The organism is Celeribacter litoreus, from assembly GCF_020165855.1.
GTDB lineage: Bacteria > Pseudomonadota > Alphaproteobacteria > Rhodobacterales > Rhodobacteraceae > Celeribacter > Celeribacter litoreus.
In genome coordinates this window covers 453,384-566,484 of the sequence record NZ_JAIUFY010000005.1, presented here as the reverse complement: position 1 = coordinate 566,484, position 113,101 = coordinate 453,384, and the positions used below count along the sequence as shown (strand labels likewise).

At 58.6% G+C, this 113,101-nt stretch carries 116 protein-coding genes (1 of these 116 running past the window's edge); 57 read left to right on the top strand and 59 right to left on the bottom strand.

Annotation, left to right across the window (positions count from 1 at the left end; all coding sequences use genetic code 11):
- Positions 1–118 precede the first annotated feature (118 nt).
- Positions 119–1,036 carry a Hint domain-containing protein gene (locus tag LA304_RS04725; protein ID WP_224501970.1) on the top strand — a complete coding sequence of 306 codons (918 nt, stop codon included), beginning with the start codon at positions 119–121 and terminating at the stop codon, positions 1,034–1,036.
- Positions 1,037–1,155: 119 nt separating this feature from the next.
- On the opposite strand, the gene LA304_RS04720 is transcribed toward LA304_RS04725, so the two are convergent.
- On the bottom strand, positions 1,156–1,656 hold the full coding sequence (locus LA304_RS04720) for an Lrp/AsnC family transcriptional regulator (protein WP_224501969.1): 501 nt from the start codon (positions 1,654–1,656) through the stop codon (positions 1,156–1,158).
- Positions 1,657–1,906: 250 nt separating this feature from the next.
- On the opposite strand from LA304_RS04720, the gene trxB reads away from it, so the two are divergent.
- Positions 1,907–2,851 (top strand): thioredoxin-disulfide reductase, encoded by a 945-nt coding sequence (gene trxB / locus LA304_RS04715; protein ID WP_224501968.1) that lies wholly within the window; start codon positions 1,907–1,909, stop codon positions 2,849–2,851.
- Between the two features lie 226 nt (positions 2,852–3,077).
- Positions 3,078–4,790, top strand: a complete 1,713-nt coding sequence (locus LA304_RS04710; protein WP_224501967.1) for a bifunctional sulfate adenylyltransferase/adenylylsulfate kinase — start codon at positions 3,078–3,080, stop codon at positions 4,788–4,790.
- An 81-nt stretch (positions 4,791–4,871) separates the two neighbouring features.
- Here LA304_RS04710 and LA304_RS04705 read toward each other — a convergent pair whose 3' ends face one another.
- The 3 genes from LA304_RS04705 to LA304_RS04695 all read right to left on the bottom strand — a co-directional run bounded on the left by LA304_RS04705 (position 4,872) and on the right by LA304_RS04695 (position 6,214).
- Positions 4,872–5,354 carry a cytochrome b gene (locus tag LA304_RS04705; protein ID WP_224501966.1) on the bottom strand — a complete coding sequence of 161 codons (483 nt, stop codon included), beginning with the start codon at positions 5,352–5,354 and terminating at the stop codon, positions 4,872–4,874.
- Positions 5,355–5,560: 206 nt separating this feature from the next.
- Positions 5,561–5,797 (bottom strand): DUF1150 family protein, encoded by a 237-nt coding sequence (locus tag LA304_RS04700; RefSeq protein ID WP_224501965.1) that lies wholly within the window; start codon positions 5,795–5,797, stop codon positions 5,561–5,563.
- Positions 5,798–5,800: 3 nt separating this feature from the next.
- Positions 5,801–6,214, bottom strand: a complete 414-nt coding sequence (locus LA304_RS04695) for an Hsp20 family protein (protein ID WP_224501964.1) — start codon at positions 6,212–6,214, stop codon at positions 5,801–5,803.
- Between the two features lie 232 nt (positions 6,215–6,446).
- On the opposite strand from LA304_RS04695, the gene LA304_RS04690 reads away from it, so the two are divergent.
- From LA304_RS04690 to LA304_RS04680, 3 genes are read left to right on the top strand one after another with little or no spacing between them, the layout of a single operon-like run.
- Complete coding sequence (locus LA304_RS04690; RefSeq protein WP_224501963.1) at positions 6,447–6,665, top strand: YdcH family protein; 219 nt, start codon at positions 6,447–6,449, stop codon at positions 6,663–6,665.
- 54 nt (positions 6,666–6,719) lie between these two features.
- Positions 6,720–7,205, top strand: coding sequence for a 5-(carboxyamino)imidazole ribonucleotide mutase (gene purE / locus LA304_RS04685; protein ID WP_224501962.1), 486 nt, complete (start codon positions 6,720–6,722; stop codon positions 7,203–7,205).
- Positions 7,198–8,271, top strand: coding sequence for a 5-(carboxyamino)imidazole ribonucleotide synthase (locus LA304_RS04680; RefSeq protein WP_224501961.1), 1,074 nt, complete (start codon positions 7,198–7,200; stop codon positions 8,269–8,271). The genes purE and LA304_RS04680 overlap by 8 nt, the downstream gene beginning before the upstream one ends.
- A 104-nt stretch (positions 8,272–8,375) precedes the next feature.
- Here LA304_RS04680 and LA304_RS04675 read toward each other — a convergent pair whose 3' ends face one another.
- The 4 genes from LA304_RS04675 to groES all read right to left on the bottom strand — a co-directional run bounded on the left by LA304_RS04675 (position 8,376) and on the right by groES (position 12,138).
- A complete protein-coding gene (locus tag LA304_RS04675) occupies positions 8,376–8,876 on the bottom strand; it encodes a GNAT family N-acetyltransferase (RefSeq protein ID WP_224501960.1) in 501 nt (166 codons plus the stop codon).
- Between the two features lie 266 nt (positions 8,877–9,142).
- Positions 9,143–10,006, bottom strand: a complete 864-nt coding sequence (locus tag LA304_RS04670; RefSeq protein WP_224501959.1) for a type IV pili methyl-accepting chemotaxis transducer N-terminal domain-containing protein — start codon at positions 10,004–10,006, stop codon at positions 9,143–9,145.
- A gap of 150 nt (positions 10,007–10,156) precedes the next feature.
- Positions 10,157–11,803 carry a chaperonin GroEL gene (groL, locus tag LA304_RS04665; protein WP_224501958.1) on the bottom strand — a complete coding sequence of 549 codons (1,647 nt, stop codon included), beginning with the start codon at positions 11,801–11,803 and terminating at the stop codon, positions 10,157–10,159.
- Between the two features lie 47 nt (positions 11,804–11,850).
- Positions 11,851–12,138 carry a co-chaperone GroES gene (gene groES / locus LA304_RS04660; RefSeq protein ID WP_167599722.1) on the bottom strand — a complete coding sequence of 96 codons (288 nt, stop codon included), beginning with the start codon at positions 12,136–12,138 and terminating at the stop codon, positions 11,851–11,853.
- Between the two features lie 237 nt (positions 12,139–12,375).
- Between groES and LA304_RS04655 the strand changes: the two genes are divergently transcribed.
- A complete protein-coding gene (locus LA304_RS04655; protein WP_224501957.1) occupies positions 12,376–13,035 on the top strand; it encodes a hypothetical protein in 660 nt (219 codons plus the stop codon).
- On the opposite strand, the gene LA304_RS04650 is transcribed toward LA304_RS04655, so the two are convergent.
- Positions 13,019–13,699: a DUF2161 domain-containing phosphodiesterase gene (locus LA304_RS04650; protein WP_224501956.1), complete on the bottom strand. Its 681-nt coding sequence runs from the start codon at positions 13,697–13,699 to the stop codon at positions 13,019–13,021. The two genes, LA304_RS04655 and LA304_RS04650, sit on opposite strands and share 17 nt — an antisense overlap.
- A gap of 136 nt (positions 13,700–13,835) precedes the next feature.
- Here LA304_RS04650 and LA304_RS04645 point away from each other — a divergent pair, with 136 nt between their 5' ends.
- From LA304_RS04645 to LA304_RS04635, 3 genes are all read left to right on the top strand, one after another.
- Positions 13,836–14,756 (top strand): manganese-dependent inorganic pyrophosphatase, encoded by a 921-nt coding sequence (locus LA304_RS04645; protein ID WP_224501955.1) that lies wholly within the window; start codon positions 13,836–13,838, stop codon positions 14,754–14,756.
- 69 nt (positions 14,757–14,825) lie between these two features.
- Positions 14,826–15,194: a hypothetical protein gene (locus tag LA304_RS04640; protein ID WP_224501954.1), complete on the top strand. Its 369-nt coding sequence runs from the start codon at positions 14,826–14,828 to the stop codon at positions 15,192–15,194.
- The gene (locus tag LA304_RS04635) at positions 15,187–15,663 is read left to right on the top strand and encodes a GNAT family N-acetyltransferase (RefSeq protein WP_224501953.1); all 477 of its coding nucleotides are present in this window, start codon (positions 15,187–15,189) and stop codon (positions 15,661–15,663) included. The genes LA304_RS04640 and LA304_RS04635 overlap by 8 nt, the downstream gene beginning before the upstream one ends.
- Before the next feature lie 15 nt (positions 15,664–15,678).
- Here the strand turns inward: LA304_RS04635 and LA304_RS04630 are convergent, their stop codons facing one another.
- Positions 15,679–15,975 carry a hypothetical protein gene (locus LA304_RS04630; RefSeq protein ID WP_224501952.1) on the bottom strand — a complete coding sequence of 99 codons (297 nt, stop codon included), beginning with the start codon at positions 15,973–15,975 and terminating at the stop codon, positions 15,679–15,681.
- Between the two features lie 124 nt (positions 15,976–16,099).
- Positions 16,100–16,522 carry a rhodanese-like domain-containing protein gene (locus LA304_RS04625; RefSeq protein ID WP_224501951.1) on the bottom strand — a complete coding sequence of 141 codons (423 nt, stop codon included), beginning with the start codon at positions 16,520–16,522 and terminating at the stop codon, positions 16,100–16,102.
- A 150-nt stretch (positions 16,523–16,672) separates the two neighbouring features.
- Here LA304_RS04625 and LA304_RS04620 point away from each other — a divergent pair, with 150 nt between their 5' ends.
- The 5 genes from LA304_RS04620 to LA304_RS04600 all read left to right on the top strand — a co-directional run bounded on the left by LA304_RS04620 (position 16,673) and on the right by LA304_RS04600 (position 20,629).
- Complete coding sequence (locus LA304_RS04620) at positions 16,673–17,545, top strand: TIGR01459 family HAD-type hydrolase (RefSeq protein ID WP_224501950.1); 873 nt, start codon at positions 16,673–16,675, stop codon at positions 17,543–17,545.
- A gap of 201 nt (positions 17,546–17,746) precedes the next feature.
- Positions 17,747–18,190, top strand: coding sequence for a MaoC family dehydratase (locus tag LA304_RS04615; RefSeq protein ID WP_224501949.1), 444 nt, complete (start codon positions 17,747–17,749; stop codon positions 18,188–18,190).
- Between the two features lie 29 nt (positions 18,191–18,219).
- Positions 18,220–19,146, top strand: a complete 927-nt coding sequence (locus tag LA304_RS04610; protein ID WP_224501948.1) for a bifunctional riboflavin kinase/FAD synthetase — start codon at positions 18,220–18,222, stop codon at positions 19,144–19,146.
- Entirely contained in the window at positions 19,143–19,592 is a 450-nt protein-coding gene (locus LA304_RS04605; RefSeq protein ID WP_224501947.1) for a YcgN family cysteine cluster protein, read from the top strand. Before LA304_RS04610 ends, LA304_RS04605 begins: the two co-directional genes overlap by 4 nt.
- Positions 19,592–20,629: a threonine aldolase family protein gene (locus LA304_RS04600; RefSeq protein ID WP_224501946.1), complete on the top strand. Its 1,038-nt coding sequence runs from the start codon at positions 19,592–19,594 to the stop codon at positions 20,627–20,629. The genes LA304_RS04605 and LA304_RS04600 overlap by 1 nt, the downstream gene beginning before the upstream one ends.
- Before the next feature lie 18 nt (positions 20,630–20,647).
- Here LA304_RS04600 and LA304_RS04595 read toward each other — a convergent pair whose 3' ends face one another.
- The gene (locus tag LA304_RS04595) at positions 20,648–21,247 is read right to left on the bottom strand and encodes a 2-hydroxychromene-2-carboxylate isomerase (RefSeq protein WP_224501945.1); all 600 of its coding nucleotides are present in this window, start codon (positions 21,245–21,247) and stop codon (positions 20,648–20,650) included.
- Between the two features lie 116 nt (positions 21,248–21,363).
- On the opposite strand from LA304_RS04595, the gene LA304_RS04590 reads away from it, so the two are divergent.
- Positions 21,364–22,380 (top strand): ribose-phosphate pyrophosphokinase, encoded by a 1,017-nt coding sequence (locus LA304_RS04590; RefSeq protein WP_224501944.1) that lies wholly within the window; start codon positions 21,364–21,366, stop codon positions 22,378–22,380.
- Positions 22,381–22,460: 80 nt separating this feature from the next.
- Here LA304_RS04590 and LA304_RS04585 read toward each other — a convergent pair whose 3' ends face one another.
- From LA304_RS04585 to LA304_RS04555, 7 genes are all read right to left on the bottom strand, one after another.
- Positions 22,461–22,808 (bottom strand): H-type lectin domain-containing protein, encoded by a 348-nt coding sequence (locus tag LA304_RS04585; protein ID WP_224501943.1) that lies wholly within the window; start codon positions 22,806–22,808, stop codon positions 22,461–22,463.
- A 192-nt stretch (positions 22,809–23,000) separates the two neighbouring features.
- Positions 23,001–23,411, bottom strand: coding sequence for a F0F1 ATP synthase subunit epsilon (locus LA304_RS04580; RefSeq protein ID WP_224501942.1), 411 nt, complete (start codon positions 23,409–23,411; stop codon positions 23,001–23,003).
- Positions 23,412–23,436: 25 nt separating this feature from the next.
- Positions 23,437–24,861: a F0F1 ATP synthase subunit beta gene (gene atpD, locus LA304_RS04575; protein ID WP_224501941.1), complete on the bottom strand. Its 1,425-nt coding sequence runs from the start codon at positions 24,859–24,861 to the stop codon at positions 23,437–23,439.
- A gap of 18 nt (positions 24,862–24,879) precedes the next feature.
- A complete protein-coding gene (locus LA304_RS04570; protein WP_224501940.1) occupies positions 24,880–25,752 on the bottom strand; it encodes a F0F1 ATP synthase subunit gamma in 873 nt (290 codons plus the stop codon).
- Between the two features lie 18 nt (positions 25,753–25,770).
- Positions 25,771–27,309 (bottom strand): F0F1 ATP synthase subunit alpha, encoded by a 1,539-nt coding sequence (atpA, locus tag LA304_RS04565; RefSeq protein WP_224501939.1) that lies wholly within the window; start codon positions 27,307–27,309, stop codon positions 25,771–25,773.
- Positions 27,309–27,869 carry a F0F1 ATP synthase subunit delta gene (locus LA304_RS04560; protein WP_224501938.1) on the bottom strand — a complete coding sequence of 187 codons (561 nt, stop codon included), beginning with the start codon at positions 27,867–27,869 and terminating at the stop codon, positions 27,309–27,311. Before LA304_RS04560 ends, atpA begins: the two co-directional genes overlap by 1 nt.
- 442 nt (positions 27,870–28,311) lie before the next feature.
- On the bottom strand, positions 28,312–29,061 hold the full coding sequence (locus tag LA304_RS04555; RefSeq protein ID WP_224501937.1) for a class I SAM-dependent methyltransferase: 750 nt from the start codon (positions 29,059–29,061) through the stop codon (positions 28,312–28,314).
- A 64-nt stretch (positions 29,062–29,125) separates the two neighbouring features.
- On the opposite strand from LA304_RS04555, the gene gloB reads away from it, so the two are divergent.
- From gloB to LA304_RS04540, 3 genes are all read left to right on the top strand, one after another.
- Complete coding sequence (gene gloB, locus LA304_RS04550) at positions 29,126–29,890, top strand: hydroxyacylglutathione hydrolase (RefSeq protein WP_224501936.1); 765 nt, start codon at positions 29,126–29,128, stop codon at positions 29,888–29,890.
- Between the two features lie 305 nt (positions 29,891–30,195).
- Positions 30,196–32,532: an ATP-dependent Clp protease ATP-binding subunit ClpA gene (gene clpA / locus LA304_RS04545; protein ID WP_224501935.1), complete on the top strand. Its 2,337-nt coding sequence runs from the start codon at positions 30,196–30,198 to the stop codon at positions 32,530–32,532.
- Positions 32,533–32,686: 154 nt separating this feature from the next.
- Positions 32,687–33,589, top strand: a complete 903-nt coding sequence (locus LA304_RS04540; protein WP_224501934.1) for a M23 family metallopeptidase — start codon at positions 32,687–32,689, stop codon at positions 33,587–33,589.
- Positions 33,590–33,603: 14 nt separating this feature from the next.
- Here the strand turns inward: LA304_RS04540 and LA304_RS04535 are convergent, their stop codons facing one another.
- The 3 genes from LA304_RS04535 to LA304_RS04525 all read right to left on the bottom strand — a co-directional run bounded on the left by LA304_RS04535 (position 33,604) and on the right by LA304_RS04525 (position 37,039).
- On the bottom strand, positions 33,604–35,226 hold the full coding sequence (locus LA304_RS04535; RefSeq protein ID WP_224501933.1) for a peptidoglycan -binding protein: 1,623 nt from the start codon (positions 35,224–35,226) through the stop codon (positions 33,604–33,606).
- Complete coding sequence (locus tag LA304_RS04530; protein ID WP_224501932.1) at positions 35,226–36,389, bottom strand: biopolymer transporter ExbB; 1,164 nt, start codon at positions 36,387–36,389, stop codon at positions 35,226–35,228. The genes LA304_RS04535 and LA304_RS04530 overlap by 1 nt, the downstream gene beginning before the upstream one ends.
- 77 nt (positions 36,390–36,466) lie before the next feature.
- On the bottom strand, positions 36,467–37,039 hold the full coding sequence (locus tag LA304_RS04525) for a gamma-glutamylcyclotransferase (protein WP_224501931.1): 573 nt from the start codon (positions 37,037–37,039) through the stop codon (positions 36,467–36,469).
- Between the two features lie 91 nt (positions 37,040–37,130).
- Between LA304_RS04525 and LA304_RS04520 the strand changes: the two genes are divergently transcribed.
- Complete coding sequence (locus LA304_RS04520; protein ID WP_224501930.1) at positions 37,131–38,132, top strand: DUF2125 domain-containing protein; 1,002 nt, start codon at positions 37,131–37,133, stop codon at positions 38,130–38,132.
- A gap of 19 nt (positions 38,133–38,151) precedes the next feature.
- On the opposite strand, the gene LA304_RS04515 is transcribed toward LA304_RS04520, so the two are convergent.
- Positions 38,152–39,075 carry a prephenate/arogenate dehydrogenase family protein gene (locus LA304_RS04515; protein WP_224501929.1) on the bottom strand — a complete coding sequence of 308 codons (924 nt, stop codon included), beginning with the start codon at positions 39,073–39,075 and terminating at the stop codon, positions 38,152–38,154.
- Complete coding sequence (gene hisC, locus LA304_RS04510) at positions 39,068–40,162, bottom strand: histidinol-phosphate transaminase (RefSeq protein ID WP_224501928.1); 1,095 nt, start codon at positions 40,160–40,162, stop codon at positions 39,068–39,070. Before hisC ends, LA304_RS04515 begins: the two co-directional genes overlap by 8 nt.
- A 309-nt stretch (positions 40,163–40,471) precedes the next feature.
- On the opposite strand from hisC, the gene LA304_RS04505 reads away from it, so the two are divergent.
- Positions 40,472–41,113, top strand: a complete 642-nt coding sequence (locus LA304_RS04505) for a hypothetical protein (protein WP_224501927.1) — start codon at positions 40,472–40,474, stop codon at positions 41,111–41,113.
- A gap of 75 nt (positions 41,114–41,188) precedes the next feature.
- Here LA304_RS04505 and rpsD read toward each other — a convergent pair whose 3' ends face one another.
- The 5 genes from rpsD to LA304_RS04480 all read right to left on the bottom strand — a co-directional run bounded on the left by rpsD (position 41,189) and on the right by LA304_RS04480 (position 45,460).
- A complete protein-coding gene (gene rpsD / locus LA304_RS04500; protein WP_224501926.1) occupies positions 41,189–41,809 on the bottom strand; it encodes a 30S ribosomal protein S4 in 621 nt (206 codons plus the stop codon).
- Positions 41,810–42,030: 221 nt separating this feature from the next.
- On the bottom strand, positions 42,031–42,516 hold the full coding sequence (locus LA304_RS04495; protein WP_224501925.1) for an aminoacyl-tRNA deacylase: 486 nt from the start codon (positions 42,514–42,516) through the stop codon (positions 42,031–42,033).
- An 86-nt stretch (positions 42,517–42,602) separates the two neighbouring features.
- Positions 42,603–43,901, bottom strand: coding sequence for a TRAP transporter large permease (locus LA304_RS04490; protein WP_224501924.1), 1,299 nt, complete (start codon positions 43,899–43,901; stop codon positions 42,603–42,605).
- A gap of 16 nt (positions 43,902–43,917) precedes the next feature.
- Positions 43,918–44,460, bottom strand: coding sequence for a TRAP transporter small permease (locus tag LA304_RS04485; protein WP_224501923.1), 543 nt, complete (start codon positions 44,458–44,460; stop codon positions 43,918–43,920).
- Complete coding sequence (locus tag LA304_RS04480; protein WP_224501922.1) at positions 44,444–45,460, bottom strand: TRAP transporter substrate-binding protein; 1,017 nt, start codon at positions 45,458–45,460, stop codon at positions 44,444–44,446. Before LA304_RS04480 ends, LA304_RS04485 begins: the two co-directional genes overlap by 17 nt.
- Before the next feature lie 211 nt (positions 45,461–45,671).
- Between LA304_RS04480 and LA304_RS04475 the strand changes: the two genes are divergently transcribed.
- Positions 45,672–46,394, top strand: a complete 723-nt coding sequence (locus tag LA304_RS04475) for a GntR family transcriptional regulator (RefSeq protein WP_224501921.1) — start codon at positions 45,672–45,674, stop codon at positions 46,392–46,394.
- A gap of 48 nt (positions 46,395–46,442) precedes the next feature.
- Here the strand turns inward: LA304_RS04475 and LA304_RS04470 are convergent, their stop codons facing one another.
- From LA304_RS04470 to LA304_RS04435, 8 genes are all read right to left on the bottom strand, one after another.
- The gene (locus LA304_RS04470; RefSeq protein WP_224501920.1) at positions 46,443–46,634 is read right to left on the bottom strand and encodes a 2-hydroxymuconate tautomerase; all 192 of its coding nucleotides are present in this window, start codon (positions 46,632–46,634) and stop codon (positions 46,443–46,445) included.
- Between the two features lie 3 nt (positions 46,635–46,637).
- Positions 46,638–47,405, bottom strand: a complete 768-nt coding sequence (locus LA304_RS04465; RefSeq protein WP_224501919.1) for a 2-keto-4-pentenoate hydratase — start codon at positions 47,403–47,405, stop codon at positions 46,638–46,640.
- Positions 47,402–48,421: a 4-hydroxy-2-oxovalerate aldolase gene (gene dmpG, locus LA304_RS04460; RefSeq protein ID WP_224501918.1), complete on the bottom strand. Its 1,020-nt coding sequence runs from the start codon at positions 48,419–48,421 to the stop codon at positions 47,402–47,404. Before dmpG ends, LA304_RS04465 begins: the two co-directional genes overlap by 4 nt.
- Position 48,422: 1 nt before the next feature.
- Positions 48,423–49,367, bottom strand: coding sequence for an acetaldehyde dehydrogenase (acetylating) (locus LA304_RS04455; RefSeq protein ID WP_224501917.1), 945 nt, complete (start codon positions 49,365–49,367; stop codon positions 48,423–48,425).
- A gap of 4 nt (positions 49,368–49,371) precedes the next feature.
- Complete coding sequence (locus tag LA304_RS04450) at positions 49,372–50,166, bottom strand: 2-keto-4-pentenoate hydratase (protein WP_224501916.1); 795 nt, start codon at positions 50,164–50,166, stop codon at positions 49,372–49,374.
- A gap of 11 nt (positions 50,167–50,177) precedes the next feature.
- Positions 50,178–51,662, bottom strand: coding sequence for a 2-hydroxymuconic semialdehyde dehydrogenase (locus LA304_RS04445; protein WP_224501915.1), 1,485 nt, complete (start codon positions 51,660–51,662; stop codon positions 50,178–50,180).
- Between the two features lie 307 nt (positions 51,663–51,969).
- On the bottom strand, positions 51,970–52,914 hold the full coding sequence (locus LA304_RS04440; RefSeq protein WP_224501914.1) for an AraC family transcriptional regulator: 945 nt from the start codon (positions 52,912–52,914) through the stop codon (positions 51,970–51,972).
- A 56-nt stretch (positions 52,915–52,970) separates the two neighbouring features.
- Positions 52,971–53,927 (bottom strand): alpha/beta hydrolase, encoded by a 957-nt coding sequence (locus tag LA304_RS04435; RefSeq protein WP_224501913.1) that lies wholly within the window; start codon positions 53,925–53,927, stop codon positions 52,971–52,973.
- A 351-nt stretch (positions 53,928–54,278) separates the two neighbouring features.
- Between LA304_RS04435 and LA304_RS04430 the strand changes: the two genes are divergently transcribed.
- The gene (locus LA304_RS04430) at positions 54,279–55,046 is read left to right on the top strand and encodes an SDR family NAD(P)-dependent oxidoreductase (RefSeq protein WP_224501912.1); all 768 of its coding nucleotides are present in this window, start codon (positions 54,279–54,281) and stop codon (positions 55,044–55,046) included.
- Positions 55,047–55,103: 57 nt separating this feature from the next.
- Here the strand turns inward: LA304_RS04430 and LA304_RS04425 are convergent, their stop codons facing one another.
- Complete coding sequence (locus tag LA304_RS04425; RefSeq protein ID WP_224501911.1) at positions 55,104–56,174, bottom strand: Gfo/Idh/MocA family protein; 1,071 nt, start codon at positions 56,172–56,174, stop codon at positions 55,104–55,106.
- 165 nt (positions 56,175–56,339) lie between these two features.
- Here LA304_RS04425 and LA304_RS04420 point away from each other — a divergent pair, with 165 nt between their 5' ends.
- Positions 56,340–57,242 carry an AraC family transcriptional regulator gene (locus tag LA304_RS04420; RefSeq protein WP_224501910.1) on the top strand — a complete coding sequence of 301 codons (903 nt, stop codon included), beginning with the start codon at positions 56,340–56,342 and terminating at the stop codon, positions 57,240–57,242.
- Positions 57,243–57,245: 3 nt separating this feature from the next.
- Here the strand turns inward: LA304_RS04420 and LA304_RS04415 are convergent, their stop codons facing one another.
- Positions 57,246–57,878: a TetR/AcrR family transcriptional regulator gene (locus LA304_RS04415; RefSeq protein ID WP_224501909.1), complete on the bottom strand. Its 633-nt coding sequence runs from the start codon at positions 57,876–57,878 to the stop codon at positions 57,246–57,248.
- A 164-nt stretch (positions 57,879–58,042) separates the two neighbouring features.
- Here LA304_RS04415 and LA304_RS04410 point away from each other — a divergent pair, with 164 nt between their 5' ends.
- From LA304_RS04410 to LA304_RS04400, 3 genes are all read left to right on the top strand, one after another.
- On the top strand, positions 58,043–58,945 hold the full coding sequence (locus LA304_RS04410; protein WP_224501908.1) for an oxidoreductase: 903 nt from the start codon (positions 58,043–58,045) through the stop codon (positions 58,943–58,945).
- A gap of 6 nt (positions 58,946–58,951) precedes the next feature.
- Positions 58,952–59,752 (top strand): oxidoreductase, encoded by an 801-nt coding sequence (locus tag LA304_RS04405; RefSeq protein ID WP_224501907.1) that lies wholly within the window; start codon positions 58,952–58,954, stop codon positions 59,750–59,752.
- Positions 59,753–59,827: 75 nt separating this feature from the next.
- The gene (locus tag LA304_RS04400) at positions 59,828–60,181 is read left to right on the top strand and encodes a DUF1761 domain-containing protein (RefSeq protein WP_224501906.1); all 354 of its coding nucleotides are present in this window, start codon (positions 59,828–59,830) and stop codon (positions 60,179–60,181) included.
- An 89-nt stretch (positions 60,182–60,270) separates the two neighbouring features.
- On the opposite strand, the gene LA304_RS04395 is transcribed toward LA304_RS04400, so the two are convergent.
- Entirely contained in the window at positions 60,271–62,538 is a 2,268-nt protein-coding gene (locus LA304_RS04395; RefSeq protein ID WP_224501905.1) for an adenosylcobalamin-dependent ribonucleoside-diphosphate reductase, read from the bottom strand.
- Between the two features lie 137 nt (positions 62,539–62,675).
- Here LA304_RS04395 and LA304_RS04390 point away from each other — a divergent pair, with 137 nt between their 5' ends.
- Positions 62,676–63,095, top strand: a complete 420-nt coding sequence (locus LA304_RS04390; protein ID WP_224501904.1) for a DUF1489 family protein — start codon at positions 62,676–62,678, stop codon at positions 63,093–63,095.
- Positions 63,096–63,113: 18 nt separating this feature from the next.
- On the opposite strand, the gene hisG is transcribed toward LA304_RS04390, so the two are convergent.
- From hisG to hisS, 3 genes are read right to left on the bottom strand one after another with little or no spacing between them, the layout of a single operon-like run.
- The gene (gene hisG, locus LA304_RS04385; protein ID WP_224501903.1) at positions 63,114–63,812 is read right to left on the bottom strand and encodes an ATP phosphoribosyltransferase; all 699 of its coding nucleotides are present in this window, start codon (positions 63,810–63,812) and stop codon (positions 63,114–63,116) included.
- Complete coding sequence (locus tag LA304_RS04380; protein WP_224501902.1) at positions 63,812–64,909, bottom strand: ATP phosphoribosyltransferase regulatory subunit; 1,098 nt, start codon at positions 64,907–64,909, stop codon at positions 63,812–63,814. The genes hisG and LA304_RS04380 overlap by 1 nt, the downstream gene beginning before the upstream one ends.
- Entirely contained in the window at positions 64,909–66,393 is a 1,485-nt protein-coding gene (gene hisS / locus LA304_RS04375; RefSeq protein ID WP_224501901.1) for a histidine--tRNA ligase, read from the bottom strand. Before hisS ends, LA304_RS04380 begins: the two co-directional genes overlap by 1 nt.
- 137 nt (positions 66,394–66,530) lie before the next feature.
- On the opposite strand from hisS, the gene LA304_RS04370 reads away from it, so the two are divergent.
- Positions 66,531–66,743: a SlyX family protein gene (locus tag LA304_RS04370; protein ID WP_224501900.1), complete on the top strand. Its 213-nt coding sequence runs from the start codon at positions 66,531–66,533 to the stop codon at positions 66,741–66,743.
- Between the two features lie 12 nt (positions 66,744–66,755).
- On the opposite strand, the gene LA304_RS04365 is transcribed toward LA304_RS04370, so the two are convergent.
- Positions 66,756–67,577 carry a hypothetical protein gene (locus tag LA304_RS04365; protein ID WP_224501899.1) on the bottom strand — a complete coding sequence of 274 codons (822 nt, stop codon included), beginning with the start codon at positions 67,575–67,577 and terminating at the stop codon, positions 66,756–66,758.
- Positions 67,577–71,110 (bottom strand): DNA polymerase III subunit alpha, encoded by a 3,534-nt coding sequence (gene dnaE / locus LA304_RS04360; RefSeq protein WP_224501898.1) that lies wholly within the window; start codon positions 71,108–71,110, stop codon positions 67,577–67,579. Before dnaE ends, LA304_RS04365 begins: the two co-directional genes overlap by 1 nt.
- A 231-nt stretch (positions 71,111–71,341) precedes the next feature.
- On the opposite strand from dnaE, the gene LA304_RS04355 reads away from it, so the two are divergent.
- The 8 genes from LA304_RS04355 to LA304_RS04320 all read left to right on the top strand — a co-directional run bounded on the left by LA304_RS04355 (position 71,342) and on the right by LA304_RS04320 (position 81,248).
- The gene (locus LA304_RS04355; RefSeq protein ID WP_224502475.1) at positions 71,342–72,703 is read left to right on the top strand and encodes a xanthine dehydrogenase small subunit; all 1,362 of its coding nucleotides are present in this window, start codon (positions 71,342–71,344) and stop codon (positions 72,701–72,703) included.
- Entirely contained in the window at positions 72,703–75,117 is a 2,415-nt protein-coding gene (gene xdhB / locus LA304_RS04350) for a xanthine dehydrogenase molybdopterin binding subunit (protein ID WP_224501897.1), read from the top strand. The genes LA304_RS04355 and xdhB overlap by 1 nt, the downstream gene beginning before the upstream one ends.
- Entirely contained in the window at positions 75,114–76,037 is a 924-nt protein-coding gene (gene xdhC, locus LA304_RS04345) for a xanthine dehydrogenase accessory protein XdhC (protein WP_224501896.1), read from the top strand. Before xdhB ends, xdhC begins: the two co-directional genes overlap by 4 nt.
- Positions 76,034–77,548, top strand: a complete 1,515-nt coding sequence (locus LA304_RS04340) for an ABC transporter ATP-binding protein (protein ID WP_224501895.1) — start codon at positions 76,034–76,036, stop codon at positions 77,546–77,548. The genes xdhC and LA304_RS04340 overlap by 4 nt, the downstream gene beginning before the upstream one ends.
- A gap of 42 nt (positions 77,549–77,590) precedes the next feature.
- Positions 77,591–78,676: an ABC transporter permease gene (locus LA304_RS04335; protein WP_224501894.1), complete on the top strand. Its 1,086-nt coding sequence runs from the start codon at positions 77,591–77,593 to the stop codon at positions 78,674–78,676.
- 1 nt (position 78,677) lies between these two features.
- Positions 78,678–79,604 (top strand): ABC transporter permease, encoded by a 927-nt coding sequence (locus LA304_RS04330; RefSeq protein WP_224501893.1) that lies wholly within the window; start codon positions 78,678–78,680, stop codon positions 79,602–79,604.
- A 38-nt stretch (positions 79,605–79,642) separates the two neighbouring features.
- Complete coding sequence (locus LA304_RS04325) at positions 79,643–80,725, top strand: BMP family ABC transporter substrate-binding protein (RefSeq protein WP_224501892.1); 1,083 nt, start codon at positions 79,643–79,645, stop codon at positions 80,723–80,725.
- A gap of 178 nt (positions 80,726–80,903) precedes the next feature.
- The gene (locus LA304_RS04320; RefSeq protein WP_224501891.1) at positions 80,904–81,248 is read left to right on the top strand and encodes a carboxymuconolactone decarboxylase family protein; all 345 of its coding nucleotides are present in this window, start codon (positions 80,904–80,906) and stop codon (positions 81,246–81,248) included.
- Between the two features lie 77 nt (positions 81,249–81,325).
- On the opposite strand, the gene LA304_RS04315 is transcribed toward LA304_RS04320, so the two are convergent.
- Complete coding sequence (locus tag LA304_RS04315) at positions 81,326–81,757, bottom strand: hypothetical protein (RefSeq protein WP_224501890.1); 432 nt, start codon at positions 81,755–81,757, stop codon at positions 81,326–81,328.
- 237 nt (positions 81,758–81,994) lie between these two features.
- Between LA304_RS04315 and panC the strand changes: the two genes are divergently transcribed.
- The 3 genes from panC (at position 81,995) to LA304_RS04300 (ending at position 84,797) form a co-directional block, all read left to right on the top strand.
- The gene (gene panC, locus LA304_RS04310) at positions 81,995–82,843 is read left to right on the top strand and encodes a pantoate--beta-alanine ligase (protein ID WP_224501889.1); all 849 of its coding nucleotides are present in this window, start codon (positions 81,995–81,997) and stop codon (positions 82,841–82,843) included.
- Between the two features lie 38 nt (positions 82,844–82,881).
- Positions 82,882–83,700, top strand: coding sequence for a 3-methyl-2-oxobutanoate hydroxymethyltransferase (gene panB / locus LA304_RS04305; protein ID WP_224501888.1), 819 nt, complete (start codon positions 82,882–82,884; stop codon positions 83,698–83,700).
- 179 nt (positions 83,701–83,879) lie between these two features.
- On the top strand, positions 83,880–84,797 hold the full coding sequence (locus tag LA304_RS04300) for a pirin family protein (protein ID WP_224501887.1): 918 nt from the start codon (positions 83,880–83,882) through the stop codon (positions 84,795–84,797).
- 86 nt (positions 84,798–84,883) lie between these two features.
- Here the strand turns inward: LA304_RS04300 and LA304_RS04295 are convergent, their stop codons facing one another.
- Positions 84,884–85,090 (bottom strand): CsbD family protein, encoded by a 207-nt coding sequence (locus LA304_RS04295; protein WP_224501886.1) that lies wholly within the window; start codon positions 85,088–85,090, stop codon positions 84,884–84,886.
- Positions 85,091–85,332: 242 nt separating this feature from the next.
- Between LA304_RS04295 and LA304_RS04290 the strand changes: the two genes are divergently transcribed.
- A complete protein-coding gene (locus tag LA304_RS04290; protein ID WP_224501885.1) occupies positions 85,333–85,911 on the top strand; it encodes a hypothetical protein in 579 nt (192 codons plus the stop codon).
- On the opposite strand, the gene LA304_RS04285 is transcribed toward LA304_RS04290, so the two are convergent.
- Positions 85,852–86,829, bottom strand: coding sequence for a 2-hydroxyacid dehydrogenase (locus tag LA304_RS04285; protein WP_224501884.1), 978 nt, complete (start codon positions 86,827–86,829; stop codon positions 85,852–85,854). The genes LA304_RS04290 and LA304_RS04285 overlap by 60 nt on opposite strands.
- 234 nt (positions 86,830–87,063) lie before the next feature.
- Here LA304_RS04285 and LA304_RS04280 point away from each other — a divergent pair, with 234 nt between their 5' ends.
- Positions 87,064–87,525: an SH3 domain-containing protein gene (locus tag LA304_RS04280; RefSeq protein WP_224501883.1), complete on the top strand. Its 462-nt coding sequence runs from the start codon at positions 87,064–87,066 to the stop codon at positions 87,523–87,525.
- Between the two features lie 94 nt (positions 87,526–87,619).
- Positions 87,620–88,498 (top strand): cation diffusion facilitator family transporter, encoded by an 879-nt coding sequence (locus tag LA304_RS04275; protein WP_224501882.1) that lies wholly within the window; start codon positions 87,620–87,622, stop codon positions 88,496–88,498.
- Positions 88,499–88,526: 28 nt separating this feature from the next.
- On the opposite strand, the gene LA304_RS04270 is transcribed toward LA304_RS04275, so the two are convergent.
- The 5 genes from LA304_RS04270 to LA304_RS04250 form a co-directional block, all read right to left on the bottom strand.
- Positions 88,527–90,551 (bottom strand): M3 family metallopeptidase, encoded by a 2,025-nt coding sequence (locus LA304_RS04270; protein WP_224501881.1) that lies wholly within the window; start codon positions 90,549–90,551, stop codon positions 88,527–88,529.
- Positions 90,552–90,615: 64 nt separating this feature from the next.
- Entirely contained in the window at positions 90,616–91,638 is a 1,023-nt protein-coding gene (moeB, locus tag LA304_RS04265) for a molybdopterin-synthase adenylyltransferase MoeB (RefSeq protein WP_224501880.1), read from the bottom strand.
- Entirely contained in the window at positions 91,635–92,102 is a 468-nt protein-coding gene (gene dut, locus LA304_RS04260; RefSeq protein ID WP_224501879.1) for a dUTP diphosphatase, read from the bottom strand. Before dut ends, moeB begins: the two co-directional genes overlap by 4 nt.
- 21 nt (positions 92,103–92,123) lie before the next feature.
- A complete protein-coding gene (coaBC, locus tag LA304_RS04255) occupies positions 92,124–93,323 on the bottom strand; it encodes a bifunctional phosphopantothenoylcysteine decarboxylase/phosphopantothenate--cysteine ligase CoaBC (RefSeq protein WP_224501878.1) in 1,200 nt (399 codons plus the stop codon).
- 69 nt (positions 93,324–93,392) lie between these two features.
- On the bottom strand, positions 93,393–94,274 hold the full coding sequence (locus LA304_RS04250) for an RNA polymerase factor sigma-32 (RefSeq protein WP_224501877.1): 882 nt from the start codon (positions 94,272–94,274) through the stop codon (positions 93,393–93,395).
- A gap of 120 nt (positions 94,275–94,394) precedes the next feature.
- On the opposite strand from LA304_RS04250, the gene cobU reads away from it, so the two are divergent.
- The 4 genes from cobU (at position 94,395) to LA304_RS04230 (ending at position 97,853) form a co-directional block, all read left to right on the top strand.
- Positions 94,395–94,928 carry a bifunctional adenosylcobinamide kinase/adenosylcobinamide-phosphate guanylyltransferase gene (gene cobU / locus LA304_RS04245; protein WP_224501876.1) on the top strand — a complete coding sequence of 178 codons (534 nt, stop codon included), beginning with the start codon at positions 94,395–94,397 and terminating at the stop codon, positions 94,926–94,928.
- Positions 94,925–95,494 carry a histidine phosphatase family protein gene (locus tag LA304_RS04240; protein WP_224501875.1) on the top strand — a complete coding sequence of 190 codons (570 nt, stop codon included), beginning with the start codon at positions 94,925–94,927 and terminating at the stop codon, positions 95,492–95,494. Before cobU ends, LA304_RS04240 begins: the two co-directional genes overlap by 4 nt.
- Positions 95,495–95,570: 76 nt before the next feature.
- Positions 95,571–96,257, top strand: coding sequence for a glutathione S-transferase (locus LA304_RS04235; protein ID WP_224501874.1), 687 nt, complete (start codon positions 95,571–95,573; stop codon positions 96,255–96,257).
- Between the two features lie 84 nt (positions 96,258–96,341).
- A complete protein-coding gene (locus LA304_RS04230; protein ID WP_224501873.1) occupies positions 96,342–97,853 on the top strand; it encodes a YifB family Mg chelatase-like AAA ATPase in 1,512 nt (503 codons plus the stop codon).
- Here LA304_RS04230 and LA304_RS04225 read toward each other — a convergent pair.
- From LA304_RS04225 to rsmI, 4 genes are all read right to left on the bottom strand, one after another.
- Positions 97,846–98,736, bottom strand: a complete 891-nt coding sequence (locus tag LA304_RS04225) for an alpha/beta hydrolase (RefSeq protein WP_224501872.1) — start codon at positions 98,734–98,736, stop codon at positions 97,846–97,848. The genes LA304_RS04230 and LA304_RS04225 overlap by 8 nt on opposite strands.
- A 10-nt stretch (positions 98,737–98,746) precedes the next feature.
- Entirely contained in the window at positions 98,747–99,688 is a 942-nt protein-coding gene (gene gshB, locus LA304_RS04220; RefSeq protein ID WP_224501871.1) for a glutathione synthase, read from the bottom strand.
- 88 nt (positions 99,689–99,776) lie between these two features.
- Positions 99,777–100,082: a YraN family protein gene (locus LA304_RS04215; RefSeq protein ID WP_318010676.1), complete on the bottom strand. Its 306-nt coding sequence runs from the start codon at positions 100,080–100,082 to the stop codon at positions 99,777–99,779.
- Between the two features lie 111 nt (positions 100,083–100,193).
- The gene (gene rsmI / locus LA304_RS04210; protein ID WP_224501869.1) at positions 100,194–101,057 is read right to left on the bottom strand and encodes a 16S rRNA (cytidine(1402)-2'-O)-methyltransferase; all 864 of its coding nucleotides are present in this window, start codon (positions 101,055–101,057) and stop codon (positions 100,194–100,196) included.
- Positions 101,058–101,182: 125 nt separating this feature from the next.
- On the opposite strand from rsmI, the gene LA304_RS04205 reads away from it, so the two are divergent.
- The 3 genes from LA304_RS04205 to murJ are packed head-to-tail and all read left to right on the top strand — an operon-like array spanning position 101,183 to position 106,678.
- Positions 101,183–102,361 (top strand): penicillin-binding protein activator, encoded by a 1,179-nt coding sequence (locus tag LA304_RS04205; protein ID WP_224501868.1) that lies wholly within the window; start codon positions 101,183–101,185, stop codon positions 102,359–102,361.
- Positions 102,321–105,143, top strand: a complete 2,823-nt coding sequence (locus LA304_RS04200; protein ID WP_263491241.1) for a [protein-PII] uridylyltransferase — start codon at positions 102,321–102,323, stop codon at positions 105,141–105,143. The genes LA304_RS04205 and LA304_RS04200 overlap by 41 nt, the downstream gene beginning before the upstream one ends.
- Complete coding sequence (gene murJ, locus LA304_RS04195) at positions 105,140–106,678, top strand: murein biosynthesis integral membrane protein MurJ (RefSeq protein ID WP_224501867.1); 1,539 nt, start codon at positions 105,140–105,142, stop codon at positions 106,676–106,678. Before LA304_RS04200 ends, murJ begins: the two co-directional genes overlap by 4 nt.
- Here murJ and LA304_RS04190 read toward each other — a convergent pair whose 3' ends face one another.
- The gene (locus LA304_RS04190; protein ID WP_224501866.1) at positions 106,679–107,377 is read right to left on the bottom strand and encodes a rhomboid family intramembrane serine protease; all 699 of its coding nucleotides are present in this window, start codon (positions 107,375–107,377) and stop codon (positions 106,679–106,681) included. It lies immediately after the preceding gene.
- A 78-nt stretch (positions 107,378–107,455) separates the two neighbouring features.
- Between LA304_RS04190 and trpS the strand changes: the two genes are divergently transcribed.
- Positions 107,456–108,472 (top strand): tryptophan--tRNA ligase, encoded by a 1,017-nt coding sequence (gene trpS, locus LA304_RS04185; protein WP_224501865.1) that lies wholly within the window; start codon positions 107,456–107,458, stop codon positions 108,470–108,472.
- Between the two features lie 79 nt (positions 108,473–108,551).
- On the opposite strand, the gene LA304_RS04180 is transcribed toward trpS, so the two are convergent.
- Positions 108,552–109,136 (bottom strand): L,D-transpeptidase, encoded by a 585-nt coding sequence (locus LA304_RS04180; protein ID WP_224501864.1) that lies wholly within the window; start codon positions 109,134–109,136, stop codon positions 108,552–108,554.
- 364 nt (positions 109,137–109,500) lie between these two features.
- Here LA304_RS04180 and LA304_RS04175 point away from each other — a divergent pair, with 364 nt between their 5' ends.
- The 6 genes from LA304_RS04175 to LA304_RS04150 all read left to right on the top strand — a co-directional run.
- The gene (locus LA304_RS04175; RefSeq protein ID WP_224501863.1) at positions 109,501–109,956 is read left to right on the top strand and encodes a universal stress protein; all 456 of its coding nucleotides are present in this window, start codon (positions 109,501–109,503) and stop codon (positions 109,954–109,956) included.
- Positions 109,953–110,414, top strand: a complete 462-nt coding sequence (locus LA304_RS04170; protein ID WP_224501862.1) for a DUF2267 domain-containing protein — start codon at positions 109,953–109,955, stop codon at positions 110,412–110,414. The genes LA304_RS04175 and LA304_RS04170 overlap by 4 nt, the downstream gene beginning before the upstream one ends.
- A 78-nt stretch (positions 110,415–110,492) precedes the next feature.
- Positions 110,493–111,056, top strand: coding sequence for a NifU family protein (locus LA304_RS04165; protein ID WP_224501861.1), 564 nt, complete (start codon positions 110,493–110,495; stop codon positions 111,054–111,056).
- A gap of 3 nt (positions 111,057–111,059) precedes the next feature.
- A complete protein-coding gene (gene rimI / locus LA304_RS04160) occupies positions 111,060–111,500 on the top strand; it encodes a ribosomal protein S18-alanine N-acetyltransferase (protein ID WP_224501860.1) in 441 nt (146 codons plus the stop codon).
- Positions 111,501–111,726: 226 nt separating this feature from the next.
- Positions 111,727–112,716 carry a BMP family lipoprotein gene (locus LA304_RS04155; protein ID WP_224501859.1) on the top strand — a complete coding sequence of 330 codons (990 nt, stop codon included), beginning with the start codon at positions 111,727–111,729 and terminating at the stop codon, positions 112,714–112,716.
- Between the two features lie 12 nt (positions 112,717–112,728).
- On the top strand, positions 112,729–113,101 hold the beginning of the coding sequence (locus tag LA304_RS04150) for an ABC transporter ATP-binding protein (RefSeq protein ID WP_224501858.1). The gene runs 1,208 nt beyond the window's last position; only the first 373 of its 1,581 coding nucleotides appear in the window; its start codon is at positions 112,729–112,731; its stop codon lies beyond the right edge, outside the window.

Genomic DNA, 113,101 nt, shown 5'->3' with positions numbered 1-113,101 from the left:
AGAAAAACAATTTCAAAAAATAGATCAATTGTAATTTTTTTTTGACAGACCGGTCATTAATCTGGGATTTACGCGGGACTGGTATTCGGTGGGGGCCGAGAACAGTAACGAGGTTTCGATGTCGCCGATTTTTTCCGGTGTGCGTATTGCTCATGTTGATGCAAACGCGTCTTCCAATAGTTTTAATACGACGACTCCACCTCACGCGTCTGAGGCGCCGAGCTCTCGCCCTCTGATCGACCCGTTCGCCGCCGTTCCGACATCTGTTCCCGCACATTGTGAGGCACGTAAAACCCAGCTGTCCCAGCAGGAATGGTCTGCCCGTTCGTCGAAATCGCTGAGCTTCGAGGAACCGACGCGCCGCGTCGAGATCCAGTGGCTCGACGACAACAACCAACTGCAGTCGGCTCACCCTGCCACACCTGCTCTGCCAATCATCGAAAACGCATTTAACGCATTTGCGCGAGGCGCGCTCATCCCAACGCGTCACGGACGCATTGCGGTTGAAGACCTGATGCCCGGCGATGAGGTCGAGACGGTCGAAGGTGACTTTGAAACCGTTGTCTGGACGGGGGCAATGTCACTCGATAGTCGCGGTCGCGACGGACGCAAGCCAGAGCGCCTGTATCGTATTATGGCGGATACCTTTGGTATGGATCGACCTGCCCCGGATCTGATCCTCGGCGCTGGCGCACGCCTGCTGCTTCGCTCCGAAGGACTGAAAGCATCGCTCGGCACAGATCAGGCGTTGGTGCCAGTGCCGAGCCTCGTGGACGGTGTCTCCGTCTTCGAAGTGACGCCGATCTCGTCGGTGATGACATATCACTTTGCGTTAAACTGCCACCGAATGATCCGTGTGAACGGTTTGGACGTAGAGACTTATCATCCGGGCGCTTCCGCAACGGGTGAACTACAGGGCGAATTGCGTGAGCGCTATATGGCGCTGTTTCCGCATTTGTCCTGTCTCGGAGATTTTGGGGCTTTGTCCCACTCGCGACTATCGTCAGCAATGATTGGTGACCTGTCGCCCAGATAAAAAGTTTCAGCCGGCCGGCGGGGGACCGTTGGCTTTTCCACGAAAACGGTTCGCTCAAAAGGCGAACCGTTTTTTTGTGTCTCATGAAATGAGGGGATCAGGGTCGCGAGGCGACCGCCTCAGGCGTCTTGAGCGACACGGGCCTCGAGCACATCGAAGGGCACGCCTGGTTCATCCTTCGCACAACGGATGACGAGAGACGTTTTGACAGACGCGACATTCTCCGTCGAGAGCAACTCACCCGTCAGAAAACTCTGGAAGGTCGACAGGTCAGGCGCAACGCATTTGAGGATGAAATCCACTTCGCCATTGAGCATGTGGCATTCGCGCACAAGCGGCCATTCACGGCACCGAGCCTCGAATCGGGACAGATCTGCCTCGGCCTGGCTCTGCAGACCGACCATCGCGAAGACCTGAACCTCGAAATTGAGCGCACGGCTATCAACAACGGCATGATACCCCTTGATATAACCGCTCTCTTCGAGAGTGCGTACGCGACGAAGACAGGGCGGCGCAGAGATTCCCACACGCTTCGCCAGTTCGACGTTGGTCATACGGCCATCTGCCTGCAACTCGGCTAGAATTTTACGATCGATCTCATCGAGTTTGTGCGACGGCATTGTATTTCTCCGGACCTCTGTCCAACGGCAAAATTTCTAGACAACTGCGCAGTTACGCCCTTGCGCGCAACATTCTTTCCCATTTAAGGCGGAAACATGCAAGAGCATTTCGCGCACCCTATGCGCACCACGCGAGCACCTGCTCATTTTTTCACCAGCAACTTGCGTGATGCAGGGTTTGATATGCGCTCAAGCGGTGTCTATATCGGGGCCAACGCGAAAGACAACACGAAACACGAGAGGTCCCGATATGGCGGACACGAAACACACGAAAGTTCTGATCATCGGCTCCGGTCCTGCTGGCTACACTGCGGGCATCTATGCCGCACGCGCTATGCTCTCCCCGATCCTTGTGCAAGGCATGGAACCGGGCGGCCAGTTGACCACAACGACCGAGGTCGAAAACTTCCCCGCCTTCACGGAGGTGCAGGGTCCCGACCTTATGGTGAAGATGCAAGAGCACGCCGCAGCGATGGGAACGGAGATCATCTCCGACATCATTACGGAACTCGACACCGATGCGCGCCCCTTCGTTGCCAAAGGTGACAGCGGCACGATTTACACCGCTGACGCCGTTATCCTCGCGACCGGCGCACGCGCTAAATGGCTGGGCCTTGAAACGGAAGAGAATTTCAAAGGGTTCGGCGTCTCCGCTTGCGCGACCTGTGACGGGTTCTTCTATCGCGGGCAGGAGATCGTTGTGATCGGTGGCGGCAACACCGCAGTTGAAGAAGCGCTCTTCCTCACAAACTTTGCCTCCAAGGTCACCCTGGTTCACCGCCGCGATGAACTCCGTGCCGAAAAGATCCTCATCGACCGTCTGATGAAGAACGAGAAAATCGTGCCGCTTTGGGACAACGAACTTCTTGAAGTCTATGGCGACGAGAAGCCGATGAAAGGTGTCAACGGCATCAAAACCAAGAACGTCAAAACCGGCGAAATCACAGACATCCCCGCCCGCGGCGTCTTTGTCGCTATCGGCCACGCCCCAGCGAACGAACTGGTCAAAGACAAGCTCGAGCTGCACAACGGCGGCTACGTCTACGTCAAACCCGGCACCACGGAAACGTCGATTCCCGGCATCTTTGCAGCAGGTGATTTGACTGACCATAAATACCGTCAGGCGGTCACATCTGCTGGCATGGGCTGCATGGCTGCTCTCGACGCCGAACATTGGCTCGCGGCGCAGGAATAACATCTCGGACGCTAACACCAGAAATCCGTTCTGGCCTGCACTGCTTTTATGCAGTTCATGTTCTAAAATACGGGAAAAGTGAGGCCTTCAGGCCTCATTTTTTTATGCGTTCTCATCCGGTGTTGAATTTTTAAAGGGAAAAAGGCTAAGCCCGCCATAGGCCTTCGTTCTGTTGGACAAAGGCGTTTTGACCGTTGAACTGTACCAGCCAAAAAAGGCGATTTGCATGGCCGAGAATCTTGCCCCGATCCCCGAGCTCTACGTCTCTTACGAGAGCGCTCAGAAACTGAAAGTAGAGGCAGCAGACCTCGTGAGCTGGGACTTGACGCCCCGCCAGATCTGCGACCTTGAGCTCCTGATGAACGGTGGTTTCAACCCGCTCAAAGGCTTCCTCTCCGAGGAAGATTACAATGGCGTCGTCGAAAACATGCGCCTTGCTGACGGCTCTCTCTGGCCGATGCCGATCACGCTCGACGTCTCCGAAGATTTCGCAGCAAGCCTTGAAGCAGGTCAAGACATTGCCCTGCGCGATCAGGAAGGCGTGATCCTCGCCACCATGACCGTCACCGACAATTGGGTGCCGAACAAATCCCTTGAAGCTGAAAAAGTTTTCGGCGCCGACGACGACAAGCACCCTGCCGTCAACTACCTGCACAACACCGCTGGCAAAGTTTACCTCGGCGGCCCGGTGACCGGCATCCAGCAGCCTGTTCACTACGATTTCCGCGCCCGCCGCGACACGCCGAACGAACTTCGCGCCTACTTCCGCAAGCTCGGCTGGCGCCGCGTTGTTGCGTTCCAGACCCGCAACCCGCTCCACCGTGCGCACCAGGAACTCACCTTCCGCGCCGCGAAAGAAGCTCAGGCCAACCTTCTAATCCATCCGGTTGTCGGCATGACCAAACCGGGCGACGTTGACCACTTCACTCGCGTCCGTTGCTACGAAGCCGTTCTCGACAAATACCCGCAGTCCACGACGACCATGAGCCTCCTGCCGCTCGCCATGCGTATGGCTGGCCCGCGTGAAGCTGTTTGGCATGGCCTGATCCGCAAGAACTACGGCTGCACCCACTTCATCGTTGGCCGTGACCACGCGGGCCCGGGCTCCAACAGCCAGGGTGAAGACTTTTACGGCCCGTATGATGCGCAGGAACTCTTCCGCACGCACCAGGAAGAAATGGGAATCGAGATGGTGGACTTCAAACACATGGTTTGGGTTCAGGAACGCGCTCAGTACGAAGCCATCGACGAGATCGAGGACAAGGACGAAATCACCATCCTCAACATCTCCGGCACCGAACTTCGTCGCCGTCTGGCAGAAGGTCTCGAAATCCCTGAGTGGTTCTCTTTCCCTGAAGTTGTGAAGGAACTGCGTCGCACGAAGCCGCCTCGTTCCAAGCAGGGCTTCACCGTGTTCTTCACTGGCTTCTCCGGCTCCGGCAAATCCACCATTGCAAACGCTCTGATGGTCAAGCTGATGGAAATGGGTGGCCGTCCGGTGACGCTGCTTGACGGTGACATCGTTCGTAAGAACCTGTCCTCCGAGCTCGGCTTCTCCAAAGAGCACCGCGACCTCAACATCCGTCGCATCGGCTACGTCGCCTCCGAGATCACCAAAAACGGTGGTATCGCGATCTGCGCTCCGATCGCTCCGTACGCGACCACCCGCCGTGCTGTGCGCGAAGACATCGAATCCTTCGGTGCATTTATCGAAGTTCACGTCGCTACCTCCATCGAGGAATGCGAAAAGCGTGACCGCAAAGGCCTCTACAAGCTCGCCCGCGAAGGCAAGATCAAAGAGTTCACCGGCATCTCCGACCCGTACGACGTTCCGGAAAACCCGGAACTGCGCGTCGAGACCGAGGGCACCGATGTCGACAACTGCGCACATCAGGTCATCCTCAAGCTCGAAGCTATGGGCCTGATCGCAGCTCAATAAGCGCCTCGCGTAACAAAATATAAGAAGCCCCGGCACTTCCTGCCGGGGCTTCTTTCTTTCAGGCATCACTCTCAGTGTCGATCAGTGTGGCGACATGCGTTTCAAGAGATCGTCTTTGAGCACGAATTGGTGGAAAAGCGCCGCTGCGACGTGAGCGATCACAAGCAGCACTGTCAGGTTCACGAGCACCTCGTGAACATCGCCGGCCTCACGAACGCCCCCGAACCAGGCGAGCAAACCGACGACCGGCGTCAGGATCATCGCGACATAGAGCGCAATATGCGCAAAGTGCGCGGCCTTATCCATGAGCGGATGCGGCGCGGGCGGCAACTCAGGCGCGCCCTGAATGAGACGGACAATTACGCGCAAGACCATGAGAACAATCGTCGCAATACCGACAATCACATGCAGCTGCGCCGTCAGGCTGTCGTTAATACCCGTTTGAGAAAAGGTGCGAAGCGCGCGCCCCATCCCGTCAGAGACAATGTAGTTAAAAGCAAAGGTCAAAACGACGGCCCAATGCAGCAATTTCTGCAGGCCCGAATAAGAGGCGGAAGTTTTCATGAACATCTCCGGAGCGAAGGAAGGTATGCCTCGCTCAGTCTAACCGCAGAACAAGGCCTGAAGTGGATATTGTCACGCGACGCGCACAATCCAAGGCCATACCGGCATTTCTCCGCGTCGGTCGCCTGCGCCAATTCGCCGCAAACCGGCCGCACAAAAGAAAAGGGCGGCACATAGCCGCCCTGCTTCATCTCTCAACATATCGTCTAGTGGACGCTGACGGGCGCCAAATGGTGCTCTCGCGCCAGCGCAAAGGCCAGCCGCTTGTTCGCCACGAGGGCGAGACGCGTGCCTTCGCTGTCATTGACCGAATACAAGAGATCCAAACCCTCGGCCTGTGCCTGCACGTCTTCCGGCAAATCCGCTACGGCAACCGGGCGCACATAAACGATCTTTTCTTTTGCTTCCCCATCTGTGGGGATATGCGGGTAACGGGTTTCCATGACTTATCCCTTCCTGATCTGAATGGTCTGCACAACGCTCTCTGGCTGGGTTCGGCTCAAATCGATATGAAGCAAGCCGTTCTCCACAGAGGCTCCAGTCACCTCAACACCGTCGGCTAAAACAAAGGACCTCTGGAATTGCCGCCCAGCGATTCCGCGATGGAGGAAAACACGCGACGAATCTGTCTCTGGCTGACGTCCACGCACCACAAGCTGCCGATCTTCGAGCGTGATCGCGAGATGGTCTTCTGCGAAGCCGGCCACGGCGAGCGTGATTCTGTAAGAATTGTCTGAGGTTTGCTCAATATTATACGGTGGATAACCACCGGCATCTGACTTTGCTGTGCGCTCGACCAATCGTTCCAACTGATCAAACCCGAGCAAGAACGGATGGGCCCCAAAGCTCACTTTCGTCATCGACACGTCCTTTCAATAAAGCGACTGGGTCAGTGTTACGGTCCCGATTTCGGCAACCAGTTTCCCTCTAAATATGGGGGAGCCGCGCACCCCCTTCAAGAGCCACTTCTAAAGCTTTGAGATTTGAAGATTTGCGGATAGACTGTTGGAGTGGATGCTTTTCGCGACCATCTCTGCGTGGAAATGCAAAGCTCCGTACTTACTGAGTCCAAAATAGATAGAAGACACCGCCATGAACGTGTCCAACCGGATGGATCAAACTGAAGTGCTTCGGATCAAACTCGAAGTACTCAAGCGCGAACACCGCGATCTCGATGCTGCGATCGAAGCCATGCAAGAAACAGGCCACCTAGATGCCCTGCGCCTGCAACGTATGAAAAAGCAGAAACTCGCCCTCAAAGATCGGATCGCGCTGATCTCGGACCAGATTACCCCTGATATTATTGCGTAAGCCGCGTGCCGCGCTATAAGTCCCCTCAATAACTTTCAAACGCGAGGGGACACCATGAGCGTCGACGTCGGCATCATTATGGGCAGCCAGTCTGACTGGCCCACCATGAAACGTGCAGCAGAAATTCTGGATGAATTGGGCGTGACGTACGAGACGAAGATCGTTTCGGCGCACCGGACACCAGATCGCCTGTGGTCCTACGGCAAGGAGGCTGCTTCGCGTGGCCTTAAAGTGATTATTGCGGGCGCCGGTGGCGCCGCCCACCTGCCAGGCATGATGGCGTCAAAAACCCGCGTTCCGGTGATTGGCGTTCCGGTTCAAACCCGCGCGCTTTCCGGCGTTGATAGCCTCTATTCCATCGTCCAGATGCCGAAGGGCTTCCCTGTCGCCACCATGGCAATCGGTGAAGCGGGGGCAGCCAACGCAGGTCTCATGGCCGTCGGCATTCTCGCCACGCACGACGAGGCTCTCGGCGCGAAACTCGACGCTTGGCGCGAAGCTCTCTCCGCCTCCATTCCGGATGAGCCGACCGATGACTGAGCCCCTTTCCCCGAACGCAACGATTGGCATCTTGGGCGGCGGCCAGTTGGGTCGCATGCTGTCTGTCGCGGCGTCCCGCCTCGGCTTCAAAACATGCGTGTATGAACCCGGTGGCGATTGCCCTGCGTCGCACGTCTCGAACTACCATTTTCAGGCCAGCTACGAAGACGAAGATGCGCTCAAGAAATTCGCAGCCTCCGTCGACGTTGTCACCTATGAGTTCGAGAACGTGCCGACATCGGCCCTCGACCTGATTGAATCTCTGGTCCCGATCCGTCCGAACCGCAAGGCGCTCGCGGTCTCTCAGGACCGTTTGACCGAGAAAGCATTTTTGTCCGAACTGGGCCTTCAGGTTGCGCCTTACGCGGCTGTGGATGATGAGGTCGATCTCGCCGAAGCCATCGAAGAAATCGGCACACCGTCGATCCTGAAAACCCGTCGCTTCGGCTATGACGGCAAAGGTCAGGCACGTTTGATGTCGCCTGACGATGCGGAGCAGGCCCTCAAAGACATGGCGGGCGCACCTGCGGTCCTCGAAGGGTTCGTAGACTTCACGCATGAAGTGTCCGTGATTGCAGCGCGCGGTCAGGCGGGGGATATCTCCTGCTTCGATCCCGGTGAAAACGTGCACAAATCCGGCATCCTGCACACGACTACCGTTCCTGCACGGCTCTCGCCGGCACAGCGGACGGACGCAGTCCTTCTGGCTGCCAAGATCCTGAATGCGCTTAATTATGTGGGTGTCATGGGGGTTGAACTCTTCGTGACGAAGGGCGGCCTCATCGTTAACGAGATCGCACCCCGCGTGCACAATTCCGGCCACTGGACCCAAAACGGGTGTGTGATTGACCAGTTCGAGCAGCACATTCGCGCTGTCGTCGGCTGGCCGCTCGGTGACGGGAAACGTCATTCGAATGTCGAGATGCTCAACCTGATCGGCGATGATGTGGATCGCGTTCCGGAGTTCGCCAAAGACGGCTCTGTTGGCATTCACCTCTATGGCAAAGCCGAAGTGAAAGCCGGTCGCAAGATGGGGCACGTCAACAAGATCTTGGGTCCGGCCTGAGATCCACCAGCTTCAAAAATCCAAATCCCGCGGGCTTACGTTTCTCGCCCGCGGGTCAACTCTTTTGAAAATTCGCCGACAGCGACATTCGGACTCGAGACCGCTTAGGACACCTTTGCCTCGGTCAAATGCCGATATGCATCAGGGAAAATAAGACGATTGCTGCTCATCCCGGTTCCGGGCGCAATCGGATAGAGCGACGTGTATTCAGGGAAGAACGGGATTTCGAGCTTCGATGCCGCCAGTTTGGAGAAGCCGACGCGGCCGAAATACTTGGTGTCACCAACGACCACGACGGCTTTCGCACCCTCTCGTTTCGCATGGTTCATGGCGCGGACAACCATCTCCCGCCCTGTGCCTCGCTTTCGGTGTGACGGCGAAACCGCAAGGATGGACAATGCCCACCACTCTTCAGGGTGAACCATGCGTGCGCAACAAACATAGCCGAGCATCGTATCACCGTCGTATGCGATCCGCTCCATAGCCATCGCGTCTTCCGCACGAAGTTCCTTCGCAAAACGATACATTTCCGGCCCATCGAAAGCCTGATCAAGCAGGATCGAGACAGCGATCTCATCCGCCTCTGTCAATGCGCGCAAATACATATCACTCATCCCTAAGTTATGCCTTTCCTACCAGTGACACAGATTCATTGTCAGAAAAACACATCATGTGAATTTTCTTCGCAGCTGCAGCATTTGTCGACATCCACTTAAAAGTGCGCGACTTTTTTTGCGCACCAAAAGCAAAGTGCCCGAGAGCACGGCACATTGTGCGCCACAGCAGGAAGCAATATGCACTGTTTATGACACCGAATTCGGCAAGATCAGCACGCTTCATGCCGAACGGGATCTGACTGCGGGAGCGCGCCTCAGAGATCAGCGTAAAGCTTTACGACCGCATCCAGGTCGACATACATCGCCTCAATATCCCAAGACAGTTCCTGCAGCTCTTTCTCGGTAAGCGCCTTTTCCCCGACACCCTGCAAGATCGCATCCATCACCGCCCAATGTTGCCAGATGGTCGCATTTACCTCGAGAATATGGTCATTCGGTGAGGGCGGAAAGCCTGCGTCAGGGGCACCAAAAGTCAGATTGAAAGCGGTGCTATGAAACATCTGAGATGTTTCCTGCAGGGCCAGAAAGGCCTCATTCTCTTCACCCGAGGAACTGATTGACGCGAGGCAGGTCTGCTTTCCCATCCGCTGCAGTAGCATTCTCTGACGCCCAGAAAGATTTACAAGCTTGGCCTGTTGCGGATCAAGATGGGCTCCGACAGCGTTCGCCTCGCGCTCGAACAACAGGACGAGGTCATTCGAAGCCTTCAGCAGCCGTTCACCAGCATCAGAGAGACGAGACAGCTGTTCAAATCCGATGCGGCGCGCGTTCAGTTGTTCCGAGATCTGCTGGTCAAACGGGTCCCAGAGGCTTTCGATCAATCCGATTTGCAAGAGGATATTCGGATCTGTTGCGGGTTCGAGATGATTAAATCCCCCACTAGTTTTGAGCTCTGAGAGAGACGAGACAAAGAGCGCGGCAGAATCTTCGAGAAGCTTCTGATGCGCCTTCACATCGACCTCCATCGCGATGAAACAGGCCGAGCGCACCATCCGCTGCGTCAGCATTCTCTGACGACCAGCGATATCGATTTTTAGGGCAAGATGCTCACTCGCGAACACTGGTGAACAGGTAAGCGCAATGAAAAGCGCGAATACAAAACGGGTGACTGCAGACATGTTCCCTCCAGACAGGCAGGTGCTTTGCCTCACGATAGGAGGAAGCCCCTAAGGAACCGTTACGCGCGCACGAAAAAGGGCCGCGAAATGCGGCCCTCCTCAAATCTTGCGATCTTGGTGCTACATGCGCACCATCCCAAGTGGGATGGATTACATCATGCCGCCCATGCCGCCCATGCCGCCCATGTCCGGCATGCCAGCGCCTGCGCCGCCATCTTTGGACGGTTTGTCGGCAACCATGGCTTCCGTGGTGATCAGCAGACCTGCGATGGAAGCAGCGTCTTCCAGAGCGGTGCGGGTCACTTTGGCCGGGTCGATCACGCCGAAGGAGAACATGTCGCCATATTCTTCGGTCTGAGCGTTGAAGCCGAATGCAAGGTCGTCGGATTCACGGACTTTGCCAGCAACGACAGCACCGTCAACACCAGCGTTCTCTGCGATCTGACGCAGCGGAGCTTCGATGGCTTTGCGCACGATGGTGATACCAGCGTCCTGATCAGCGTTTGCGCCTTTCAGAGCGTCGAGGCCTTTACCAGCCTGAACGAGAGCAACACCGCCGCCCACAACGATGCCTTCTTGAACGGCAGCGCGGGTTGCGTTGAGAGCATCGTCCACACGGTCTTTGCGCTCTTTCACTTCGACTTCGGTCATGCCGCCGACGCGGATAACAGCAACACCGCCAGCCAGTTTGGCAACGCGCTCTTGCAGTTTCTCACGGTCGTAGTCGGAAGTGGTTTCTTCGATCTGGGTGCGGATCTGAGCAACGCGTGCTTCGATCTCTGCTTTCTCGCCAGCGCCGTCGACGATGGTGGTTTCGTCTTTGGAGATGGTGATTTTCTTAGCGGAGCCGAGCATGTCCATGGTGACGTTCTCAAGCTTCATGCCGAGGTCTTCGGAGATGACCTGACCGCCGGTGAGGATCGCGATGTCCTGCAGCATGGCTTTCCGACGATCGCCGAAGCCCGGTGCTTTCACAGCTGCGATTTTCAGACCGCCGCGCAGTTTGTTCACAACGAGAGTTGCGAGCGCTTCGCCTTCAACATCTTCAGCGATGATGAGGAGCGGTTTCTGGGACTGGATGACCTGCTCGAGGAGCGGAACCATCGGCTGCAGCGAGGAGAGTTTCTTCTCGTGCAGGAGCACGATGCAGTCGTCGAGTTCGGCGAGCATCTTGTCCGGGTTGGTCACGAAGTACGGGGAGAGGTAACCGCGGTCGAACTGCATACCCTCAACCACGGTGGTCTCGGTTTCCATGCCTTTGTTCTCTTCAACGGTGATCACGCCGTCGTTGCCAACTTTCTGCATCGCGTCTGCGATCTGCTGACCGATTTCTGCTTCGCCGTTGGCGGAGATGGTGCCAACCTGAGCAACTTCAGCAGAGTCGTTCACCGGACGTGCAGCAGCTTTGATCGCTTCCACAACGTTTGCGGTTGCGAGGTCGATGCCGCGCTTGAGGTCCATCGGGTTCAGACCAGCAGCAACCTGCTTGAGGCCTTCTTTGATGATGGCTTGGGCCAGAACGGTGGCGGTGGTGGTGCCGTCGCCTGCTTCGTCGTTGGTGCGGGAAGCAACTTCCTTCACCATCTGTGCGCCCATGTTTTCGAACTTGTCTTCAAGCTCGATCTCTTTGGCGACAGACACACCGTCTTTGGTGATGCGCGGTGCGCCGAAGGATTTGTCGAGAACCACGTTGCGGCCTTTCGGGCCGAGGGTCACTTTCACTGCATCGGCGAGGACGTTCACGCCTTTGAGCATGCGGTTGCGTGCGTCGACGTCAAACTTGACTTCTTTAGCCATTGTTCACTCCGTAAATTGGGTTGATGTGGGTCGGTCTCAGGCGTCGCTTAGGCGATGATGCCGAGGATGTCCGACTCTTTCATGATGAGAAGCTCTTTGCCGTCCACGGTGATTTCCGTGCCGGACCATTTGCCAAAGAGAACGATGTCGCCCTCTTTCACAGAGGGTGCGATCAGCTCGCCGCTGTCTTTGCGAGCGCCTTCGCCCACAGCAACGACTTTGCCTTCGGCGGGCTTTTCTTTTGCGCTATCGGGGATGATGAGACCACCAGCGGTCTTTTCTTCGCTCTCAACACGTTCGACCACAACGCGGTCGTGCAGCGGTTTGAATGCCATCTTCGAGGCTCCTTCGCTCAAAGTTTCAGTTTCGGGCCACCCTCTCACAGGGCGGTGGTAAATCAATCGTTAGCACTCACCTCAGGAGAGTGACAACGACGCATAGTTAGGAAGGAGGCGGGAGTGAGTCAACAGGGGAGAGGGGGAAAAATTTGCCTAGCCACGCCCTCATCACTCGCCATACACTCGACGAAGTCATCGGAGCCCATTTTGACTTACGAGCTTTCCATTCAAGACATGATCGATCGCGTTAGCGAGACCCCGCTGTCGGTTGCGGAGATCACGGAAGGATTCAAGTCCGGGGATGAGGCCCCGTTCAAGTATGGGCATTGGGAAGTCGTGCGAGATGTCTGCGAAGGCATAAGTGCCAATATATGGGAAAGTCTCACCACCAAGCAACAGATCGACAGGCTGTGCGAGGTCATTGAACTCTGGCCCTGCTACGCGACCTCCCACCACCTGTTCCAATTCTATGTGGAAAGCGCTCAAGCCGATCCGGTTGCGACAGAGCACCTCTGGGGCAGGATCGTTGGCTATCTCGAACGTTTCGGAACACCACAATGCGATGCCCTCGAATATGTTCTCTGGGTCGACTTTTTTGAGGACCAATCCACCTGTGAGGCGGCATGGCACGGCCTGATGTGCATGGCTTCGGATCGGAAGGTTCGCGACCGTATCCTGATCAATGCCGGCCCCGTGCCTTATGTGCTCAAAAAACCGATCTATCATCAAATGATCAAGTTCCCCGACGAACATGAAGCACTTGCGGAAAGCCTCGCACACAGTAAGCAAGATTATTTCGGTGACATCGACCGCAAAGATGCTCGAAAACTGGTCAAAAGGTTGGATTTGCCCCGCTCTGATGAGTTCGTTGCTTACCTTAAGGATAATTTGTGACCTCTTCCGTCTCCAAGGTAGGATCGGGCCCTTCGCGCATCCTCACCCCATAAACCCCCACCTCAACCTTTTCAAACCACCCATAATGATTGTCCCGCATCATCCGGGTGGCGTGTTTGACACCCGTGGCCTTCGCCACCTCAGCTCCCTTAGACGGCCCATGCTCCAACAGATACGCCCGGCATTTCTCCGCATCTTGACGGTAGGCGGTGACGCGGCCACCGGCTTTTGAGCCGCCTAAATTCGGGTCCCCCTCCCGCCGCGCGAACTCGGCCAAGAGCTTTTCCGTCTTCGCCTTATTCTTGCGCGGAGTGAACGGCCTCGGGTCATGGTGCACCTGCACCGTTCCCTCCGCCACATTCACAGAGATCACCCCAAGTCCCAGCCGCTTGCACAGGCCAATATTGGCCTTGAACATCCGCCAGCCCGCCTTGCCCTTCCACCGCGGCACGGCGAGGTAGACGTGGTCGCTCATCGCTTGCCGCGCGGTGCCTTGTTGCAAGAGCTGGAGGGTAAAGCCGGTTTTCAACTCGATGATGACTGGCACGCGGTCTTTGACCGCCACCACATCCGCGTCCCGCACCTCTGATTTCACCACATATCCCAGCGCCTCGAAATGCGCTTTCACGGGGGGATAGAGGTCGGTTTCGCGGAGTTTCACCATAGGCTCTGTGATAGCGCGGGCACACAGCGGAACCAAGACGAAAGACCGTCCCCTGTGAGCGTTCACAGGAGGTGACAAGCTATGCTGCAATGCATATAAGGCGGGCGAAATCACAGGAATCCATGGGACAGACATAATGACCACGCTTGTTTTCGGCCACAAATCCCCCGACACCGACTCCACCGGCTCTCCGCTGATCTGGGCTTGGTACCTTAACGAAGTCAAAGGCGTCGACGCCAAAGCCGTTCTGCTCGGCGAGCCGAACACCGAGGCTGCGTTCGTTGTCGAGAAATGGGGCTTTGAGAAGCCGGAAATCATTTCCGAAGTTGCTGAAGGTCAGGACGTTGTCATCGTCGACACCAACAACCCGGCCGAACTGCCGGACGCGATCAACGACGCAAACGTGACCGCGATCATCGACCACCACAAACTGGTTGGCGGTCTGGAAACCAAAGGCCCGATCGACATCACCATCCGTCCGCTCGCCTGCACCGCAACCATCATGTACGACCTGATGGGCGAAGACGCCGACAAGATGCCGGACAACATCAAAGGCGCAATGCTCTCCTGCATCCTGTCCGACACGCTGGAATTCCGTTCGCCGACCACCACCGACGTGGACAAAGAGCTGGCCGAGAAACTGGCCTCCGAGCTGAACATCAACCTCGGTCAGTATGCGTCTGAAATGTTCGAAGCCAAATCCGACATTTCCGCGTTCTCTGACGCCGAGCTGATCCGCATGGACTCCAAAGAATACGAAGTCGACGGCACCAAGTTCCGCGTCTCCGTTTTGGAAACCACCGCGCCGAAACTCGTGCTCGACCGCAAAGCCTCCATCATGGAGAGCTTCAAAACCGTGGAAGCCGAAGACGGTGTGGATCAGGTTCTCCTGTTCGTTGTCGACATCCTGAACGAAGAAGCCACCTTCTTTGCTCCGAACGATCTCTGCAAAACCGTTGCCGAGAAATCCTTCGGTGCGACCGTTGAGGGCGACAGCGTTGTTCTGCCGGGCATCATGTCCCGCAAAAAACAGATCATCCCGAACCTCAAAGTCTGATCGACTTTTCGCGTTCAATGAGATTTTAAAGGGGTGCGATTTTCGCGCCCCTTTTGTTTTGGAGGCTTCATGTCCCCTGCCCTGCTTTTTCGCCTGACGAGCGCCCTATCCTTCGCGCTCTGCGCTGGCCTTCTGATCGCGCCTGCGTTCTTTGGCGCGACTTTCGGGCTGGACCCGTCTGTCGGGGGTGAGGTTATGGCGCGTCGTGCGGGGCTACTCTTTGCACCCATTGGCCTGATCTACCTACAACTTGCAGGGACTGAGCAGAAACAGGTGCAACGCACGCTCCTCTCTGCGGGACTGTTGCTCATGATCACAATGGGCCTTCTCGGCCTCACCGAATGGGCGCTCGGGCGCGTCGGCCCGGGTATCCTCGTGGCCGTACTGACCGAAGCCCTTTTTGCAGCTCTTTATGTGAAAGCGATCCGCAATGCTTAAGACCCCCGACTTCATGCGCGAAATGAAACGCGGAGAAGAGGATGCTGTGACCGCCCTTCTTACCGCAGCCTTCGGGCAAAAAGACGAAGCGCAACTGGTCGAAGCCCTGCGCAAGTCAAAGGCCATCGCCGGCGAGATGGTTCTCCCCATGGACGGCGAGGTCATCGGCTATGCGGCCCTATCGAAAATGGTCAGTCCAAAGGGATGGCTCTGCCTTGCGCCTGTCGCGATCCGTCCGGACCTGCAGGGGCGCGGTTATGGGCGGCGGCTTGTTGGGATGATCAGCCAGTGGGCGGAAATGTCGGGCCAGACCCTCGTCGTATTGGGCGACCCGACATTCTACGCGCGCTGCGGTTTCAAACCGATTGCGGCGGATTTCACATCCCCCTACCCGCTCGACCACACGCTCACAGTCGGCCCCGCAAAAGGGAAACCCAAAGACCTCACCTATCCGAAGGCCTTTGGTTAAGGGCGCTCTGTCCGTTCAGTGACGGCCATTCCCGCCTTGACGGTCTGACGGACCACTGCTCGTCCCGTCGCCGAGGCCGCTGTTGTCGCTTGCCATACCCTCAAGCTTGCCGCGCGCTTTGCGGACCATAACACCGTTCATTTCATCTTCACCGTCGGTGTCCTCGGACTTTGCCTGATTTTCATCGTGATACTGCGCGAGAACAGTATCGTCGTCGTCCATCCACGGGTTGGCGTGATAGGCGAAAGCGGGCCCGCTCAGGCCGATTACCAAGACTGCACCGATACTCAACTTCACGTTCGTCTTTTTCATCGTTGTTTTCTCTTAAATGACAAATGGCGACTGCGGAAACCGCAGTCGCCCCACTCAGATCATTAAATTCATATTTGTAAATATTTAATATAGAGAGGATCGCAGACCGGCAAAATACCGCGCATCACTCTACGGAAACGGTCTGATAGCCACTCTTGATTTGCGCGCTCATCCCACCCTGGATCGAGATGATCTGGTTCGGAATAGTCCCTGCAAGCATTTCCGCCGCTCGGCGCGTCCGGTTTCCCGAACGACAGATCAAGATCAGATCACGCCCATCGGAAATCTCCGGCCCGACTTGCGCCATAAAACTGTCAGGGGACTCGAATGTCACCAACATTGCCCCGTCGATCACTCCGGTATCGGCCCATTCCTCCGGCGTCCGGATGTCCACGATGAGACCGCCTGTGTCTTTCATCTGCGCTACGGTCATCACACGCTCCTCGAACCCCGCCGGGGCCTTGGTCGCGTTCAATGCCCCGAACCCTGCTGCGACGACAGCTGCGCCACCGAAAACAATGATACGTCGCTTAACATGGCTCTGCATGTGCTCAACCCTCCAAACTTTTCCGGAAAGTGCGTCAAAGCCCGCCATTTCTCAAGGCCCAGAACGTCGCAGGCGCTTGATCGCAGGCTGACACTTTTCTTTCGCACGAGAGACCTATAGCAATGCAGCAAGCCACGAACGGAGCACCGTATGACCCGCCTGATCCAGAACCTCTCGGAAATCTCGACAAACTATGACGCCTTGTTCGTCGATCTCTGGGGCTGCGTCCACAATGGGGTAAAGGCATTCCCCGAGGCCTGCGCAGCACTTCAGGAATATCGCAAGACGGGCGGCAAAGTCGTGCTCGTCACGAACTCTCCGCGTCCGTGGCGGAGTGTTGCTGACCAGATCGCGGGCTTCGGCGTCCCTGAGGACGCCTACGATGCAATCGCAACCTCTGGCGACTCTGCTCGTATGGCAATGTATCTCGGCGTGGTTGGCAAGAAGGTTTGGCACATCGGCGAAATGTTCGAGGACGACTTCTTTCAACCAATGGAAATTCTCGACGACGCACTCGACATCGAAGTTGTTCCGCTTGAGGAAGCCGAAGGCATCGTGGCCTCCGGCCCCGAGGACCCGCTCGCCGATCCGGAGCTTTATCGCGCTCCCTTCCTATATGCGAAGCAGAAAGGCATGAAACTCCTCTGCGCGAACCCCGATATCGTCGTGGACCGAGGCGACGTGCGGGAGTGGTGTGCCGGTGCGCTCGCTGCGCTCTACACCGAGATGGGCGGTGAAAGCCTCTACTTCGGCAAACCCCATCCACCAATCTATGACCTCGCCCGCCGCCGTCTTGCACAACTCGCACCGATTGAAGACCACCGCGTTCTTTGTATCGGTGACGGTATCGGCACTGATGTGATGGGCGCCATTGGCGAAGGGTTCGATGTCCTGTTCATCACGGGCGGACTCGCCGCCAAAGAATTCGGAGAGGACCCGAATGCGCCGGACCCAGTGCGTCTGAAAACTTTTCTGGCAGAACAGAACCTCTCCCCGACGGCGGCGATTCCCTTCCTGCGCTGAGGCAGCGCTTCGATCACAAGTCATTAGAAGCGCGGGCGTGGACCCGCGCTTTTTTCATTAAACCTTACGACCAAAGTTGAATTTTGTACGAAATTTATTGTCCAAATTTGCGCAAACATAAAAATTTTCTTGCGCGCAATATTGTTTCCCTGCGAAATTTCCTCTATGCTGCACTGCAACAAATGAGAGGATTCGGAGATCATGTTGGACAATTTGCCTCGCGGAACCATCTGCATCGAAGACATCGAGATCGGTATGACTCGCCATCTTCGCAAGACTGTGACTGACCACGACATCGCGTTGTTTGGTGAGGTCTCGACCGACCGCAATCCGGTTCACTTCGACGATGCCTATGCGGAAGACACGATTTTTGAGGGACGGATCGCTCACGGCATGCTGACCGCCGGTCTCGTTTCCGCCGTGATTGGCGAACAACTCCCAGGTCACGGATCCATCTACCTCGGTCAAACACTCAAGTTTCTCGGCCCCGTCCGCCCGGGCGATACGGTATTCACGCAAGTCACCGTGACCGATATTGATCATGCAAAACGCCGGGTATCTCTTGATTGTCGATGCATGGTGGGCGATACCGTGGTGCTGAAAGGCGAAGCCCTCGTGCTTGCGCCGAGCCGGAAATTCGACTGAGATGCGCGGGGCTTCCCGCGAGGAGCCCCATGCAGATCCACACGCACTGGAAAACGATCCCAGAAACGGCCAAAGGCTGTTCCGCGGCCATTGGAAACTTTGACGGCGTGCACCGTGGACATCGCCGCGTTATCGATCTGGCATGCAACAACGCTCCTCTCGGCGTCGTTACTTTCGAACCCCACCCGCGCGAATTCTTTGCTCCTGGCGCACCGCCGTTCCGCCTGATGAACGCAGAGGCGAAAGCAAACCGTCTCGCCAAACTGGGCGTCGATCACCTATTCCAGCTCCCATTTGACGCTGAAATGGCGCGCATGACCCCGGAAGAGTTCGCCCGCGAGATTATCAAAGACGGGCTCGGGCTGTCGCATGTCGTTGTCGGGCGCGATTTCCATTTTGGCTCCAAACGTGCCGGCTCGGTCGAAGACCTCAAACGGTTCGGCGCTGAGATGGGCTTTGAGGTGACGATCGCCGAGCTTCTTGAGACCGATAGCGGCATTTCTTCGTCCTCTGCCATCCGCGTCGCGCTTGCCGAAGGCGATCCGCGCAAGGCGGCCGAGATGCTCGGACACTGGCACCGCATCGAAGGTGTCGTCGGTCACGGAGACAAACGTGGCCGCGACCTAGGCTTCCCGACGGCGAACATGTCTGTCGCTGGCCTGCATGCCCCGAAATTCGGAGTTTATGCTGTTCTCGTCGATGTTCTTTCCGGCCCGCACAAAGGTCACTACCATGGCGCGGCCTCGCTCGGCGTGAAGCCAACTTTCGGCGCAAACCTGCCTTGCCTCGAGACCTTCATTTTTGACTTCTCGGGCGACCTCTACGACACACATCTGTCGATTGCGTTCGTAGACTACCTCCGTCCGGAAATCGTCTACACAGGGCTCGAACCACTCATCGAGCAGATGCACAAGGATTGCGATCTCGCACGCGAAATCCTCGGGGCATTGGAATGAGCGTCCGGAAGAAATTCTGGGAAACCATACCATACACGAAGATGACCGCCGAAGAGTGGGAGGCACTCTGCGACGGCTGCGGCAAATGCTGCCTCAACAAGATTGAAGATGCGGATACGGGAGAGGTCTTTCTCACCCGCGTCGCCTGCCGGTTGCTGGATGATCAGTCCTGCCAATGCGGGCAATATCAAATCCGCAAAAACCTTGTTCCGGAATGTATCGTCCTCACCCCTGAGACCATCGAACAACACGCCTACTGGATGCCATCCACCTGCGCCTATCGCCTTCTCTGGCAGGGCCGCCCCTTGCCGGACTGGCATCCCCTTCTCACAGGCGACCCTGAGAGTGTGTATGCCGCCGGCGTCTCTGTGCGCGGCATGACGGTACCGGAGTTCGAGGTTGCTGAAGACGAGTGGGAAGACCACATTATTGAGGAGCCGACCTGATGTTTTTCGGATCAGACAACACCTCTCCGGCACATCCCAAGGTTCTTGAGGCCCTGACGGCGGCTAATGAGGGCTATGCGTCCCCCTATGCGACGGACCGTTGGACCGAGGAACTGACAGAACGACTCCGTGACCTCTTTCAGGCACCAGATGCGCTCGTCTACCCCATGACCTCTGGCACGGGCACCAATGCCGCCCTGCTCGCCGCGATGAGCCCGCCTTGGGGCGTCGCCTATTGTCATGAGACCGCGCATATTGAAGTGGACGAACGCGGGGCGGCGACATTCTATGGCGCGGGGCTCAAACTGAAGGCCCTCCCTGCAGCGGACAGCCGGATCGCCCCCGAGGCGCTTGTGGCGGCTATCGCAACCGACAAAGCAGGACATGGTGTGCACGCCATGGTGCCGTCCGCAGTTTCTGTCACGAACCTGACGGAATTCGGCGAGGCCTATACCCCCGCACAACTCGGCGCGCTCGCCGACGCAAGTCGCCTCCCCATGCATCTCGACGGCGCGCGCTTCTCGAATGCTCTGGTCGCGACTGGCGTCTCCCCTTGGGAAATGACGCGCGAACTTTCGACGCTCTCTCTTGGCGCAACAAAGAACGGGGGCATGGCGGCGGAAGCTGCCGTGCTGTTCGACCCCGCACTGCAGGAGGCCTTTGAAAGCCACCGGATGCGTGGCGGTCACAACCTGTCCAAGGCGCGCTATGTCTCTGCACAGATCCTCGCATGGCTCGAGAACGATCTGTGGCTTGAGCTCGCGGCACAGTCTAACGCGATGGCCGCGCGACTGGCGAAGGGGCTCAGCGAGGTTGGCGGAGAACTGGCCTATAATCCGGACGGCAACATGATCTTCGCGCGCCTACCGCGCGCGATGCACGCGAAGGCCCTCGGCAAAGGGGCGGTCTATAACCTCTGGGGCACGGACACCTCACTGATCGGCGACCCCGAGACACCTTTGCTCGCACGGTTCGTGGCTTCTTGGTCCACGACCGAGGCCGATGTCGATGCGCTATTGGCGGCATTCGCGGACTAATCAGCCCGCGACACACGGTCAGAGCGTGGCCAGATGTTCGTCGAGCATGTCGAGACGATCGCGTCCCCAGAACCGCTCGTCCGTCTCTTTGACGATGTAGAACGGTGAGCCGAACACACCTGCTGCCAAACCTTCCTCAAGGTTGCGTGGGTAGGTCTCGGCCCCTTCCAACATCCCTGTCATCGAGAGCATCGGATCAAACCCTGCGGTCTTCAGCGCCTCGGTGATGACCTCATCCTGAGCGATATCTTTGTCGTCACGCCACATTGCTGCGGACAACCCGTTCACCAACGTCCCCATATCACCGCCGCCCGCGTTCTGTGCTGCGATCACTGCGTAGGCAGCAGGGGCAACATTCGTCGGCCAGAAAGGCGGCTCAACATTCATTGGCAGGCCGGTCTTTGCCTTCAGGCGCTTGAGCTCCTGCATGCGATAAACTTTGCGCCCTTCCCCGCGATTTGCGGGGCGCGGAACGCCAAGCCGGTCAAATGCAGTCATCAAATCGAACGGCTTGTAACTCACAGTCGCTCCGTGTTTTTCCGCGATCTTTTCCAGTCGTCCGTCAGCCAAATAAATCCATGCGGACAGAAAAGAGAAATAATAGTCAATATGTGCCAAATTCAGTCCTTTCGCGGCCTCAGGGCGTGTTTCCAAAAAGCTACCCGAGTGGTAAGCGGTGTCAACGTTACGATTCCGTGACGCTTTCGGCCATATTGACCCTGGGGACTGCTGCTATGCCCACGACGAACGAGCCCAAACTCATTTCTGGTAATGCCAACCGAACACTCGCGAATGCTATGGCACGCCGCCTGTCCATGCACCGCGGCATGTCGATCGAACTCTGCGACGCACGTGTGGAACGGTTCAACGACGGCGAGATTTTCGTCGAAGTGTATGAGAACGTCCGTGGCGAAGATATGTTCGTCGTCCAGCCGACCTCCAATCCGGCCAACGACAACCTCATGGAACTCCTGATCATCACCGATGCCCTGCGCCGCTCGTCTGCGGGCCGCATCACTGCTGTGATCCCCTACTTCGGCTACGCCCGTCAGGACCGCCGCACCAAAGCGCGCACCCCGATCTCCGCAAAACTCGTCGCCAACATGATGGTCGAAGCCGGCATTGAACGCGTTCTGACGCTCGACCTGCACGCGACCCAGATCCAGGGCTTCTTCGACATCCCCGTCGACAACCTCTACGCCTCTCCGGTCTTTGCGCTCGACATCAAGCACAACTTCAAGGGCGGCATGGACGACATCATGGTCGTGTCTCCGGACGTTGGCGGTGTGGCTCGTGCTCGCGAACTGGCGAAACGCATCGACGCGCCGCTCTCCATCGTGGATAAACGCCGCGAGAAGCCGGGTGAAGTCGCCGAGATGACTGTCATCGGCTCTGTCGAAGGCAAGAAATGTATCATCGTGGACGACCTCGTGGACACCGCAGGCACGCTCTGCAAAGCCGCTGACCTGCTCATGGAGCACGGTGCAGCTGAAGTGCATGCCTACATCTCTCACGGCGTTCTGTCCGGCCCTGCTGTTGAGCGCGTGACGAACTCCAAACTGTCCTCGCTCGTCATCACCGACTCCATTGAGGCAACCGACGCCGTCAAAGCCTGCAAGAACATCCGCATCGTTCCGACCGCGCCGCTCTTCTCGCAGGCGATCATCAACACCTGGAACGGCACCTCCGTGTCGAGCCTGTTCGAGGACAAGACCCTCGTGCCGCTCTACGAAGGCGTCTACCACCCGTAATCGGGCACAGGTTCCAAACATACGAAAGGCGCGGGAATTCCCCGCGCCTTTTTCGTTTTCAACCTATCGACGCAAACCGGTTAAAGATCCCAGTCGTCCACATGACGGACCGGCCCCATCGCGATCCAGTCGGCTCGCACGCGCGCAATCTTTGTGTCACCCCATGTCCGGAAAACGATCACAAATCCGTCCTCTGCAATCATCTCCGCCGAAATATCGACGCGGTGGTTCGTGCTGTTGTCGATGTCGAGCATCGAGAGAGAGACCTGCACCATTGGCGCGCGCATGAAATGTTCGTCAAACTCCACAACACGGCGAAGTTCCCGTGGCCCCTTGCCGGTCCACATGGCACCGCCATCCTGAAAATCGGAAAACAAGAGCAGAGATCCCTGCGCGACCCCCAACTGGTGACTATCAATTCGTAACATCGTCTCTTCGGCCTTTTAGCGCCGCCAGATTGCCCCAAATTGTCTTTGAATGTGAAGCAAAAAATCCACATCCCATTGCACAGAGGCACGCACCGCGACACCCGACTTTGACCTCCGCGCGATGAAGGAACAGTACAAAAGAAAAAGCCCCGCAGAACCTGCGGGGCTTTTCAAATTCGAAGTCACATCAACTCAGAGGTTGGTGTGGAACCCGAGGTCCTCGGCGATATGCATGAGATCGGCAAGGAATTTCTGCGTCAGGTGATGCTCTTCCGGCTGAGCTTCTTCGTGGGCTTTGGTGGCCTGCGCGATGAGGTCGGTGACGACCTCTTGGGACATTTCGCCCCGCGGCAGGGCCATTTCGGCCAGAACGGAGATCGTGTCGGCGGACAGCTCGGCAAAGCCACCCGTGACAACGTATTGCTCTTCCGCACCTGCACCTTTGGCGGTCAGAAGACCAGGGCGCAGGGAGAGGATGGTCGGCTCGTGGCCGGCCATCGCAGTGATATCACCTTCAGAACCCGGGATTTGAACCTGTTCAACTTCCAAAGACGCAAGTTTGCGCTCTGGAGAGACAAGATCGAATTGGACGTTAGCAGCCATGAATGGCCTCCTTCCGGGTTAAAGATCAGGCAGCTTCAGCAGCCAGTTTCTCGGCTTTCTCGAGCACTTCCGCGATGCCGCCAACCATGTAGAAGGCTGCTTCCGGCAGGTGGTCGTATTCGCCAGCCACAACGGCTTTGAAGGACGAGATCGTGTCTTCGAGCGGAACCTGAACACCGTCGGAGCCGGTGAACACTTTCGCAACGTCGAACGGCTGGGAGAGGAAACGCTGGATCTTACGGGCGCGAGCCACGGTCAGCTTATCTTCTTCAGAGAGTTCGTCCATGCCGAGGATGGCGATGATGTCCTGCAGCGACTTGTAGCGCTGAAGGATGTTCTGAACCTGACGTGCAACGTTGTAGTGCTCTTCGCCAACGATCTGCGGGTCGAGGATACGGGACGAGGAGTCCAGCGGGTCCACAGCCGGGTAGATGCCGAGTTCGGAGATTGCACGGTTAAGAACGGTCGTTGCGTCGAGGTGAGCAAAGGTCGTTGCCGGTGCAGGGTCGGTAAGGTCATCCGCAGGCACGTACACAGCTTGGATCGAGGTGATCGAGCCGTTCTTGGTGGAGGTGATGCGTTCCTGCATCGCGCCCATGTCGGTTGCCAGCGTCGGCTGGTAGCCCACAGCGGACGGGATACGGCCGAGAAGTGCGGACACCTCGGAACCTGCCTGCGTGAAGCGGAAGATGTTGTCCACGAAGAACAGAACGTCGGTACCGGACTGGTCACGGAACTGCTCAGCGAGGGTCAGACCGGTCAGAGCAACACGTGCACGTGCTCCCGGAGGCTCGTTCATCTGGCCGTAAACCAGAGCCACCTGGGACTCTTCGAGTGCGTCCGGCTTAATAACGTTGGATTCGATCATCTCGTGGTAGAGGTCGTTACCTTCACGGGTACGTTCGCCAACACCAGCGAACACGGAGAAGCCCGAGTGCACTTTTGCGATGTTGTTGATGAGTTCCATGATGAGAACGGTTTTACCCACACCTGCACCACCGAAGAGACCGATCTTACCACCTTTGGAGTAAGGTGCGAGAAGGTCGATAACTTTGATGCCGGTCACGAGGATGGAGGTCTCGGTTGCCTGCTCGTCGAAATCCGGCGCTTCTGCGTGGATCGGACGGGTCTCAGTTGCGTTCACCGGGCCTTTTTCGTCAACCGGCTCGCCGATGACGTTGAGGATACGACCGAGGGTCGCGTTGCCCACCGGGATGGTGATCGGGCCGTTGGTGTCGGTCACTTCCTGACCGCGCACGAGACCTTCGGTTGCGTCCATAGCGATGGTACGAACCGAGTTCTCGCCGAGGTGCTGAGCAACCTCGAGAACCAGGCGGGAGCCGTTGTTGTCGGTTTCAAGGGCGTTGAGAATGGCGGGGAGCTCGCCGTCGAACTGAACGTCGACAACGGCGCCAATCACCTGCGTGATCTTGCCTTTGGACTGTGCCATGTTTCTTTACTCCGGGTCTTAGAGCGCTTCAGCGCCCGAGATGATTTCGATAAGCTCGTTGGTGATGACGGCCTGACGGGAACGGTTATATTCGATCGTCAGCTGGTCGATCATGTCGCCTGCGTTGCGGGTAGCGTTGTCCATTGCGGACATCCGCGCACCTTGCTCCGAGGCACCATTTTCCAGGAGAGCCGAGAAGATCTGAGTTGCCACACCGCGCGGCAGAAGGTCGGCAAGGATGCCTTCCTCGGAGGGCTCGTAATCGTAGAGAGCACCACCGGCATCCTCATCAGCTTCGTAAGCCGCAGGGATGATCTGTTGAGCGGTCGGGATCTGGGTCACGACGTTCTGGAATTTGGCATAGAAAATCGTTGCCACGTCAAACTCGCCGGCATCGAAACGACCAAGAAGGTCCTTCGCGATGTCTTGCGCGTTCACGTAACCAATTTTCTTAACCTCGCTGAGGTCCACGTGGCCGATAGAAAGATCCGCGAAGTCGCGTTTGAGCTGTTCACGGCCTTTCTTGCCAACCGTGAGAATTTTCACGGTTTTGCCTTGGGCCTTGAGCTCGGCGATGCGGGTCTTTGCGAGCTTCACAATGTTCGTGTTGAAGCCACCACACAGACCTTTTTCGGAGGTCATGACAACGAGCAGATGCACATCGTCTTTGCCGGTCCCGGCGAGGAGCCGGGGCGCGGTATCGGAGCCACCTACCGAAGCCGACAGCGACCCGAGCACAGCGTTAAAACGCTCTGCATAGGGGCGCGAGGCCTCAGCCGCATCCTGTGCCCGCCGCAGTTTTGCGGCGGCCACCATCTGCATGGCCTTGGTGATCTTCCGCGTGGATTTCACGCTTTCGATCCGGTTTTTGAGATCCTTGAGGCTGGGCATTAAAGCTTTCCTTCAGGATTAAGCGTAGGTTTTGGCGAATTCGTCCAGAACCGCTTTGAGTTTGTCAGCCGGCTCGCCTTTGATCTTCGGATCTTCGTTGGTGATCCAGTCGAGCACGTCTTTTTTCTGGCCGCGCAGGAACTCGAGGAGTTTCTGCTCGTATGCGCCAACTTCAGACACCGGAATGCTGTCCAGGTAGCCGTTGGTGCCTGCGAAGATGATGCAGACGATTTCGGCGTTGGTCAGCGGGGAGTACTGCGGCTGTTTCATCAGCTCGGTCAGACGCGCACCACGGTTCAGAAGTTTCTGAGTTGCGGCGTCGAGGTCGGAACCAAACTGAGCGAACGCTGCCATCTCACGGTACTGAGCGAGGGAGAGTTTCACCGGACCAGCAACGGAGGACATTGCCTTCGTCTGAGCCGAGGAACCCACGCGGGACACGGAGAGACCGGTGTTCACAGCCGGACGGATACCTTGGTAGAACAGCTCGGTTTCGAGGAAGATCTGACCGTCGGTGATGGAGATCACGTTGGTCGGAATAAACGCAGAAACGTCGCCGCCTTGGGTTTCGATGATCGGCAGAGCGGTCAGGGAGCCAGCACCGAAGTCTTCGTTCAGCTTCGCAGAACGCTCGAGCAGACGCGAGTGAAGGTAGAAAACGTCACCCGGGTAAGCTTCACGTCCCGGCGGACGGCGGAGAAGCAGGGACATCTGACGATAGGACACAGCCTGTTTGGACAGGTCATCGTAGATGATCAGAGCGTGACGGCCGTTGTCGCGGAAGTATTCAGCCATTGCGGTCGCGGCGTACGGTGCAAGGAACTGCATCGGAGCCGGATCGGAAGCGGTCGCTGCCACAACGATGGAGTATTCGATCGCGCCGGTTTCTTCGAGCTTCTTAACGAGCTGAGCAACGGTGGAACGCTTCTGGCCAACAGCAACGTAGACACAGTAGAGCTTCTTGCTCTCGTCGTCGCCTGCAGCTTCGTTGTAGGACTTCTGGTTGAGGATCGCGTCGAGCGCCACAGCGGTTTTACCGGTCTGACGGTCACCAATGATCAGCTCACGCTGGCCACGGCCGATCGGGATCATAGCGTCCACGGACTTGAGGCCGGTTGCCATCGGCTCGTGCACGGATTTACGCGGGATGATGCCCGGTGCTTTCACGTCAGCGATGCGACGCTCGGAGAATTCGATCGGGCCTTTGCCGTCGATCGGGTTGCCGAGACCATCAACGACGCGGCCGAGAAGACCTTCGCCAGCCGGCACGTCCACGATGGACTTGGTGCGCTTGACGGTGTCGCCTTCTTTAATGTCACGGTCGGAACCGAAGATAACCACACCAACATTGTCGGCTTCGAGGTTGAGTGCCATCCCGCGGATACCGCCGGGGAACTCGACCATCTCACCGGCCTGAACGTTATCGAGGCCGTACACACGTGCGATACCGTCACCGACGGAGAGCACGCGGCCCACTTCAGCAACTTCGGCCTCTTGGCCAAAGTTTTTAATCTGCTCCTTAAGGATCGCAGAAATTTCAGCTGCCTGGATTCCCATTATCCGACCTCTTTCATTGCATTCTGGAGGGAGTTGAGCTTGGAGGCGACCGACGTGTCGATCATCTTCGAGCCTACCTTAACGATAAGACCGCCGATGAGTTTCTCATCCACGGTCGCATTGATGGAGACAGTCTTCCCGAATTTCTCGGAAAGCGTCTTGGAGAGTTGGTCTACCTGCGCCGCAGTCAGCGCCTTGGCAGAGGTGACCTCGGCGGTCACTTCGCCGCGTTCTTCAGCCAGAAGCGCGTCAAGCGCAGCCACAAGTTGCGGCAGGATGAAGAGACGACGGTTTTGAGCCATCATTGCCAGAGTGTTGGTCAGGATCCCGGAGAGACCTGCCTTCTGGGCTACGGCTTTGATCGCGCCTTCAAGCTCTTCACGCGTGTAAATCGGCGAAGAAATCAGAGCGTTCAAGTCATTGCTTTCAGAGAGCGCTGTCGACAGCGTCGCCACGTCCCCCTCAAGCGCCGTGATGGCATTGCTTTCTTTGGCCAGTTCAAAAACGGCCGTTGCATAGCGTGCGGCGATGCCGCTGGAGATCGAAGCTGGTTCGGACACGTCCACCCTTCCGATGTCTTAGGGCCGGCCCCCGGTCACTGCCGCACATTGGACAGCATCAGGAACAGGCAGCTTGATTGACCCGCACAACGCGCGCAGGCAGCAAAATCAGAGCGGATGTAGCAGAGGACCATCATTGTCGCAACCGTGTTGAAACAGTTTAGCGCCAACAGCAATAAAGTTGCTTTGTAAACATTTCAGTAACTTAAAGGCATTCCGCCTACGCATGCGCAAAAAAATTTCTCTCTGGAAAACATTTGTTTCACGGATTCGTGCGATTCCGCGCCAATTGGGGCCGAATTGCAGTTTAAAGAGGATAGCGATAGCCGTGCCGCTGTCTCGCGCCACATGACGTGGATCGCAACGCCCCACCTGTGAGGGAATTAAAAGTGGTGCGCACCGATCCCGTTCAGTGGCGCACATGTCGCTGAACGGTCAGGTTCTAGATCGGCTTTACGCCCGGCACAGGGCGCAGCCCCTCAAGAACACCTGACGTGCGACGCGCAGCCTCGGGGCTGCCGGTGCCGGTTTTGGCGTAAACCTGTTTCGAGGCCTCAACGATCAGAACGCCGCCCGCCAGTCCGTTCGACAGCTTTTGTCCGACACGCTCCCATACCGGACCCCAGCGAAGCCAGAAACGGCGATGGGACGGAGGTTGAAACAAAACAACAGCCTGCCGCTCAGGCACAAAACGCGCACGGCGCAGCTGCGTTTCAAGCTGCCCTGCGCTGTAAGGGCGACCGTATCCAAAAGGTGTGTTATCAGAACGGGACCAGAGTCCGGCGCGGTTCGGAAGTACGAACATTGCCTTTCCACCAGGCCCGAGAACGCGCCAACACTCCTCCAAGAGTGCATCAGGGCTTTCCGTCGTCTCGAGCCCATGCATCACAATGAGTTTGTCCACCAATCCGGTTTGGATCGGCCATCGTGTCTCTGGCACGAGAGTAGACACGTTCGGCATTCCAGCCGGCCAGTGCATGACCCCCTGTTGATCAGGCATCAGGCCAACGACACGCCGCGCATCTGCGAGGAATGGCCGCAATAGCGGCACTGCGAAGCCGAACCCCGCGACAGTTTGGCGTTCTGCATTCGGCCAAAATTCCACAACCTGATTGCGGATCGCCCGCTGCGCGGCACGGCCCAACCCAGTGCGGTAATAGAAATTTCTTAACTCTACGACGTCGAGATGCATTGCAATCCGCAGCTAATCGCCCAATTGGTAATGGCAGCATAAACGCAAGACACGGGAGAATGCCATGCTAGAGATTGTGACCGTAGCCGCCCTGAGCGACAACTACGACTTTCTGGTGCGCGATCCCGCCTCCGGCCGCACAGCTCTCGTTGATGCCGCTGATCCAGCGCCCATCCTTGAAGAGCTGTCAAAACGGGGCTGGCAGCTCGATGAAATCTGGCTCACCCACCACCATTGGGACCATATCGATGGGGCGAATGGCATTGTCGAAGCGACTGGCGCCAAAATCACTGGGGCGAAAGCCGACGCGCACCGCCTTCCCCCGCTTACACGTGTGGTAGAACCGGGAATGTCTTTTGATTTTGCAGGACATAAAGTCGATGTCATGGCCGCCGATGGTCACACCGTGGGGCATGTAGCGTTCTATATTGAAAGCGCAAAGGCCCTGTTTACTGCAGACAGCCTGATGGCTCTCGGGTGTGGGCGCCTCTTCGAAGGCAGCGCAGAGCAGATGTGGGACACTCTGAGCAGCTTTGCCTCACTGCCAGACGAGACGGTTGTTTACTCCGGTCATGAATACACAGCATCGAATGCACGGTTCGCCTTGACGATTGAGCCTAACAACGCCGCTCTCAAGGCGCGCGCAGATGCCATCGCTGCCGCCCGTGAAAATGGTTTGCCAACGGTGCCTTCAGTCCTCTCTGAAGAAAAGGCCACGAATCCATTCATGCGAGCGGCTCTACCGGAGGTGAAAAGACTGTTGGGCATGGTTGATGCGCCGGATGCAGAGGTCTTTCGAGAAATCCGGGCGCGCAAAGACGCATTCTGAACACAGGCCGCTCGGGGCGGCCGTAATCAGAAAATGTTGAATCGTCAAAGCCTACGCGCGGCGTCTTGTTTCCGTGTCAAGAGTCCATATGTGAATCTGTAAGAAACCTATTGGACGGCCTCCGAAAGCGCTCAAAACTTGGCGCTCACGAAAAAATTCGACGGGTTTGACGATTTTCCCCTTGAAGCGCGAGCGTTTCGACCGAACCTTATAAGTATGAGGCCACGGTCATCTGTGCGGGGCCAAAGCTCCTGGCAGAACCGATCGCGCCCTCGAACAACCGACCGCGAAGGAGCACCCAGGACGTGCCATCATTTTCGAACACTCTTGAGCAAGCCATTCATGCAGCCTTGGCGCAGGCAAACGCCCGCCGCCACGAACTCGCCACGCTGGAACACCTCCTGCTGGCGTTGATCGACGAACCCGATGCCGCCCGCGTCATGCAGGCGTGCAACGTGGACCTCGAAGAACTTCGGAAAACGCTGCTGGATTACATCGAAGACGATCTCTCTACGCTCGTCACCGATGTGGAAGGCTCTGAAGCGGTTCCGACCGCCTCATTTCAACGCGTGATTCAACGTGCTGCGATTCACGTTCAATCGTCTGGCCGCACTGAAGTCACCGGCGCGAACGTCCTCGTGGCGATCTTTGCTGAACGCGAATCCAACGCAGCCTACTTCCTGCAAGAGCAGGACATGACCCGTTACGACGCGGTGAACTTCATCGCGCACGGTGTAGCGAAGGATCCGTCCTTTGGTGAACAGCGCCCGATCACCGGTGCCGACCAGAGCGAAGAAGAGCAAGCGCAAGCGACCCAGACCCAAGCGCCTGCTGAGGACAAAGAGTCCGCGCTCGCGAAATACTGTGTCGATCTGAACAAGAAGGCGATGAAGGGCGATGTCGATCCACTGATCGGTCGTGCGCACGAAGTCGAGCGCTGCATTCAGGTGCTCTGTCGCCGTCGCAAAAACAACCCGCTTCTCGTGGGCGATCCTGGCGTAGGTAAAACAGCCATTGCCGAAGGCCTCGCGAAGAAAATCGTAGATCACGAAACACCGGATGTTCTTGCGAACTCCACGATCTTCTCTCTCGACATGGGCGCCCTGCTTGCAGGCACTCGTTATCGCGGTGACTTCGAAGAACGGCTCAAAGCCGTCGTGAAAGAACTCGAAGATCATCCGGATGCGATTCTCTTCATAGATGAGATTCACACCGTGATCGGCGCCGGCGCGACCTCTGGTGGTGCCATGGACGCGTCGAACCTGCTCAAGCCTGCTCTGCAGGGTGGCAAACTGCGTTGCATGGGGTCTACGACTTACAAGGAATTCCGCCAGCACTTCGAGAAGGACCGCGCCCTGTCCCGTCGTTTCCAAAAGATCGACGTGAACGAGCCGTCCGTCGAAGATGCCGTGAAAATTCTCCAGGGTCTCAAACCCTACTTCGAAGAGCATCACGAAATCCGCTACACGAACGATGCGATCAAGACGGCCGTGGAACTGTCCGCGCGCTATATCCATGACCGCAAGCTGCCGGACAAAGCCATCGACGTGATCGACGAGGCAGGTGCCGCTCAACACCTCGTCGCCGAGAGCCGCCGCCGCAAAACGATCTCCCCGAAAGAGATTGAAGCTGTGGTCGCGAAAATCGCGCGCATTCCTCCGAAGAACGTCTCCAAAGACGATGCTGAGGTGCTCCGCGATCTCGAGGCGTCGCTCAAGCGAGTCGTGTTTGGTCAGGACAAAGCGATCGAGACTCTCAGCTCCGCCATCAAACTGGCGCGTGCGGGTCTGCGGGAACCACAGAAGCCGATCGGCAACTACCTCTTCGCCGGTCCGACCGGTGTCGGTAAAACCGAAGTTGCGAACCAGTTGGCCGCAACCTTGGGTGTCGAACTGCTCCGATTTGATATGTCGGAGTACATGGAGAAACACGCGGTATCGCGCCTCATCGGCGCACCTCCAGGCTATGTCGGCTTTGACCAAGGCGGTCTTCTGACAGACGGCGTTGATCAACACCCGCACTGTGTGCTCCTGCTTGATGAGATCGAGAAAGCTCACCCCGATGTCTACAACATCCTGCTGCAAGTGATGGATAACGGGAAGCTCACCGACCACAACGGTCGCACGGTCGACTTCCGCAACGTGATCCTGATCATGACCTCGAACGCAGGTGCTGCGGAACAGGCGAAAGAGGCCATTGGCTTCGGTCGCGACCGTCGCGAAGGTGAGGATACGGCCGCCATCGAACGGACCTTTACGCCGGAGTTCCGGAACCGTCTCGATGCCGTCGTTTCCTTCTCGCCGCTGCCGAAAGAAGTCATTCTTCAGGTGGTCGAGAAATTCGTGCTGCAGCTTGAGGCCCAACTCATGGACCGTAACGTGCACATCGAACTCACCCGCCCTGCCGCGGAATGGCTCGGTGACAAAGGCTACGACGACAAGATGGGCGCACGCCCGCTTGGCCGCGTGATTCAGGAATACCTGAAAAAGCCGCTCGCAGAAGAACTCCTCTTCGGCAAGCTGGCGAAGGGCGGTGTGGTCAAAGTCGGCGTCAAAGACGGCGAACTCGATCTCCGGATCGAAGAACCCGGCGCGCCGCAGATTGGCCGCTCGAAAAAGCCGCCTCTTCTGACCGCGGATTGATCCAGTCTGTAAGACGACGAAAAGCCCCGTTCCTTGACGGGGCTTTTTCTTTGCGCTTTCCTGACCTTCCCCGAGCCAAAGTGTTTTCATGAAAGCATATTTACTTTTTCCCCTTCTTTTCAGCGCAGTCCCTGCCCTCGCGCGGGACCCGATCTTGGCACCGCCATTGGATTGCGAGGACGGGACCTCTTGCTACATCCAGAACTACGTCGACACCGACCCAGGCCCGGGAGCCGCGGATTTCACCTGTGGGCCCCTGTCCTACGACGGCCACAAGGGCACTGATTTCGCGCTGCCCACGCGCCTAGAAGTCTGGCGCGGCGTTGACATTCATGCGGCCGCGCCCGGCACCGTATGGGCGACCCGCGATGGAATGGATGATTTCCCACAAGACACCGAGGGCGCTCCTGATGTATCGGGCAAAGAATGCGGCAATGGCGTCGTTATCGATCATGGGGACGGATGGCGTACGCAATACTGCCACATGAAAAAGGACTCCGTCCGCGTAGAACAGGGAGAGCGGGTGTCTACCGCCACCGTGCTCGGACAAATCGGGCTCTCCGGCCTAACAGAATTCCCGCACGTCCATTTTGAGGTACGCAAAGATGGCGCAGTCGTGGACCCTTTCAATCCCGAGGGTCTCATTTCCTGCGACGAACCGAAAGTTCTCGGAGGCACGCTTTGGGATCGCGGCATGATCTATCGAGCGGGAGGTCTCCTAGACGTCGGAATCGCGACAGACATTCCCGCATACGACAGTGTGAAGGCCGGCACGGCACACATGTCAGACGTTACTCCGGACAACCCTCCGCGCGTGGTTTTCGGCTTAGCTTTCGGCGGCAAAGCGGGCGACGTGATGCGGCTCACTCTCTTCGGCCCCGCGGGCGAAGTGTTCAGCGATGACCACGAACTTGAGAAACCGCAGGCTCAGTTCTTTCGCGCGGTGGGAACATACGCCGCAATAGATTGGCCAGCCGGACGTTATTGGGCGACCGTAGAGATGATGCGGGACGGGATGGAGATCGACCGCGGAGAAATTTCTGTCGAGCTCAAATAGCCCCGCAAAGCGGTCTATTTTTCCGTGAGTTTGAGTTCGATCCGCCGGTTTAGTGCGAGTGCCTCGGGAGCGTCCCCAATGGCCACAGGCTGGAATTCCCCAAAGCCCGCAGCAACGAGGCGCGATGGATCGAACCCGAGATCTTCGACCATGTAGCGCACAACTGATAGCGCTCGGGCCTGACTGAGTTCCCAGTTGTCACGGTAGACGCCCGCGCCGGAGAGCGGCGTCTTATCGGTATGCCCGTCCACACGAATGACCCAATCGATCTCCGGCGGAATTTCTGCCGCAACTTCGGCCAGCGTATTCGCGACGCGCGCGATCTGGGCCTTCCCGCCATCACCGAGGTCCGCAGACGCCGGTTCAAACAAAACCTCGGAGCTAAAGACAAACCGATCCCCGACGATCCGAACGCCTTCGCGGTCACCCAAAATCTCGCGCAGACGCCCGAAGAATTCGGAGCGGTAGTTCTGAAGCGATTTCGCCTCTTCCTCCAACCGACGGCGTTCTGCCTCTTCAAGAGCAGCTCGCGCACGCTCCTCGGCGGCCACTTGCGCCAAAGCCGAATTGAGCCTTTGTGTCAGGCTATCGATTTGCACCTCGTTGTCGCGGTCCTTTGCCTCCCGAACGTCGATAGTTGCTTGCAGTGCGGCGAGTTGATCGCGCATTTGGGCAATCTGCGCATTCAGGAGGGAAATCTTGCGCTCCCCCTCTGCGGACAGGGCCTCTTCGCTCGTCAACTGCTCCTGAACAAGCGCGAGAAGGGCCGCCTGTCTCTCTCTCTCCGTGATTTCCGTATCAAGCTGCTCTTGCAATGTATCCCGCGCAGAGCGCGCCGCAGCCAGAAGCGTCAGCGTGTCCTCGGCATCCTTCCGCACGGCTTCGAGCGCGAGGGTCATCGCTGTCAGTTCTTCCTGCGAGGATTTGAACCGCTCCTGCAGGGCCTCCAACGCTGCCGCGTCAGCGATGCGATCCTGCTCCGCCTGCGATAGTTGGCTGCGCGCCTCCCCCAAGGCGAGTTCCCGCACTTCCGCTTCGTCCCGCAACTCCGCAACGAGCGCTTCGAGCGCCTCACGCCGCGCAGCAGCCAAGCGTGCTGTCTCCGTTGCGGCATCAATTTCGTCCCTCGCTTTTGCGAGCGCAAGTTGAGCGGCTTCCTGTTCGCTGATGAGTTGCGCTTTCGCGGCTTCCAAATCCTCGATCTGGGCGGCAAGTTGCGCGCCCTCGGTCAGAGCAGCGTCCCGCTCCGCAAGAAGGCTTGCAACTTGCGCCTCGAAACTCGCAATCCGTGTTGTCAGCTGGGCGTTTTGGGCCGTTAGCGAATTGATCTGTGCCGCTTGCGCCTCCGCAGTCGCGCGGGCCTCTGTCAGTGTCGCCTGCAGGGCCCCCACCTGCCCCTCAAGACCACTGCTTCGCTGTTGCTCAAGCCCAAGCGCCTGCGCGAGCGCCGCAACTTCGGCACCGAGCGCCTCAAGCTCATGTTCCTGTCCGGAAATCGTGTCGCGGAGCATGGATTGCACGACCATGAAGATTGTGAGCACAAACATCAGCACCAGCAAAAGCGCCGTCATCGCATCCACGAAACCCGGCCAGATCGAGCCGGACATACGATGAGAGGCGCGGCGCAAGACGGCCATTACGCGTCCTTAGCGCCGAGTTCCCTCAGCGCACGGCTCACGCCCGCAATCTCGGCACGCACCTCGGCCATGCTTTCCTGCCGCCCGGCAGAGAGTTCTTCGAGAATGCGGAGCAACTGGACATCGATAGAGCGCAAGCGCATCCTACTCTCTGCGTCGATAGCCTCTGACTGGCTTTGCACCATCAGTTGTTCGAGCAACCGTTCCTGCCCTTCGGCAACCCGCGCCAGAACCGCACTGGTTTGGGTATCGCCTTCGAGATGGGTCATCATCCTCGACACCGCGTCACTCAACTCGCCGACCTGTGTTTGAACAGCCGTCCGCGCCGCTTCGGTCCGCGCGAAGAGATCGCTTAGCCCTTCCATCTGATCGGACATGTGATCAAGGATGGTCGCAACAACGCTTCCTTCGCCACTTTCGCTCTCTGCGGCAAAGCCGATGCGAGTGATCGTCGAGAGCCATTCTTCAAGTTCACGGAAAAAGCGGTTCTGTCCGTGGGAGGCGAAGAGTTCGAGCATCCCGACGACCAGAGACCCCGCAAGGCCCAGAAGTGAGGAGGCAAACGCCGTGCCCATTCCGCCAAGCTGGCTTTCGAGACCGGTCATCAACTGCCCGAGGGTATCGCTCACATCCGCACCTTCCTCAGGAGAGAGCGAGCGGATCGTGTCGACAAGCGCCGGAACTGTCGTCGCAAGGCCATAGAACGTCCCGAGAAGGCCAAGGAAAATCAAAAGGTTGGAAATATACCGCGTGATGTCGCGGGCTTCATCGATGCGTGTCGCCACAGAATCGAGGATGGAGCGCGCGGAGGTCGCGGAAATCTGGCTCTTTGCTCCACGGCCACGCAGAAGCGCTGCAAGCGGGGCGAGCAAGCGCGGGGCTTTCTTGCCGCTGACCTGTGGACGTTGGCCGGAGAACCGTTCGATCCAGTTCACGGACGCGACGAGCTGCACCACCTGCAGAAAACACGCGAGAATACCGATGATGAAGACAATCGCGATAAACCCGTTGAGATACAGGTTCGCTAGGAAAACGGGGCCAACACGCGGCAGCGCCACAAACAGTCCAAACCCAACGAGTCCGAGGACGATGATCATCAAAGTGATCTGTCGCACAGGTTGGGAAAAGTATTTCAGCTCGGCCTTGAGATCGGGTTGGTCCATGGACGTCCTGACCAGTTGAGGAATTCGGCCCCACGATAGGGGCTATAACCTCATCTGCCAACACGCGATTTTGTGAATCACGTCGCGCACTTATGTCGAACCATCTCAGAGAGTTGTGTGAGTTCCGGATCTTCCATCCCGAGTTCCGCGAGATGCATCGCCGTTGAGAACAGATACTCCGTATTCGGCCCGCGACCGCCTGTTGCACGCGCGATAACTTCAGCCTGTTCATCGAGACTGAGCGCGCCCGTGTATTGTTCGTGCGCGGTATCCACCACATAGGCCAAGGCCTCGACTGTGCGCCCGTCTTCGAGATGCAGGGTTTCCTGCCGCTCGAGATACGCCGAAGACACCAGCTCCCGCTCGCGCAAATCCTCGAGCGCCTTTGCCGCAACCTCAGGACCAATCCGGAAGGCCAATCCATGACAGCATTGTCCTGCAACCGCATCAAGCGCGAGGACGAGACCGGGTTCTTCAGGTGTCCCGCGATGATGGATAGACCACATACAGAATGACCGGGCATAGTCTTCCAGTCGCGCCGGCACGCGCTCCACGAACTCGAAACCGGGGTTCCACATCAGCGATCCGTAGCCGAACACCCAAAAGCCATGCGTGCTCAGCTCTTCCGACATTGTGATCGTTCGTGTCATCTGCGGTCTTCCCTCGGTTTTCTGCGCCCGTTAAACACGTCGCAACGCGGCAATGCAAAGGCCGAAAACGAGAATTGTCGAGGACGACGTCATGCGCAAGGTACTCTGGCTCCTTCTGACCGCTGTGGTGCTTTACTTCGGATACTGGATGATCGGCGCAAAGGGCACCGAGGCAGCGATCTCCGAATGGATTGCGGCGCGCGAACGTGAGGGATGGCAAGCCGAGGTCGCCGAGATCGAGACCAAGGGCTTTCCGCTCCGGTTTGACACGGAAATCGTCGAACCCCGTTTTGCCGATCCGCGCACGGGAGCCGCGTTTTCCACCCCGCGTCTCGAGATTCTGAGCGAAAGCCACCGCCCGACACGGTTCACCGCGCGCCTCGCCAATGAAGTCACCCTCGCCTCTCCGTATCAGCGGCTCGAGATCACTCAGGACATGGCAGAGGCTGATCTCTTCGTCGCCCCTGGCCCCAATCTCACGCTTGAGCGCGCTGCGACGCGTATTGAGGGGTTCACCCTCGCGTCGACACTCGATTGGGGACTGACGATTGACAGGGCAGAGATCATGAGCGAGCAGCGCGCCGATGCGCCTCTGACGCATGACATCACGATCCGCGCCGCGGGTGTGGAACCGACCGGGGGCCTCCTAGAGCAACTCGACCCCGAGGGGCTTTTGTCCGACAGCCTCGACGTTGCGGACGTTAAAATTGCAGCAAGTTTTGACTCAGCGTGGGACATTCATGCGCTGGAGGGGCCGCGCCCTCAGCCGACACGGGTCGAGATTGAAACGCTCTCGCTCGACTGGGGCAGCCTCTCGCTCAAGGTCGCGGGTGAGTTTGCTGTGGACACACGCGGCTACCCCAACGGCACAATTGCGATCAAGGCCGTTAACTGGCGTGAAATGATTGAACTGGCCGTCGCATCAGGCGCGATCCCGCCCGACATGAGCAATCTGGCGATGCGGGCGGGTCAGATGCTCGCCAACATGTCAGGTCGCAAGGACACGATTGACGCCGAACTCACGTTGAAAAACGGCATGATCTCGATGGGTTTCATTCCGCTTGGGCCGGCACCCAAGATCGCGCTGCGCTGAGACCGCAAATCCGAAGACCTCAGGAGCCTTTCTTGGAACGGCCGAAATCCGGTGCATCTGTATCCTGTCCGGCCTCGATGATGCCTCGACGAATGGCGCGGGTCCGCGTGAAATAGTCATGCAGATGATCACCGTCGCCCGTGCGGATCGCACGTTGCAGGGCAAAGAGTTCCTCGGTGAAACGCCCGAGGATTTCGAGCGCTGCGTCTTTGTTCGTCAAGAACACATCACGCCACATGGTCGGATCTGACGCGGCGATACGCGTGAAATCACGGAAACCAGCGGCCGAGAACTTGATCACTTCCTGATCCGTCACGCGACGCAGATCGTCGGCGACGCCAACCATGGTGTAGGCGATCAGGTGCGGGACGTGAGACACGACGGCACACACGGTATCGTGGTGCTCCGGATCCATGCGTTCGGTATTGGCCCCCAGTGCCGCCCAGAAATCTTCGAGCTTTTTGACTTCGCCTTCATCCGCGCCCTCGGGTGGGACAATCAGGCACCAACGATTGTCGAAAAGTTCTGCGAAACCGGAGCGCGGACCGGAATGCTCTGTGCCTGCCATCGGGTGCGCGCCAATAAAATCGACGCCGTCCGGCAGATGCGGCATTACGGCGTCAAGGACCGACTTTTTGACGGAGCCAACGTCTGTGACAATCGCGCCGGGCTTCAGCGCACCGGCGATCTCTTGCATCACGGCTTCCATCGCGCCGACGGGCACGGCGAGCACGATGAGATCAGCCTCTTCGACGGCTTCCGCAGCCGTCTCGCAGACGCGATCCACAAGACCGATTTCACGTGCCGTATCCCGCGTTGCTTGGGAGCGGGCATAACCGGTGATGTCACCGACCACGCCAGCGCGGCGCATGGCCAACGACATGGACCCCGCGATGAGGCCAAGGCCAATCAGGGCAACGCGGTTGTAGATCACATCAGACACCAACCTGAGCCTCGCGGAAACGGCCAATCGTATGCGCAACACGACGACAGGACGCCTCGTCACCCACTGTGATGCGCAGGCAGTTCGGCAGACCGTAACCTGAGACGCGGCGCACAATGATGCCGTTTTCTTTCAGGAACTCGTCGCAGGCACCGGCCTCTTCCTCGTTCAGGAAGCGCGCCAAAATAAAGTTCGCACAGGACGTGTCGGACGGGATGCCAAGCTCCATGAGAGCCTCCGCAAGCCACGCGCGCAGTCGGGTGTTGTCCTCACGGCATTTCTCAACCCAGTCGCGATCCTTCACAGCCGCTTCAGCAGCCGCGAGTTGCGGCTCCGAGAGGTTGAACGGACCGCGTACGCGGTTCAGCACGTCAATGATTTCCTGCGGGCCGTAGCCCCAACCAACACGCACACCACCAAGACCGTAGATCTTCGAGAAGGTGCGCGTCATCACGACGTTGTCCCGCGCCTCAACGAGCGCAGCGCCACCGTCAAACCCTTCGACGAACTCGGCATAGGCCCCATCAAGCACGAGGAGCGTGTGGCTCGGGATTTCCGACGCCAGACGGGCGATCTCACGCTGACCGATCATGGTCCCCGTCGGGTTCGCAGGGTTGGCGATGAAGATCAGCTTTGTGTTCTCATTGCAGGCCGCAAGGATCGCATCAACATTTACGACGCGCTCATGTTCCGGCACACAGATCGGCGTCGCGCCAGCCGCGCGGGCCGAGATTTTGTACATGGAGAAGCCGTGCTCGGTGTAGATCACCTCGTCGCCGACACCCGCATAAGCTTGGCACAAGAAGGTGATGATCTCGTCCGAGCCGACACCACAGATCACGCGGGATGCATCAAGACCATGCACCTCGGCAATCGCGGTCCGCAGAGCCGTGTGATCCGTGTTGGGATAACGATGCAGGTTGTGCGCAGCCTTCGCAAAAGCCGTCTTTGCACTTTCCGGCGCCCCGAACGGGTTCTCGTTCGAGGACAGCTTGATTACATTATCAACACCCTGAACATGGCTCGCGCCACCCTGATAAAGAGTGATGTCGAGAATACCGGGTTGCGGTTCAATCAAACGGGTCATGTATCCACTCGTCCTAGATTTGCCCGCCACTCTTAGCGCCCTGCTGCGCCCATGACCAGAGAAGAGAATAGGCTCTCATGCCCTCCCCGCGCTTTTGTTGCCTCCGCGCGTCAATTGGGTGCTCTGCTGCGTGAAGTGCGCCGGAATTTCACCCTTTAGGAGCACCAGAATAAGCGCGTTTTTTCAGAGGATTTCGTCAATTTCAGAGACCTCACGAAATCATCTACGACCCCAAAAATTAGGTCCGACTCGGACTTAATGTTATACTTTGGTCTTAAATCTCACATCTGAGGTACGGGAGGACACCAGATGAAACGCAGATATTCACGCAAATTCAAACACCACATCTTCGGCTTGGGCACCGCTGTCACGTTGATCGCGGCACCGATCGGAGCCACCGCACAGGGTGTTTTGACGGACGGATGGACGGGGCCAGTCGCAATGGACGGACACACGCTCGACCACGCGATGGCCGCGCTTAATGAGTTCGTCGCAACCAAGCAGGCCCAGAGCGATATGATGGCTTCGCTCCATGAGGCCCCGTCCGGCGACTTCGCAGAGGTCGCGCTTGCAAGTGCGCGCACGCCACTCGACCGGTCCGAGTTTGAACTCAACAGCTTCGGATGGCCAATCAGCGGCGGCATGTCGCTCGACCAGCATCTCGTCGCCTTCAACGAAGACATGTCAGAGCGCGGCGACAGTTTGTTCCTAAAGATTGCGCGTGCCGAAGCAGACACGAACCTCGATTTCGGCACGGTGGCATCCGATGTCCATCTCGGCGCAATCGACGGCGGACGCATTTACGACGATGTTACCCTCGACCAAGAGATGATCTCACTGCGCGAAGGCATGCGTGAGTTCGATGATCGCCTGTCGCGGCTGTCGCGTTCTGTGCCCGACGTCACGGGCACCTCGTTCGACCGGTATGTGGAGTCGCTCGCCCTCTTCTAACGACACCACACAACAACACGAAAAAGGCCGCCCACTTGGGCGGCCTTTCGTAATTCTTCGATTTTCGGCTCAGACTTAGTTCTGAGCGTAGAATTCGATGACGAGGTTCGGTTCCATCTGCACAGCGAACGGGACGTCAGAGAGGCCCGGAGTGCGAACGAAGGTTGCGGTCATCTTGGAGTGGTCGGCGTCGATGTAGTCAGGAACATCACGCTCGGTCAGTTGAGCAGCTTCGAGAACGATTGCGAGTTGCTTGGACTTCGCACGAACTTCAACAACGTCACCCTCTTTCACGCGGTAGGACGGGATGTTGACGCGCTGGCCGTTCACGAGAACGTGGCCGTGGTTCACGAACTGACGTGCCGCGAACACGGTCGGAACGAATTTCGCACGGTACACGACAGCGTCCAGACGGGACTCGAGCAGACCGATGAGGTTCTCGCCGGTATCACCTTTCATACGCTCAGCGTCAGCGAAGATGCGACGGAACTGTTTCTCGGTGAGATCGCCGTAGTGACCTTTGAGTTTTTGCTTGGCGCGGAGCTGCAGACCGAAGTCGGAGAGCTTGCCCTTGCGGCGCTGACCGTGCTGGCCCGGGCCGTATTCACGACGGTTAACCGGGGACTTCGGACGGCCCCAGATGTTTTCGCCCATGCGGCGGTCGATTTTGTACTTGGCAGACGTGCGTTTGGTCACGATCTGGATCCTTTCAGTTTGTATGAAAGGTGCTGTCCTTTCCGTCGGGCTTCTTCCCTCGGGCGACAGGTCATCCCCTTGCGGGGGCCACCAACACCAAATAGTCAACCGGCGCACATTTCTGCACACCGGATGGCGGGCTTATACAGCGGGGAAAGACAGAGTCAAGCGCTCCGGAGCCAAATTCGGCGACCTTGACGACAAGGACCGCAAAGACCGCCCTACTTTGCCTCCGCACACACCTCGGCAGCGGTCGCACCGAGTGCCGAAATGGCCGCATCGACCAAAAGCACGACCATCATCCCACGTTTTCCGCCGTTGATCACGACCTGCCCATGCGCGGGCACCCCGCTCGCATCAATCACAATGGGCACACGCCGTTTCTGCCCAAACGGGCTGATCCCGCCGGTATGAAACCCTGTGAGCCGCTCGGCCTTTGCAGGCTCCATCATCTGCGCGGACTTCCCGCCCAGAGCTTTCGCGAGCTTTTTCATCGACAGCGATGCGTTTGACGGGATCACAGCACAAGCAGGCTTGCCATCCAGTTCGACCATCAGCGTCTTGAGCACGCGTTCTGGCGGCCAGCCGATCGACGCAGCCGCGTGAAGACCAATCGGCCCCTCCCCGCCGCCATACTCATATTCGAAAATCTCGTATGAGACGCCCGCAGAATCGAGAAAACGGGTGGCTGGTGTCGCTGTGCTCATGATCAAAGGCTCCGCTCGTTACGCGGTGTATAAAAGGGCTCCCGCTCTCACGGAAGCCCTCTCAACTTGTCACCTTCAGATACTCGCTACATCAAACTCGGCAGCCACAGCGCAATCGACGGGAACACCAGCAAGAGACCAATCCGCACGATATCGATGGCGATGAACGGCACGAGACCACGGTAGATGGTTGTCAGACCGATATCCCTTTCCACCGAATTGATGACGAAGACGTTCATCCCAATAGGCGGCGTGATCAGGCCAAGTTCGATTGCCATGACGACCATCACACCGAACCAGATCGGATCAAACCCGAGACCGGTTACCACGGGAAACAGGATCGGAACCGTCAGCACAACCATCGCCATCGAGTCGAGGACACATCCGAGCACTAGATAGAGAATAAGGATCAGCACCATAATCCCATGCGGCCCGAGCGGTAGCGACGTCAGATACTCCGCCACCTGCTGCGGTGCACGGGTGATCGCGAGGAAATAGGAGAATAGCAGCGCCCCAATGAAGACGAAGAAGATCGAGATCGAAATCCGCAGACTGTCGACGAGACAGAACTTGATATCTTCCCAGTTCAGGCGGCGGCGCGCGAGACCGATTACGAGGGCGCCTACTGCGCCGAGCGAAGCGGCCTCGGTTGGCGTCACAACACCAGCGTAGATGCCTCCGACGACCAACAGGAAGAGAAGCGCAATCGCCCACACGTCCCGCAGGGATCTGAACCGCTCCGGCCAGCCTTGCTTTTCACCCACCGGCATTTCATCGGGACGCATGTAAGAGATCGCAGTCACGGTGAGCATATACAAGGCGACGGCGAGCAGCCCCGGAACGAGGCCCGCGATGAACAGCTTGCCAATATCCTGCTCAGTGATGATCCCGTAGACCGCGAGCACGATCGACGGCGGGATCAGGATGCCGACGGTGCCGCCCGCTGCAATGACGCCAGAGGACACCGAATCCGAATATCCGACCCGGCGCATCTCCGGCAAAGCAACCTTGGTGAGCGTAGCAGCCGTGGCGATGGAGGACCCGGAGATGGCGGCGAAACCTGCACAGGACGCAATCGTCGAAAGAGCAAGCCCGCCGCGCCGATGACCAAGCCAGGCACCGGCCGCTCGGAACAGTTCGTGGCTCATGCCAGAGCGGGTCGCAAAAGCTCCCATCAGGATGAACATCGGAATCATCCCGAGGTGATAGGTTGTTGCTGTTGAAAGCGGTGAGAGTGAGACGAGGCGCAGCGCCTGCGACGGGCCGACAACCGCCGCGAAGCCTCCGATGCCCACAAGGCTCATAGCAATCGCAATCGGCACGCGAATGGCCATCATGAGAAACAGGGCAATAAAGCCCACGATCATCACGGTTTCCCGATCCATTTTGACCTCTTTATCTTTATTCTTCTACGGCGCGGGCCTGAGTGTCCGCATGCGCCGTCGGCGTGTTGCCTGTCAGGATCAGCCAGAGCCGCAATGCCGTCGTGAGCGTCGCAAGTCCGGCTCCGATCACCATGAGCCAATAGGCTGGCCAGATCTCGAACCGCAAATCGTAGGAATGCTCACCCGTCGCATACACATCCTGAGCATTCTTCGACATCATCATGGTCAGCACTCCAAACGAGATGAGCACCAGTGTCGTCGAGATCATGTCCATCACCTTACGGAACACCTTGCCGGCCATCTCATAGAGAAGATCGACTGCGATATGGCTGCCTGTATAATTGACCGTCGCCACGCCCCAGAAGATCGCAACCCCGAGCGCCAAACGACCAATATCGTGACTGTCAGGGATCGGCGCGGAGAATGCATAGCGCATGACGGCTGAGCCGAACGCCAGCAAGGTGACCAACCCCATCAGAAAGGCTGCGGCGGTTTCCACCCAGCCGGAGATGGTGCGGAGCCCGAAGGCTCCGCTTTTCGTTTTAGAACTTTGCGTCATGAGCTTCGAGACGCTCCACAAAAGAGTTGTAGATCGCATCTGCGTCGAGTCCCTTGGCCGTCACAGAGGCTTTCCAGTCATCGAGAAGGAAGGCAGACGCCTCTTTCCATTCCGTCAACTCTTCGTCCGAGAGTGCAAGCACGTGATGATCCGGGCTTTCTTCGAAAAGACGTTTGCCCTCATTGTCGAACTCGACCCAACCTGACGCAATCTTTGCACCCCACTGCGGCGAGCAGTGATCATCGATAACTGCCTGCTGGCGCTCTGAGAGGCTCTCGTAACGGTCTTTGTTCATCGCGATGATAAAATTTGTCACGTAGAGCGGCATATCCGGATGGTAATGGACAACATCGTCCATGCCGAAGATCGAAATCGACCGCCACGGGAAGGTAATGCCATCAGCGGCGCCGCGCTCGATCACTTCACGAGCCTCGGACGGGCCAACCTGAACAGAAGAGCCACCCATGCTCTGCACGAGGCGACCGATGGTGCCGTTTGCCGGACGGATAGTCATGCCTTTCATATCGGCCGGAACGCGAATTTCCTCGGCGGAGTGCAACGTGCCCGGATCGTGCAGATGCACGACGCAGAACTTCACATCGCCCATCTCTTGCTCTTTGTACTCAGCATACCACTCGTTCATAGCTTCGGTGCCGCCGAGGCCGGATTTGATGAAGAACGGCAATTCGCCCAGCGCCATGATCGGGAAACGACCAGGCGTGTGGCCCGGGTTTGCCCAAACAAAGTCGGCTATGCCGAATTTGGCAATGTCATACTCGTCCTCTGCCTTGCCGAGCTGACCAGCCGGAAAAAAGCTGATGTCGAGCGTCCCGCTCGAGGCTTCGCGAATGCTGTCGGCCCAGACCTGAAAGCCCTGGGAATGCAGGGGGTGCTGCGTCGGCAAGTCATGTGAAAAGCTCATTTCCACAACTTTGTCTTCCGCCACCGCGGCGGTTGTCAAAAGCGCAGCACTCATCGCGCCGGCAAGCCAGTATTTCATAGTATCTCCTCCACTATTGGGTCGCTGATGGCCCCTCGCCATGTCACGACTCCTCCTCGCGATTAGACCTTACGACACAAAAACGATACGTCAAATAAAAATCGTTTATTTTTTTATTTCCGTCAAAAGCGCCTCATCCTCGACATTTTGATTGCGGAGTGGCAATGCTAGTGAAAGCAATACTAATTCATGAACCCAAGGCCGTATACACATGCCGAACTCCTTGCCCATGGGCGAAAATTCCACTTCGGGAAGCTCCGCAGAGACGAGCAAAAAGACCGCCATCCAAACGGTCCATGAAAAGCTGCGGGAACGGGTCATCTCGGGCGAACTCGCCCCTGGAGAGCGGCTGCACGTCGACAAACTGCGTCAGGAGTTCGGTGTTTCGACGTCCACAATGCGCGAGGCCATCTCGCGTTTGCTGATCGACACGCTCGTCAGCTCGGAACAACAACGCGGTTTTCGGGTCGCGCCTTTGTCGCTCAAGGATTTTCGGGACATCACCGACACACGGAAGCTGATCGAAGCTGAGGCGCTCCGCATATCTCTCGCGAACCGTGACGAGGCCTGGGAGGCCGATCTCGTCTCCGCCTATCACCGTCTCTCACGTATCGAAGAGCGCCTGATCGGTCAGGACAAAGCGGAATTCGCCAACGACTGGGACGAATGGAACGCGAACTTCCATGACTGCCTTGTCCAGAATTGCGACAACGCTTGGCTCAAACGGTTCCGCCGGACGCTGCACCAGCACTCCTACCGCTACCACCGACGTCTCGTGCGCGACCATTCGCTGCGACGGGACGTGCGGGAAGAGCATAAGGGCATTTTTGATGCGGCCATCGATGGCGACGTCGAAACATGCGTCGCGCGCATCGAGGCGCATATCGAGAAGTCCTACACAGACCTCATAGAACAGCACGACTTGTCTGACTAAGAAAAGCCATCGACCGGGCGCAGAACGCCCGATCGCCTCTTTAGATCGCTAGTCCTTCGTGACGAACTTCTGTTTTCCGGCGACGCCCCAGTTTTCTTTGGGGACCTCGCGGATACAGACACGGATCGCCTCAATCGGCGCACCGATGGCTTCGACGGTTGCGTCCGTCACCTTTTCGATCAGTCGCGCCTTCGCCTCTGGCGTGCGGCCTTCGACGAGCGTCACTTCAATAAACGGCATCGCTCATTCTCCGACCTTGAACCCGATCTGACCGAGGCCCTCGACCTCCAATAGAACTGACTGCCCCACCGCCATCGGGATTGCCGCCGTGGCGCCACCCGCGAGCACGATATCACCGGCCTTCAACTCCTCCCCCGCCGACGCAACCATCCGCGCGGCGGAGACGAGCGAGCGCACAGGATGCCCGAGAATGGCAGCAGAAGAGCCGATCTCTCCTGCGCGGCCATCGATATTCAGGACCATGCCCAGGTTCGAGATATCCGTCTCGGGGTTATGCCATGAGCCGACCACGAAACCTGACGAAGACGAGTTATCCGCAATCACGTCGCCGACGTCGAACTTGAACGCCTTGTATCGGCTGTCGATGATTTCGAGTGCGGGTGCCACGGCCTCGACCGCCGACATCGCCTCCAACGCGGAGACCTCGCCAGACAGAGGCTTCTTCATCAGAAACGCTATCTCCGGCTCAACACGCGGATGGACGTATTTCGCCATCGAAACGACGCCGCCCTCTTCTTCGCGCATACCATCGGTCAGACGCCCCCAAACGACATCGGAAACGCCGACTTGGATCATCTTCGCCCGCGACGTCAGGCCCATCTTGATGCCAACACGTTTCTCACCGCGTGCGTAACGACGCTGCATCGACAGCGCCTGCACGGCGTAGGCCTCTTCGACAGAGAGTGGTTTCTCGTCCGAGAACTGCGGGATTTCGGTCGCTGTCCGCGCCGCCTCATCTACACTCTCGGCGATCTTCGCCAAATCCATCATTCTGCAGCCTCTTTCGCTTTGACCATGTCGAGCGCAACATCGACGATCATGTCTTCCTGCCCGCCGACCATATGGCGTTTTCCGATTTCAACAAGGATGGCCCGCGTATCGAGACCATACATATCCGCCGCGCGCTCTGCGTGACGCAGGAAGGACGAATATACCCCTGCATAGCCGAGCGTCATGGTCTCGCGATCCACGCGTACCGGACGGTCTTGAAGCGGACGCACGAGGTCTTCGGCGGCATCCTGAAGCTTGAACACATCACAGCCATGCTCCCAGCCGTAGAGATCTGCAACGGCAGCAAAGGCCTCAATCGGTGTATTGCCGGCACCTGCCCCCATCCCCGCGAGGGAGGCATCCACGCGAAACGCTCCGTGTTCCACGGCGACAACAGAGTTTGCGACTGACAGGGAGAGGTTTTCATGCATATGCGCGCCGATCTGGGTCTCCGGCTTGAGCACCGCTTTGTAGGCGTCCATCCGCGCGGCCACGTCGCTCATCGTCAGACGTCCGCCGGAATCCGTGCAGTAGACGCAATCCGCACCGTAACTTTCCATGAGCTTTGCCTGCTCCGCGAGATTCTCTGGCGGGTTCATATGCGCCATCATGAGGAAGCCGGACACATCCATGCCCATCTCCTTGGCCGCAGCGATGTGTTGAGCGGCGACGTCAGCCTCCGTGCAATGCGTCGCAACCCGAACGGAAACAACGCCTGCATCATGCGCCTTCTTGAGATCCTCAAGCGTCCCGATCCCCGGCACCAAGAGACAGGTCAGCCTCGCGCGCTTAACGACTTTCGCCGCCTCGGAAATCCATTCGACATCGGTATGTCGTCCGAACCCGTAGTTAAATGTCGACCCCGCAACACCGTCGCCGTGTGTCACCTCAATCGCATCCACACCGGCCTCATCCAACGCCTCCGCAATCGCGCGCACATGGCCCAGATCGTATTGGTGACGCATCGCATGCATGCCGTCACGAAGCGTCACGTCCTGAATGTAAACCTTGGTCATGTTATGCGGCCTCCTCGACCCAGTTGCGCTTGTGGACGAGAGCCTCGGCGGTCTTCATCGCCGCCGATGTCATAATGTCGAGATTGCCTGCGTAGGCCGGCAGATAATGCGCAGCGCCTTCGACCTCGAGGAACACGGAGACCTTCAACCCCGTGAAGGTGCCGCCACTCTCCGGAATGTAGAGCGGGTTGTTGTCACCGAAATGCTCGAACTGGACGTCTTGTTTGAGACGGTAGCCGGGGACATAGCTCTGGACTTCAGCGACCATCTCCATGATCGATTTCCGGATCGCCTCCGGGTCCGCATCTTCGCAAAGGCAATACACCGTATCGCGCATGATGACCGGCGGTTCGGCCGGATTGAGAATGACGATGGCCTTTCCGCGTTTTGCACCGCCGACGACTTCAATGGCATGGGCTGTGGTCTCGGTAAATTCGTCGATATTCGCACGCGTGCCCGGCCCCGCCGATTTCGACGACACCGACGCGACGATTTCGCCGTAGATCACCGGAGAGACGCGGTTCACAGCAGCCACCATCGGGATTGTCGCCTGACCGCCGCAGGTCACCATGTTCACGTTCATCGCATCGAGATGCGCATCGAGGTTCACCGGCGGGATCGCAAAAGGGCCAATCGCCGCGGGGGTCAAGTCGATCACTTGCTTGCCATCTTTTTGCAGCACGTCGTTATGCCGTTTGTGCGCCCCCGCCGAGGTCGCATCGAACACGATCCGAATGTCTTTGTACGCGGGCAGCTTCAGCAAACCATCCAGCCCCTCATGCGTGGTCGCGACGTTCAGACGCGCGGCACGGGCGAGACCATCGGAGGCGGGGTCGATCCCGACCATGGCCGCCATTTCAAGCACCTTGGAGTTGCGCATGATCTTGATCATCAGATCTGTGCCGATATTGCCCGACCCGATGATCGCACATTTGATCTTTTCCATTACCTTATTCCTTTGCGAAAGCTGCACGAACAGACCCAAGACCATTGATCCGGGCTTCGAAAACATCGCCGGGTGCGGCGGTGACAAATGGGCCGAGCGCCCCGGAAAGAATGACATCCCCCGGACCAAGCGGACGGCCAGCAGCCGCCATCGTTCGCGCGAGCCAGAGAGACGCGTTCAGCGGTGACCCCATACAGGCGGCCCCGGCCCCGACCGAGACAGGTTCGTTGTTCTTCGTCATGACCATGCCGCACAGGCGGGGATCAAAGTCGCTCAGTCCCTTCGGCGTCTGGCCGAGAACATAGACACCTGAGGACGCATTATCCGCGACGGTGTCGGTGATCCGGATGTCCCAGTCCTTGACGCGGGAGCCGACAATTTCGAGCGCCGGTAACGCGTATCCGATAGAACCGATGAGTTCGACCATCGTCAGGTGTTTGCCCGTCAACGGAGCCGAGACGACATAGGCGATCTCCGCCTCAACTTTCGGCTGCTGAACAGCCGACAGCGGGATTTCTTCGCCATCCATGTATTCCATATCCGCAAAGAGCATCCCGTAGTCCGGTTGATCGACGCCCAGTTGCTTTTGCACCGCGACGGACGTCAGGCCGATCTTGCGACCGGAGAGCACTCGTTCGTCACCTTCCAACCACCGGTTTGTGTTGATTTCTTGAACCGCGTAGGCGGCGGCGACATCGCCCTCGTCAATCAGGTCCCGAACAGGCGCACCCGACACGCCGCTCTGCCAAGCCTGCCAGATCCGGTCCGCAGCCTTTTGGATACTTGCTTCGCTCGTCATCTATCCGCCCCTCAGAGTTTCACACAGACATTGGTCAGCTCGGTGTAAAACTCGAGACCATGCACACCGCCCTCGCGACCGATGCCGGAGGCCTTCGAACCACCAAAGGCCGTGCGTAGATCGCGCAGGAACCACGAGTTGACCCAGACGAGACCCACATCGATATGACGCGCCACGCGGTGCGCCTTTGTGAGGTTCTCGGTCCAGATCGCCGTGGCGAGGCCGTATTTCGTATCGTTCGCCAGCTTGATCACCTCTTCTTCGCTGTCGAACGGCGCGATATGGCAAACGGGACCAAAGATTTCCTCTTTGATACAGCGCGCATCTTCCGCGAGGCCCGTCCAGATCGTCGGTTCGACCCATGCGCCCCCCTTCAATGCGTCCGGCATCTCCGGCTCCCCACCACCGGTGATCACGGTCGCCCCCTCTTCGACGGCGAGCTTGTAGTAGGACATGACCTTGGATTTGTGCTCTTGCGAAATGAGCGGCCCCATGGAGGTCTCCGGATCATCGGACGGACCGAGCTTCATCATCTCGACGCCTGCCTTCAGGCGGGACACGAACTCGTCGAAGATCGGGCGCTCGACATAGACACGCTCTGTGCCGAGGCAAACCTGACCGCAGTTCGCAAAGGCGGATCGGAGCGTGCCCTCGATGGCTTTATCCATGTCGGCGTCCGCAAACACGATGCCCGCGTTTTTTCCTCCGCATTCCATAGAGACCTGACGCAGCCCCTTAGCCGCAGATTGCATGATGACCTCACCTGTGCGGGTTTCGCCCGTGAAGGTGATGGCGTCCACATCGGGGTGCGCGGTGAGGAATGCACCTGCGCTGTCCGGACCAAAGCCGTGCACCACGTTGAACACACCTTTCGGCACACCCACCGTGTTCATCACTTCGCCGAGAAGCGTGGTTGTGAGCGGCGTTTCTTCCGACGGCTTTACGATCACCGTGTTGCCCGCAGCCAAGGCAGGGCCAACCTTCCACGTCATCAGCAGGAGCGGCAGGTTCCATGGGCTAATCACGGCAATCACTCCCTTCGGCTTGCGCACACCGTAGTTCACCGCGCCGAAACCGTCAGGCGTGTCGAGCATGAAGCTCTCTGTCGGGACGTTCTTCACAAGGTCCGCAAAGATTTTGAAGTTCGCTGCACCACGCGGGATATCGACATGTGAGGCGAGCCCTTTGGGTTTACCCGTATCGAGGATTTCCGCCTCGAGGAAATCATCGAACCTGCGGTTGATCTCATCCGCCACGGCATGGAGCAATTCGGCACGCGCCGCCGTCGTCATGTAGCCCCAGTCACCATGGAGAGCATCGCGCGCCGCTTTGACCGCCGCGTCGACTTCGGGCTGCAACCCCTCATGGACGATCCCGATCTTTTTGCCCGTCACCGGCGAAATGTTGTCGAAGGTCTTTCCGGATGTTCCCGAGGTGAACTCTCCGTCGATAAAATGCATCGCCTCTTGCGTGAAGCTCAATAGCCCGTCTCTCATCTCTATGATCCCTATTGCCTGTGAGGCCAAAGGCGGCGCGCCCTCCCTCACAAAGCTCTCCTCTTTTAATCGATGTTCCCGAGCCAGCGCTGCCTCCAAGCACGTCTCCCACGCATCCCGCGCGCACATCTTGGTCTGAACATGCGACCAATTAATCGTTCATGTCAATTAAAAACGATATTTTTAAATATAATCGGTGTTGATGCCGCGCACGCAAAAATATCGACAACGAAAAACCCCGCAAACACAGGTTTGCGGGGCACCGATGAGAGAAATGGTCGTGCGTTTGAGACTCAGGACGAGACGTCTAGCGGCGCCCCTCAATGGCGAGCGGCTGCCGACCAGCCACTTCGAGACGCAACTGTTCGATGTCGCGTTTGGGCGGATTCCCGAAGAGGCGGGAGTATTCGCGGCTGAATTGGGACGGGCTTTCATAGCCCACGCGGAAAGAGGCGCTCGCCGCGTCCAGATGATCGTTCAGCATCATCTGCCGCGCTTCGTTCAGGCGCAGCCACTTCTGATACTGCAGCGGGCTCATGGTTGTCAGTTCACGGAAATGCTGATGGAAGGTCGAAACACTCATCTGCGCCCGATCTGCGAGGTCGTCCACGCGTAGCGGCTCTGCGTAGTTCAGTTTCATCCAATTCACGAGCGAGAGAATACGCTGGTTCGTGCTCCCTGCCGCAACGAAGGACCATAGACGGCCACCCTGATCACTCAGGAGAAGGCGGTAATGGATTTCTTGCAGGATGAGCGGGGCCAGAAAGGAAATCGCTTCGGGTTCATCCAAGAGACCGATAAGCCGCTCCAACGGTGAAATCAAAGCAGGCGTCACCTGTCCGACCGCGACGCTTCTCCGGTCCGGACGCTGGCGTGGCGGGATGACATCGCGGGCGACCATCTCGGCGAGCATGCGCTGATCGAGGCGCATCATGAGCCCAAGACACGGGGCCTCGGGACTGGCCTCTATAATCTGTGTCTGTCCGGGAATTTCGAGCGACGTGATGAGAAAGCCCGACGGATCGTAGCGATGCGGGGCACCGTCGACGAGCATCTGCTTGGCCCCCTGCGCCACGACGAGCAACGCAGGCTCCACGAGACAGACATCCGGCTCGGTCGGCCGTGTGCGCCGGAAAAACGCCAACCCGTCAATCGGGGTCGAGGCATCTTCCGCGTCACCGCACCATGCCGCGATCATGTCCGCCAAGCGGGCATGTGGCTCTTGTCCAAATCGGGTCTCGAGGTCGCTCATAGGTCAAATGTCCAAATGGGATCGCAGGGCCGCCCGAAAGCAGCCCCGCCAGTTTATCACAGGTTCTCGGAGAAGAAGCTGGTGAATTTGTCGAACGGGATCTTGTCCATCTGGTCGTAGAGGTCTGTGTGAGTTGCACCTTCAACGATGAACAGTTCCTTCGGCTCTGCTGCGTTCTCAAAAGCCGTCTCGCTGAAGTAGAGAGAGTGTGCTGCGGAACCGTGGACCAACAGGACCGGACGCGGCGCGATCTCGTCGATGTAGGTCAGCAGCGGCATGTTCATGAAGGACAGCGGCGTGGTCAGCGTCCAGGAGCCATTCGAGTTCACCGAACGTGCGTGGAAGCCGCGGTTTTCGTCCGTGTAGTAGGCCGCATATTCTTTGACGAATTGCGGAGCCTCTTCCGGCAGGTTCTGCAGCGCGGTCGGACCATAGGCCGGAGTGCCGGATTCTGCGTCAGCCCAACGGAGTTCGTTCAGCGCCTTGCGGCCCTCGATGCGCTGCTCTTTCGTGGTGCTGTCGAAATAGCCCTGCGACATCATACGGCTGATATCGTACATGGTGGAGGTGGCCACTGCCTTGATACGCGGGTCGGCCGCAGCAGCATTCAGGCCCATGCCGCCGAAGCCACAGATGCCAAGGATACCGATACGCTCACGATCTACATTGTCTTGCAGGCCAAGGAAGTCGACAGCTGCACTGAAGTCTTCGGTGTTGATCTCGGGAGATGCGAGGTTGCGGGGTTCGCCACCGCTCTCACCGGTGTAGGAGGCGTCGAATGCAAGGGTGACAAAGCCGCGCTCTGCGAGCACTTGAGCGTGCAGGCCGGAGGATTGCTCTTTTACCGCACCGAACGGACCGCTGATTGCGATTGCTGCGAACGGGCCGTCCGCTTTCGGGGTGTAGAGATCACCGGCGAGCGTGATGCCGTAGCGGTTGGTGAAAGTGACCTTCTTGTGGTCTACTTTGTCGCTTTTCGGGAATGTTTTGTCCCAGTCTTGAGTAAGTTCCATGGTGTGTCCTTTTCTTACAGGTCGCTGACATCTGCGTCGGCGTTGAGCATGAGATAAGGCACCTCTTCCGGAGAGAGGTAGAACATTGCCGCGCAATTCTTGCCTAATTCTCCGAACCACCGCATTTTTGAGAATCTCGACTATCGGAGGGACGCAACCACACAGCGGCCTGCCCCGGGCTCGGCATAGCGAATGTGCACCCCAAACCACTGGCTTTGAAGGAAGAAACGCAACTTATGAATTAGGGTAATGAGTGGCGTGCATCGAAACAGCCTAATCCCTGACGGCCATCAAACCATCTTTTTGATCAGACAGTCGCACACAGCGACAATTGATAAGAAAGGATATGCCATGAAAAAGCTTCTGGAAGGCAAAACCGCAATCGTAACCGGAGCAAGCAAAGGCATCGGCTATGCAATTGCAGACCTTTTCTCTGACGAAGGCGCCAACGTCATTTTGACCGCACGCGGCAAAGAGGGCCTCGACAAGGCCGTCGCAGAGATCAATGCGAAGGGCGGAAACGCAATCGGCGTCGTGGCCGACAGCGCAGATCGTGACGCTCCGCCGCGCGTCTTCAAAGAAGCCATCGAAAAGTTCGGTCAGGTCGACATTCTCGTGAACAACGCCGGCGTCGGCGAGATGTTCGCAGTCGAGAAGACCACGGACGACCACTTCGACGAACTCATGCAGATCAACCTCGCAGGCCCGTTCCGCTATGCGCGTGAGGCCATCAATCACATGATGCCGCGCAACGAAGGCCGCATCATTAACGTCTCCTCCGTGAACGGCACGAAACCGATCTGCGGCGTCGCCTATACGACGACCAAAGGCGGCCTGAACACCATGACGCTCAACATCGCGATCCGTTTGTCCGGCACGAACATCCGCTGTAACGCGATTGCGCCGGGCGTGACCGACACCGACGCAGCCCGCGCTTGGGCCGCAGGCGAACAGGAAGGTGGCGGTGAGATGCTCGAATTCTCCGACAAATACACCAACACGACGGTGCCGGGGACCGAGCCGATCGACCAGGCCTACGCTGCTCTCTATCTCGCATCCGAGATGGGCCGCGCGGTCTCCGGCCAAGTGATCCAAGTGGACAACGGCCAGTTCCTCTAATCCACCGCACATGGGACGGTGGACGGCGCGCGAGGCAACTCGCGCGCCGCTTTTCTTTTAGGACGCGTCTTGGTCGATGGCTTCCAGAACCTCGTGAAGTCGGACAGCATCGGCAAAGCTCGGCGCGGAGCGCGATCCGGTCCGAATGTCCTCCGCCATGCGCTGATAGACACCTGCGACGTTCCGAGCGCCCGGAAATTCCGGCAGCCCCTCATTAACCGCCGCATCCGGCATCTGCTCGGTAAGGTCGTCATCGCCACGCGCACCTGTGATCGTCAGTTGCACCATCTGCGCATGACCAAGACCTGCGGTCACTTGGATCACGCCCTCGGTCCCGTTAATCTCCCAAAGGAAATTGGTGCCCTTCGTCGTGCCACCGCGGTAATGCACGGACAATGCCGCACCGCTCTCCAGTGCGCCCTGAACCATAACCTGATCGGCGGCGGTTTTAGGGCGGGTTTCGTCTTTGTCAGTAATCACGACGGTTTCGAAGTTGCGCAACTTGGTCGCCTTCAGCGCCCCGAAGTCACCCAACACATCCCGCACAGCCGCGAGCGTGTGACCCATCGGAATATCTTCCATGGTCGCGCCATTCGCTTTGTCGAAGAGGTAGTAGTAGACATCTGACGTCTTGTCCGCCCAGTTGCCACCAGTCCCGACAATCGACGTCGACAGCACCTGACCGACAAAGCCCTCATCGATGAGCTTCTTGAGATGCAGGACTTCCGGTGCGCAACGCGCCTGCGTGCCAGCAACGGCGACGACGCCCTTTTCTTCGGCAAGCGCCGCGAGTTTCTGCGCCTCGACCAACCCGTTGCCCAGAGGCCATTCGCAGTAAACGTGCTTTCCGGCTTCGAGCGCGAGTGTCACCAGTTCAAAGTGATACGGCACCTTCACAGTGACGACCACAACGTCGATGTCTGCTGACACGACAAGATCAGCAGGCGTGTCATATGCGGTAAGGCCAAGCGCCTCTGCCGTGCGCTTTCCGCTTTCTGGCGTGCTGTTCGCGACGCCGACGACTTCGAACGTGTCAGAAAGCGCCTTCAGCGCGGGAATATGCGCCGTTGCGGCCCAGTTGCTGTCCGGATTGAGGCCAATAAATCCTACGCGGATGGGAGAAGTCATTCTTTTTGCTCCGTATTGTACAACGTGTGGACGGCTTGCCGAATTTGGACAAGCCACGCGCGATGCCCTCCCAACACCCCACGCAACTTGCGGCGACAACCGCCCGTGATAGATTGAAATTTAGAAGTCGCACCTCACATCACTACGGTGGTTTCGCGCGAAGACTTGCCTGATCCGATCAACACAGAGGCCGAGATGCTTGATTATCGCCCCTCACTGACGTCCCGCGCGGCGGCAATTGCCAAGGCGGGAGAGACCGTTGAACTCACCGAAGGTGTCGGGCTGTTTTCGGCCACCTCAACATCGAGCCCTCTTGCGCTCTTTCTGGACCCAGTCGCGATCATCGTTTTCCAAGGGGAGATGGAGGTGACGATCGGCTCGGCTATCCTGACCTATCGTCCGGGCCAGAGCTTTGTTGGGTCTATCGCCATGCCTGTCACGGGACGCTTGACGCAAGCCACCACTGCAGAACCCTACCTCGCCATTAGCCTTTCGCTTGCGCGTGAGACGCTGGCCGATCTGCTGGCGGAAGCCCCTCAGGTCATGGCGCAACAGGGGAAATGTTATGCTTTGGGTCCGGTTCCAGAGGGCATTCCAGAGGCTTGTGACAGGCTTCTCTCGCTGCAAAGCGACGATGACCGCACCATTCTCGGCCCCATGATCCGGCGTGAGATTCTTTGGCGCCTTTTGCGGGGGCCGCAGGCGCCTGCGTTGCACCAGATCGTCGCCGCCGATCCGCGCCTCGCGCAAGTGCGTCGGGCGCTCGGCTGGATTCGTGAACATTTGTCAGAGACCGTGCCGATCCGCGATATGGCCAGTTGCGCAGGCATGAGCGAGGCAAGCTTTCGACGCCATTTCAAGGCCGCGACGGGAATGAGCCCGCTCACCTACCAGAAAACTCTGCGTCTTCAGGCGGCGCGGAGAGCGATCCTCGGCGGAACAGAGATCGCCCGCGCGGGGTTCGACGTCGGCTATGTCAGCCCCTCGCAGTTCAGCCGCGAATACGCGCGCCTGTTCGGACTGCCACCCTCGCGCGACCGCGCGCAGGTTTTGGCCGGACAGGCCTGAGCGTCATTTCAAACCATTGAGCACCAAACGAACCGCCATGCCGTAAGAGGTGCGGAAATGTTCCTTGGCGAACATATGCGCGAGATCGTCCGGCACCTCATCCGGCTCACGTCCGGCAGCAATGTCGAATTGCGCGGCGCCCTGCATCGACAGCATCAACACCATGCTTGCCTCCCGCGTCCGGTCGAGTGGCGCACCGGTTTGCTCGCTGATCACCTGCGCCACACGCAGCCCCATATCGCGCATCCGGCGTTTCTCAGCGAAAAGCGGTTCTTCGGCGACATTGCCTTCGATCACCGTAAAGAGCCGCGCCAGAAGAGGCAGAAACAGCGGCACGTCCGCAGGCGCATTCACCAACACATCCGCGAGCGTCTTTGGTGTTGCCGTTGCCTCGATCCGGGACACGACCTCTTCCATCGCATCGACAAAGAGCGCGAGCAGCAATTCTTCTTTCGTCCGCGCGTAGAGGTACAGCGTCCCCTTTGAGACCCCCGCCTCTTTCGCGATGGCGTTCATCGTAACAGCGTCGAGCCCCTGAGTCGCGACCATCGCGCGAGTCGCTGCAAGGATAGCGCGACGGCGCGCTTCTTTCTCATCATCAGAGCGCGCCCGTTTCCTGTTATCTGGCAGGGACATAACAGTTTTCTCCTCACAGGTTGCGAATTTCTCTTGATAACTGACCGATGGTCATTATTTATATGACCATAAGTCAGTTATAAAACAACGCCGCCGAAAACACCAGCCTCGCGCCGTTTGCGCCACGCTAGACGGCACGCTCGCAAATCAAAAGGACCTAAGAGATGGCCCACATCCAATGGACCGATGCCGACATCCCAGACCTCACCGGCAAATGCATCCTGATCACAGGCGCGACCTCCGGACTTGGACGCGCAGAAGCAGAGATGCTGGCGCGTAAAGGGGCCGCGCTGGTTTTTGGCGTGCGCAACATAAGCAAGGCGCAAGCTGTCGCAAAAGACATCCGAGAGGCGACACCGGGCGCCCAGATCATCGTGCGGGAACTGGACCTCGCGAGCCTGACGTCGATCAACAGGTTTGCATGCGGCGTGATGACCGAACTCTCCACGCTCGACGTTCTCGTGAACAACGCGGGCGTCATGGTGCCCCCTTACGGCCACACGGAAGACGGGTTCGAGTTGCAGATGGGCACCAACCATTTCGGCACTTTCGCGCTAACCGGTCTGCTGCTGCCGCTGCTGCGGAAAACTCCGGGAGCACGCATTACCGTGACTTCCAGCATCGCGCATAAACAGGGAGATCCTGATTTGTCTGATCTCGACTGGACACGTCGCAAGTACAACGCTTGGAAGGCCTATGGCGACAGCAAGATCGCCAATCTGCTCTTCGCATACGAACTGGTGCGTCGTCTCGGCTCCAACGGCCCGAAAGTTGTCGCCGCCCACCCCGGCTGGACCCGCACCGACCTCCAACGTCACTCCGGCATTGCGCGCTTTTTGAACCCGCTAATGGGCATGCCCCTCGCACAAGGTGTGCTGTCGCCTCTGCGGGCCGCAACGGATCCGGATGCGCAGACCGGCGACTTCTTCGGCCCAACCAAACTCGGCCAGATGCGCGGCTACCCTGAACGGGTCGAGCCGAAAGCCCTCGCCCGCGATCCCGACCTTGCCGCTGCTCTCTGGGAAATTTCCGCAGAGCGCACCGGCGTCACTTATCACTTCCACTAGTTGGACATGACCATGAAGACCTCCTACCTCGCAGCCGCTCTTGTCACGACGACGCTGGCGACCCCTGCCCTCGCCGATAGCATTGCCGACCTCGTTAAAGGGCGTGAGGACATCGCGCTGCCGCTCGCACTCGACGTGAATGATGCGGCGCAGATCGACACCGCCGTTGGCCGCGCTGAAGAGCATTTTGGTCGCATCGATGTGTTGGTGAACAACGCAGGCTTCGGCTACTTCGCTGCGATTGAAGAAGGCGAGGACGATGAAATCCGCCGCCAGTTTGAGACCAACGTGTTCGGCCTCGCCGCCGTCACACGTCGCGTGCTGCCCGGAATGCGCGCGCGCGGTGCAGGGCATATCTTCACGCTGTCGTCGATGGGCGGGCTGACCTCACACCCCGGCCTCGGCTACTATTGCGCCACGAAGTTCGCGGTCGAAGCGCTCTCCGAAGCGCTCGCGAAAGAGACAGCACCACTTGGCATCAAAGTCACAATTGTAGAACCCTCAGGCTTCCGCACCGATTGGGCCGGACGATCTGCCGCTGACCCGAAAACCGTCATCGACGATTACGCCGAAACCGCAGGGAGATTGCGCGAGATTCTGCATGAGGACTCCGGCAGCCAACGCGGCGATCCGGAGCGCGCAGCCCGCATCATGATCGACGTCGCCGCGCAATCAGAGCCGCCACTCCGCCTTCCGCTCGGGTCCTATTCCTACAGCGCGCTTTCCGCGCGTCTCGAAGAATTGAAAGAACAATTCGAAGCGGTGAAAGATCTGACGCTGGCGGCAGACTTCCCCGAAGGCGAATAACTTGACCTCATCCGGAAACCCCGGAAAAGCTTGGGGGATCGGCAACGATCGCACCACCTCACCACGGAGACTTTCATGGGACTTTTAAACGTGTTCGCCGCTGGCATCGTCGCATGGCTGGCTGGCCTCGGCTGGTATCACCGCTTCGGAACCGGTCGCGCGACGCGCCCGCGTCTCGTCGCAGCTGTTGCTCTTCCAGTCATGATCCTCGTGGCCGGCTTCCTCCGCCATATTTACATGGTCTCCGGCCTGACATCCGGCATCCCGTTGGGCCTAATCGCCGGAATGGGCGTCGGGCTGTTCTTCATCTCACCGTGGCTCTGGCTTCGTGATCTGGCGCAGGGACAGGCAAACCGCAGCACTCTGATCGATGCGGGCTATGCATGTGTGGCCACGGCAATCATGGGCGCATTGCTCGTCGCTTTCTAACGCGACACACAAAACCAAAGGGCGGCGCCTCTCGGCACCGCCCTTTTTCATTCCCTAGGCCGATGTTCGGCCACGCTCATCGCGTCAAATTACCCGCACTTCGAGTGACCGCAGGATGCGCAGGTCATGCACCCTTCGACCATCCGCATGTCATACTGACCACAGGACGGGCAGGCCTTGCCACGCGGCTTTTCACCGACTGCGACCACCTCGGACTGCGGGTCAGTTTTGAGACCCATGCCTTCGCCTTCAATGAAGCCTGTCTCGATGAGGTGCGTTTCAATCACGCCACCGATCGCCGCGAGGATGGACGGGATGTACTTGCCTTTCATCCAGGCACCACCGCGCGGGTCGAACACAGCTTTGAGCTCTTCCACGACGAAGGACACATCCCCGCCGCGACGGAACACAGCAGAGATCATCCGTGTGAGCGCGACGGTCCAGGCGAAGTGCTCCATGTTCTTGGAGTTGATGAAAATCTCGAAGGGACGGCGATGCCCGCCATGCACGATGTCGTTGATCGTCACATAGATCGCGTGCTCCGAATCCGGCCACTTGAGTTTGTAAGTGTTGCCCTCAAGCTGCTGCGGACGGTCGAGCGGCTCGGACAGGTAGACGACCTCTGCGCCCTCGTCCTGCTCCGGTGCTTTCTCAGAGCTTTCCGAGACGGACAGAACAGAGCCAGTTACGTCGTTCGGACGGTAGGTGGTGCAGCCTTTACAGCCGGTGTCCCAGGCTTCCATGTAGACGTCTTTGAAATCGTCGAAAGAGATGTCTTCCGGGCAGTTGATCGTCTTGGAGATCGAGCTATCGACCCACTTTTGAGCGGCTGCCTGCATGCGAACGTGATCGAGCGGCGCGAGGGTCTGTGCGTTCACGAAGTGCGCTGGCAGTTCCGCATCCGCACCGAATTTCTCGCGGAAGAGTTTGACGGCGTAATCGACAACTTCTTCCTCGGTCCGCGATCCGTCTTTCTGAAGAACCTTGCGGGTGTAAGCATAGGCAAACACCGGCTCAATCCCGGAGGATACGTTGCCTGCATAGAGAGAAATCGTGCCCGTAGGAGCGATAGATGTCAAAAGAGCATTGCGAATTCCGTTTTCTGAAATTGCATCTTTCACATCTTGATCCATCTCTTTGAGCGATCCGGAGGCCAGATACTTGTCCTTATCGAACAACGGGAAGGCACCCTTCTCTTTCGCCAACTCAGAGGAGGCGAGATAAGATGCGCGCGCGATCATCTTGAGCCATTTCTCAGTCATCGCAGCCGCTTCGACGGAGCCATAGCGCTCGCCGATCATCAGAAGCGCGTCGGCAAGCCCCGTCACGCCCAGACCGATACGGCGCTTGGCGGCGGCTTCTTGTGCCTGCTGCTCGAGCGGGAAACGCGATGCGTCGACCACGTTGTCCATCATGCGCACAGCGGTCGCGACGAGTTCGGAGAGCTTCTCCTCATCCATCTTCGCATTCTTCTCGAACGGATTGGACACGAGCGTCGCGAGGTTGATCGACCCAAGCAGGCAGGCGCCATACGGCGGCAGCGGTTGCTCTCCACAGGGGTTCGTTGCCGCGATGGTCTCGCAATAGGCGAGGTTGTTCATCTTGTTGATGCGGTCGATGAAGATCACACCCGGCTCGGCGTATTCGTAGGTGCCTTTCATGATCTTGTTCCAAAGATCACGGGCATCGACGGTGTGATAGACTTTGCCGTCGAATTTGAGTTCCCACGGACCGTCGGCTTTCACCGCCTCCATGAAGTCATCAGTCACGAGAACAGAGAGGTTGAACATGCGCAGACGAGCTGCGTCCTGTTTGGCCTCGATGAACTTTTCGATATCCGGGTGATCGCAGCGCATGGTCGCCATCATCGCACCGCGACGCGAACCTGCGGACATGATCGTCCGGCACATCGCGTCCCAAACATCCATGAAGCTCAGCGGGCCGGAGGCGTCTGCAGCGACACCTTTCACATCGGCGCCTTTCGGACGGATGGTCGAGAAATCATAGCCGATCCCGCCGCCCTGTTGCATGGTAAGGGCTGCTTCTTTCAGCATGTCGAAGATGCCGCCCATGCTGTCAGGGATCGTGCCCATCACGAAGCAGTTGAACAGCGTCACGGCGCGGCCTGTGCCAGCCCCAGCGAGGATACGACCAGCCGGAAGGAATTTGAAATCTTCGAGCGCGTGGTAGAACTTTTCCTCCCAAGCAGCCGAATCTTTTTCGACGGCAGCGAGCGAGCGCGCCACGCGGCGCCAGCTATCCTCAACAGACAAATCCTGCGCCGTTCCATCAGCGTCCTTGAGACGGTATTTCATATCCCAAATCTGTTCGGCGATGGGGGCAGCAAAGCGTGTCATGTGAGTCTATTCCGGTATTGATTGGCAGCAGTCAGGGCGTGTGCTTTAGCGTTCTCGCGGACAGAGTTCAACGCCTCATCGCCCGCTTGAAGTCTCTTTCAATCGACCTATACTATACCACAACTTGGGGGTGAAGCGTGGCCGACCACATAAATCTAGTCAAATTATGCGTGGGCGTCGACTCCTTTGAGGAGCTCGAAGGCTATATTTCTCTCGCACCCGGCATTGCACGCGGGCACGTCACGCGTATGTGGCCGAAACAAGAGGAAAAACTCCTGAACGGCGGATCGCTCTACTGGGTGATCAAGGGTGTCATCCAGGCGCGCCAACGGATTGTGGGCCTTGAAGAAGTCTTTGGATCGGATGGCGTGCGTCGCTGTCAGATTATGCTCGACAAAGAGTTGATCCGCACCGCAAACGCCCAACGCCGCCCGTTTCAAGGCTGGCGCTATCTCAAACCGGAGGACGCCCCCGCAGATTTGCCGCGCGGGCGGAAAAGCGAACCCGATCTACCACCGGACCTTGCACAAACGCTGGCGGAAATTGGTGTGATCTAAGTCGCTCTGCGACGGGGTTTAATCCCCGAAGCCGAGCATCTCTTCGAGCTTGACCATCGTCGCGCGTGTCTCATCCGTCCACGGCGCGGAACGGCTCTTGAACAGTGTGGCCTGAGAGCGGTGAACCGGTTCGCCGCTCAGAATCTTCAGATGGTTCGCGCGCAGCGTTTCCCCCGTCGACGTAATGTCCGCGACGGCCTCGGCTGTGAGGTTCTTCACAGTGCCTTCCGTCGCGCCTTGGCTATCCACAAGCTGATAATCCGCAACGCCGTGCGCCTTGAGAAACTCTCGGACGAGGTGGTGATACTTGGTCGCGATGCGCAGGCGGAACCCATGACGCGCGCGGAACGCCGCAGCGGCGGCATCGAGATCGTCAAGCGTATCCACATCTACCCAGCACTTCGGCACCGCGATGATCAGGTCTGCGTGACCGAAGCCCATACGCGCGAGTTCCGACACTTTGCTGTCCCAAGCGGAGAGCTTGTCCCGCACCAGATCAGATCCGGTGACGCCGAGGTGAATACGCCCGGCCGCAAGTTCACGTGGAATTTCGGAGGCAGACAGCAGAACCAGTTCCAGCCCATCGATCCCTTCGACAGCACCGGAGTATTCGCGCTCCGCACCGGCCCGCGACAGGGTCACACCGCGCTCGGAGAACCAGTCGAACGTCTTGTCCATCAACCGCCCTTTGGAGGGCACGCCCAGTTTCACAACCATCACGCGTCTCCCTTCAGAGCGAGCATCAGACCTGGCCGCATCACGCCACCGACTGCGGGAATCGAGCGCCCCTGCCCGAGCACTGCCGTCAGCGCGTCATAGCGCCCGCCAGTTGCCACGGGGGGCAGATCGGGGCGGCCTTCGGCATAAAAGCCAAAGACGAAGCCGTCGTAGTATTCCATTGAGGTGCGGCCGTAGGAGGCCTCAAAATCGAGGTTGTCGACATCGACCCCACGCTTCGCCAGCGCTTCACAGCGATCTCCCAAGAGGCTCACAGCCCTGGAGATTTCCGGCAGATCAACGGCGATATCGCGCAGTTGCGACAGGACGTTCGGAAGCGTTTCCTTCAGCGACAGGATATCTTCGAGCAATTCGATTTCGCCCTCGGAAATCGGAGCCTCTGTGGCGTCTTCTTCGAGCGCATTGATCCGCTGTTCAATCTCGCTCTGCGCACGCAGACCGATGAAGGGAGCTTCGGCCTCTTTCAGGTTGGCGCGGACGCGATCAAGGTTCTGTTTGCGCAACTGTGTGCCAGCTGCGGAGAAACGTGTCATCAGCGCGCGGAACCGACGCGGGCGCCAGATGTGGCGCAACAACGCCGCGCGGCGGCGTTCGGTCGTTTTCAGACCACGGACGGCGGCCATGAGAATGCCGATATCCCCAGTCGCGGCGCGAAGGTCCAAACCGTTGAGCGCATCGGCAAAAGTCGCAAAGACCTCGGCATCCGCGGCGGCAGGATCCGAGCCGTCAAAGACCTCATAGCCCACCTGAATATACTCATTCGCGCGGGTCGGAACGTCTTCCTGTTTGCGGAAGACTTCGCCGGCGTAGGTGTAGCGCGCAGGCTCTGCACCGTCGTCCATGTGCTGTTGCACCATCGGCACGGTAAAGTCCGGACGCAACATCATCTCGCCGCGATCAGGGTCCGTAGACACATAGGCGCGGGCACGAATATCTTCGCCGTAGAGATCAAGCAGGACTTCGGCAGGCAGGAGAATGTCCATCTCCACACCCTGCGCGCCCTGCGCCTCAAAAAGCGCTTTGAGGCGCGCGGCCTCTGCCTTCACCTCGGCTTTCGGAATATCCAGACGGGCCATCAGTTGTAGCTCTCGATGATTTCGCGGACTTTCGAGACAAGCTCTGCGCGCGGCACTTCGTATTGGTTCGGGCGGTCTTTCCATTCTTCGAGCGACGCGCTCTGCGCAATCTTCGCGCCGAGGATCAGGTCTTTGATCTGGACAACACCGCGGTCTGCTTCGTCACCACCCTGGATGATCGCAACAGGGCTTTCGCGTTTGTCCGCGTATTTGAGTTGGTTGCCGAAGTTCTTCGGGTTACCGAGGTAGACCTCCGCGCGGATGCCTGCCTGACGCAGTTCTGTGACCATCTCCATGTAATCGGCCATCCGGTCGCGATCCATGACAGTAACAACAACCGGCCCTTGCGCGGTCGACCCGATCCGGCCCGTGGCACGCAGCGCGGCAAGCAAGCGGTCCACACCGATGGACATGCCGGTCGCGGGGACCGCTTGGCCAGTGAAACGCTTCACAAGGTCATCATATCGCCCGCCACCTGCGACAGAACCAAACTCACGCACGCGGCCTTTCTCGTCGGTGACTTCAAAGGTCAGTTCCGCTTCATAGACGGGGCCGGTGTAGTAGCCGAGGCCACGGACAACGGCGGGGTCGATCACGATGCGGTCGGGGCCGTAGCCTTGGCCCTCGAGAAGGGTTGCAATCTGACGCAGTTCATCGACGCCTTCCTGACCCGTTTTTGCCTCTCCGACGAGGGAGGCCAGACGATCAAGCGTCGTCGCGTTGCTGTCTTGGCGGCCATTCACGAAGCCGAGGATCAGTTCGACCTGTTCAGTCGCAAGCCCCGCACCCTTAGTGAAGTCGCCGCTTTCGTCTTTGCGGCCCTCGGTGAGGAGCGCCATGACGCCCGCGTCACCAAATTTGTCATGCTTGTCGATGGTCCGAAGGACAATGCCGCGCACGTTGGCGAACTCTTCAGTATCCGGCAGGCCAGCAGCCTCCAGAACGCCATCGAGCACTTTGCGGTTGTTCACGCGGATGATGTAATCGCCGCGCGGAATGCCGACGGCCTCCAGCGTGTCAGACAGCATCGCGCAAATCTCAGCGTCCGCAGCCACGGACGGCGCGCCGACGGTATCCGCATCGCATTGGTAGAACTGGCGGAAACGACCCGGACCCGGCTTTTCATTGCGCCACACCGGACCCATGGCAAAGCGACGGTAAGGCGTCGGAAGATCCTGACGATATTGGGCGGCAACACGGGCCAGCGGTGCTGTCATGTCATAGCGGAGCGCGACCCAATCGGAATCATCTTCCTGCCATGCAAAGACGCCTTCGTTCGGGCGATCCACGTCCGGAAGGAACTTGCCGAGCGCCTCAACGGTCTCGACCGCAGAGGTTTCCAGAGCTTCAAACCCGTAAAGATGATAGACTTCAGCGATCTGATCGAGCATAGCCTTGCGCTCGGTCACCTCGGTGCCGAAATAATCACGAAAGCCCTTCGGCGTCACTGCCTTGGGGCGCGGGGTTTTCTTGGGCTTGGCCATGTCTGGTCCTTTTGCACACGAACTTGCGGGCGGCATATCGCAAGGGGCGCAGAGGGGCAAGCCGAGCAAAGGCGGACACCGATGAAACTTGGCCTTTTTCGCCCGCGAAGGGCACGCAACAGCACGGAGGAGTTGAAATGTCGAAAGAGGATCGCATCGTCGCGCTCGAAGAACAGGTCGCCCACCTCACCAAAACGGTCGAGGAATTGTCCGATGTCGTCGCGAAACAGGAGCGCATTCTTGAAGTGGCTGAGCGTCGCTTGGGCATGCTGATGGAAGCTGAAGCCCTGCGTCAGTCGGATACTGAAGGATCCATTGCGCTCGCGGATCAGCGTCCGCCGCATTGGTGAAACGGGGGCGGGTTACTCTTCGACCTCGTGTTCTTCTTCGCTGACCAGCTCGCCTGCATTCAGCAAGAGTTCGACCCACGCGTTCCCGCTCTCGAATTGGGGGTAGACCGTCACAAAGGCAACCTGTTGGTCGAGCGGCCCCCGCTGATCAGCGGGGCACGGTTTTCCACGGCCAACGCCACAGCTTTGCCGTTTAATCTTCTCATAGGCTTTGTCGGCATCGGACCAGCGCGTGTCGTTGCTGTCCTCGTAGCGCAGAAACTCGTGAAACTGTGCGGAACCGAACATGACGAGGGAGGCCGTGACCTGACGCGCGCACCCGTCTGAGAAACCGGTGATGTACTGAGAGCGCGGCTCCGTGCTCTCGGCGTCAGAGTCGTAAAGCTTCCATTGAGCCGACCCCGTGCTCGGGCTTTGCTCGACCTTCTTGCCCATCTTCCGTTTGCTGATCTCACAATTCACACCGATCTCACCGAAGGGCAGAACCTCTCCTGTTTTTACAGTCGAAACAGGAGCAACCTCCTCCTTTTCGCCACCGGACAGAAAGCCGAAGATGGATTTCTTCGGGGCGTGAGCAGTCAGTTCGCTCGGAGCCACTTCCTGCTCGACCCCAAACGTCTCGGGACGCGGAGAAAATGCGATCTCTTCGACATCTGTGGAGGTCGCTGGGCTTTTAGGCTTCAGGAAGCTGAAGAAGCCTGATTTCGACACTTCGGCTTCAGCCGGGGCTTCAACTGCGCCTTCCTCCGACTCGGCGACCGGAGCTTCCAAACCCGGCAATGACATCTGACAGGCGCTCAGGCCCAGCGCGGCGCAGAGTGCGATCCAACGCATCAGAAATCCTCCACGAGGATCACCCCATCCACGTGTTTGATCGCGCCTTTGACCTCAGGCGTAATGACGAAACTCTGCGGAACCTCGATGTCGACTTCGTTGGGGTAACTCGGATCCATGATGCAGAAACTGACCGACCCACGCGCAGGCTGACGCGCATCCTGCGTCACGCGGTTGAGCAAATCGCTGATTTGCGCGATCGCCCCGACTTCATCACAGAAGATCTTGAGACCAACCCCGCCCGCATCCGCGACGATGGTTTCCATCGGCGCAACCGAGCGGATCATCGGGTCGAACTGCCCATCATCAAACCGCGCTTCTAGCGTCATGACGACCTTGTCATGCGCCTCAAAGATTTGCAGCGTCGGCTCGTATTCGCCCTTTTTCGGGAACATCGCGACACCGGACAACTGGCCCGTCGCATCCGAGATGTTCATCCGAAAATACCGCGTTCCCTTGCCCGACTTCATCGGACGGAAACCCGACACCATGACGCCAACCTTGACCATCGCGGCGCCGTCGGCCTCCGCTTTGGCCTGCGCATCTGCGAGGGTCGCAATCTTCTTGCGCTTTAGCGCACCGGCATAATCGTCGAGCGGGTGGCCAGAGAGGTAGAAGCCAATCGCTTTCTGCTCCTCCATCAACCGCTCAGACGCTACCCAGTCCGCCACAGGCGACAGACGTGGTTCGGGCAGGTCCTCTCCGGCATCGCCAAAGAGCGACACCTGATTGGAGGCCTTCTGTTCGTGGATGGCAGCCGAATACTGCACCAGCGCATCAAGGCTCTCGAATACACGGCGGCGGTTACTATCGAGCAGGTCAAACGCACCTGAACGTGCGAGCATCTCCAACGGACGCTTACCCACCTTCTTCAAGTCAACGCGGCGGGCGAAATCGTAAAGCGTCACGAACGGCTTGCCTTCGCCGTTCTTACCTCCGTCCAATCGCGCGTTGACGATCAACTGCATCGCTTCCGCACCGACATTTTTCAGCGCGCCCAGCGCATAGACCAGTTTCTGATCCACCACATCGAAGGTCGCGAGAGAGCGATTCACGCAGGGCGGAACGATTTCGATATCGAGGCCGCGCTTGACCTCTTCGGCGTAGATCGACAGCTTGTCCGTGAGATGGATATCGCAGTTCATCACACCGGCCATGAACTCGACCGGATGGTTCGCCTTCAGCCAAGCGGTGTAATAGGACACCACCGCGTAGGCCGCCGCGTGGGATTTGTTGAAGCCGTAGTTCGCGAACTTTTCGAGAAGGGCAAAAACCTCTTCGGCCTTCTTCTGATCAACTCCGTTCTTCTTCGCGCCCTCAACGAATTTCGGGCGTTCGGCGTCCATCGCCTCTTTGATCTTCTTACCCATCGCGCGACGCAAAAGGTCGGCGCCGCCGAGAGAGTAGCCCGCCATCACCTGAGCGATCTGCATCACCTGCTCCTGATAGACGATGATGCCCTGCGTCTCTTCGAGGATGTGGTCGATGGTCGGGTGAATGGACTCAAGCTCCTTGCGCCCGTGTTTCACGTCACAATAGGTCGGGATGTTTTCCATCGGGCCCGGACGATAAAGCGCCACGAGTGCGACGACGTCTTCGATACAGGTCGGCTTCATCTGACGAAGCGCAGTCATCATGCCCGAGCTTTCCACCTGGAACACAGCGACCGTTTTCGCGTCGGAATAGAGTTTGTAGCTCTTCTCGTCATCCAGAGGGATAAGGTTGATCTGGTTCTCACCGCCCGGCGCGGGTTCATAGAGCTGCGTGCCGTCCGGCGCGATGTGGAGCGGACGACCGTTCTTGAAGATCAAGTCCATCGCGGACTGAATCACCGTGAGCGTCTTGAGGCCCAGAAAGTCGAACTTTACGAGGCCCGCCTGCTCCACCCATTTCATATTGAACTGAGTCGCGGGCATATCGGAGCGGGGGTCTTGGTAGAGCGGGACAAGACGGTCAGTCGGACGGTCCGCAATCACAACACCCGCCGCGTGGGTCGAGGCGTTCCGCAGGAGGCCCTCGACCTGTTGGCCATAGGTGAGAAGACGATCCACGACCTCTTCGTTGCGGGCCTCTTCGCGAAGTTTCGGTTCGTCTTCGAGCGCCTGCTTGATCGAAACCGGTTTGACCCCCTCGACGGGGATCAGTTTCGAGAGGCGGTCCACCTGACCGTACGGCATTTGCAGAACACGCCCCACGTCGCGCACCGCCGCCTTGGACAGTAGCGCACCGAAGGTGATGATCTGAGCCACCTTATCACGACCGTATTTCTGCTGGACGTATTGGATCGTTTCCTCGCGGCGATCCATGCAGAAGTCGATGTCGAAGTCGGGCATCGACACACGTTCCGGATTGAGGAAACGTTCGAATAGGAGGCTGTAGCGGAGCGGGTCAAGGTCGGTGATGGTCAACACATAAGCGACGAGCGAACCTGCACCAGACCCCCGCCCCGGCCCGACCGGAATGTTGTTGTCCTTCGACCACTTGATGAAGTCCGCAACGATCAGGAAGTAGCCGGGGAAGCCCATCTGCTCGATGATGCCCAGCTCGAATTTGAGGCGTTCCTCATACTCCTCGCGCGGCGCGGCAGGTTCGATCACAGCAAGACGCGCCTCTAGACCGTCCCACGCCTGTTTGCGAAGTTCCTCCACCTCGTCATCAGCGAATTTCGGCAGGATCGGATCGCGTTTGTACGCTTTGAACGCACAACGCTTTGCGATCTCGACAGTGTTTTCGAGCGCTTCGGGCAGATCCGCAAAAAGTGCGGCCATTTCTGCCGGTGATTTGAAATAGTGCTGCGGCGTCAGACGTCTACGCGGCGTCGCCTGATCGACATAGGCGCCTTCGGCAATACAGATGAGCGCATCATGCGCCTCATACATGTCCGCCTTCGGGAAATAGACGTCGTTGGTCGCAACGAGCGGCAACCCGAGGTCATAAGCCCACTCGACGAACGGACGCTCTGTGAGCCGTTCCGCCTCGGTCAAACTGCCATCTTCGCCCGGATGGCGCTGCAACTCGACGTAGAGTCGCTGCGGGTAAATGTCCCGAAAGCGCTCCAGAAGTTGACGCGCCTGTGGCATGTGGTTGTCGGAAATCAGCTTGCCAATCGGCCCGAGTGCCCCGCCCGTCAAACAGATCAGTCCCTCAGAGAACTCTTCCAACTCCGCGATAGTGACCTGTGGGATGCCTTCGTGCTTGTCCACGTAAAGGCACGAATTGAGGCGCATGAGGTTTTCGTAACCGGTCTCGTTTTGCGCGAGCAGCACGACCGGCGCAGGTGCCTTGGGCTTCTCCCCCGGCTGCGCTTCCACATAGGCGACATCCACCTGACAGCCGATGATCGGCTGTAGCCCCGCGCCTTTTGCATATTCGGAAAACTCGAGCGCACAGAACAGGTTGTTCGTGTCCGTCACCGCGACCGCGGGCATATTCATGTCCGCAACCATTCCACTCAATTTCTTGAGCCGCATCGCCCCTTCGAGAAGCGAATATTCGGTGTGCACACGGAGATGGATAAATGTTGGATCGCTCATTTGCGGGACAAGCTACCCAAGCCGCGAAGACAGTCCAAGCCCAAAAACCGGTTTATCCACAGCTCGCTAAATCTGCACTCTTTTTGATCATTCGAACAAAGCCTGAGCGTTTTTACTGCGAGAAGAGCTTGCAAAATCACTCGCGGAGCGGTTTTGATCACAATAATGAGCACAGGCTTTCCGCCGCATCGGGCCTGTGTCGAGGGAAAAGAAAGCGGCTGGTCTGACCGTATGGAGATCACTTTTCGGCTTAACGGCGAAATCATCACAACTAATGAATCGCAGACACGCACACTCCTTGATTATCTCAGAGAGACCCGCGGACTGACGGGAACCAAGGAAGGCTGTAACGAAGGAGACTGTGGCGCCTGCACCGTCATGGTCGAAGACGTAGACGGCAAAAAACCTCTGAACGCCTGTATCCTTTTTTTGCCCCAGTTGCAGGGCAAATCGGTGACGACCGTCGAAGGCTTGGCAAAAGACGGTACGCTTCATCCGGCGCAGACGGCGATGATCGAAGAACACGGGAGCCAGTGTGGCTTTTGCACCCCCGGCATTATCATGTCGCTCGTCACCGCGCACGCGAACGGGAACAAGGCGCACAAAGATGTTCTCGCCGGAAACCTCTGCCGCTGCACAGGTTACGCGCCGATTTTGAAAGCTGCCCGCAAGATTGAGAACGCGGCCGTCCCGGACGGTTTAGACCATGTGCCGTTCGATGCGCCTTCGATCGTTGAGCGTCCGGAAACCGCCGACGAGCTGGCAGGTATTTATGCAATGCGTCCGGACGCGGTTCTGGTCGCGGGCGCCACTGACGTGGGCCTTTGGGTCACCAAACAGATGCGCGAACTGGATGAGATCATCTTCCTAAACGGCGTCTCTGACCTGAAATACATCACCGAGACCGAAGACAGCTACGAAATCGGAGCCTTGACCCCGATCGCCGATTTGGTCGGGTTGTTCAAATCTTCCTCGCCATCACTCTCCGAAATGTATCGTCGCTTTGCCTCGACGCAGGTGCGTGCAGCCGCCACCCTTGGCGGGAATATCGCCAACGGCTCCCCCATCGGGGATAGCCCGCCGCCGCTGATCGCCGCGGGCGCCTCTCTGACACTTCGCAAAGGCGAGGACCGTCGTACCATTGCGCTTGAGGACTTTTTCATTGCGTATGGCAAACAGGATCGCGGCGCATCGGAGTTTGTCGAGAGCGTCACCATTCCAAAGTCCGGCCTCAACGACCTGAAGGCCTACAAGCTTTCCAAACGGTTCGATCAGGACATCTCCGCAGTCTGCGGCGCGTTCAACATCATTGTCAAAGACGGCACCATCACCGATGCGCGGATTGCGTTTGGCGGCATGGCGGGAACACCGGCCCGCGCGAAAGCTGTCGAAGCATCGCTGATCGGACAGCCGTGGAACGAGGCGACGATTGCAGCCGCCCTGCCCGCCTTCGCGGAAGACTATCAGCCCATGACCGATATGCGCGCCTCTGCTGCCTATCGTCTTGAGGCCGCCCAAAACATGCTCCGCCGTTACTTCGCTGAAAGTCAGGGCCTCGCGACCTCGGTTCTTGATGTGAAGGAGGGCGCATAATGGCTGTTGGTTCCGCACTCCCGCACGACGCTGCGAAACTCCACGTTACCGGAGAAGCCCGCTACATCGACGACATCCCGCTTCCGGCAGGCGCGCTGCACCTTGCGTTCGGCCTCTCGACCATCGCGCATGGAACGATCACGGCGATGGATTTGGACGCTGTCCGCTCCGCGCCGGGGGTTGTCAAAGTCTTCACGGCAGAAGACTTCGGCGATCATATCCCCGATTGCTCGCCTTCTCTCGGTGACGAACCGCTTCTGACCTCCGACCTCGTGCAATACATCGGCCAGCCGATCTTCCTTGTTGTCGCAACATCTCACCACGCTGCGCGCAAGGCCGCGAAGCTCGGGAAGATCTCTTACGATGAGAAACCTGCGCTGCTCGACTATGACGCCGCGATGGAGGCCGAGAGCCGCTTTGAAGACGGCCCGCGCATCTACAGCTGCGGCGACAGTGCCACCGCCATTGCCAGCGCCCCGAATGTGATCGAGGGCACGATCGAAATGGGGGGCCAAGAACACTTCTATCTCGAAAGCCAAGCCGCTGCCTGTGCCCCACAAGAGGGCGGCGACATGATCGTCTATTCCTCGACGCAGCACCCGTCTGAAATCCAGCACAAAGTCGCTCATGCCCTGCATGTGCCGATGCACGCAGTGCGCGTGGAAACCCGTCGGATGGGCGGCGGTTTCGGCGGCAAGGAATCGCAGGGTAACTGGCTCGCCATCGCCTGCGCCATCGCAGCAAAAGAGACCGGAAAACCTTGTAAGATGCGCTACGACCGTGACGATGACATGATCATCACCGGCAAGCGCCACGACTTCCGCATTTCCTACACCTGCGGCTTTGACGAAGACGGCCGCATTCTCGGCATCGACTTCCTGCAACTGACGCGCGCGGGGTGGTCGATGGACCTGACATTGCCGGTCGCGGACCGTGCGATGCTCCACGCCGACAACGCCTATTACCTGCCAAACGCGCGGATTGAGAGTCACCGGCTCAAGATGAACACCCAGTCCAACACGGCCTATCGTGGTTTTGGTGGGCCGCAGGGCGTTCTCGGCATTGAACGCGTCGTCGATCACATCGCACACACACTCGGCAAAGACCCGATCGAAGTTCGCAAACTCAACTATTACGACGAGATGGTGGTCCCGACTGCAGGTGACGGCTTGCCAGAGGATCATGTCGTCGGCGTCGAGGGCGAACCGACCTCCTTGGGCAGCGTCGAACATACCGACGGGCACGCCGCCCAATCCGGCGGTCAGATGACACCACGCGGCAAGCTTACGCCCTACGGTCAGGAAATTGAAGATTTCGAGCTGCACAGCATGACCGCGAAGCTGCTCGAAACCTCGGACTACGTGAACCGGAAAGCGGCCATCGAAAAATGGAACACTGAGAACCCACTGATCAAAAAGGGCCTCGGCGTCTCCCCCGTCAAATTCGGGATTTCCTTCACGCTGACCCACCTCAATCAGGCGGGTGCTCTGGTCCACATCTACAATGACGGCTCGATCCACCTGAACCACGGCGGCACTGAGATGGGCCAAGGTCTGTTCCAAAAGGTCGCCCAAGTCGCCGCGCAGGAATTCGGCGTGTCGATGGACAAGGTGAAGATCACCGCGACCGACACTGCCAAAGTCCCGAACACCTCTGCGACGGCTGCGTCGTCCGGCTCCGACCTCAACGGCATGGCTGTGAAAAACGCCTGTGACCGCATCCGCACTCGCTTGGAGGTCTTTATCCTCGACCGCTTCGGCGACAGTGATGTGACCTGGTCCGAGGGGCGCGTGAAGTTCGGCAGCCACGATATGTCGTTCGAAGAGCTCGTGAGCCTCGCCTACATGAACCGCGTGTCGCTCTCGTCTACGGGCTTCTACAAGACGCCGAAGATTGAGTGGGACCGGATCGCGGGCAAAGGACGTCCGTTCTTCTACTTCGCTCACGGGATCGCCATCACCGAGGTCGCGCTCGACACGCTCACCGGCGAAAACCGTATCCTGCGCACTGACATCCTGCACGACGCAGGCGCGTCCCTGAACCCAGCGCTCGACAAGGGGCAGATTGAGGGTGGTTTCATCCAAGGCGCCGGTTGGCTCACGACCGAGGAACTCTGGTGGGATGAGAAAGGCGTGTTGAAAACGCACGCCCCGTCGACCTACAAAATCCCCGCATGCTCCGATGCGCCCGACGTATTCAACGTCGATCTCTGGGATGGCCGCAACCGCGAGGACACGATTTACCGCTCCAAAGCGGTCGGCGAACCGCCCTTCATGCTCGGGATTTCCGCCTTCCTCGCACTGTCTGACGCCTGCGCGGCCTGCGGTCCGGCCTACCCTGCCCTGAATGCACCCGCGACGCCCGAGGAATGTCTCGCGGCGATCAAACGCGCACGCGGAGCCGCAAAAGCATGAGTTTCGACCGCAAAGCCCTCGCCTCGGCAATTGAGCAGCACAGCACAGTCGCGCGTGTTGTTGTCGCAGAAGTCCAAGGCTCCGCCCCACGTGAGGTCGGCGCCTCCATGCTCGTGTGGCAGACGGAGAGCGGCTTAGGGCAGTCCGGCACCATCGGTGGTGGCACGTTGGAGTTTGAGGCCGCAAAAGCCGCCTTCACCGCTCCACGGCTTCAGCGCCTCCCTCTTGGTCCTGCAATGGGTCAATGCTGCGGCGGGGCTGTCACGCTCCTGACCGAAGTGTTCGAAACCGCAGACATGGTTCCCGAAGACCTCTTCGCCCGTGGCCCGGGAGACATGCCCTTCGCCGTCAAAAAGGCACTGGCAGACGCGCGTGCCAAAGGTGTGGTTGCGCCGAAACTCTACGGCGACTGGATGGTCGAACCGATCACCCGTGCGTCCCGCCCGCTTTGGGTCTGGGGCGCAGGCCATGTCGGGCGGGCTATCGTCGGAACGCTCGCGCCTCTGCCGGAGTTCGACATCACTTGGGTCGACACCTCGGCGGACCGCTTCCCCGAGATCATTCCCGAGGGCGTGACGCCACTGAGTGCGGCGCACCCCGAAGATGCGGTCAAATATGCGCCAACAGATGCAGAGCATCTGATCCTGACCTTTTCCCATACTCTCGATCTCGAGTTGTGCCACCGTCTCTTGGACCACGGCTTCTCCTTTGCTGGTCTCATTGGCTCACGTACGAAATGGGCGCGGTTCCGGTCCCGCCTCACGGCGCTCGGACACACGAATACAGACATCAGCCGGATCACCTGCCCGATTGGTGCGCCTGAACTCGGCAAACATCCGCAGGCAATCGCAATTGGCGTCAGCGCCCAACTGATTTCGCGAGACATTCACACCCTTCAAGAGCAGGAGCGAATAGCGTGACAGCACTATTGAAACTTGAGGGGCTCACCCGAGAATACCCCGGCGTGCGCGCGAATGATGACGTTAGCTTCTCCATCGGCGCGGGCGAGGTGCATGCCCTTCTCGGTGAAAACGGCGCTGGGAAATCGACGCTCGTCAAAATGATCTACGGTTTGGAAAAGCCGGACGCGGGCCGCATGGAACTCCGTGGCGAGCCCTACGCGCCCGTGAACCCGCAAGCCGCACGCGCCGCTGGTGTCGCGATGGTATTCCAGCATTTCTCGCTGTTCGAAGCTCTCACTGTGGCCGAAAACGTCGCGCTCGGCATGGAAAACCCGCCGAAGATGGGTGAACTCGCAAAGTCTATTCGCGACGTCTCCGAGACCTACGGGCTTCCGCTCGATCCGGACCGCATTGTTGGCGACCTGTCTGCGGGCGAACGTCAGCGGGTAGAGATCATTCGATGCCTGCTCCAAGATCCGAAGCTGTTGATCATGGACGAGCCAACATCAGTGCTCACGCCGCAGGAGGTGGAAATCCTCTTCAAAACCCTGCGCAAGCTTCAGTCCGAAGGCACGTCCATCCTCTACATCTCACACAAGCTCGAAGAAATCCGCGCGCTGTGTGACGGGGCCACCATCCTGCGCCTTGGCAAGGTCGTTGGCGAATGCGACCCCAAAACGACCACCGCCCGCGATATGGCGGAAATGATGGTCGGGCAGACGCTCCACGTTCCGACGCGCGAGGCGGGCGAAGCCGGAGAGGTTTTGCTAAAAGTCGAGAACTTGAGCATGGCCTCCTCAAACCCGTTCGGAACGACGCTGAAAAACGTGTCCCTTACGCTACGCGCGGGTGAAATCCTCGGGGTTGGCGGCGTTGCAGGCAACGGGCAGGACGAGCTGTTGTCGGTGCTCTCTGGCGAAGCAAAAACGGCCAAAGGCTCGGTCACCTTCCTTGGTGCGGACATTAGCAACCTCGGCCCGAACGCCCGTCGCAAGATCGGCGTCTTGGCCGCACCGGAAGAACGTCTCGGTCACGCAGCCGCTCCGAACATGAGCCTCACGGAGAACGCGGTTTTGACCGCCACAATCCGCAAGAAGCTCAGCAAGAACAATTTCGTCAACTGGCGCGCCGCCGAAGGGTTCGCGAAGGACGTGATCTCGACTTTCGACGTGCGCACCCCAGGGCCGGCCTCAGCCGCACGATCCTTGTCTGGCGGCAACTTGCAGAAATTCGTGATCGGTCGCGAGGTGATGCAGGACCCGAAGGTCCTTGTGGTGAACCAGCCGACATGGGGCGTGGATGCCTCTGCCGCCGCCGCCATTCGTCAGGCCCTCATGGACCTCGCCGCTCAGGGCGCAGGTCTGATCGTCATTTCTCAGGACCTCGACGAGTTGATGGAAATCTCCGACCACTTCGCCGCCCTGAACGAAGGACGCCTGACTGCACCGCGTCCGGCTCTCGGCCTCACTGTGGACGAGATCGGCCTGATGATGGGCGGTGCACACGATATGGAGGTGGCAGATGTCTAACACCTTCAACGCAACAGACACGACGACGGGACAGGTTTATCAATGATCAAGTTTATCAAACGCCCGCAGCCGTCGAAATTTTGGACGCTTGCGACCCCACTGTTGGCGGTCATTCTCACCATGATCCTCGGCGGCCTGTTGTTCGCCGCCATGGGCAAAGATCCGTTCGAGGCGATCCGCACCATTTTCTGGGATCCGCTCTTCAACCCGCAGTTCGCGGGTTACTCACGTCCACAACTCCTCGTGAAAGCCGGTCCACTCATCCTGATCGCTATCGGCCTCTCGCTCGGCTTCAAGGCCGGCATCTGGAACATCGGGGCCGAAGGGCAATACATCATGGGTGCGCTCACGGGCGCAGCGGTGGGCCTCGCGCTCTATCCGCTTGAAGCATGGTGGATCTTCCCGCTTATGATTATTGCAGGCGCGATTGGCGGCTTCGTCTGGGCCATGATCCCCGCCATTCTCAAGACGCGGTTCAACACGAACGAAATTCTCGTCTCGCTCATGCTCGTCTATGTGGCCGAACAAATCCTCGCATCCGCAGCCCTAGGAGCGCTCCGGAATCCAGAAGGAAACGGCTTCCCGGGCTCTCGGAACCTGAGCCAGATTGAGTGGATGTCGAACCCGGAACTTATCTCGGGAACTGGTGCTCACTGGGGCGTCATTGCGGCGCTTGGTGCGGTTGTGGCAACCTATGTTCTTCTCAACAAACACATGCTCGGTTTCCAAATCCGTCTGACGGGTGAGAGCCCGCGTGCAGCGCGATTTGCGGGTGTGAAAGACAAATTGCTCGTCATGTTCTGTCTCGGTGCGGCTGGTGCGCTCGCAGGCCTTGCCGGTCTATTCGAGGTCACGGGTCCAGCGGGTCAAATCTCCATCGACTTCGGCTCTGGCTACGGGTTCACCGCGATCATTGTGGCCTTCCTCGGCCGCCTGCATCCGGTCGGTATTCTACTCGCTGGCCTCTTGCTCGCGCTCACATTTATTGGCGGCGAGTTGGCCCAGTTCATGCTCGGCCTGCCCTCCTCCGCCATTCAGGTGTTCCAAGGGATGCTCCTGATGACGCTCCTCGCGATGGACATCGTCGTGAACTACCGCCTGACACTCGTGAAGAAAGAGGTCGCGTAACATGGATTTTGGTTCGATTAATCCCGTCATCCTGCTGGCCTCCCTCATGGTGGCCTCGACCCCGATACTTCTTGCCGCGCTCGGCGAAATGGTCACGGAAAAATCCGGTGTTCTAAACCTCGGCGTAGAAGGCATGATGATCTTCGGCGCGGTCTGCGGATTTATCGCGGCGGTCGAGAGCCAGTCTCCGGCCATCGGGTTCCTTGTCGCCGCCATCGGCGGCGCGGCGCTGTCCATGCTGTTCGGCGTGTTGACGCAGATTTTCCTGACCACGCAGGTGCCAGCAGGTCTCGCGCTCACGCTCTTCGGAACCGGTCTCGCGTCGCTTCTCGGGCAGAACTATCAGGGCATTTCTCCGCCGCGGATGCCGGAAATGCACATCCCGCTGCTTAAGGATATCCCGTTCCTCGGCCCCATCCTGTTTGAACACGACGCCATCGTCTACCTGTCGATCCTCGCGGTCTTCGCTGTCTGGGCGTTTCTCAAATTCACCCGTGCGGGCCTCGTGCTCCGCGCCGTCGGTGAAAACCACGCTGCGGCCCACGCTCTCGGCTACAAGGTCAAACTCGTCCGCTTTGCCGCCATCGGCTTTGGTGGCGCGATGGCGGGTCTTGGCGGGGCCTACATCAGCCTCGTGCGCGTGCCACAGTGGACCGACGGGATCACCGCCGGCATCGGCTGGATCGCTCTCGCCATCGTTGTGTTTGCGAGCTGGAAAGCTGGTCGCATCCTGATCGGTGCATACCTCTTCGGCGGGATCACGGTCCTGCAGCTCAACCTTCAGGCCGCTGGCGCAAAAGTTCCTGTCGAGCTTTTGTCCATGTCGCCTTTCCTTGCGACCATTCTGGTCCTTGTCGTTATTTCCGCACGACGTCATGGTGCGTCCAACGCACCGGCAATGCTCGGGCGGATTTTCCACACCTCGTGACGTTCGCGAGGCTTTGTTTCCAAAAGGGGAGATTATTTATGAAACGTAGAACTCTGCTGACCGCTGCCGCGGCATCCGCGCTCGCACTCGGTGCGGCAATGCCGTCCTTTGCGCAAGATCCGGTCAAAGTCGGCTTCATCTATGTGGGCCCGCGCAACGATGGCGGCTGGTCCCAGCACCACCACGAAGCTGCTGTCGATATGGCAGAGCACTTCGGCGATGCGGTTGAGCTCGTCGAGCAGGAAACAGTGCCGGAAGGTGCAGACGCAGAACGCGTCATGACACAGATGGCTCTGTCCGGCGTGGACATCATTTTTGCGACGTCCTTCGGCTACATGGATCCGGTCATCAACGTTGCCTCCAAATTCCCGAACGTGAAATTCGAGCATGCGACGGGCTACAAAACCGCTGAGAACGTAGGCGTCTATTCCGCACGCTTCTACGAAGGCCGCGCTGTTGAGGGCTACCTCGCAGGCAACGTGACCGAGAGCAACAAAATCGGCTACATCGGCTCCTTCCCGATCCCCGAAGTTATTCGCGGCATCAACTCCTCCTTCCACCACGCCAAACTGGTGAACCCGGATGTTGAAATGTCTGTCGTTTGGCTCAACACCTGGTTCGATCCGGCAAAAGAAGCTGACGCTGCTCAGGCTCTGATCGACAACGGCATCGACGTTGTGCTTCAGCACACCGACTCCACCGCGCCGCAGATCACCGCGCAGAAGGCTGGCAACGTCTACACCTTCGGTCAGGCCGCTGACATGGCTGAATTCGGCCCGATGCCGCGCATTTCCTCCATCATCGACCTTTGGGCGCCCTACTACATCGAGCGAGTTCAGGCGGTTATCGATGGCACTTGGGAATCCGACAACACCTGGGACGGTATCGGTGCAGGTATGGTCGGCATCGGCGAGATTTCTTCCGCAGTTCCAGCCGACGTCAAAGCCGGTGCAGAAGCTCTGCGTGACGGTATCGCGGCTGGCGAAATCCACCCGTTCACCGGCCCGATCAACAAGCAGGACGGCTCCGTCTGGCTTGCTGAAGGCGAAGTCGCTGACGATGGTACCCTGGCTGGCATGAACTTCTACATCGAAGGCATCACTGGCGAGATTCCGCAGTAAGTCGTCCAGACCGATCTACGGTTAGGAACGAGGCCCGTGCATTCGCGCACGGGCCTTTTTCATTGGGCAACCGCACATATATGCGAGATGTGAAATATGTTTGATGCTGATCAAAGCAGCCCCTCCGACCGCGTGCAATTCAACCCTCAAAGAACACGCGAACCAGGAGACCCCAATCATGAAATGGGCCGAAAAAAACGAAGACATGCGTAACGCGCTGCGCGCACTCAACAAAGCCAACCGCAATATCCCCGCAGGCTTCGGCGCAATGTCGAAAGCAGCGATGGAAGGCGAACATCTCGATGCAAAAACCAAAGAGTTTGTTGCCCTCGCAATCGCCATCGGTGTGCGCTGTGAGCCCTGCGTCGGGTTCCACGTAGAAGCTCTCATGAAACAAGGCGGCACTCGCGATGAACTCGCGGAGATGCTCGCAATGACCGTGCAAATGGGCGGCGGCCCCACACTCATGTATGCCGCGAAAGCATTGGAAGCTTGGGACGAATTCGAGGCGAATGCGGATTGATCCAGCCACCAGTCAAAATGGAACAGGCGCCCGTTACAGGGCGCCTGTTCTGATTTTTGAAGCCTTTCGCAGCGCGTTTACCCACGCGACACAGAACAGACCTTGCCACCGTCAGGTTTGCGGCTGCACTTCATTTCTAGCGGCGCTTCCTCTTTTTCACCAAACAACCAGACGCTGACTTTTTCGAAGAAGTGGGAAATCTTCTCGCCGATTGTCGCATCTTCCGGCAGCACATCTTCGTCAACAATCACAGCCGCCTCGGCAGCTTCTTCTTCCTCGGCCCCTTCGAATGGCACAATTTCGAATACGCGTGCCTCTGAACCCTGCGGCGGTGCCGCGATACGTTCGGTCGACAGAGCAGGCGTGTCGTCTTTCCCCATGAGATCGTATGTTTCCATACCTCTTACATTATCAGCGACAGCCTTCATCACACTGGTCTGCGCGCCCGAATATTGGACGTAAACAAGAGCTGAAATCGTCAGGCCAACTATGAACCCGACCAAACTCATGGTTTTTCCAAACGTCCCCATGGATACCCTCTCCCGGAATCAAAAATTAGTTTTCACTGACTTTAACAGAACAAATCTGGCATGGGCATGGCACGGGGAAAAAACGCAACCATTTTTCCGCCCGCTGTTCGCGGTGTTAAAATCGTGGCTGCTTGCTCCACCGGCACGCAATTTGTAAGTTCCGCCCAAAGAACCGATCTGCGCGCCTGCATAAAGCACATTTTTGAGGACCCTTCCGTGAAAATCTGTCGAACCAAAAAAGACATCCGCGACACCGTTCGCGCGTTTCAGGCCGAAGGGCTCACCGTGGGCCTTGTCCCGACGATGGGATATCTTCACGACGGGCATATGACGCTTGTCCGGACAGCGAAAGCGAATGCGGATCGTGTCATTGCTTCAATCTTCGTGAACCCGACCCAATTCGGTGATGCCGCTGATCTGGACGCCTACCCGCGTGACGAGGCCCGCGATTTCGCCCTCCTGGAAGCGGAAGGCGTCGACGCTGTGTTCTGTCCCTCCGTCGAGGAGATGTATCATCCACAAAAGCAGACCACCGTTCTGACCGAGGATCTCGACAAGGTTCTGATGGGCGCACTGCGCCCCGGCCATTTCAAGGGCGTCTGCACGGTTGTGTCGAAACTCTTCAACATCACGGGCGCGGACAAGGCGTTCTTTGGTGAGAAAGATTACCAACAGCTTCTCGTCATAAAGACCATGGTGCGCGATCTCGACATTCCCGTCGAAGTAACAGGCGTCCCAACAGTTCGCGAGGTGGATGGACTGGCCATGTCGTCGCGAAATGTGCGCCTGACGCCCGAGGACCGCAAAGCCGCTCTTATTCTGAACAAAGCACTGGCCTACGCCGATTATGAGGCTTCCGACGGACGCACCGCAGTCGAGTTGGAGGAGCAAATCCGCGCCTTCATCGCCCGTGAACCGCGCGCGCAGTTAGAGAGCGTCGATGTGCGTGACGCAGCGACACTCGAAACCGTGGACGGAAAGATCGCCGGACCGGTGGTAATCCTTCTGGCCGCACGTTTCGGCGATGTGCTACTGATCGACCAACGCGTCGCCGATCCGAGTTGATATCAGGATCACCGCCCCGCGACCGAGGAGGAAAACCCATGTCGAGCCAAACCGAAACCATCCGCCGTGTCACCGTGCCGCAAATCCGCGCCCGCAAGGGCGGAGAGCCGATTGTGTCGCTGACGGCCTACCACGCCCACACTGCGGCCATTGCCGAGAAATACTGTGACTTCCTACTCGTGGGCGACAGCCTCGGGATGGTGATGCATGGCATGGAGAGCACCGTTGGTGTGCCTTTGGACCTGATGATCATGCACGGAAAAGCCGTGGTGCGCGGAACCAAACGTGCGCTTGTTGTGGTGGATATGCCTTTCGGATCCTATGAGGAAAGCCCGTCTCAGGCCTTCCGCAATGCTGCGAAGATCATGAAAGAGACCCAGTGTCAGGCCGTCAAACTCGAAGGCGGCGCGCGCATGGCCGAGACGATCAAGTTCCTGTCGGAGCGTGGCATTCCTGTGATGGCCCACATCGGCCTAACTCCGCAATCCACGAACATCATGGGCGGGTTCAAGACGCAGGGCCGTGACGAAGACGATTGGCAGTTCCACATCGACGACGCTCTCGCCGTAACCGAGGCAGGCGCCTTCGCGCTCGTCGTTGAAGGGGTTGTCGAACCGCTCGCTGACAAGATCACAAAAGCCGTCGACATTCCCACCATCGGGATTGGCGCGTCGAAAACCTGCGACGGGCAAATCCTCGTGATGGAGGACATGCTCGGTCTGAACGACTGGGTGCCGAAGTTTGTGAAGAAATTCGGCAAGGTCGGTGAAGCGATCGAAGAGGCCATTGCGGACTATGCGGAAGACGTTAAATCCCGCGCCTTCCCGACAGCGGACAATGTCTACAACACCAAATGATTTCAGGGCGCCTTCGGGCGCCCTTCTTCGTGTGGTATGCTCTTCATGAGCTGCTCTGATCTTTGAGCAGACAGGGGCACCCTTGCGCGCAGGCGCACAGAACCCGTTCAGGCGTCGCTCTTTACGCAGAGGGGGCAATCCCCACATCATAGGGCAACAGCACATACGAGGAGTCACCCATGACATTCCGTCCCGTTAAATCCACGTCCGAAGGCCAATACACACTCGAAGGTGCCGGTGTGCACCTGTATCGCGCCTTTGGTTTCCACAAGCCACGCGAATTCGATCCGTTCCTGTTGTTTGACGATTTCCGCAACGACGATCCTGCGAAGTTCGAAAAGGGCTTTCCGTGGCATCCCCACCGCGGCATTGAGACAATCACCTACGTGCTCGACGGCGAAGTCGAGCATGGAGACAGTCTTGGCAACAAGGGTGTCCTCGGCGCAGGGTCCGTCCAGTGGATGACCGCAGGTTCCGGCATCATGCATCAGGAAATGCCACGCGGGAATATGAACGGTCAAATGCACGGTTTCCAGCTCTGGGCCAACCTGCCCTCGAGCCTGAAAATGACGACGCCGCGCTATCAGGACATCCGAGCCAGCGACATTCCGGAAATCATCGACGACGATGGCACGAAGGTAAAGATCGTCACAGGGAGCTTCTGGGGTAAACGCGGGCCGGTGGACGGCATTGCGGCCGATCCAACTTACCTCGACATTTCCGTACCGCCGAACACGCGCAAGGTCCTGCCGGTCGACACCTATGCCAACACCTTTGCCTACATCTTTGCTGGGTCGGCCTCTTTCCGTGATGCGTCGCAACCCTACGGTGTCCGCGTCGAAAAAGAAGTGAATGGCGAAGAGATCAACATCCGCGACATGTCGGGCAACCGCACGCTCGTGAATTTCGACACGGGAAATGAGATCGTCGTGAACTCCGGTCCGGAGGGCGTGCGTTTCTTGCTCATCTCCGGCCAGCCAATTCAGGAACCGGTCGCATGGCACGGTCCGATCGTTATGAACACGCGCGAAGAGCTGTTTCAGGCGATGCAGGATCTCAACAACGGCACGTTCATCAAAGATCAACGCGACCACTAAACGTAAAAAGCGCCCCGCGAGGGGCGCTTTGCGCATCTCGTCACATCTTTCTGACAGGGAGCTGTGCGTGCCGAAAGTCGCGCTGCTCAGATGGCAGCGACTCTTTCCTTCCAGCTTGAAACCTCCATCCGTGCTTCTCCCGGCGTTTTGCCGTAGGCTTTCGCCACAAGTTGCACGAGACGATCTCGGTCTCCCTCGACTTCGTCGAGGTCAGCTTCGGTCAATTCAGACCATTCCTGTTTCGCTTTGCTTTTGAAGCGAAACCATTTTCCTTCAATCGCAGTCCAGCGCATGTTCACTCCTTTTGGGCCTCTTACATGTGGTCAACGAACGACCTCGAAAATGGTTCCATCACCTCCAAAAGCAAGCGCATCCAAACGCTCTGTCTTTTTTCTCTTTTTTGATATATACTTAATCATCTCCTCCCGAGATGCGCATCAGGCTGGACGGGTCCTAGCAGGATTTTTCTGATGCGCGACATATCGCACTAAAGGGGACTGACGATATCGCAGATACCGTCAGTAAGGGGGGAAAAATGAAATACACGAAAATTAAGATCTTCACGAGAGCGGTGGCTATCACCGTCATGCTCATGAATGTGGCAGCGCTTTATGCGGCCCTTCCACCAGAGCGTTCGATGAAACCAAAGGCTGATGTTCTCGTCGTTCGCAATGACTTAGGGGGCAACGTCGTGAGCCGCGTTGAAAAACTGCGAGAGCTGAGCAGCAAAGAAACGAAAGTGATGCTGCTAGGCCCGTATTGCCTCTCGAGTTGCACTCTCTATCTCGCAATGGAGGAGGTTTGTGTCGCACCGAAAGCGCACTTTGGCTTCCATGCACCCGAACCGGCATATGGCCAAAAACTTACTGAAGAAGAACTCGACGAGTGGTCGGTCTACATTTCGAATTTCTATCCGCCTGAGGTTAAGGCGTGGTATCTCAAAAAAGCACGGTATCAGCATGGCGCACCGCTGATGCTGAGTGGTTCCACCCTCATTTCGTTCGGCGTGGAAAATTGCGATGACTGGCCAGCTCCACCGCGCGCCGAGATGCCCTCAGGGGAGGACCATATCGGGGGGGCTTACTCCGTCAGCGAAGTTACAGATATTCAATAGAACACGCTCGCCCATCTCTCTGCGGCCCTCGACCGTCGCAGAGCCCATATGCGGCAGGAGGACCACATTCGGCAGATCGCGCAAACGCGGGTTGATCTGGTGTCCGCGCTCGAACACATCGAGCCCAGCACCACCGATTTCCCCTGCCCGAAGACCACGGGTTAACGCGTTCTCGTCGACCACTTCGCCCCGAGAGGTATTCACGATGACGGACGTCGGCTTCATCAACTTGAGGCGACGCGCATTGATCAGGTGATAGGTGGCCGGCGTGTGCGGAGTATTGATCGAAAGGATATCAATCCGCGACAGCATCTGATCGAGGCTCTCGAACCAGGTGATGCCCAAGTCCGCCTCCGTCTCTTCGTGGAGACGGCGGCGATTGTTGTAGAGGACGTTCAACCCGAAGGCGCGCGCGCGCCGCGCAACAGCCTGTCCGATCCGCCCCATCCCCAAAATACCGAGTGTTTTTCCGTTCACACGCTGCCCGAGAAACGCCGTCGGTGCCCAGCCGGTCCAATCGCCGCGCTGCATGAGCTGATCTCCCTCCGGCATCCGCCGCATTACTGCGAGCATGAGCGCGATCGCCATATCCGCCGTATCTTCGGCCACAACCCCCGGCGTGTTGGAGACCTGAATACCTCGGGCACGCGCAGCGGCGATGTCGATATGCTCAATCCCAACTCCGTAGTTCGCGATGAGTTTGAGCCGCCCACCAGCCTCTGAGATCATATCGGCGTCGATTTGGTCGGTGATACATGGCACAAGGACATCGGCCTTTTGCATCGCTGCAATCAGATCCGCCCGATCGAGTTTCTTGTCCTCCGCGTTCAGCTCCACGTCGAAGAGCTCCTGCATCCGCGTCTCGACCTCGCGCGGCAAAGCTCGCGTGATCACAACCTTGAGCCGTTTGCGCTCCATGCCACTCCCTCTCGCATTTTTCAGTGCCATATTTGCAAACCCGATTGCATAGGAGCAAGCCGTAAAGGATACTTGGCACAGGTCTTCGACATATAAATCAATCACGGAGACCAGCAGGCGACTTCGAGCAGATCAAGGTTGGAAATGGTGAGACGTGTTCTTCGAGCGGCCCGAGGAGGCCTGAAGCATCTTTGCGCCCTGAGCGCGGGGCTTGCACTAGGCGCATCCCTCCTGATGAGCGCATCTGCCCAAGAGACCACATCGCCTGCGCGCGGGCCGGTCACGAATCTCCCCCTGCCTCGCTACGTCTCTCTCAAAGCGAGTGAGGCGAACATCCGACGCGGCCCGTCCCTCTCGCACAGAATCGACTGGGTGTTCACGAGACCGGGCTACCCGCTCGAAGTGATTGCCGAGTTCGGTCACTGGCGTCGCGTTCGGGATATCGACGCGGCCACCGGATGGGTTCACTTCTCCCTGATTTCTGGGGTGCGTACCGCCCTCGTCACTGAAGAGACCATCGACCTGTTTTCGCGCGCGGACACGACCTCGCGCCTCGTTGCGCAGGCGGAGCAAAACGCCATCCTGCGTGTGCTCGAATGCGACATCTCATGGTGCCGCGTGAGCGCCGAAGGCTACAAAGGCTGGGTGCTCAAATCGGGCATCTGGGGCGTCCGCTCTGATGAAATACTCGAATAACCGAGCTGTTTCATTTTTTGCATAGTCGGTTTGCAGGCGGAGATTTGACATGCAAACGGTAGACGTCAATCCACTGAGCGGGTAATCCGCAAATATGCGCGACACTCATCTAAACCTTTCTGCGGGCATTGCTTCCGTCTCGGTCGCCCTGATCTTGGTGATTGCCAAAATCTGGGCTGTTTCCCTGACAGGGTCGATGTCGATTGCAGCCTCCCTCGCGGATAGCGTCATGGATTTGCTCGTCGCCTCGGGCGGCCTCATGGCAATCTGGTATGCGTCTCGGCCACCGGATGACGACCATGCGTTCGGCCATACCTCTGCCGAAGACCTTGCAGCCCTCGCACAATCCGCCTTTCTGATCGTCTCGGCCGGCGTAATCAGCGTCACTTCGGTCCGACGCCTCTTCTCCCCCGCTGCGCCCGAGATTGCGTCTGAAGGGGTCGGCATTGGCGTTATGGTTCTATCTATTGTCCTGACTGTGGCGCTAGTTCTGTGGCAGCGACATGTTTCGGGTAAGACGGGCTCCAAAGTCGTCGCGGCCGACAGCCTGCACTATCTCGGCGACCTCATTCCGAACCTCGGCGCAATTCTCGCGCTGTTCGCCTCGACCGCGTTCGGATGGAACCAGCTCGACAGTGTCGTGGCCTTGGGTGCAGCAGCCATCCTCGTCATAGGCGCGATCAACATCGGCAAATCGGCGTGGGACGCGCTCATGGACCGCGCGGCTCCGGACGAGATTGTGGAGATGGTCGAGCGGATGGCAAAAACGCAGGACGGTGTTTACGCCTACCACGACCTCAAGACACGGATGGCGGGCGCAAAGCCGTTCATCAACATCCACATCGAGGTGAACGGGGATCAAACCCTGCGTGAGGCGCATGCGATCTCTGCAGACCTCAAACGGCGCATTCTCGCAGAATATCCAATCGCCGATGTGATCATCCATAAGGATGTTGCAGGCGAGGCGGACTAACCGCCTCCCCCGGTTTCACAGAGAGCATTCACTCTGCCGCGAGCAACCCGCGGCCTTTGAGCAGAGCCTCAACACCCGGCATCCGGCCACGGAAGGCTGTATAGAGCAACTCTGCGTCTTCGGACCCGCCTTTCGACAGGATGTTCTCCTCGAGACGTTTCGCCATCTCGGGATTGAACGCGTCGGTCTCTTCGAATGCCTCGAACGCATCCGCATCCATCACTTCGGACCACATGTAGCTGTAGTAACCAGAGCTGTAGCCGTCGCCCGAGAAGACATGCGCAAAATGCGGCGTCGCATGGCGCATGGTGATGGCGCGCGGCATCCCGAGACGGGAGAGCGTCTCTGCCTGAGCTGCCATCGGATCAGCGGGCGCATCCCCGTCATGGAAATCCAGATCGACAAGCGCGGAGGCCACGTATTCTACCGTCGCGAACCCTTGGTCATAGGTCTGAGCCGCGAGGAGACGTTCAAGCATATCTTTCGGCATCGGCTCACCTGTTTCGGCGTGGACGGCGAACTCTTCGAGGACGGCTGGAACCTCCAGCCAGTGTTCATATAGCTGGGACGGCAATTCGACGAAATCGCGCGCAACTGATGTGCCGGAAATCGACTCATAGGTCACGTCAGAGAGCATCTGATGAAGGGCGTGGCCGAATTCGTGGAACAACGTGCGCGCATCATCATAGGACAGCAAAGCGGCCTCTCCATCCGACGGTTTGGCAAAGTTACACACGTTTAGGACAATCGGGCGAATGTCACCACTGAGCTTCTGTTGGCTCCGCATCGCTGTGCACCATGCGCCGGAGCGTTTGGAGCCGCGTGCGAAATAGTCACCGATGAAGACCGCGATGTGCTCGCCTCCACGGGTCACATTCCACGCCCGCGCGTCGGGGTGGTAGGTCGTCACATCCAGTGGCTCGAACTCCAGCCCGAACAGGCGGTTGGCGCAGGTGAACGACGCTTCGATCATCTTTTCAAGTTGGAGATAGGGCTTCAGCTCCGCCTCATCGAGGTCATGCTCAGCCTTGCGGCGGATCGCCGAATAGTAGCGCCAGTCCCACGGCTCCAACTCGCCATTGATCCCGTCCTCCGCCATCATACCGGCGAGTATCTCTGCATCCTTTTCCGCAGCGGTTTTAGCAGGCTCCCAAACGCGCATCAGAAGATCACGCACCGCATCCGGCGTCTTCGCCATCTCGGTCTCGAGCTTGTAGGCAGCGAAACTTTCATAGCCCAAGAGCTTTGCCCGCTCTTCGCGGAGTTTCAGGATTTCGGCGGCAATCGCACGGTTGTCATTCTCATTGCCGTTCTCGCCACGGGCCGCCCATGCCTTGAACGCCTTTTCACGCAGATCGCGACGGGGAGAGAACTGGAGGAAGGGAACGATCAAGGAGCGGGACAGCGTGACAACAGGACCTGCCGCGCCCTTTTCTTTTCCTGCCGCGCGGGCGGCATCGATGACGAACTGGGGCAGGCCTTCGAGGTCCTCTTCCGCAAGATCCATGAACCACGCACGCTCATCGGCCAAAAGGTTCTGGGTGAACTCGGTCCCGAGGCTCGCAAGGCGGGATTTGATCGCGGCCATGCGGTCTTTTTCTTCGCCTTCAAGTTTCGCCCCCGACCGGACAAAGGATCGGTAGGTGAGCATGAGAACGCGCTCTTGCTCGTCCGTCAGGCTAAGTGTGTCACGGCTTTCCCATAGCGTTTCGATCCGCGCGAAGAGTGCTTTGTTCGCCGTGATTTCCGAAGAGTAGGCCGACAGCATCGGAGAGAATTCCCGCATGAGCGCATCGCGCGCGTCATTCGTATCCGCGCCAGCCATCCCGTAGAACGCGCCGAGCACTTTGGACAGGAGGGCATCCGCCCCTTCCATCGCCTCAATGGTGTTCTCGAAAGTCGGGGCCTCGGGGGCGTTTGCAATGGCCTTGATCGCCGCGAGGCCAGCCTCAATCGCGGCCTCAACTGCAGGCTTGGCATCCTCATCACGGAGCGCCTCGAAGGGCGGCAGATTGAAGGGGGTTTCCCACTCGGACAGGTAAGCGTTTGTCATGCATGTCTCCTTTGAGAGACAAGCTATGGCGCGCCCGAGGGAAGGAAAAGAGGCCGTCGCGCTTTTATGATCCGCAAACCGGACAATCGTGGCGCTTTTTAATCTTGATGGTGCGCGTCTCGGCATAGAGCGCGTCGTAGATCATCAGCCGCCCCATGAGGCCCTGCCCTGCGCCGGTGATTTCCTTGAGCGCTTCCATCGCCATCATCGTCCCCAAGACGCCCGGAAGTGGCGCGGCAACGCCCGCCTCCGCACAGGTCGGCACCATGCCCGGTGCGGGGCGTTCAGGGAACACACACTCATAACAGGGGCCACCCTCATGGGCCTTATAAGTACTGATCTGGCCTTCCCACTGGGTGATCGCGGCAGAGATCAGCGGCTTACCTTTCGCCACACAGGCAGCGTTCACGAGGTAGCGGGTGTCGAAATTGTCGGTGCCGTCGAGGATCAGATCGTAGTCATCCAACAGGTCCACTGTCTCCGCATCAAACGTTCGGTGATAAGGGCGCACCTTGACGTAGGGGTTCTGTGCCGTCATCGCATCCATGGCCGAAAACACCTTGGGCCGCCCGATGTCCTCGTCGCGGTGGATAACCTGCCGCTGGAGGTTCGTGATCTCGACCACATCCGGATCGATCACCCCGATCGTGCCGACGCCAGACGCCGCGAGGTACTCGAGCACAGGCGCGCCAAGGCCACCCGCGCCGATGACTAGAACCTTCGCCTCTTTGAGCTTCTTCTGCCCAGGCCCGCCGATTTCACGCAGCAGGATGTGCCGCATGTTGCGCGTGATTTCCATGTCGGGGGCTGCGGGAGCCCTAGGTTCACTCTTTGTGACACGAGCTTTCAACGCGCGAAGCCCAAACCGATACCCGATCACGATGACCGCAAAGCCGCCGAGGAGCAGCCACTCACCCAAAGAGGCACCAAGCGTCAATTGGATCGGATGACCAACCGGCAGCACCGCTTTGGCGAGCACCACAGCAAGATAGAGAACCCCGATCATCGCCCATCGTGCCCGCGTCGGCGCGCCGGTCACCCAGCCGATCCCCCAGAGCACTGCCGCGATGATCAGAAAAAGCGTCATTTGCGCCCCGTCGACCCGAATCCACCTGTCCCGCGCGCGGTATCAGACAAGTCTTTGACCGTCTCGAAACGTCCCTGCACCACAGGCGCGACAACGAGTTGGCCGATACGTTCGCCGTGGGTCACGTGAAACGGCTCTGCGCCGTGATTGATCAGAATGACCCCAACCGGACCGCGGTAATCCGCGTCAATCGTCCCGGGCGTGTTCACGAGAGAGATCCCATATTTCAGCGCAAGGCCGGAGCGCGGGCGCACTTGCACTTCGTAACCCTCCGGAATTTCCATCGCAAACCCCGTCGGGATAAGCGCGCGCATGCCGGGTTCGAGCATTACACCGCTCTCACGTTTCTCAGGCGGGAAGTTCGCACGAACATCAGCCCCCGCGGCATGGGCGGTTTCATAAGACGGCAGGGCGATCTCTTGATCCGCTTCAGGGAGCCATTGGATTTTGATTTGGATGGTCATGAAATTGGCCTCAGAAAAGGGTCATACCTGTGTCAGGTGATCGGCAATGCGGTGAGCGAGTTGGCGGGCGACTTCTTCTTTGCCCATGCGTGGCCATTCATCCGCGCCACGCTCCGTGATCAGAACAACCGCGTTCTCCGACCCGCCCATGATGCCGGTCGATGGTGACACGTCATTGGCCACGATCCAGTCGCAGCCCTTGCGTTTGCGCTTCGCCGTCGCGTGGGAGATGACATCATCCGTCTCAGCCGCAAAGCCGACGACCAAGGTCGGACGCCCCTGCTCCATCTGGCTCACACCAGCAAGAATGTCGGGATTTTCTGCGAAGGTCAGAACGGGCAATTCACCCTTCACCTTTTTGATCTTCGAGCCGCTCTCCGAGGCAACGCGCCAATCTGCAACAGCGGCAGCAAAAACAGCGGCATCGCAGGGCAATGCGGCCTCGACGGCATCTTTCATCTCTTTCGCGGTCTCAACAGGGATGACCTTTACCCCGCGCGGAGGCGGCACATCGGCGGGACCCGTGACAAAGCTCACAGTCGCACCGAGATCACGAAGTGCTTTTGCAATCGCAGTCCCCTGCGCACCGGAAGAGCGGTTCGCGATATAGCGGACCGGATCAATGGGTTCATGCGTCGGGCCGGAGGTGACGAGGATATGTTTGCCCTTAAGCGGGCCGTCGGTGAGCACCGCGCGAATTGCGCCGATGATATCCGGCGTTTCCGAGAGGCGACCGGGGCCGAACTCGCCACACGCCATCATGCCCTTTTCGGGACCGACGAAATGAATACCGTCTGCTGCTAACTGAGCCACGTTCCGCTGGCAGGCGGGATGTTCCCACATGCGCACGTTCATCGCGGGCGCGGCAAGAACGGGCGTGTCAGTTGCCATAAGGAGCGTGGAGGCGAGATCGTTGGCCAATCCGTTGGCCATTTTCCCGAGCAAGTCAGCGGTGGCGGGAGACACAACGACGAGATCGGCGGCACGGGACAGTTCGATATGGCCCATCTCGGCCTCGTCTGTGAGATCGAATAGATCGCGGTAAACTTTTTCGGCTGCAAGCGCAGACACGGACAGCGGCGTCACAAACTCTTCGGCAGCTTTCGTGAGCACAGGGATCACGCGCACACCTTCTTCGCGAAGCCGCCGGATCAGGTCTAGCGATTTAAAGGCCGCGATGCCGCCGCCAATGATCAGTAGAATGGTCTTACCGTTAAGCATCGAGCGCCCTGCTCCTCTTACCCATCAGGTCGGACAAGGTGTAGGGCGCTGCCCTCCTGAACTCAAGTGTCAGTTCAGGAGCAGGCTCAGAGCCTCACCGTGACGGGACAGGGTGGTCCGCATTTTTTGGAAGGCAGCGGCCTCGAGCTGACGCACACGTTCTTTGGAGAGGGACAGTTCCTCGCCAAGGCTCTCAAGCGTCCGCGGCTCATCGGCCAGTTTGCGTTCGCGGAGGATAAATTTCTCGCGGTCGGTCAGTTCATCCATCGCATCGTGGAGCCAGACTTTAAGCTGCATCTGGTCATGTGCCTCACCGACCATCTCTGCCGTCGTCTCGCCCTCATCCGCGAGTGTCTCGATCCATTCACGGCCCTCTTCGTCACCCGACTGCTGCGCATTGAGGGAGAAATCGGAACCGGAAAGACGCCCGTCCATCATCTCAACATCACGCAACGGAACGCCTAGGTCTGTCGCAACGAGCTGCAGGAGTTGATCACGGTCGAGTTTTTGACCCTGCGCGAGAGCTTCACGCTCAAGTCGGGCCTGTACACGACGCATATTGAAGAAGAGGGATTTTTGGGAAGAGGTCGAACCGGTGCGAACGAGAGACCAGTTGCGCATCACGTAGTCCTGAACACTCGCCTTGATCCACCAAACGGCGTAGGTCGAAAAACGCACTCCGCGATCAGGATCAAACTTCTCTGCGGCTTTCATGAGGCCCAGTCCGGCCTCTTGGATAAGATCGGGCATCGGCGCGCCGTACCGTTTGAATTTGGCTGCCATCGAAATTGCGAGGCGCATGTAGGCGGTGACTAGCCTGTGCAAAGCGGCTTCGTCCCGATGATCTCTCCAAGCGCGTGCGAGTTCCAGTTCCGTCTCTGCATCGAGCATCTCCGCCTTCATTGCCTTGCGCGGTAGTGCGTTCTCTAATGCAGCTCCATCAAGTGCCATGCGTCCGATCTCCAGATTTTTTCTTGCCGTTCAGCTTCCCTGTCGGCAACCGTTTGCGCCGCGTGGCGCGTCCTGTTACCGCTACTGTAACGCAGCAACCTCCGATTTGGTTTCACGATCATGTGCAAAAAATTCACCCTTGTGCTTGGCGGCGCCTCGTCGGGCAAATCCGACATTTCTGAAAAGTTATGCATTTACAGCAACTTGAACCTAACATACCTAGCGTCCGCCGAGGTCTACGACGAAGAAATGCGCACAAAGGTTGAGCAGCATCGCACAAAGCGGGACGCGAATTGGCGCACAATCGAGGAACCTTTGCGCGCCGACGCGGTTATTCGCGCCGCCCAAGCCGACGAGGTTCTCCTGTTCGACTGCGCGAGTCTCTGGCTCACCAATCACCTGCTCGCGGATCACGCGCTTGACGAAGAAACTGATCAACTGATTGCTGCGATCCAGGCAACACCCGCGGAAATCGTAGTCGTCTCGAACGAGGTCGGTCTCGGGATTGTGCCCGACAATGCCCTCGCCCGTCGGTTTCGCATCGCGCAGGGCCAACTCAACAGGCGCCTCGCGAGTGAGGCCGACTGCGTTATCGGCGTTATGGCTGGTCTCCCCTTCGCGCTCAAAGGCGCTCTGCCGGAGGGTCTTGCATGAGCCGTCTCTGGCTCATCCGTCACGGGCCGACGCATGCAAAATCTTTCGTCGGTTGGACCGATCTGCCGGCCGACTTGTCGGATCACGCCGCGATTGCGCGGCTCGAAGGGGCCCTGCCGATCGTGCCTGTCATCTCCTCCGACCTGACCCGCGCCATCGACACTGCAAGCGCTGTTCAGGCCAACCGCCCCCGCCTCGCCCATGACCACCGTCTGCGGGAGATCAACTTCGGCGACTGGGAGGGCTTGGAGTGGCCCGCCATTGAGGCGAACCATAGCGATCTTGCACGCGCGGTGTTTGAAACGCCGGGGGACACGGCTCCGCCGAATGGTGAGAGCTGGAACGCATTTTCAGCGCGCGTGCACGAGAGCGTTCTGACGCTCAAGGGTGAAACTGTGATTGTCGCGCATATGGGCGTCATTCTGGCCCTGCTGCAAAAGGCACTCGGCGTGTCCGCCTATGAGGCAATGAGCCACAAAATCGACCCACTCTCCTGCACGATTATTGAGTGCCCTGGCGGGGTGAGCGGGCATGGGTCCGTCGCGCAGTTAAATCACAAATATTGATATGATTTACATCAAATATTAATTTTGGTGATTTCAAAAACTCCGATAGTCTCAGCTCAGCTATGCGGAGTTTCATATGACATACGATATTTTTATCGGCGATAAAAGCTTTTCGAGTTGGTCCCTGCGCGGCTGGCTCCTCTTCGTCAAATTCGACATTCCCTATCGGGAAATCATGGTCGGGCTCTACAGCGGCACCATGAAGGAAGACCTCGCGCCCTTGGCCCCTGCCCGCTTTGTTCCGACGGTGCGCACGCCCGAGGGGTGGGTCATCGGCGAAAGCATCGCGCTCGCAGAAACTCTGGCAGAGCGTCATCCCGACGCTGGACTTTGGCCGATGGATGCACAGGCACGCATCTATGCCCGCTGGCTCGTCGCAGAGATGCACGCAGGTTTTGGCGCGCTGCGCAATGCCTGCCCGATGCAGCTTCTCCACCAGTATAAGGGTTTCGAAGTCTCCGACGCTGTCAAAGCGGACATTGACCGACTGGAAACTGTCCTCAGTCATGCCTTCGAGAATTTCTCCGACGACGGCCCATGGCTCTTTGGCAACTACACTGCGGCGGACGCCTTCTACGCCCCTGTCGCGGCACGGATCGCTGGCTATGGTCTTCCTGTCTCGGAGCGTCTTCAGTCCTATGTCACCGCCCACCTGACGGACGCAAGCTTCAAAGCGTGGCGCAAAGACGGCCTCAAGATCAGCTATGACCCCGTGCCGTATGCAATTGATCTGCCGACCACTGAATGGCCCGAGCCCGTCTAAGTCACTCGTTTTCTTCCCGTTAACCAATTGCTAACGGCCTCTGCGATACCAGTGGTTAGAATTGGTTAACGGGAGTTCAGAAGGATGGTCGCACGGACCTTTTCCGTCGCCTTTGAAGGCGTAGAGGCGCGGCGGGTCGAAATCCAATGCGCGATCTCTCCCGGCCTGCCCGCGTTCACCATTGTTGGCCTGCCGGACAAAGCCGTCACAGAGGCCCGCGAACGCGTTCGCGCCGCGCTCTCGGGCATGCAGATTGCCCTGCCCTCCAAGAAACTTACGATCAACCTGTCACCGGCGGACCTGCCGAAGATCGGGTCGCATTTCGACCTGCCCATCGCCATCGCGATCCTCGCCGCAACGGGCCTCATCCCCGAAGAAAAAGCCGCGGAAACACTGTCGCTCGGGGAACTGGCCCTCGACGGCTCCCTCGTCGCCGTCCACGGCGCACTCCCAGCCGCGCTAAAAGCCGCGGAACTGAATTGCGTGCTGGCCTGTCCAAAGGACTGCGGCGCAGAGGCCGCGTGGGTCGGAGCGACCCCCGTTTATGGTGCACGAAGCCTTGCTGAACTCATCCGCCACTATACTGGCGACCGCCCCCTCCAAACGTCTGAACCCGGAGAAGTCACAGCCTCAAAACACGAAAGAGACCTCCGCGACGTCCGAGGACAAGAGCGCGCGAAACGCGCCCTCGAGATCGCCGCTGCTGGTGGGCACCACATGTTCATGATTGGCACTCCAGGCTCCGGTAAATCCATGTTGGCGGCGCGGCTTCCGTCCATCCTGCCGCCTCTCACAGCGCAAGAAGCCTTGGAAACCTCGATCATCCATTCCCTCGCGGGGCTCTTGGATGAGGGCGGGATTTCGAGGTCGCGCCCCTTCCGTGAGCCGCACCACACCGCCTCCATGGCCGCCATCGTCGGCGGCGGGCGTGGGGCGCAGCCGGGGGAAATCTCTCTGGCGCATAATGGCGTGCTCTTTCTCGATGAATTTCCGGAATTCCCGCGCGGCGTCCTCGAAACGCTGCGCCAGCCGATTGAAACAGGCACCGTCATGGTCGCCCGCGCCAACGCACACATGCAGTATCCGGCGCGGTTCATGCTCGTGGCGGCGGCGAACCCGTGCAAATGCGGGTATCTCCCTGACGTCGCCCGCGCGTGCAACAAGGCCCCTCTCTGTGGGGAAGATTACATCGGACGCGTGTCCGGCCCTCTCATGGACCGGTTCGATCTCCGCATTGAAATGCCGCCCGTGCAATTCGAGGCGTTCGATCTCCCACCGAGTGGCGACACCTCCGCAACAGTTGCCCAGCGCGTCAATGCCGCGCGGTCGATACAAGCCGCCCGATTTGAAGGCACAAACTTCCGAACGAACGCCCAAATCGAGGGACAGCGGCTCGAAGAAATTGCGTCGCTCGACAGCGAGGGGCGCGAACTTCTGGCGAAGGCGGCGGAGAAACTCGGCCTATCTGCGCGGGGCTATCATCGTGTGCTCAGGGTCGCGCGGACGATTGCAGACCTTTCGGGCAGTGATGCAATCGCACGTCCTCACCTCGCCGAAGCGCTCAGCTTTCGAGTGGTGTCCGGCGTCCTCAACTAACGGCTTTGACAAACTCGGCGGTTTCTCTGATCGAGTTCCGAGCCTCAGGGAACACCCCGTCAAACATCTGCCAAACGTGCGGCGCACCCTTTGTCAGGCTGAGCGTCACCTGTGCGCCCTGCGCGCGCAGATGCTCCGCCATCCGCACGCTGTCATCGCGCAAAATTTCACTGTCGGATGCCTGCAACAGGACGGGTGGGCAATTCGGATAGGCCGCAAACATAGGTGAGACACGCGGATCTTCCGCAGGAAACCCGCCGAGAATCATGTCTATCAGAACCTTCGCCCGCTCAGCCGGGAAGAAGTGATCGCTCTCTGCGTTGGTCTGATGGGACGGGCTCGACACGGTCAAATCAGTGAAAGGCGACCATGCATAGGCACCCGCAGGCGGTGTGCCCGCCTCACAAAGTTTCGAGAGCAGGGAAAGCGCCAAACCGCCACCGGCGCTATCGCCGCCAATGACGACCTCTTTGGGCGAGAATCCTGACGCGATTAAAGCCTCCCAAACCGTCCCTGCATCTTCATACGCGGCAGGGGCGGGATTTTCGGGCGCTAGGCGGTAGGCTGGTAGAAAAACGGCCCGACGCGACAGCATCGCCAGACGCAAAGCGAGGCGATGGTGTGTCTGCGGACTCCCCGCGACGTAGCCGCCTCCATGGAAGTGCAGAATGACTCGATCCGGAATAGCCATCGGCGGTCTGATCCAGATACCCGGAAGCCCCATCGCATCATGTTTGACCACATCGTCCGAGAGAATTTGCAGCGCAAGCCGCGCCGCGAGATCCATGCCTTTGCGCATAGGCACAGGGTTTTCAGCATGGGTAAAGGCGGTGCGGACAACGGGGCTTAGAACGCCCGAAAAGATCCGCATCCGCAAACTCATGGTCTTGGCCTCACGCGCGCTTGGCTTCGATGGCTTTCCAGATGATCTCGGCTGTGTTCGTGCCGTCGAACCGTTCGAGTTCCTGAATGCCGGTCGGGGAGGTCACGTTGATCTCGGTGAGATAATCGCCGATCACGTCGATGCCGACAAAAATCTGACCCTTCTCCTTCAAAAGCGGCCCGATGCGGGCGCAGATTTCGAGGTCGCGCTCGGTCAGACCGATTTTCTCCGGACGACCGCCGACGTGCATGTTCGAACGGGTCTCGCCGGCCTGCGGCACGCGGTTGATCGCGCCAACGGGTTCGCCGTCCACGAGGATCACACGTTTGTCGCCTTTGGACACATCCGGCAAGAATTTCTGCACGATCATCGGTTCGCGGGACATGCCGGTGAAGAGTTCGTGGAGCGAGGACAAGTTCCGGTCATTCGGATCGAGACGGAACACACCAGCACCGCCATTGCCGTAGAGCGGCTTGAGAATGATGTCGCCGTGCTTTTCCTTGAACGCTTTGATCGTCTCCAGATCGCGTGCGATTGCGGTCGGCGGCGTCAGGTCGGGGAAGGTCAGGACGAGCAGTTTCTCAGGGTAGTTGCGCACCCAGAACGGATCATTGACGACGAGCGTGCCCGGCGTGATCAGCTCAAGCAGGTGCGTTGTCGTGATGTAGCCCATGTCGAAGGGCGGATCCTGGCGGAGCCAGACCACATCGTATTCGCCAAGATCAACCTCAGTCATCTCGCCGAGCGTGTAGTGATCGCCTTCGACGCGGCGCACTTCGAGGGGCCATCCGCGTGCGGTGACGCGACCCTCTTGGAAGGCCAAATGATCCGGCGTGTAGTAAAACAGCTCATGTCCCCGTTTCTGGGCTTCTTCCATGATGCGGAAGGTGCTGTCTGCGTTGATGTTGATCGGACCGATCGGGTCCATCTGAATCGCGACTTTAAGGGCCAAGGCTGTTCTCCATCCTGTCTTTCTACCTAGATGGACCAGCCCCGCGTTTCGTTCAATGAGAATGTCCTGTGCGCGAACTCACAAAAGGTTATGCCATAAGCGCATTTTCGAGAATTTCGACGACACCCGCCCCATCTACGAGCGCCACATCGAGCCGCATCGGAGTGTTTAGTCCCCCCGGCATCGCGCCGATATAGGCCTCTGCGCTCGCGCAAAGTCGCGCGATTTGTCGTGCACTGAGGCTCTCGGCGGCTCGCTCGTGCGTGCGAGAGGCTTTCACCTCAACAAAAATCACCTCGCCGCCGCGCGCGAAGATGAGATCAATCTCCCCGCCCGGGCCGCGCCAACGCTGCTCCAACTTCTTGCATCCAGCCGCAAGATATTCGCGTGCCACGGCCTCCTCCGCAGCGAGCCCCTTGTGATAAGCCTGCTCTCCCCGACGGCGGCGGGTGGCACTCGGAGGGCTCACTTGCGCATCATTGGGCATCGCAAATCCTAATCGTGTCTAGGTGTCTTCACGGGACATCTTGAGCGCCATTTGGTAAACGTCGCGTTTCTTCAATCCGGTTTTAAGCGCGACTTCGGCCGCCGCGTCTTTTACAGACATCTTTTCCAAGGCACTTCTCAGAGCCGTCTCGACATCTTCCTCGGACGCTTCTTCTCCTGCACCACGATCCACGAGGAGCACAATTTCTCCTTTCACCGGAGCGTCACGCAAACTGAACTCCAACTCGCGGAGCGTGCCCTTGCGCACCTCTTCAAATCGCTTCGTCAACTCGCGGCACAGTGCGGCTTGCCGCTTTTCCCCGAGCGTCTCACAAAGCTCTTCAAGCGTGCGATGAATGCGCTTCGGGCTCTCGTAGAACCCCAGCGTCGCCTGCACATCTGCAAAGGAGGAGAAAAACTTCAACCGCGCACCGCGGGCCGCGGGCGGGAATCCGGCAAACAGAAACCGGTCAGACGGCAGCCCCGAAATCGTAAGGGCGGCAATCATTGCTGACGGGCCCGGCGCAGAGGTTACAGGCACGCCCGCCTCAATCGCCTCTCTGGACAAAACGAACCCAGGATCTGCAACCAAGGGCGTGCCCGCCTCGGACGCATAGGCGACAGATTTCCCCTCAGCCAACAGGCCGAGCAACCGTGGCCGTGCCTGCGCACCGTTGTGATCGTGATAGGCAATGACGTGACGCCCGTTCAGCGGAACGCCATGAATTTCCATCAGCTTGCGCAACGACCGCGTATCCTCTGCAGCGAGAACGTCAGCAGACGCAAGAATGTCGAGTGCCCGCAACGTGATATCGCGCGCGTTGCCGATTGGCGTCGCGACGAAATAGAGACCGGCGGAAAGCGGCTTGGATTGGTAAATCAATGCACCCTCGGGTTTTGGGACGTTTACTCTTTTGTATCGGTCGCTTAGTCTGCCCGCACATTCGAGGGGGACCAACTTGCGGACTCCCTTGATCACCGAAGTTTTCTTCAGGAGTGTTACGTCCTATGTTCGCCGTTCTGCGTGCCGCCCGCAAGTCGCTTGCCAAAATCACCCTCGGCTTGTCCGTTCTTGCCCTCGCAGCCTGTGAACCCGGCGCATTTCCTGTCGGGGGCGGACCCGTGATCAATACGAGGGCTCCGGTTCCGGTCGCCCTGCTCGTCCCCTACGATTCGCAGACTCCAGGCGACATCGTCGTCGCGCAGTCCCTCGAAAACGCCGCGCGTCTCGCGATTGCGGACCTCGACGGCGCCCAGATCGATCTGCGTGTTTATCCGACCTCCGGAATTGCCGAAGGGGCTTCTGTGGCCGCGTCTCTGGCGGTGAAGGACGGCGCAAAAATCATTCTCGGTCCGGTTTACGGCGGCTCTGCGCAGCTTGCGGGTCTTCCGGCGCGGAATGCGGGCATCAACGTTCTGTCCTTCTCCAACAATCCGGACGTCGCAGGCGGCAACGTGTTCATCCTCGGCCCGACCTTTGAAAACACGGCCGACCGCCTCGTCTCCTATGCGCGCGCTCAAGGCAAAAACCAGATCATGCTGGTGAACGGCAATAGCCCGGCTGAGATCGCTGGCGCAAACGCGATCAAAGGCGCCATCGCAGGCAATGGAGCATCCCTCGTTGCAGAGCAGAGCTTTGAACTAACCCAACAGGCGGTCATTCAAGCCATTCGGCCCATCGTGTCCACCGCTCGGGAGACCGGGGCAGACACCGTCTTCTTCACATCGGGCAATGACGGCGCGATGCCGCTTCTGGCACAGATGCTTCCGGAAAATGGCATGACATCGCCAGACCCGCAGTTTGTTGGCCTCCAGCGCTGGAACGTGCCGAGCTCTGCGCTAACTCTCCCTGGGCTGCAAAACAGCTGGTTTGCCATTCCCGACCAGATGCTGACCGCAAACTTCTCTTCGCGTTACACCGCCGCCTATGGTGAGCCGCCGCACGCGTTGGCCGGTCTCGCCTATGACGGTATCGCCGCTATCGGTGCACTCGTCGAAGCGGGAGATCAGAACGCGCTCACAGCTCAGGGGCTGACCCGCGGCTCCGGCTTTGTCGGCGTAAACGGAATCTTCCGTCTTTTGCCCGACGGTACAAACCAACGCGGCCTCTCGGTCGCGACGATCCAAGATAATCAGGTAGTTGAGATTGACCCTGCACCAAGAGCCTTCGCCGGCACCGGCTTCTAATACTCCGACGCTCGCCGAGATCATTCCGGCTCCAGAGAGCCATCTGATTTGCGCAGACTCTGCCATCTTTGACGTCCCTGCCGTATCCGCCGCGCTTGAGGCGGCATGGGCGGACGCCGGAGATGCCGCTGCCGTGCGCAAAGCAACGGTGCAGGTTCTCAACGACGCCCAAGCACGTGGCCGCGAAACCATCAAGGCCGCCATTTGCGAGGCCCCCCGAAACGCCCGCCCCGCGCTCAAAGCCTATGCATGGCTGACGGATTGTATCGTCACATCGGTGCTCTTCACCGCCACGCAAAAACTCCACCCGAACCCGAACCCCACCGCGTCTGAAAAGATCGCCGTGCTGGCCGTCGGCGGATATGGACGCGGTGAAATGTCTCCGCAGTCCGATGTCGACCTGCTGTTCCTTGCTCCCTACAAAATCAACGGCTGGATCGAGAGCGTGGTCGAAAGCATGCTCTACATGTTCTGGGACCTGCATCTTAAAGTTGGACATTCCACACGGACGATCAACGACTGCGTCCGTCTGGGCCGCGAAGATTTCACAATTCGTACAGCGATGCTCGAACTGCGGCACCTCGCGGGAAATCGCGAACTGTCCACCGAATTGCACATCAAACTACGCGACAGCCTCTTCCGGAACACTGCGCGCGAATTTATCGAAGCTAAACTCCTCGAACGCGCCGAGCGTCACCGCAAGCAAGGCGGACAGCGTTACGTTGTGGAGCCGAACATCAAAGAGGGCAAAGGCGGTCTGCGCGACCTTCATACGCTGTTCTGGATCGCTAAATACGTTCACGGCGTGCGTAACACGGCGGACCTCGTAAAAGCGGGCGTCTTCACGGCCGAGGAATATCGCGAATTCGAGGAAGCAGAGACCTTCCTCCATGCGGCGCGCAATGCGCTCCATCTCATTGCCGGACGTCCGAGCGAGCAACTGACCTTCGATATGCAGGTCGAAGTCGCGGACTTCCTAGGCTACGTCGATCACAGCGGTCGCCGCGCGGTCGAACATTTCATGCAGGATTTCTTCCGCCACGCGACACGCGTCGGCGAGTTGACCCGCATCTTCCTCACTGCGCTTGAAGCGATCCACGTCAAACAGGAACCCGCTTTGCAGCGGCTCCTGAAGCGCCGTAAAAAGATTGGCGATCAATACGAGATCATCCATAACCGCCTGAACATTCGGGACCGCAAAGAGTTTCTCTCCGACAAACTGAACATCCTTCGTGTTTTCGAGGAAGGTTTGCGGACGGGCTACCTGCTCCACCCCGATGTGATGCGCCTGATTTCCGCCAACCTTGATCTGATCGACGCCGAGATGCGCAACACGCCTGAGGCGCAGCGCATCTTCCTCGATCTGATGCTCAAACATGGCAATCCGGAGCGCGCCTTGCGCCGGATGAACGAACTCGGCGTGCTTAGCGCCTTCATTCCGGAATTCCAGCCGATCGTCGCGATGATGCAATTCAACATGTATCACAGCTACACAGTGGACGAGCACACCATTCAGGTCATTTCCCAATTCGCTCAGGCCGAGCGTGGTGAATTGACCGAAGAGCTTCCGCTCACCTCAAGCATTCTCAAAGCGGGCATCAACCGAAAGGTGCTCTATGTCGCGATGCTCTTGCATGACATCGGCAAGGGCCGTGACATCGACCACTCTGTCCTTGGCGCACAAATCGCGCGCAAAGTGGCCCCTCGCCTCGGGCTGAAGCCTGCGGAATGTGAAACGGTCGAATGGCTGGTCCGCTATCACCTGCTTATGTCCGACATGGCACAAAAACGCGACATCTCCGATCCGCGCACCGTCCGCGATTTCGCCAAGGCCGTAAAAACGAAGGAGCGTCTCGACCTACTGACGATCCTGACCGCCTGCGATATCCGCGGGGTTGGCCCGGACGTCTGGAACAACTGGAAAGCGACACTGATCCGCAACCTGCATACGCAGACATCTATTGCACTCGAACATGGGCTCGAAGAGGTCAACCGCGACGCACGTGAAGGCGAGGCCAAGGGCGAACTGCGGTCCCGCCTGTCCGACTGGAGCGCTGCCGAAAAACGCCGTGAAATCCAGCGCCATTACGGCCCCTATTGGCAGGGTCTCCCCTTTGCGGCTCATGAGACTTTTGCGCACCTGCTCAAAGATATCCGTCCGGACGAAATCCGCATCGACCTGCATCAGGATGATGATCGCGATGCAACACGCGCGTGCTTTGCTCTGGCCGACCACCACGGGATTTTCTCCCGTCTCGCTGGCGCGCTTGCTCTCGTCGGTGCAAACGTTGTCGACGCGCGCACCTTCACGACGAAGGACGGATATGCGACGCCGGCATTCTGGATTCAGGACAAGGATGGAAACCCGTTCGAGGAAAGCCGCCTGCCCCGCCTGCGCCAGTCGATTGAGAAGAACCTGCGCGGTGAGGTCATCACCGGTGAGGCGCTCAAGTCGCGCGACAAGATCAAGAAGCGCGAGAGCAAGTTCAATGTGCCGACGTCGATCACCTTCGACAACGAAGGCTCTGAAATCTTTACGATTGTCGAGGTGGACACCCGTGACCGGCCTGGTCTGCTTTACGACCTGACCCGCGTTCTCGCCGAAAACAACATCTCCATCGTGTCCGCCCAAATCGCCACTTACGGGGCGCAGGTCGTCGACTCTTTCTACGTCAAGGACATGTTCGGGATGAAGATCCACTCCGAGAGCCGCCGCAAAACGCTCGAGAAACGCTTGCGTGAAGCGATCGTCGACGGGGCAAAACAGGCCCACAGCGCATGAAGCCGATCAAGCTGATCCGCGGGTTTGTGACCGTGGGGGGCTGGACCCTGATGAGCCGCGTGCTCGGGTTCGTCCGTGACGCGCTCATTGCGGCCTATCTCGGAGCGGGACCGGCGGCGGAAGCCTTCGTTGTCGCGTTTTCTCTGCCGAACATGTTCCGACGTTTCTTCGCGGAAGGAACGCTCAACGTCGCCTTTGTGCCGCTGTTTTCGAAAAAGCTAGAGGCCGAAGAGGACGCGAAACGCTTCGCCGAAGACACGTTCTCCGTTCTTGCGACAATCTTGATCGGCCTGTCGCTCATAGCGACGGTTTTCATGCCTATTCTTGTCTCAGCGATGGCCGCAGGGTTCATCGGCGACGAGCGCTTTGACCTCGCCGTGGACTTTGGCCGGATCGCGTTTCCCTACATCGTGTTCATTGCCCTTGCGGCGCTCTTTTCGGGCATCCTGAACGCCACAGGCCGGTTCGCCGCCGCGGCAGGCGCGCCCGTGCTGCTCAATGTCATCCTCTCCGCCGCGATGGTTGGGGCGGCAAAGCTCGGCTATCCGGTCCAAGACGCGCTCATCTGGTCTGTGCCACTTGCCGGCGCCGCGCAACTCTTTGTGGTGTGGCGCGCCGCTGCGCTTGCGGGTTTCAATCTCCGCCCGCGTGTACCGAAGCTGACGCCGGAACTCAAACGTCTATTCATTCTCGCTGGACCTGCCGCGCTTGCCGGTGGGGTTGTCCAGATCAACCTGCTCATCGGTCGTCAGGTCGCCTCTTTCTCCGAAGAGGGGGCGCTGCAATACCTCAACCTTGCGGATCGACTGTATCAGCTACCGCTCGGCGTTGTAGCCATCGCAATTGGCATCGTCCTCCTGCCCGACCTCTCCCGCCGCCTTCAGGCCGGAGACGGCGCTGGCGCGCGGGACGCCTATAACCGCGCCTTTGAATTCGCCCTGCTTCTGACTGTTCCAGCAGCCGTGGCCCTGATCGTCATTCCGGAACCGCTCATCTCCTTCCTGTTTCAGCGCGGTGCGTTCTTGCCCGAAGACGCTTCGAAGACAGCCGTCGCGGTCGCTATTTACGGCCTCGGCCTGCCCGCCTTTGTGATGCAGAAAGTCCTTCAGCCGCTCTACTTCGCCCGTGAGAACACGAAAACGCCGTTCCGTTTCGCGCTCTATGCGATGGTGATCAACGCGGTTGTGGCCATCGGCCTGTCATTCGTGATCGGCTATGTGGCGGCGGCTGTGGCCACGTCCCTTGCTGCGTGGGGCATGGTCGCGATGCTCTGGTTCGGCAAGGGAGACATGGGCGAAGACGTGCGTTCGGACGCACGCCTCAAGTCACGTGCACCACGTATCCTGATCGCCTCGATTCTGATGGGCGTGGTTCTTTATGGCGCAGAGCTGGCCCTGAGCCCGATCTTCGAGCTCTCGCGGGGTCTCGCCACGCTCTTGCTCGTCACCATTGGGATCGTCGGCTACTTCGTGATCGCTCACGTCGTCGGAGCCGTGCGCCTGTCGGAACTCAAACGCTCCGTCAAACGCGGCTAATCACCGCTCTCGCAGCCGAGCCAGAAGACGCACAAATGCGCCGGGGCGCAAACCCGCCGCAGTCGCAAAACCTGCGGCAAATCCGGCAAGATCTGCGACCCAATCGGGCGAGCCGCCGAAGAGCACGCCAAACACGAACTGAATGCCCATCAACAGCGCGATGAGCCGAAACGCCCCGAGACGGTTCTGCCCGAGATTTCCAAGCCCGATCCAAAGGATAAAGGAATAGGCCCCGATAAACCCGTAGGCCGCGGGATAGGCCCCTGCGAGCGGGCGTTCGACATCGAGGATGAGGCCATAGGCCAGCGCACCAACAATGGTCGAGACGACGAAAATCGCCAAGACCGCAAAATTGCCAAAAACCTCACCCACCATCTTCCCCATCGCGAGGATGAAGACCGACGCCATCAGAACATGCGTGATCGAGAAATGAACGAAGGCATAGGTGAACACGCGGCGCACGTGCTCGAACGGCCACATGTCGAGCATGCGCATCTGTTCGAACACCTGATCAAGAAAACTGAACTTCTGCAGCGCATCCAGACGCCAGCCCACCGCTTCCGGCCCGCCAACGAGCCCGAGATTACCGACTTGGAAGACAAGTTCGATTCCCCCGAGCAGCATTACAATCGCGACAACCGCAGGAGGCAGCGCATTGAAAGGGTGCTCGAAGCCAAACTCTTCCTGATCATGGGACATAAACGGGGCCTTTCCTTGACGCTCTGGTCCGGCATAGGTAAGCGATGTGCACCTATTATTCCAGAGACGGAGTCCCAGATGGACAAGCCTGCCTTTACCCCCCGCGTATTTTCGGGGATCAAGCCTTCGGGCGGGCTCACCCTCGGCAACTACCTCGGCGCGATCAAACGCTTCGTGGATATGCAGGGCGGTGAGTTCGAAACCATCTATTGCGTGGTTGATATGCACGCCGTCACCGTCTGGCAAAGCCCTGAGGATCTGAGACACGCAACCCGCGAAGTCGCCGCCGGCTATCTCGCCGCAGGCATCGACCCAGACAAGTCTATTCTGTTTAACCAGTCCCGCGTGTCCGCACACGCCGAACTTGGCTGGCTCTTCAACTGTGTGGCGCGTGTTGGTTGGATGAACCGCATGACCCAGTTCAAGGACAAAGCTGGCAAGAACGCGGAAAACGTGTCTCTCGGCCTCTACGCTTATCCGTCGCTTATGGCAGCTGACATCCTGCTCTACCACGCCACGCACGTGCCGGTGGGCGAGGATCAAAAACAGCACGTCGAGCTGACCCGCGACATCGCGAACAAGTTCAACCACGACTACAAGGTCGACTTCTTCCCACAGTGTGATCCTGTGATCGAAGGTCCGGCCATGCGCGTGATGAACCTGCGCGACGGCACGAAGAAAATGTCGAAGTCCGGCGAGAGCGACATGGAACGCATCAACATGACCGATGATGCAGACACCATCGCGAAGAAGTTCAAAAAGTCGAAAACCGACCCCGAGGTGTTGCCGGAAGAGATGGAAGGCCTCGCCAACCGTCCTGAGGCGCGCAACCTCGTGAACATCTACGCAGGTCTCGCAAACATGACCGGCGAAGAGGTTCTGGCGGAATACGGCGGTCAGGGCTGGGGTAAATTCAAGCCTGCGCTTGCTGACCTCGCGGTTGAACACCTCGCGCCGATCTCGACCGAGATGAAGCGCCTCATGGACGATCCGGCCGAAATTGACCGCATCATGGCGAAAGGCGCTGACAAAGCGAAAGCCATCGCCGACCCGATCCTCGACAAAACCTTCGAGATCATGGGCTTCGTGCGCTGAGCGCGAAACGAACTGAACCAATATAAAAGGGCGCCTCATCGGGCGCCCTTTTCTGATTAGGTGCTGATGCACTTAGCAATCAGATCAGTTTCACCTTCGTGCCAACTGCAACGCGCGGATAGAGGTCAGCAATCATCTCGTTGTAGAGCCCGATACATCCGTCAGAAGACCGGCGCCCGATCTTGCGCGTGTCATGCGTGCCGTGGATCCGGTAGTATTGCCAGCTGAGATAAAGCGCATGTGTCCCGAGCGGGTTTTCAGGCCCCGCAGGAACAACAGCAGGAAGCGACGGATCACGTTCCCTCATCGACGGCGTTGGGGTCCATGTTGGCCCCTCTTTCTTCCCGATCACCTCGGTATAGCCGCGCCGTGTCAGTTCTTCCGAGATCGGAACGGATGTCGGGTATAGCTTGTAGGTCCCGTCCGCGCCCCAGAAATGCAGCGCACGGCTCACCGTATCCGCAACAATCGCGCCGGAACCTAGGGTGTCAAAGTGCTCGCGCCAGTAGATCGTGCGGAAGCTGGAAATATTGTGTCTCGCCGTGTCCGGCGACTTCATGTCCTCCGGCAGCGTCAGCCCGATTTCTTCTGCGAACGCCATGCGCCCGAGAAACGGTGTCGCCAAACCTGCGAGGACGAGGCGTCGTCGTGTCAATTCCGTCATTCTGCATTCCGTTCTGCGTCTCGTTTGGTCGACAAAAGAGGGACACAGGGCGAGATAGGCAAATCACATTCAATTCATCGATGGACACAGGGAAGGTTTTTCCAGGCACTCAAAATTTTCGCCTACTGTCATGAGTCCGTTTCAAACACCACTTAGAGAGAAAAATCGAAGGGTACGCCCTCAGGTCCCCAACTGAGCCGTATGTTCTCTCGTTCAGCCCTTCTTGCCGATCCATTCCCCTTTTTGATCCGGCAGTGTTGTGGCCCCCGACATGTTCATGCCGGGGGCTCGCATCCCGCTTGCGTCACGCGCGATGCTCCGTCATCATCGCAGGACCCGAAACGGGAAGATTAAAGGGGCAACCATGCGCAAGTTTCTCGTCATTTTGGATGACAGTCGCGAGTGTCTGAACGCGATGCGATTTGCGGCGATGCGGGCTGCGAAAACAGGCGGGGGTGTAACGATTCTCTCCATCATTCCGCCCGAAGAGTTCAATCACTGGATCGGGGTGGCGGACCTAATGCGCGAAGAGACCCGTGACCGGATCGTTGCGCACTACGAGGTGTTCGCCAAATGGATGCGGGATCGTCAAAACGTCGATCCGGATCTTGTTATTCGCGAAGGCGAAGCTGTGCATGAGATTCTCGCCCAGATCAAAGAGGATCCTGAAATCGGCGTCCTCGTCCTCGGAGCTGGCACGGAGAAATCCGGCCCGGGTCCATTGGTGTCTGCTATGACAAAACAGGCTGGTTTCTTGCCCATCCCTATGACCCTTGTCCCGGGAGAAATGTCGAAAGAGCGTCTGGAGGCGGTGACATGACGTCATCGGACTACGCAGATGCGCCCGACGCATTCAAAGCGTTCTTGGCCGACGCGCGAGGCCGAATGGGACACGCCGTAGAAAACGACGACGTCGCCTGCTCCGCAGTGGATGCCGTATTGCAAGTCTTCCGCAGACGGCTCACCCCGCCGGAGGTGATTGCCTTCGGAGATGTTCTACCCGCAACTTTGCGCGCGATGCTCGTTTTTAACTGGAAAGTAGACGCGGTTCCGGTGCCATGGGGCAGTCGATCAGAACTGGTGCGTGAAGTGATGGCGATGCGCAAGAGCGATGGCTTGACGCCGCTGAATGTCATCGACGCCACGGCCTTCGCTCTCTGGAAACACTGCGACCCTCTGGCCCTCGCAAAGGTGCTCTCCGAACTAGGAGCAGGTGCCCAAGAGTTCTGGGGCATGCCTGCAGAAGTCACAGAAGAACTCTTGGATCAGCAGAGCTAACAAATTAGAACCGTTCTAATTCTTGACTTTCAGCGCACGAGAGCGCATATCCGACCCCAACAGTAAGGAATAAGCGCCATGTTCATCCAGACCGAATCCACGCCGAACCCCGCAACTTTGAAATTCCTGCCGGGACAGTCCGTTCTCGACAGCGGCACCGCAGATTTTCCAACGAAGGAAGCGGCAGAGGCTTCTCCGCTTGCTGCCCGCATTTTCGCGGTCGGCAACATCACCGGTGTGTTCTTCGGCTCGGACTTCGTCACCGTAACAAAAGATGAAGCAACCGACTGGGATCACGTGAAACCGATGATCCTCGGCGCGATCATGGAGCATTTCCAATCCGGCGATCCGATCATGGCTGGTGAAGCCACCGCACCCGCAGGTCATGCGGAACATGATGGTCCGGACAGCGCAATCGTCACTCAAATCAAAGAACTTCTGGACACCCGCGTTCGACCGGCGGTGGCACAAGATGGTGGCGACATCACCTTCCACGGGTTCGATCGCGGCATCGTCTACCTGCACATGCAGGGCGCTTGCGCGGGCTGCCCGTCCTCTACCCTGACGCTCAAAATGGGCATCGAGAACTTGCTGCGCCACTACATTCCGGAAGTGCTCGAAGTACGCCCGGTGGCCGCCTGACCCGTGTCCGGCCTCACGACTGAAGCTATCGCGGCCATTCATGCCGCCTGTTTCACGATGCCGAGGCCATGGTCCGCAAAAGAATTCGAAGACCTCCTTTCGATGAAGGAGGTCTTTTTTGTGGCCGGACCAAACGGGGCGTTTGCCCTCGGTCGCGCGGTCCTAGACGAAGCCGAGCTCCTGACCATCGCGGTTCCCCCAGATGCGCAGGGCCAAGGCTATGGACGCACAACCCTACGCGCCTATGAAGACGCAGCGCGCGCTCATGGCGCGGAAACCTCCTTCTTGGAAGTCGCCGCCACGAACGCACCCGCGATCTCGCTTTACCGCTCCGAAGGCTACAGCGAATCCGGACTACGCAAAAACTATTACACCGCCCCGGACAGCTCGAAATACGATGCGCTCATCTTTGCAAAGCGCTTAAAACCGCCGGTTAGCGACTAATTCGCCACTTCGCTGCCTCTTCGCGCGGCACAGACACGCTCAAGACAGGGTTCCGTTGCGACCGTTTGGTCAAAAATGGCAAAATCTCTATTGACCCTTCGTGAGTGACACGCCCTAATCTCTCTAAGCTGTGCGATTTTCGCAGGCTTGCTCGGGCCTCGTCCTGCCACAACAGTTCCGCTCGCGGGAGAGGACCCCAAGACAAGTATCTAACGGGAGAATACTAATGAGTTTCACCAAGTCCTTGCTCGGCGCTGCGGCTGCCCTTGCCCTGACCTCCGGCGCGGCCCTCGCGGATCCGGCGATCATTTTCGATCTCGGCGGCAAGTTCGACAAATCCTTTAACGAAGCTGCCTACAATGGCGCAGAACGTTGGGCGGCCGAGACCGGCGGTACCTACCGCGATCTCGAGCTTCAGTCCGACGCTCAGCGTGAACAGGCTCTGCGCCGCTTCGCTGAAAACGGGTTCAACCCGATCGTAATGACCGGTTTCCTCTGGCCGACCGCGCTGGAAACCGTTGCAAAAGACTTCCCCGACACCAAGTTCGTCGTGGTTGACGCCGTGGTGGACCTGCCGAACGTGCGCTCCATCATCTTCAGCGAGCATGAAGGGTCCTACCTCGTCGGTATCGCTGCTGCATATGCATCCGAAGGCGACACCGTGTCCTTCGTCGGCGGCATGGACGTTCCGCTGATCTCCAAATTCGCTTGTGGCTATGCCCAAGGCTTCAAATCTGTGAAACCTGAAGGCAAGGTCATCGTGAACATGACCGGCACCACCCCGGCCGCATGGAACGATCCGGTGAAAGGCGGCGAACTGACCCGCGCCCAGATCGCAGAAGGCTCCGAAGTGGTCTTTGCCGCAGCTGGCGGCACCGGTCTCGGTGTGCTTCAAACCGCGGCTGACGAAGGCGTTCTTTCCATCGGCGTCGACAGCAACCAGAACTACCTCCAGCCGGGCTCCGTGCTGACCTCCATGGTCAAGCGCGTTGACAACGCAGTCTACGACTCCTTCGCTGCCGGCATGGACGTTCCGACCGGCCTCGAAATCTGGGGTGTTGCGAACGGTGGCGTTGGCGCTGCGATGGACGAATACAACGCAGAGCTCGTGTCCGACGAGATGAAAGCTGCCCTCGAAGACGCAGAGGCAAAAATCATCTCCGGCGAGATCATGGTGCACGACTACACCACCGACGACTCCTGCCCGGCCTTCTAAGGGAACGACAGGATGAGTGTCCAAACGGATAAGGGGCGGCAGGAGACTGCCGCCCCCACCGCATCCGCCCCCGCCATCGAACTGCGCGGGATTTCCAAAGCCTTCGGTCCGGTGCAGGCGAACAAAGACATCTCGATCCGGGTCGAGAAAGGGACGATCCACGGGATCATCGGCGAAAACGGCGCGGGCAAATCCACGCTGATGTCGATCCTTTACGGTTTCTACAAAGCCGATGCGGGCGAGATTTTTATCGACGGCCAGAAAGTCGACATCACCGATAGCCAGGCGGCGATTTCCGCAGGAATCGGCATGGTGTTCCAGCACTTCAAACTGGTTGAGAATTTTACGGTTCTGGAGAATGTGATCCTCGGCGCAGAGGACGGCG

Bases quoted from the DNA above. Each gene is read 5' to 3' on its own strand.
- LA304_RS04725 (WP_224501970.1), top strand. From the start codon at position 119: ATGTCGCCGATTTTTTCCGGTGTGCGTATTGCTCATGTTGATGCAAAC.
- LA304_RS04720 (WP_224501969.1), bottom strand. From the start codon at position 1,656: ATGCCGTCGCACAAACTCGATGAGATCGATCGTAAAATTCTAGCCGAG.
- trxB (WP_224501968.1), top strand. From the start codon at position 1,907: ATGGCGGACACGAAACACACGAAAGTTCTGATCATCGGCTCCGGTCCT.
- LA304_RS04710 (WP_224501967.1), top strand. From the start codon at position 3,078: ATGGCCGAGAATCTTGCCCCGATCCCCGAGCTCTACGTCTCTTACGAG.
- LA304_RS04705 (WP_224501966.1), bottom strand. From the start codon at position 5,354: ATGAAAACTTCCGCCTCTTATTCGGGCCTGCAGAAATTGCTGCATTGG.
- LA304_RS04700 (WP_224501965.1), bottom strand. From the start codon at position 5,797: ATGGAAACCCGTTACCCGCATATCCCCACAGATGGGGAAGCAAAAGAA.
- LA304_RS04695 (WP_224501964.1), bottom strand. From the start codon at position 6,214: ATGACGAAAGTGAGCTTTGGGGCCCATCCGTTCTTGCTCGGGTTTGAT.
- LA304_RS04690 (WP_224501963.1), top strand. From the start codon at position 6,447: ATGAACGTGTCCAACCGGATGGATCAAACTGAAGTGCTTCGGATCAAA.
- purE (WP_224501962.1), top strand. From the start codon at position 6,720: ATGAGCGTCGACGTCGGCATCATTATGGGCAGCCAGTCTGACTGGCCC.
- LA304_RS04680 (WP_224501961.1), top strand. From the start codon at position 7,198: ATGACTGAGCCCCTTTCCCCGAACGCAACGATTGGCATCTTGGGCGGC.
- LA304_RS04675 (WP_224501960.1), bottom strand. From the start codon at position 8,876: ATGTATTTGCGCGCATTGACAGAGGCGGATGAGATCGCTGTCTCGATC.
- LA304_RS04670 (WP_224501959.1), bottom strand. From the start codon at position 10,006: ATGTCTGCAGTCACCCGTTTTGTATTCGCGCTTTTCATTGCGCTTACC.
- groL (WP_224501958.1), bottom strand. From the start codon at position 11,803: ATGGCTAAAGAAGTCAAGTTTGACGTCGACGCACGCAACCGCATGCTC.
- groES (WP_167599722.1), bottom strand. From the start codon at position 12,138: ATGGCATTCAAACCGCTGCACGACCGCGTTGTGGTCGAACGTGTTGAG.
- LA304_RS04655 (WP_224501957.1), top strand. From the start codon at position 12,376: ATGATCGATCGCGTTAGCGAGACCCCGCTGTCGGTTGCGGAGATCACG.
- LA304_RS04650 (WP_224501956.1), bottom strand. From the start codon at position 13,699: ATGGTGAAACTCCGCGAAACCGACCTCTATCCCCCCGTGAAAGCGCAT.
- LA304_RS04645 (WP_224501955.1), top strand. From the start codon at position 13,836: ATGACCACGCTTGTTTTCGGCCACAAATCCCCCGACACCGACTCCACC.
- LA304_RS04640 (WP_224501954.1), top strand. From the start codon at position 14,826: ATGTCCCCTGCCCTGCTTTTTCGCCTGACGAGCGCCCTATCCTTCGCG.
- LA304_RS04635 (WP_224501953.1), top strand. From the start codon at position 15,187: ATGCTTAAGACCCCCGACTTCATGCGCGAAATGAAACGCGGAGAAGAG.
- LA304_RS04630 (WP_224501952.1), bottom strand. From the start codon at position 15,975: ATGAAAAAGACGAACGTGAAGTTGAGTATCGGTGCAGTCTTGGTAATC.
- LA304_RS04625 (WP_224501951.1), bottom strand. From the start codon at position 16,522: ATGCAGAGCCATGTTAAGCGACGTATCATTGTTTTCGGTGGCGCAGCT.
- LA304_RS04620 (WP_224501950.1), top strand. From the start codon at position 16,673: ATGACCCGCCTGATCCAGAACCTCTCGGAAATCTCGACAAACTATGAC.
- LA304_RS04615 (WP_224501949.1), top strand. From the start codon at position 17,747: ATGTTGGACAATTTGCCTCGCGGAACCATCTGCATCGAAGACATCGAG.
- LA304_RS04610 (WP_224501948.1), top strand. From the start codon at position 18,220: ATGCAGATCCACACGCACTGGAAAACGATCCCAGAAACGGCCAAAGGC.
- LA304_RS04605 (WP_224501947.1), top strand. From the start codon at position 19,143: ATGAGCGTCCGGAAGAAATTCTGGGAAACCATACCATACACGAAGATG.
- LA304_RS04600 (WP_224501946.1), top strand. From the start codon at position 19,592: ATGTTTTTCGGATCAGACAACACCTCTCCGGCACATCCCAAGGTTCTT.
- LA304_RS04590 (WP_224501944.1), top strand. From the start codon at position 21,364: ATGCCCACGACGAACGAGCCCAAACTCATTTCTGGTAATGCCAACCGA.
- LA304_RS04585 (WP_224501943.1), bottom strand. From the start codon at position 22,808: ATGTTACGAATTGATAGTCACCAGTTGGGGGTCGCGCAGGGATCTCTG.
- LA304_RS04580 (WP_224501942.1), bottom strand. From the start codon at position 23,411: ATGGCTGCTAACGTCCAATTCGATCTTGTCTCTCCAGAGCGCAAACTT.
- atpD (WP_224501941.1), bottom strand. From the start codon at position 24,861: ATGGCACAGTCCAAAGGCAAGATCACGCAGGTGATTGGCGCCGTTGTC.
- LA304_RS04570 (WP_224501940.1), bottom strand. From the start codon at position 25,752: ATGCCCAGCCTCAAGGATCTCAAAAACCGGATCGAAAGCGTGAAATCC.
- atpA (WP_224501939.1), bottom strand. From the start codon at position 27,309: ATGGGAATCCAGGCAGCTGAAATTTCTGCGATCCTTAAGGAGCAGATT.
- LA304_RS04555 (WP_224501937.1), bottom strand. From the start codon at position 29,061: ATGCATCTCGACGTCGTAGAGTTAAGAAATTTCTATTACCGCACTGGG.
- gloB (WP_224501936.1), top strand. From the start codon at position 29,126: ATGCTAGAGATTGTGACCGTAGCCGCCCTGAGCGACAACTACGACTTT.
- LA304_RS04535 (WP_224501933.1), bottom strand. From the start codon at position 35,226: ATGGCCGTCTTGCGCCGCGCCTCTCATCGTATGTCCGGCTCGATCTGG.
- LA304_RS04530 (WP_224501932.1), bottom strand. From the start codon at position 36,389: ATGGACCAACCCGATCTCAAGGCCGAGCTGAAATACTTTTCCCAACCT.
- LA304_RS04525 (WP_224501931.1), bottom strand. From the start codon at position 37,039: ATGACACGAACGATCACAATGTCGGAAGAGCTGAGCACGCATGGCTTT.
- LA304_RS04520 (WP_224501930.1), top strand. From the start codon at position 37,131: ATGCGCAAGGTACTCTGGCTCCTTCTGACCGCTGTGGTGCTTTACTTC.
- hisC (WP_224501928.1), bottom strand. From the start codon at position 40,162: ATGACCCGTTTGATTGAACCGCAACCCGGTATTCTCGACATCACTCTT.
- LA304_RS04505 (WP_224501927.1), top strand. From the start codon at position 40,472: ATGAAACGCAGATATTCACGCAAATTCAAACACCACATCTTCGGCTTG.
- LA304_RS04495 (WP_224501925.1), bottom strand. From the start codon at position 42,516: ATGAGCACAGCGACACCAGCCACCCGTTTTCTCGATTCTGCGGGCGTC.
- LA304_RS04490 (WP_224501924.1), bottom strand. From the start codon at position 43,901: ATGGATCGGGAAACCGTGATGATCGTGGGCTTTATTGCCCTGTTTCTC.
- LA304_RS04485 (WP_224501923.1), bottom strand. From the start codon at position 44,460: ATGACGCAAAGTTCTAAAACGAAAAGCGGAGCCTTCGGGCTCCGCACC.
- LA304_RS04480 (WP_224501922.1), bottom strand. From the start codon at position 45,460: ATGAAATACTGGCTTGCCGGCGCGATGAGTGCTGCGCTTTTGACAACC.
- LA304_RS04475 (WP_224501921.1), top strand. From the start codon at position 45,672: ATGCCGAACTCCTTGCCCATGGGCGAAAATTCCACTTCGGGAAGCTCC.
- LA304_RS04470 (WP_224501920.1), bottom strand. From the start codon at position 46,634: ATGCCGTTTATTGAAGTGACGCTCGTCGAAGGCCGCACGCCAGAGGCG.
- LA304_RS04465 (WP_224501919.1), bottom strand. From the start codon at position 47,405: ATGATGGATTTGGCGAAGATCGCCGAGAGTGTAGATGAGGCGGCGCGG.
- dmpG (WP_224501918.1), bottom strand. From the start codon at position 48,421: ATGACCAAGGTTTACATTCAGGACGTGACGCTTCGTGACGGCATGCAT.
- LA304_RS04455 (WP_224501917.1), bottom strand. From the start codon at position 49,367: ATGGAAAAGATCAAATGTGCGATCATCGGGTCGGGCAATATCGGCACA.
- LA304_RS04450 (WP_224501916.1), bottom strand. From the start codon at position 50,166: ATGACGAGCGAAGCAAGTATCCAAAAGGCTGCGGACCGGATCTGGCAG.
- LA304_RS04445 (WP_224501915.1), bottom strand. From the start codon at position 51,662: ATGAGAGACGGGCTATTGAGCTTCACGCAAGAGGCGATGCATTTTATC.
- LA304_RS04440 (WP_224501914.1), bottom strand. From the start codon at position 52,914: ATGAGCGACCTCGAGACCCGATTTGGACAAGAGCCACATGCCCGCTTG.
- LA304_RS04435 (WP_224501913.1), bottom strand. From the start codon at position 53,927: ATGGAACTTACTCAAGACTGGGACAAAACATTCCCGAAAAGCGACAAA.
- LA304_RS04430 (WP_224501912.1), top strand. From the start codon at position 54,279: ATGAAAAAGCTTCTGGAAGGCAAAACCGCAATCGTAACCGGAGCAAGC.
- LA304_RS04425 (WP_224501911.1), bottom strand. From the start codon at position 56,174: ATGACTTCTCCCATCCGCGTAGGATTTATTGGCCTCAATCCGGACAGC.
- LA304_RS04415 (WP_224501909.1), bottom strand. From the start codon at position 57,878: ATGTCCCTGCCAGATAACAGGAAACGGGCGCGCTCTGATGATGAGAAA.
- LA304_RS04410 (WP_224501908.1), top strand. From the start codon at position 58,043: ATGGCCCACATCCAATGGACCGATGCCGACATCCCAGACCTCACCGGC.
- LA304_RS04405 (WP_224501907.1), top strand. From the start codon at position 58,952: ATGACCATGAAGACCTCCTACCTCGCAGCCGCTCTTGTCACGACGACG.
- LA304_RS04400 (WP_224501906.1), top strand. From the start codon at position 59,828: ATGGGACTTTTAAACGTGTTCGCCGCTGGCATCGTCGCATGGCTGGCT.
- LA304_RS04395 (WP_224501905.1), bottom strand. From the start codon at position 62,538: ATGACACGCTTTGCTGCCCCCATCGCCGAACAGATTTGGGATATGAAA.
- hisG (WP_224501903.1), bottom strand. From the start codon at position 63,812: ATGGTTGTGAAACTGGGCGTGCCCTCCAAAGGGCGGTTGATGGACAAG.
- LA304_RS04380 (WP_224501902.1), bottom strand. From the start codon at position 64,909: ATGGCCCGTCTGGATATTCCGAAAGCCGAGGTGAAGGCAGAGGCCGCG.
- hisS (WP_224501901.1), bottom strand. From the start codon at position 66,393: ATGGCCAAGCCCAAGAAAACCCCGCGCCCCAAGGCAGTGACGCCGAAG.
- LA304_RS04370 (WP_224501900.1), top strand. From the start codon at position 66,531: ATGTCGAAAGAGGATCGCATCGTCGCGCTCGAAGAACAGGTCGCCCAC.
- LA304_RS04365 (WP_224501899.1), bottom strand. From the start codon at position 67,577: ATGCGTTGGATCGCACTCTGCGCCGCGCTGGGCCTGAGCGCCTGTCAG.
- dnaE (WP_224501898.1), bottom strand. From the start codon at position 71,110: ATGAGCGATCCAACATTTATCCATCTCCGTGTGCACACCGAATATTCG.
- LA304_RS04355 (WP_224502475.1), top strand. From the start codon at position 71,342: ATGGAGATCACTTTTCGGCTTAACGGCGAAATCATCACAACTAATGAA.
- xdhB (WP_224501897.1), top strand. From the start codon at position 72,703: ATGGCTGTTGGTTCCGCACTCCCGCACGACGCTGCGAAACTCCACGTT.
- xdhC (WP_224501896.1), top strand. From the start codon at position 75,114: ATGAGTTTCGACCGCAAAGCCCTCGCCTCGGCAATTGAGCAGCACAGC.
- LA304_RS04335 (WP_224501894.1), top strand. From the start codon at position 77,591: ATGATCAAGTTTATCAAACGCCCGCAGCCGTCGAAATTTTGGACGCTT.
- LA304_RS04330 (WP_224501893.1), top strand. From the start codon at position 78,678: ATGGATTTTGGTTCGATTAATCCCGTCATCCTGCTGGCCTCCCTCATG.
- LA304_RS04325 (WP_224501892.1), top strand. From the start codon at position 79,643: ATGAAACGTAGAACTCTGCTGACCGCTGCCGCGGCATCCGCGCTCGCA.
- LA304_RS04320 (WP_224501891.1), top strand. From the start codon at position 80,904: ATGAAATGGGCCGAAAAAAACGAAGACATGCGTAACGCGCTGCGCGCA.
- LA304_RS04315 (WP_224501890.1), bottom strand. From the start codon at position 81,757: ATGAGTTTGGTCGGGTTCATAGTTGGCCTGACGATTTCAGCTCTTGTT.
- panB (WP_224501888.1), top strand. From the start codon at position 82,882: ATGTCGAGCCAAACCGAAACCATCCGCCGTGTCACCGTGCCGCAAATC.
- LA304_RS04300 (WP_224501887.1), top strand. From the start codon at position 83,880: ATGACATTCCGTCCCGTTAAATCCACGTCCGAAGGCCAATACACACTC.
- LA304_RS04295 (WP_224501886.1), bottom strand. From the start codon at position 85,090: ATGCGCTGGACTGCGATTGAAGGAAAATGGTTTCGCTTCAAAAGCAAA.
- LA304_RS04290 (WP_224501885.1), top strand. From the start codon at position 85,333: ATGAAATACACGAAAATTAAGATCTTCACGAGAGCGGTGGCTATCACC.
- LA304_RS04285 (WP_224501884.1), bottom strand. From the start codon at position 86,829: ATGGAGCGCAAACGGCTCAAGGTTGTGATCACGCGAGCTTTGCCGCGC.
- LA304_RS04280 (WP_224501883.1), top strand. From the start codon at position 87,064: ATGAGCGCATCTGCCCAAGAGACCACATCGCCTGCGCGCGGGCCGGTC.
- LA304_RS04275 (WP_224501882.1), top strand. From the start codon at position 87,620: ATGCGCGACACTCATCTAAACCTTTCTGCGGGCATTGCTTCCGTCTCG.
- LA304_RS04270 (WP_224501881.1), bottom strand. From the start codon at position 90,551: ATGACAAACGCTTACCTGTCCGAGTGGGAAACCCCCTTCAATCTGCCG.
- moeB (WP_224501880.1), bottom strand. From the start codon at position 91,638: ATGACGCTTTTTCTGATCATCGCGGCAGTGCTCTGGGGGATCGGCTGG.
- dut (WP_224501879.1), bottom strand. From the start codon at position 92,102: ATGACCATCCAAATCAAAATCCAATGGCTCCCTGAAGCGGATCAAGAG.
- coaBC (WP_224501878.1), bottom strand. From the start codon at position 93,323: ATGCTTAACGGTAAGACCATTCTACTGATCATTGGCGGCGGCATCGCG.
- LA304_RS04250 (WP_224501877.1), bottom strand. From the start codon at position 94,274: ATGGCACTTGATGGAGCTGCATTAGAGAACGCACTACCGCGCAAGGCA.
- cobU (WP_224501876.1), top strand. From the start codon at position 94,395: ATGTGCAAAAAATTCACCCTTGTGCTTGGCGGCGCCTCGTCGGGCAAA.
- LA304_RS04240 (WP_224501875.1), top strand. From the start codon at position 94,925: ATGAGCCGTCTCTGGCTCATCCGTCACGGGCCGACGCATGCAAAATCT.
- LA304_RS04235 (WP_224501874.1), top strand. From the start codon at position 95,571: ATGACATACGATATTTTTATCGGCGATAAAAGCTTTTCGAGTTGGTCC.
- LA304_RS04230 (WP_224501873.1), top strand. From the start codon at position 96,342: ATGGTCGCACGGACCTTTTCCGTCGCCTTTGAAGGCGTAGAGGCGCGG.
- LA304_RS04225 (WP_224501872.1), bottom strand. From the start codon at position 98,736: ATGAGTTTGCGGATGCGGATCTTTTCGGGCGTTCTAAGCCCCGTTGTC.
- LA304_RS04205 (WP_224501868.1), top strand. From the start codon at position 101,183: ATGTTCGCCGTTCTGCGTGCCGCCCGCAAGTCGCTTGCCAAAATCACC.
- murJ (WP_224501867.1), top strand. From the start codon at position 105,140: ATGAAGCCGATCAAGCTGATCCGCGGGTTTGTGACCGTGGGGGGCTGG.
- LA304_RS04190 (WP_224501866.1), bottom strand. From the start codon at position 107,377: ATGTCCCATGATCAGGAAGAGTTTGGCTTCGAGCACCCTTTCAATGCG.
- trpS (WP_224501865.1), top strand. From the start codon at position 107,456: ATGGACAAGCCTGCCTTTACCCCCCGCGTATTTTCGGGGATCAAGCCT.
- LA304_RS04180 (WP_224501864.1), bottom strand. From the start codon at position 109,136: ATGACGGAATTGACACGACGACGCCTCGTCCTCGCAGGTTTGGCGACA.
- LA304_RS04175 (WP_224501863.1), top strand. From the start codon at position 109,501: ATGCGCAAGTTTCTCGTCATTTTGGATGACAGTCGCGAGTGTCTGAAC.
- LA304_RS04170 (WP_224501862.1), top strand. From the start codon at position 109,953: ATGACGTCATCGGACTACGCAGATGCGCCCGACGCATTCAAAGCGTTC.
- LA304_RS04165 (WP_224501861.1), top strand. From the start codon at position 110,493: ATGTTCATCCAGACCGAATCCACGCCGAACCCCGCAACTTTGAAATTC.
- LA304_RS04155 (WP_224501859.1), top strand. From the start codon at position 111,727: ATGAGTTTCACCAAGTCCTTGCTCGGCGCTGCGGCTGCCCTTGCCCTG.